Source organism: Pseudarthrobacter sp. 10T415 (assembly GCF_056394175.1).
In genome coordinates this window covers 1-112,566 of record NZ_JBFTHJ010000013.1, presented here as the reverse complement: position 1 = coordinate 112,566, position 112,566 = coordinate 1, and the positions used below count along the sequence as shown (strand labels likewise).

The window sequence follows — 112,566 nt, the reverse complement described above, 5'->3', positions numbered from 1 at the left end:
CGTCCCGGCTTGTCGAGTTCGGCAAGGATGTCCGTCACGGTGGGCAGGCCGAAGGCGTCGTCCACAAAGTCGCGCGGATCCAGCGACGATGCCGGCGCCGTGCCTGCCGCCACCAGGATCTTCCGGGCTACCGCGTAGGACTCCGGGTGCACGCTCGAGGCGTCCAGAGGCTCCGCTCCCCCGGTGATCCGCAGGAACCCGGCGCACTGCTCAAAGGCCTTGGCACCCAGCCGCGGCACTTTCTTGAGGTCCGAACGCTTGCCGAATGGGCCGTTTTCGTTTCGGTACGCCACGATGTTTTCGCTGAGCAGAGGCCCGACGCCGGCCACGCGACTCAGGAGCGCAGGTGAAGCGGTGTTGACGTCCACGCCAACGGCGTTCACGCAGTCCTCCACCACCGCGTCCAGGCTTCGGTCAAGCTTTGATGCGGTGACGTCGTGCTGGTACTGGCCCACACCTATGGACTTAGGGTCGATCTTCACGAGTTCCGCGAGAGGGTCCTGCAAACGCCGGGCAATAGACACGGCGCCACGCAACGAAACGTCCATGCCGGGAAGCTCGGCGGCGGCGAGGGCCGAGGCCGAATACACGGAGGCTCCGGCTTCGGAAACCACCAGCTTCTGCGGCTTCCGGTCCACGTCCGGAAGGAACTTGATCAGCTCGGCGGCAAGCTTGTCCGTCTCCCTGGATGCGGTTCCGTTGCCGATGGCCACGAGTTCGACGGCGTGCTGCCGCGCCAGTTTCACCAGCGACGCCAACGCTTCATCCCACTTCCTAGCCGGAGCATGGGGGTACACGGTGTCCGTGGCGACGACCTTGCCGGTGCCATCCACCACCGCCACCTTCACGCCGGTGCGCAGCCCCGGGTCCAGGCCGAGTGTGGGGCGGTTGCCCGCCGGCGCAGCCAGGAGGACATCCCGGAGGTTCGCGGCGAACACCCGCACTGCCTCGTCCTCGGCCGCCGCGAACATCCTGCCCCGCAGGTCTGCGGTGAGCCTGGCCAGCACCCGGGATTTCCAAGCAACCTGGGCGGTCTGCATCAGCCACGCATCGGCGGGCCGGCCGCGGTGGGCGACCCCGAGGAACCTTGCCACCGCGGACTCGTATCGTGCCCGTGAGGCGGCCAGGGCGTCGTCGTCCGCGGGATCCGCCTCGGCGAGGTCGAGTTCCAGGACGCCGTCTTTCTCCCCCCGCAGCAGGGCGAGCACGCGATGGGACGGCATTCCTGCGGGCGCCTGGGTGAAGTCGAAGTAGTCCGCGAATTTCTGGCCGTCCGCCTCCTTGCCCTTTTTCACGCGTGACACCATGCGGCCCTGCGTCCAGAGACGCTCGCGGAGCGTGGCCGCGAGATCGGGGTCCTGGGCGACGCGCTCCACGAGGATGGCACGGGCGCCGGCGAGGGCGCCGGCCGCGTCGCCGATGGCGTGTTCGGGGTTGAGGTACTTGGCGGCCTCGCGGTCCGGATCGAGCTCGGGCCGCTTCACGAGCGCGTCGGCGAGCGGCTCGAGCCCTGCTTCGCGCGCTATCTGTGCCTTCGTGCGGCGCTTGGACTTGAAGGGCAGGTAAATATCCTCCAGCCTGGACTTGGTGTCCGCTGCCAGGATGGCCTTCTTCAGTTCCGGTGTCAGCTGGCCTTGGGCCTCGATGGCTTCCAGGACCGCGCGGCGGCGGTCGGCAAGCTCCCGGAGGTAGCGCAGCCGCTCTTCCAAGTCGCGGAGCTGGCCGTCATCCAGAGTTCCGGTGGCTTCCTTGCGGTACCGCGCGATAAACGGGACCGTTGACCCGCCGTCAAGCAGGTCGACAGCAGCTTTCACCTGCCAGGGTTTGACGCCCAGCTCCTCGGCAATCCGTGCGTAGATGGCGTCGTCCGGCTGCTGTGCTGCGGGCTTGGAAGGGGCTTGCGGCTGTTGGGTCACCAGAACATCTTGCCTTACCGGCCAGTTGGGCTCCACCGGCAGCAGACGCCGGCGCGCTTTCTCAGATGGCGCGCTGGAGGGCGAGTTCGCCGGGCAACGCAGGCGGTAAGGGTATTCCGCTCGCGTCCGCGAAGTGCTGTAGTTGATATGCCGTCTTAGGCCATTAATGCTCGAGGAAGAGGCCGCCATGAAAGAACTGCTGATTGTGTTTCAGGAAGGGTTCGAGGAGGCCAACATCACCCTGACGGTCAACGGCAAGCAGGTGTGGCGTGACGTGGCTGTATCCACCAATCCCATCCTCGGGATCGCCTCTGAGGTCTCGGTGGAGCTGCCGGCGAAGGGTTCCCAGGTGGGCGTCGAGGTGACCAACCGCGGACTGAAGGCGATTACAAAGGTGAGCGGAAAGCCTAAAAGCGTGCTCGTCTCCATCCATGAAGACAGGCTCGTAATGAAGGAAGGCACGGGCCGCGAGGCGTTCCTGTAGAGCCCCGGACCTGCGCTTGTTTCGCGGCCGAAGGAGGCCTAGTAAAAATCAAATCGTTGGAGTAGCATCTGATCACCGCCGGCTTCCAACGGGGTCCGGCGGGCCAAAAATCCGAGTAGGCCGGGGGTCGTCGGATGGCTTCCGGTTTTCGCTGCCGGGACAGCACACCGTGCAGCAGCAGATGAGGGCGGCACCCAATCATGGGTGCCGCCCTCATCGCATGTGGCCTTCTTGCTGCTACGAGTTGCTGTCCTGGTACACGGGGTAGTCCGTGTAGCCCTCTGCGCCTGTGCTGTAGAACGTGCTGGCGTCCGGCTCGTTGAGCGGCAGGCTTTCCTTCCAGCGCCGAGCAAGGTCCGGGTTGGCGATGGCGGGCCGGCCCACTACCACTGCGTCTGCATGGCCGTCGGCCACGAGGCTCACTGCCTCTTCCCGCGTGGTCACCACGCCGAAGCCGGTGTTCACCAGGAAGGGTCCGCCGAAGCGGATGCGGAGGTCCTGCACCGGCTCGCCAGTGGGCTCGTGGTGGAGGACGCTGAGGTAGGCGAGGTTGAGCGGTGCGATGCTGTCCACGAGCACTTCATAGGTGGCGCGCACGTCTGCCGCGTCCGTCTCGGCGATGCCTTGGACGTTGTGCTCGGGCGAAATACGGATTCCCACTCGGTTGGCGCCAACTGCTGCCACAACGGCGTTTACGGTTTCGATGACGAAGCGGGCGCGGTTTTCGGGTGAACCGCCGTAGCTGTCAGTCCGGATGTTGGAGTTCGGGGCCAGGAACTCGTGCAGGAGGTAGCCGTTGGCGGAGTGCAGCTCTACGCCGTCGAATCCGGCCTCAATGGCGTTGAGGGAGGCGTTGACGAATTCCTGGATGACCATGGGCAGTTCGTCAGTATCCAGGGCACGTGGCACCGGGTACGGCTGTTTGCCGACCGGCGTGTGGACAGTTCCTTCCACGGCAACGGCGCTGGGCGCTACGATTTCCGCCCCGCCCGTGATGTCCTGGTGCGAGACGCGCCCGCCATGCATGATCTGGGCGAACATGCGGCCGCCCTCGGCGTGAACAGCGTCCGTGACCTTCTTCCAGCCTGCAACCTGCTCGGGGTTGAAGATCCCGGGCTGACCGGCGTACGAGCGCGCCCCGGCGCTCGGGTGGGTTCCTTCGCTGACGATCAGGCCGAGCGAAGCGCGCTGGCGATAATGCTCGACGACGAGCGGCCCCGGGACACCTGCCTCGCCGGAGCGGACGCGCGTCAGTGGCGCCATGACCAGACGGTTGGGGAGCTCAAGTTCGCCGAGGGTGAGGGTGGAAAACAGCATGCACGTTCCTTTCGGGGGCTGAAGGCTTACTCTTTCTGCCAACTAAGAAGCGCATGCAACTATTCCGGATGCGAGGCGAATCACAGGACAGCTGTCACTGCCGCTGCGGAATGGGACGAATTCGGCAGTGCTTGGACATTGCTGTCAGCGGGCCGAACCGGGGCAGCCTTGGCCTTGTGCATTGGTGTTGCAGTCGTCTGCGTAGTTCCGGGTGAGCGACCGCCAGACGCTGATGGTCTGCGGCGGGGCGCTGAACTGCCCTTGGCCGGGAATCGGCAGGGCCGGGCCGTTATTGACGGAGTACGTTCCCTGGAACGACGTGGTCAGCACTACCTGGAAATCACCGGTAGCGCCGTACGCGTGGCTGGTCCGGGTCTTCTCACCCCACCGGTCCTGCGGCAGCGGGCCACCCCTCGAGGGTTGCGGGCCGAAAACAGTGCCGTCGCCGTAGTTCCACGTGAATTGCACCGGGGTGGCGACCACGTGGACTTGCTGGCCGAACATCGTTATGTCGAACTGCTGCTCCACGGACTCCGCGTAGAAGTTGGTTTCAGCCCCGCGGAGTGTGTGGGGACTCGGCTGGGCTGTAACAGATCCGGCGCTCACTGGCAGGTTTTGGAATTCCCGCTGAATGTCCGCCGCGATGCGGGGCAGCAGGTCCTCAGGCCTGGCGTCGTAAAGGCAGGTCGGGCCGGAATGTGGCGCCCAAACAGCACCGGGAACGCCCCGGGGACGGGAAAGCCACATGACAGGGATGCCCTCTTCACCGTCAGGGCCGTTCTTGCATTCCAGCTGACGTGCCAGGCACGGGGTGTCGAAATCTCCCCCGCCGAGGTGGCACTGGAGCTCATATTTGTACTCGTTGGGATCAGAGTCGACGGTGCTTTGCCCCGGTGGGACCAAGGTCCCCGTACCGGGATCCAAAGTCCAGCCGCCAACGTCGATACCTACTTCCCCAAAATCCGCTTCCACCCCGTCATCGGCGACCCCTGGTGATGCGGGCACGAGTATCGAGAGGATCACAAAAAGCAGCAGAGTTGTGAAAGGCAACCGCCGAACTCTACTCATCAGCGAATGGGATGCAGATCGTTCGCGTGCCAGGCTCCGCCTTCAAAATTTACTAGGAGAACGTTCCCTGTGTTGGAACCCTTGCTAGCACTTCGGAACTCTTTGCCGGCAGCCTCGTAGTAACTGACCGGAGTTTGAAGCACCTGCAAAATGACTTGGAAGTTGCCATCCGACGCTTTCTCGAACGTTGTCGAGACGGCCGGCGTAGTGAATTTTCCACCCGCAAGCCAGCGTCCCCCTTGATAGTTCGTCGTTACAGAATCCGTCAGCTTCGAACAGTAGTCACAGTTCGGGGAAGTTATCTTCTGCAGGTTGGAGACATCACCTGTCTGATACGAATAGTCCAAGACCTCGAACCAGTACTTCGTAAAAGCTTCTGCGCCCTCCTTCGTCTCCGTCTTCGCCACTTCCGGCAACACTGGGACGGGGACGTTTTGGGCTGGCCCGGATGCGTCGGCGGGCTTGTAGACGGCACTGGGAGTAGGGGTAGGCGTGGGCGAAACGCTGGGAGACGCTGACTGGGAAGGCGTTGCCGATCCAGTGCCCGGATCCGCAGGCGCTCCCCCGGAGCAGCCAGCCATCAGAAGCGCTCCGGCAACCACAAGAACAGCCGCACCGGATCGAGGGCCAAAGGACGTACGAACGTTGCGCGAGGTCATGGGCCGCTATTCCCCCAGTAGTTTCAAGACGGCTTGTTCCGGACAGTGATTCAAGGGTAGCCCAGGTCACATCTCCGCGATAAGAGTTATCCACAGGCATCCGACTCCGGTTCTACCACCCCGCCAGGCCGCGCGGAAGTCACATGGAAAAAGCCGGTGCCCCCAGGCACCGGCTTCCCCCCCAACTGCTGACAGCTCCAACCACAGATCTATGGGACGGCTACTTCTGCGCCGGAAGCACCAACTCCCCTGTCTTGTCCGTGGACAAGGCGAGCGAGGAAACATACTGCGGGCCGCCGTCGGGCGCGTCCTGTGCCGAGCGCACCATGTCCGGACGTTCGAACTCCAGCCCCGTCACGTGGCAGGTGAGTTTCGCGTCGCTGGGGTTGCCGTCGGCGTCGAACATGGGCAGGTCAATGCCGTCGTCGGTCCGGCGCAGGTAGTACTTCCCGCGGGTCAGGACCGCGAGCACCGGGGGCAGCACCAGCGCCAGGCCGACAGCGAAGATGGGCGAATACGGCTGGATGCCAGACCCAAAAGCACCGAAGAACACAGCGATGGAAACGCCCGCGGACATCAGCATCGACACAAACCCCACCGGGTTCACGGCGTAGAGCATGCCGCGGCGGAACTCTGGCACCTTCGGGGAGATCTTGAGCAGGTACTTGTTGATGGCGATATCGGCGGCAACCGTGACCACCCAGGCCATGGCGCAGTTGGCGTAGAAGCCGAGGATGGTGTTGAGGAAGTCGAACATGTTGGCTTCCATCAGGACCAGGGCGATCAGCAGGTTGACCACCACGAACACCATCCGGCCCGGGTAGGTCTTGGTGATGCGGGTAAAGCTGTTGGTCCACGCCAGCGATCCGGAGTACGCGTTGGTGACGTTGATTTTGATCTGCGAAATGACCACCAGCACCACGGCCAGGGTCATCGCCAGCCATGCCGGCATCATCTCCTGGTACACGCCCAGGAACTGGTGCACGGGCTCGTTGGCGGTGGCCGAGGCGGCGGGGTCCAGGGTGGCGATGAGGTAGATGGCGATGAAGAGGCCCACGATCTGCTTAATGGCGCCGAAGATCACCCAGCCCGGCCCAGCCAGAATGACGGCCCGCCACCAGGCCGCGCGGTTGGCGTCGGTACGCGGCGGCATGAACCGGAGGTAGTCGATCTGCTCGGCGATCTGCGCCATGAGGGACAGGCATACGCCGGCCGCCAGCATCACGGAGGCCAGGTTCGGGCCGCCGTCGCCGGACTCACCGGTGTACGCAAAGAAGCTGTCGATGCTCTCCGGGTGCGAAACCAGCAGGTACCCCACGGGAACAACCATCAGGAGCAGCCACAGCGGGGTGGTCCACACCTGCAGCTTGGCCAGGGTGTTCATCCCGTAAATGACCAGCGGGATGATGATGACGGTGGACGCCGCGTACCCCAGCCACTGCGGAATCCCCAGGCCCAGCTCCAGCCCCTGGGCCATGATGGAGCCCTCCAGTGCGAAGAAGATGAACGTGAACGTGGCAAAGATGACGTTGGTGACCACGGATCCGTAGTAGCCGAAGCCGGAGCCGCGGGTGATCAGGTCCAGGTCGATGTTGTAGCGTGCCGCGTAGTAGGCCAGCGGGAAGCCGGTGGCGAAGATGATCACCGCGGCCACCAGGATGCCGAAGATCGCGTTTACCGTGCCATAGGAAATCCCTATGTTCGCGCCAATCGAGAAGTCCGCCAGGTAGGCGATGCCTCCCAACGCGCTGGTGGCCACCACGCCTGCGCTCCATTTGCGGTACGAGCGCGGGGCGAACCGCAGCGTATAGTCCTCCAGGCTCTCCTTGGTGGCGTTCAGCGCTGCAGCGTTTCCCGCGGTCGGAGTCGCCGGGGATCCGCCGACGACGCCGGCGCCGGGTGGTGCAGCAGGCTCCAGCAGTTGCGTGGATTCTGAGTCGTGGCTCATGGGCGTGCGTCGCTTTCGTTCGGGGTTCGAGGTCTGCGAGAGACGCTATCCAGCCGAAAAGACAGTCCCATCACGTTCCTGTTTCCGCGGTGTAAAGCCTTGACTGCTCCAGTCAACAATTGATGGGCAGGCTACTTGTTGCCACCCCACAAAAACGGCCGGCACCCCTGGAACTAGCGTCGGAACGGTACGTTCCGCGAGATAAAGGACCACCCATGACTGCCACCGTCCACAACTGGCCCATCCTCGAGACAGCCCGCGCCCAGGTCCTGGAGCGGGGTACCGGGCTCACCGAAGAGCAGCTGGTGGAGGTCCTCACCCTCCCGGACGAAGCACTCCCCCAGGCTTTGGAGCTGGCGCACCAGGTCCGGCTTCGGCATTGCGGCGAGGACGTGGAGGTTGAAGGCATCGTCTCCATCAAGACCGGCGGCTGCCCGGAAGACTGCCACTTCTGCAGCCAATCCGGGCTCTTCGACAGCCCCGTCCGCGGCGTCTGGCTGGACATCCCGGAGCTGGTCAAAGCCGCCAAGGAAACTGCTGCCACCGGTGCCACGGAGTTTTGCATTGTGGCCGCCGTGCGCGGCCCGGACATCAAACTCATGAACCAGGTCAAGTTCGCCATTGACCGGATCAACGAGGAAGTGGACATCAACGTCGCGTGTTCCCTGGGCATGCTCACCCAACGGCAGGTGGACCAGCTCGCCGGCTGGGGCGTCCACCGCTACAACCACAACCTCGAAACCGCCCGCAGCTTCTTCCCGGAGGTGGTCACCACGCACACGTATGAGGAACGCCTCGAGACCTGCGCCATGGTGAAGGCTGCCGGCATGGAACTGTGCTGCGGCGCGCTCCTGGGAATGGGCGAGTCAGTCCACCAGCGGGCGGAACTCGCCGCCCAGCTTGCTGCACTGGACCCGCACGAAGTGCCGCTGAACTTCCTCAACCCCCGGCCGGGAACTCCCCTGGAAAACCAAGGCGTCATGGGCGGCAAGGACGCCCTCCGGGCCATCGCCGCCTTCCGCCTCGCCATGCCCCGAACGGTCCTGCGCTACGCCGGCGGACGCGAGCTCACGCTTGGCGATCTGGGCACCCGCGAAGGGCTCCTGGGCGGTATCAACGCCGTCATCGTGGGCAACTACCTCACCACCCTGGGCCGCCCCGCCACCGCCGACCTCAACCTCCTGGTGGACCTTAACATGCCCATCAGGGAACTGCAGAAGACCCTGTGAGCCTGATCCCGGCCGGAGCGTCCCCCGATGCTGCGGCCCTGTACTGCGGTCACTGCGGTGAGCCACGCGAAGAGAACGCTCGCGAGGGTGGCCGCGGCGCCGGTGACCAGCGCAGAAAGGGCACGGACGACGGCGGGACCACGCCGCCGTCGTCCGCCCATCTGCGATGCGCGTCAAGGCTGCACCTGGAACCGCCGCGGTTCTGCGGCCAGTGCGCGCGCCGCCTGAAAGTGCAGGTCACACCGCTGGGCTGGTGGGCTGCGTGCTCTCGGCATGGCGTCATTACCTGTCCTGACACCACACCGTGAAAAAACGGCCACCACCCCCTAGCGCTTTTCTACAAGCAGTAGAAGAATGGCTGCATGATGTTTGAACACGCAGATGGGCAACCCATTCTCGAACTCACCGACGAGCAGTCCTGGGAACTCCTGGAGGGAACCAAGCACGGGAGGCTGGTGGTTTCCGTTGCGGGCGAACCGGACATTTTCCCGGTCAACTACGTCACGGCGGACCGGAAGGTCTACCTGAGGACCGCCCCGGGCAACAAGCTGGCACAGCTGACCATCAACTCCAAGGTGCTCTTCGAGACGGACGGCATCCTCTCGGACCAGGCGTGGTCCGTGGTCCTCCGCGGCAGTGCACGCGTGCTGAGCAACTCGGCGGAGCTGGAAACGGTGGAGGCACTGGGCCTGAAGACCTGGGTTCCCACGCTCAAGGACTTCTACGTGGAGATCGAGCCCAGCTCCGTCAGCGGGCGGCACTTCAACTTCGGAGAGCAGCCGGAGCGGGAAATCTAGGCGCTCCTAGACTGGAAGCATGGCGGACAGGCTCACTCCCGAGCAACGCAGCTGGAACATGTCCCGCATCCGGGGCAAGAACACCAAGCCCGAGCTCTTGGTGCGCCGGCTCCTGCACGCCAAGGGCTACCGTTACCGGCTCCATGGCGCCGCAGGCGGGGGAAAGCTGCCAGGCAACCCGGACCTCGTGTTCGCCGGCCGCCACAAAGTCATCTTCGTCAACGGCTGCTTCTGGCACTTCCACGACTGCCGGGTAGGCCAGCACGCACCCAAAGCCAATGCGGGCTTCTGGGCCGATAAGCGCACCCGCACCAGGGAACGCGACGCCGCGCAGCGCCGCAAACTCGAGGACGCCGGCTGGGAGGTCCTCACCCTCTGGGAGTGCGAACTCAAAGACGGCGCCGCGCTCGAGTCACATCTGGTGCGGTTCCTTGAAACCCGGCAGCGGACTTGAGTGAATCTTAATGCTTTGGGCACGGCCTTCTTGAGACCTGCCCGGGAGGATGGGGAAGTGCCCCGACCGGGAGCACATCCCCGCCACATGCCGGAGCTGCCACATCCCCTCTTTGCCGCTAAGTCCTCCGGGCCGCCAAGGCGGATTTGAAAGCGGCTGCAGAGGCATCACTGCTGTTGATGCGCCAGTCGGTTTCCTTCTGGAGGTGGAACCAGACGAAGCCCATCACGTCCGGCTGCGCGGAAAGGTAGGACACCAGCGCAGTATTCCAGGAAGCCTTGGAACCGCCCAGCTCGCTGGACGCCACCTCGGCAATCAGGATGGGTTTGCCCGCCGCGAGTCCGCGCAACTGGGAAATGCCGGGGCCAAACAGGTCCTGCGGCGCCACCCAGCTGCTCCACGACTGGGAGGTGCCCCAGTTGTAGCCGTCCAGGGCAACAATGTCCACGTAGCCCGCACCCGGATAGAGCCCGGCAAGGTCAGTGGAACCCCAGTAGGGAACGTTGGGGGACCACACCCACTGGACGTTGCCTGCACCGGTGGACGCCATGACGTCGTGGACGTGGCGCCAGGCCGCAACATAGTCGCCTGCCTGGTTCCCGTTCACGCCCTCCGCCCAGGGGTACCAGTTGCCGTTCATTTCATGGGCGAAGCGCAGCATCACGGGTTTGCCCCAGGACGTGAGCGCCTGGCCCCACTGGAGGATCCTGGCGTCGAAGTCGCCGGCAGCGATCCGGTCCAGGGCATAGGCGGGCTGATCCACTCCGCCGCCCCAAGCCCACGGCTCCCACGTGACCAATGGCGTGGCACCCCGTGCCTGGACGGCGTCCAGCTCGGCCAGCGGCGGCGCCTGGAGGAAGTCCTTGTAGGAAAGCACCATGGTGGGGTTCTCCCCCGCGAGGGTTGCCACTTCATCGAGTTCCGCCGATGCGAGCGGTCCCCCGGCTGTCGCAGCGCCGAACCGGAGGAGTGCGTTGCTGGCCGGTGGTGGCGGAGTGGCGGCTGCCTGAACGGCGAAGTGGGCGGACGCCTTCACGGACGAGGTTTTGGCAGTCACGGTGACGTTGCCGGTGGACCCGGACGGAATGCTCACCCCCGCGCTGAAGGCACCCGTGGAACTGGTCTTGAAAGCGAACGTGGCCGACCCGATGATCACCGTTCCGGTGGTGGCGGCTTTGAACCCGGTCCCGGCCACAGTCACGGCGGACCCCGCCGGCCCGGACGCCGGACTCAACGCAATTTGTGCTGCCGGAGCGGCGGCTGCCGCGGCCGGTTGAACAGCCGCAAGAACCAGGCCGGCTCCCACGAACGCAGCAATGACTAACCTCTTTAACGATTTTGCCAACACAACCCATCCCCAGCTGACGGGCGGCCACGGCCGCAAGGTTTCAGTGCGGAAAGCACTGGCTCAAGTATTGGGTGCGGAAGCCGCAGTGTCATCAAGAAACCCACAATTCTTCCCCGAAACGGTGCCGCCCCCGGGCGCCGGTCCTAACCTGAAACTGCACGCCCGCCCCACTCCGATGATTCGCTGCCGGACTGAAAAACGTCAGCTGAAAGGAACCCCGTGAGCCCCTCGGATGACGCCCCCCTGCCGCTGGTGGACCAGTCAGTGCTGGACCGTCTCCGGGACGAACTCGGAGAAGACGGGGGCTACAGCAAGGTGTTCGTGGGGAACTTCATCGAGTGCCTGCCCGTGCGGCTCAGCAAGCTCCGGTTGGCCCTGACCACCGGAGACCTGGAGGGCTCCGTGGACGCTGTCCTGAGCCTGAAGACCTCCAGCCAGATGGTGGGCGCGGAACGGCTGGCGGGACTGGCAACGAATCTGGAAAGCGAAATCCGCAGCGGGGCACGCGCGGCAGACGCCGCCGTCGTACTTCCCCACCTGGCCGCCGCTTTCCTGCGGAACATCACCCAATGCAGCCGCCAGACCACACACCGCCTGAAGGCTCAGTGCGCGATGGGCGCCAGCCTGTAACCGACGCCGCGGACGGTCTGCAGCCAGCGCGGCTGCTGCGGCGAGTCGCCCAGCTTCTTGCGCAGGTTGCCCATATGGACCTCGACGGACCGTTCGTCCGCCTCGCTGATGTAACTCCCGACGTCGTAATCTTCGTCCCGCAGCCGGCGCACCAGGTCCGACTTGGTCCGGACAGTCCGCCCGGCTTCCAGCAGCGCGTGCAGGAGTTCGAATTCCGTGCGGGTCAGGTTCATTTCCGTGCCGTCCACCAGCACGGTCCGGGAGGCGTAGCTGAGCTCGAGTCCGTTGTGGCTGTAGTTGCCCCGCTCCGGGTGGCCGCCCGCCTCTGCCGGGATCTCGGTGGGGGTGTCTGCCGGCTCGGAGGCGGAACGCGGGCGCCGCATCATGGCCGCCACCCGGGCACGGAGTTCGCGCGGCCGGAAAGGCTTGGTGAGGTAGTCGTCGGCGCCGGACTCAAGCCCAATAAGGGTGTCCAGCTCTTCCGTGCGGGCCGTGAGCATCACGATATAGGCATCGGAAAATTCGCGGATCTGCCGGGAAACCTCGAATCCGTCGATGTCCGGCAAGCCCAAATCCAGGGTGATGACATCGGGGCTGATGGTCTTGGCCACCAGGACACCTTCTGCGCCACTGCTGGCTACTGTTACATCAAATCCGGCTTGGGTCAGCACCGTGCGAACCAATTCCCGGATGTCGTGGTCATCCTCGATGACAAGTCCCACACGTGCATCACTCATAGCGCCCCCTCAGCAGCCAACGTCAGAAGTATAGCTGGCTGCGGATATCCTGCTGGTATGGTCTCGCACGCGCCCGCCCGAATGTCCCAGGTCAATGGCTAACCCGGTGGCATGGTCGTCGGGAGGGCTGCGCTTTTTCCGGCGCCAGTTCCACGAGTACAGCCTGCGGGACCGCGTGGCCATGAGCCAGATGCCGCTGTTCATCACCACGCTGTTGACGATGTTCCTGGTGTGGGCCTTCTTCCCCGGAACAATGGGCAATCCGCTCTTCGCTGCGTTCGTCGTCTCGCAGCTCGTGCTGATGGGTCTCTGCTACGTCATCCCGTGGGAGCGGCTGCCCTTCACGAGCTTCCTGGTCATCCCCCTGCTGGACTTCATCTCCATCGCGGTGGGCCGGGAGGGCGGGCAGGACAGCCTCACCGGCATCAGCCTGCTGGCTGTCTTCCCGGTCATCTGGCTGTGCGCCTCCGGGTACTATCCCAAGGCCGCCCTTTGGTTGTCCTTCCTGGCACCGCTGGCCATCATCTGGGTTCCGCTGCTCCTGAAGGGGAACGTCACGGCCCAGGACCTCACCCGGTCCCTGCTGCTGCCGGTGATGATGCTCGGCATCGGGATCTCGGTCAGCGTCCTCACGCTCAGCATGATGCGCCAGCAACGCGAGCTGGAGGAGAAGGACGCCCAGCTCCAGGCCAACCTCCGCACCAGCCAGCGGCAGGAGTCCCTGCTGAACACCGTCCTGGATACAGTGCACCTTGGTGTCTTGGCAGTCGACGCGGACGGTCACGATGTCCTGATGAACAGGAAGCAGCGGGCCAACCACCTGCTGGCCAGCCCCAAGGACAACCCGGACCCCAACGAGTCCCAGCTGCTGGTGTTCGGTCCGGACAGGAAAACCCTCATACCTGTGCCGGACCGCCCCGTCCGCCGCGCCGTGCTGGGCGAAACCTTCACTGACTACCTCGTGTGGCTGGGCGACGGCAGGGACCAGCGCGCGTTCGTCACCACCGCCCGGGCCATGAGGGACAGCGACGGGAAGTTCACCGGCTCGGTCATTGCGTTCAGTGACGTCACGGACCTGGTGAACGCGCTGGCTGCGAAGGACGACTTCGTCTCCAGCGTCTCCCATGAGTTCCGGACGCCGCTGACGTCCATCCTCGGGTACGTGGAAATCCTGCTGGCTGACGAACCGGAGGAATCACAGCAGGAGATGCTCGAAATCATCCGCCGGAACTCCGAGCGGCTGCTGACCCTGGTATCGGACCTGCTCTCCAGCCGGAACGGGCAGCTCATCGTCACCCCGCACACCGTGGATGTGGCAGAGCTGGTGCGGACCAGCGTGTCCTCCGCCATGCCGAGGGCCACGGCATCTGGCGTGGAGCTGGCGGCCGAGACCCCGGATCAGCTTGAGGCCCACGTGGACGGGGCCAGGATTTCCCAGGTCCTGGACAACCTGGTGTCCAACGCCATCAAGTACTCCCCCGACGGCGGCAACGTCCTGGTCAGTCTGGCCCGCGAAGACGCCCACCTCGAATGCCGCGTTACGGACACCGGCATGGGGATGACCCCCGAGGACGCCTCCGAGGTATTCGCCAAGTTCTTCCGCACCAGCAACGTCCGCCGGACGGCCATCCCGGGTGTGGGGCTGGGGCTGCCCATCAGCAAGGCGATCGTCGAAGCCCACGGCGGGACCATCAGCGTGGACAGCACCCTGGGCGAGGGCACCACCTTCACGTTCCGGGTGCCGGTCTAAGGTTCGCCGGCACGCGCCTGCCGGACCACTTCGCCCCACGACTGCCGGGCCAAGTCCTGCACGGCGGCCAGGACCTCCGCGGGCGGCAGAGAGAGATCCAGAGGAAACTCCACGATGTCGATATCCGTGTTCAGGATCCGGCGGAGCTTGATGTCACCGGATCCGGCGTATACCAGCCACGCTGTTGGCACGGCCAGCGCCGTGCAGTGGGCCAGCATCTGGAAGTGGTCCGCGGTGAGGGAAGCACCGGAGTCTGTGGCGGCCTTGTACTTGGCGTTGTAGGCCACCACGGGACGGCCACCGAGCATGTGCACGGCGTCCGGCTGCACGGTGAGGCGGTCGGAGTCCCGTACGGCTTCGCTCAGGAGCGCGTTGTACCGGAGCCGCAGTTCCCCGGGGTAGGCGGCCATCGCCTCCCGCAGGGCGGTGCCCACGAAATCCTCGAACACCCGGGCCATGTCCACCACGAACGCGGCCGTCTGCTGCCGTCCCGGCCCTGCCTCAGCCGAGGCGTTGCGGAGGATGAGCTCGGCCAGCCGCAGCACCGCGTGGTACCGGAGGTTCATCCTGCTGGGCTTCCACGACGGCAGCGGCGCACCGGACGGGAGCCGGGTGACGCCGTCGAGCTTTCCTTTGAGCAGCCGCAGCCGGCTCAGTACTTCGGGCCGGACCCGCGGCACCTGGCCCATGCGTTCCAGGGCCGCCCGTAGGATCCGGTTCTCGGCAATGTCCTCGGTGAATTCGTCGTAGGAGACTTCCAGCGGCACCAGCATGCCCGGCCGGCGGGAAATCTGGTCCGAGATGCGGATCCGTCCCTTGACCGTGCGGAGGGATTCGTCCACGGCCAGGTAGCCCTGCAGGACGCCGCGTCCCAGCGCCCGTTCGGCCAGCTGCGCCAGGGACTCGGCCAGCGCACTCCACAGCTCCCGCTCCTCGAAGGCAGCCACCGAGTCCGGCCGGAAGCCCTGCTCCCCCGCGTAACTCAGGAGGAACAGCAGCCGGCCAAGGCCCAGCCGGTCCTTGGGCCTGACGTCCAGCTGGACCGAGGCAGTGCGCACCGATCCCACTTTGCCCACCGGCTCAATCCGGTACAGCCCCATCCCCATGGGCGAGGCCTTGGCCAACCCGCTCGAATTCAGGAACGAAGCACTGGCAGGATCCAGCCGCTCCACGATCCCGCGGGACAGCTCGTCCAGCACCAGGTGCCGCGCGGCGCCTCCCGGGCCGCGCGCGCCGGCGTTGCCGTCCGGAGTGAAGGCCCTGGCGGGGTCAGCGGAGCGCAAGGCGTCCCAGCAGTTGCTCCAGCCCGAACCGTTCCTCCAGCTGCGCGCGGGTCAGCTGGCCGTGATAATGCTCCTCCAGCAGCGGCATGAGTTCGTACTTCCAGATCCGCCGCAGCCCGGCCGGTGTCTGCGCCGCGGGCTTCATGAAGTAGGACGGGCCGATCATCAGGTCCCGGTCCCATTCGTCGATGGCGCCGTTGAGAACGTCCAGCAGCAGCGCCGGCGTGGTGTCCAGCCCGCGGGCCTCCAGGAAGCGGAGCAGCGAACCCTTAACCGGTTCGGTTTGCGGATGCAGCTCGATGAACGAGAAGCGCCGGCGGATGGCGGCATCCATCATGGCGATGGACCGGTCCGCAGTGTTCATGGTGCCGATGATGTACAGGTTGTCCGGCAGCGTGAACGGCTCGTTGGGGCTGTACTGCAGGTAGATCCGGTCGTCTCGGTATTCGAGCAGGAAGTACAGCTCGCCGAAGACCTTGGCCAGGTTGGCGCGGTTCATCTCGTCGATGATCAGGAAGTACGGCTTCTTCTCGTTGCCGGGCTTGGCGGCTTCCTCGGCGAGGCGGCGCAGCGGGCCGGCAACAAGCTTGAAGGAGACCTGGCCTTCGTCCGTCTTGTCCGGCCGGTACCCCTCGAAGAAGTCCTCGTAGGCGTAGGAGGGGTGGAACTGGACCAGCTTGACGCGTTCGTCAGTGGTGTCGTCCGCCAACTCCGCTGCCAGGTGCTTGGCCAGGTAGGTCTTGCCGGTGCCAGGCGGGCCGTACAGGACCAGCTGGCGGTTCTCCTCCAGCAGGTCCGCGATCTCCTGCAGGGGCTCGAGGTCCATGTGCAGGGACTCCGCGAACTCCGGCGTCAGCGGCCGGAAGCCCTCCTGGACAGGTTCCACGACGGCGGCGGCTTCCGTTTCGCCGTCGGGCTCGGTCTCGGCTTCGGCCGGCAGGAGTGCCTGGAGCGCCTGCACCACGCGGGTTGCGTCCACCACGATGCCGGGGGTGGCCAGCTGCCGCTGGACGTGCCGGGGCAGGCTGGCGGTGGCGTGGCCTTCGTCGAACCAGCGCACCTTCCGTCGCAGCCGGCGGTTGTCATCGTTGTACTCGGGTTCGCCCAGCACGCCGCCCAGCCGGACCGTGCCGGCGTGCTGGTACAGGACCAGGTCGCCGGGTTTCATGACGGTGAGGAAGGCAAAGACGGCGGTCTTGGTGTCCTCGCGCTCCACGTAGCCAAGGTGCTTGTAGTCCTCGTCCACGGCATGCTGGACCAGCCCGGCGGTGACGCCGGGCTCCAGGAGGCGGAGGTGTTCGACGTCGAGCGTCACCTTTTCCTCGCCCTGCCAGGCGGTGAGCAACTCAGCGTTGTCGTGGTGGGTCCGGAGCAGCCATGCGCGGCGGCCGGGGTCGCCCACCTTGCGCCACTGGCTCACCAGCTGGCGGGCGTACCAGTCGATGCGCTGGCCGGCCTGCTCATCAAGGTGCAGGCGGATCCGGTGGATGTCGGCGGTGATGTCTTCTTCGGAATCCCCCTTGGCGCCACCCACCAGCGAGGCGAAGGCGTCGCGGATTTCCTGCCGCTCCACGTCCGCCACCACGGGTTCAAAGTAGCTGGGCCACGCCAGGAACTCGATGCTGCGGCGGATGGCAGGCTGGTCCGCCGGGGTGCCGGCTGCCAGGGCGTGGAACTTCAGCGGGTCAAGCAGTGCCGCGGTGATGGTGGTGGGCGGTTGCTGGTCCACATGCTGCACGAACCGGCACAGCCACCGGAGGTGGTCCCAGATGGTCCAGTTGAACTCGGCCGTTCGGTCCCGGATCACGCCGTGGTCCGTCATGCCCTGGTAGAGCTCTTCAGGCAGTTCCAGTGGCGGTTCGAGCCAGGAGGCGGCCTCGGCCACGCGGGCCCGCTTGACCTTGAGCGACTTCACTTCATGCGCCAGCGGCAGGGACTGCAGGAACAAAAGCTCGGCGGCCAGCTGCTTGGCTTCGCGGGAGGCGCCGTCGAGGTTCTGCCGGAGGTTGGTCATCATGGGCGCTTTGGGATCCGGCGTGCCCCGTTCCAGGCGGTCCAGCAGTTCCGCGGCGGCCTCGGAGGTCCAGGTCAGTGTCCGCCCGTCCAGGGCCGATGGTTTGCCCTGCAGCCCCGGGCTCAAAACAAACCATGCCGCGTCCTCGATCTCCTTGGAGATGCCGAGGGCGCGGGTCATGGCAGCAATGGTGGCGGGGGTCATGGATTCAAATTTACAGGGTCTAACTGGACGCCTGCTCAAAGCCGCTTGGCCGCCCGGTGGGAGCCGTCCGGTTTCCGCCGGACGGCTCCTGGCCGTTAGCCCGGAAATTTACGTGCGCGGAGCGGACCGCTTCCGCCCGAAGATGAAGTACCCCATGGGTCCGACGAAGTTGATGAAGGATGCCGCACGCCAGGCGCCCTTAGGCCCGTTAATGAGTGCCGCCGGCCGCTTCGAGATGTCCCGCTGCGCCGCAACCAGCAGCGAGAGCTGGACGATGGCCACGATGATGGTGCCGGCCTTGGAGGACGGCGACATCTCCTTCCAGGTCTTCTTCTTCCTGGCGACTCGGGTCTTGTTCTTGCCCATCTGGCTTCCTTTCGGTGTGGTGTGGTTCCAGTCCAGTGTGCCCCGTGGGGTCCTGTCCAGAGGCTTAGTGCCTGTACGGCGCCAGGCGTTCCTTCTGTTCCGGCGTGAGCCGCTGCACCCGGCCGGTGGCCTCGTCCACGAAAGCAAGGTGGCTGCTCGCCCTGACGCAATCCTCCCCTGTGACGGGATCCTGGACCAGGTAATGGATGTCGAAGCTGGCGCCCTTCACGGCACCGATCCACACCTGCACCACGGCCGGGACGTTGCGGTATTCCAGGGTTCTGACGTAGCGGATCTTGTGGTCCACCACCAGCGCCATGATGCCGTCCGGGACATCGTTGAACAGCGAGACCTGCGGCTCAACGCCGGGCAGGCCCGCTCCCCGGGGCGGTCCGAAGGCACCGATCCTGGCTTCCTCAAGCATGCGGACGATCTGCACGTTGTTGATGTGTCCGTAGGCGTCCATGTCGCCCCAGCGCATGGGAACGGGGACCTCGATCCGCTGGCCGCCGTTCCCGTCGTGCCCGCTCAGCTGTGCACCGCCGTCGAATCATCCACCGGCACGTCACCGGCGTCGGCTCCAGCGAACTGGGACATGTACAGGCGGTAGTAGGCGCCTCCGGCCGCAAGCAGGACCTTGTGGTTGCCCTGTTCCACGATCCTGCCGTTCTCCATGACCAGGATGGTGTCGGCGTCGCGGATGGTGGAGAGCCGGTGGGCAATCACGAAGCTGGTGCGGTCCGACCGCAGTGCGGCCATGGCCTTCTGCACCAGCAGCTCGGTACGGGTATCCACCGAACTGGTTGCTTCGTCGAGGATCAGCAGCGACGGGTTGGCCACGAATGCCCGGGCAATGGTGATCAGCTGCTTCTCGCCGGCACTGACGTTGTTGCCTTCCTCGTCGATCACCGTGCTGTAGCCCTCGGGCAGGGCGCGGACGAAGCGGTCCACGAACGTGGCCTTGGCGGCTGCCATGACCTGCTCTTCGGTGGCGTCGAGGTTGCCGTAACGGATGTTGTCGTAAATGGACCCGCCGAACAGCCACGCGTCCTGCAGCACCATGCCCACCTTGGAGCGGAGTTCGGACCGGCTGAGGTGCGTCACGTCCACGCCGTCCAGGGTGATGGAACCGGAGTTGAGCTCGTAGAAACGCATTACCAGGTTCACCAGGGTGGTCTTTCCGGCGCCGGTGGGCCCCACGATGGCCACGGTGTTCCCCGGCTCCGCGGTGAAGGACAGGTTTTCGATGAGCTGCCGGTCCTCGGTGTAGCTGAAGGTGACGTCCCGGAATTCCACGTGGCCGTCGGTCCTGGCCGGCAGGTGCTCCGTAGCGGTCTCAGGGTCCTGTTCGTCGGCGTCGAGGAACTCGAACACCCGCTCTGCTGAGGCAACACCTGACTGAAGCATGTTGGCCATGCCCGCCATCTGGCCCAGCGGCTGGGTGAATTCGCGGGAGTACTGGATGAAGGCCGTGGCGTCACCGAGCGACATGGAGCCGGAGGCGACGCGCAGGCCGCCCACCACGGCGATGCCCACGTAGCTGAGGTAGGACACGAACTGCATCACCGGGAAGATGATGCCGGAGACGAACTGTGCGCCGAAGCTGGCCTTGTACAGGGCTTCGTTGCGCTCGTCGAACCGTTCGAGCATGTCCGCTTCGCGGCCGAAGACCCGGACGAGGTCGTGGCCCGAGAAGGATTCCTCGATCTGCCCGTTCAGCGTGCCGGTGTTCTTCCACTGCGCCGCGAAGAGCTTCTGGCTCCGCACGCCGATGAGGCCCGCTGCGACGCCCGAGAGCGGCAGGGCCACCAGGGCGATCAGGGCCAGCTGCCAGGAGACGATGAACATCATGATCACGATGCCCACCACTGTCAGCAGCGAGTTGATCAGCTGCGCGAAGGCCTGCTGGAGCGCCTGCTGGATGTTGTCGACGTCGTTGGTCACCCTGGACAGCACGTCGCCGCGCTGGCGGGTGTCGAAGTAGTTCAGCGGGAGGCGGTTGAGCTTCTTTTCGGTGTCGTCCCGGAGCTTGCGGATCACCTTCATGACGATGCGGTTCAGGACGTAGCCCTGCAGCCACAGGAAGATATTGGACACAAAGTACATCAGCAGGACCATGGCGATGAGCATGGTCAGTTTGTTGAAGTCGATGCCGGTGCCGGGCACCAGTTCCATCCGGGAGACCATGTCCGCGAAGTTGTCCTGGCCCTGTTGGCGCAGTCCCTCCACGAACTGGTCCTTACTCACGCCGGCCGGCAGTTGCTTGCCCACGACACCACCGAAAATAACGTCCATGGCCTGGCCGAGGATTTTCGGCGCAATAACGTTCAGCACCACGGCCACCACCACCATGGCCACCACCACGCAGATGCCCAGGGTTTCGGGCTTCAGCAGGCCCATCAGCCGCTTGGCCGACGGCCAGAAATGCTGGGCCTTCTTGGCGGGCATGCCGCCGAACATGTCGCCGTCGGCTTCGGAGGGCGTGAACTCCTCCTCGTAGAAGTCGTCGTCCTCCACCACTGCGGTTTCAGCGGAGCTGCCGGTGCCCTGCACTGTTGCCACGGCGTCTTGCTCAGTCTTCGCGGGGTCTTTCTTGCGGGGGCTCATGCCATTTCCTCCACGCTCAGCTGCGATTCAACAATTTCCTGGTACGTGGGTGAGGTTTCCAGGAGTTCCTCGTGCGTTCCGCGGTCCACGATCCGGCCGTTGTCCAGCACCAGGATCTGGTCCGCCTCGGTGATGGTGGAAACGCGCTGGGCAACGATGATGACCGTCGCGTCGGCAGTTGTGTCCTTCAGCGCCGCACGGAGGCGGGCATCGGTGGCAACGTCCAGCGCCGAGAACGAGTCGTCGAACAGGTAGACCCGGGGTTTAGTCACGAGGGCCCTGGCGATGCAGAGCCGCTGGCGCTGCCCGCCGGAAACGTTCGTGCCGCCCTGGGAGATCCGGGATTCGAGCGCCTTGGACTTTTCCCGGACGAACGATTCTCCCTGCGCCACCCGCAGCGCTTCCCACAGTTCCTGGTCCGTGGCATCGGTCTTCCCGAAGCGCAGGTTGTGCTCGATGGTGCCGGAGAAGAGGTAGGGCCGCTGGGGCACCAGGGCCACGCGCTTGGTGATCTCGGCGTGGTCAAGGCTGGTAACGGGGACGCCGTCCAGGAGGACTTCGCCTTCCGCGGCGTCGTAGAGCCGTGGCAGCAGCGAGAGCAGGCTGGTCTTGCCCGAACCGGTGGAACCGATGATGGCGATGGTCTGGCCAGGCCGGGCGGTGAAGCTGATGTTGCTCAACACCGGGGACTCGGCGCCCGGGTAGGCGAAGGTGACGTTGCGGTATTCCACTACGCCGCTGAGCTCCGAGGGGGCTACCGGGCGTTCGGGATCGTGGATGGAGGGTTCGACGTCGAGTACTTCGCCGATGCGGTCCGCACAGACGGAGGCGCGCGGGATCATCATGGCCATGAACGTGCCCATCATGACGGCCACCAGGATCTGGAGCAGGTACTGGAGGAACGCTGTCAGGGCGCCCACCTGCATGTCGCCCGAGTCGACGCGCTGGCCGCCGAACCACAGCACCGCAGCCGTGGACAGGTGCAGGATCATGCTGATGGCGGGGAACATGAGGACGAACAGGGCACCGATCTTCAGCGAAACATCGGTGAGCTCCTTGTTGGCTTCGCCGAAACGGCCGGTCTCGTACGGTTCCCGGACGAAAGCCCGGACCACCCTGATGCCGATGATCTGTTCCCGGAGCACCGCGTTAATGCGGTCGATCTTCTTCTGCATCGACCTGAACAGCGGCATGAGCCGGACCACCAGGTACCCCACCACTACGGTCAGCAGCGGCACGGAAACCCAGACCAGCCAGGACAGGTTGATGTCCTCACGCAGCGCCATGATGATGCCGCCGATGCACATGATGGGCGTGGCCACCATGAAGTTCAGGCCCATCAGCACCAGCATCTGCACCTGCTGCACATCATTGGTGCCGCGCGTGATCAGCGTGGGGGCGCCGAAAGCGTTGACGTCCTTGGCGGAGAAGCTGGTGACCTTCCGGAACACCGCCCGGCGCAGGTCGCGGCCCAGGGCCATGGCCGTCTTTGAACCGAAGTAGACGCCGGCGATGGCGGCAGCCACCTGGGCAAAGGCCACCAGGAGCATCACGGCACCGGTGCGCCAGATGAAGTCGGTGTCTCCCCTGGTGACGCCTTCATCGATGATCCGGGCGTTCAGGCTGGGCAGGTAGAGGGCCGCAATGGTGGATGCGAGCTGGAAGATGATGACGGCGGCGATGTAGGGAAAATACGGTTTGGAATAGCGCCGTATGAGCGTAAGGAGCATGGTTTCAACTCTAGTGTTGCCCACTGACATTGGAGTCCCATTTAATCCACCTTTTCGATCCGGTTAACGCTGCCGGCACCAGCGGCGGTCCCTAACGAAAAAGGGCCGCCGCCCGTACCCGGATTACGGTCCGGATGCGGGCGGCGGCCCTGTTGTTCACGCGCGGCTGGTGACGCGCAGCGCCTTACTGGTCCCGAGGGGTCCCGGCAGGTGTTGCGGACGATGGGTTCGCGGCACTGTGCTTGCCGCGTCCGGCCAGGTACAGGGCGGCAGCTGCCTGCAGCTTGCGTTCCTTGAGCAGCTTGCGCTGCACCCTGCGGAGTTCAGCTGCCGTCGCTTCCTGCTGGGCGGCGAGGTCCCGCTGGGACCGCAGCTGCTCCTGAATGTCCAGCACCAGCCCGCCCAGTTCGGCCTGCTGCCGGGCCAGCAGGTGCTGGGTGTCCTGCAGCTTCCGGAGGGTGTCGGCGGCACTGGCCACGGCGTCGGCCGCCTTTTCGACAGAGTCGGCGGACCTGAGGTCCAACCCTTCGCTGCCGAACGTCCGGGCAAAAGCCTCCTCGAAGTCCTCGGTTGCTACGGACCTGGACGCGGCTGCGGCCGCTGCCTTGCCGCCGTCGTACGTCTTTGCCGGCGCGGCGCCTGTCCCCGGTCCTGCGTGGATTCCCGCCGGCCGCGCAGCTTCAGCGGTGCTGTATCCGCCATCCGCGTCGCGGGGAGCATCGGGGGAAACCATGGGCAGCTGCCCAGTCATGGCGGTCATCCCCGCCTCGCCGGCGGCGTTGGCCTCCAGGGCCTTTTCAGGAGTAATGTCCACGGTCTTGCGCAGCGGCACCTCCTTGATGAAGAGGACGGCGATCAGCGCAACCACGGCAACGACGGCGGAGATCATGAAAATCCCGGCAGTGGCGTCACCGTAAGCCGCACGCATGACGTCGGCGATCGGCGCCGGCAGGTCCTTGAGGTCCAGCGTGGCACCGCTGTTGCCGGTGGACTCGATGCCGAGCTTCGCCAGACCGTCAGTGGCCAGGTCCTTGACATGGTTGGCCATGACGGCGCCCAGCACGGAGACGCCGATGGCGCCGCCGACGGAGCGGAAGAAGGCAACGGAAGCACTGGCGGAACCGATGTCCTGGGCGCGGACGGTGTTCTGGACGGCAAGGACCAGGTTCTGCATGAGCATGCCAAGGCCGATGCCGAAGATGCCCGTGTAGATGCCGGTGAGCCAGAGTTCGGTGGTGTGGTCCATGGTTCCGGCCATCGCGAGGCCGCCGATCAGCAGGACGGTACCGCCCACCAGGAAGCCCTTCCACTTGCCGTAGCGGCTGATCAGCTGGCCCGAAACCACCGAACCGACGAGGTTGCCGGCAATCATGGGCAGCGTGAGCAGGCCGGCCTCGGTGGGCGTGGCGCCGCGGGCCACCTGGTAGTACTGGCCCAGGAAGGTTGAAGAACCGAACATGGCCACGCCAACAGCAACGGAGGCCACGATGGCCAGAGCGGTGGTGCGGTCGGAGATGATCTTCAGCGGGATGATCGGTGCGGACACCTTGGACTCAACCAGCACCAGCAGTGCCAGCAGCAGGACGCCGCCGCCCACCATCAGTGCCGACTGCCAGGACCACCAGTCGTAGTAGTCGGCCTTGCCGGCGAAGGACACCCAGATGAGGAGCAGGCTGACGCCGGAGGTCAGCAGGATGGCACCAAGCCAGTCGATCTTGGCGGGCCGCTTGACGTGCGGGATCTTCAGCGTGATTTGGAGCAGGATCAGGGCGACCACGGCCAGCGGCACGCAGACGAAGAAGGTCCAGCGCCAGCCCAGCGGGCTGTCCACGATGAAGCCGCCCAGCAGCGGGCCGCCGGCGGTACCGACGGCCATGACTGCGCCCATGTAGCCGGAGTACTTGCCGCGTTCGCGGGGCGGGATAATGGAGCCGATGATCGCCTGGGCCAGGGCGGTGAGGCCACCCATGGCGATGCCCTGGATCACGCGGGCGGTGAGCAGGAACGGGATGTTTTCCGAGAACCCTGCCATGACCGAGCCGGCCACGAAGATCACGATGCTCAGCTGGACCAGGACCTTCTTGTCGAAGAGGTCTGCGAGCTTGCCCCAGATGGGGGTGGTGGCCGCGTTGGCCAGCAGTGCCGCCGTGATGACCCACGCGAAGTCCGTCTGGGTGCCCTTGAGCTCGGACATGATGGTGGGCAGCGCGTTGGCCACAATGGTGCTGCTGAGGATGGCGGTGAAGAAGGCAGCGAGCAGGCCGGTGAGGGCCTCCATGATCTGCCGGTGGTTCATGGGTGCGCCGGGTTCGTGGCGCTTGGATTGCCGTGATTCCTGTTTGGCAGAGCGTTCGCGATGGCGCTCCTCCAGGTCCGCGGCGGCGGTGACGTTAGCCATTGAGGGACTCCTGCATGGTCTGGTGTTCGGTGGTGGTTCCGGCCGCCCTTGCCCGGATGGAATTCTTCAGTGAGGCTGTCAGTTTGTTGAGCATCGCGGCTGTTGCGATGGCATCGTCTTCGTTCCAGTCGGAGAGGTAGCCCTGCAGCGTCTCGGCCCGGTGCCGGATGAGCTCCGCCAGTTTTTCCTTGCCCCGCGGAGAGAGGGCCAGCAGCTGGGCCCTGCCATCGTCCGGATCCGGAGTCCTGACCACCAGGCCTGCGTCGGCGAGCTCAGCGATGTGCCGGCTGAGCACCGGGGGGCTGACGCCGAGGCGTTCTGCCAGGTGCGCCGCGCGGGTTTCCCCTTCGCCGATGAACTTGAGCACGCCCTGGAGGGCTATGCCGGTGTCCTGGCCTTTGACGTTCATCATGGTGACGCAGCGCAGCGCGCGCTGGAGGTCAAAGATATGGCCGACGAGATCGGCGGCGGTAGCCGGTGCGACAGACATGACCCTCCCTAAAGAATTAGTTGCTGCAAGCAACTGTATCAGGAAAAGGTTGCTTAGGGAAACGAATTGTCCCGCCGCCGTCGGCCGACTGCCGTCCTTAAACGGCAAACGCCCCCACACCGCTGCCATGGCAGGGCGCGGGAGCGTCGCTGCGACGATGCGCTGCTAGTCGCCCAGGTGCGTGGGTCCGAACATTTTCAGGAGCGTTTCAACCACGACGACGTTGGGGCCGTCGGCGGCGAATCCTGCCTTGAGCGCGTCCCCCACATCCCCGGGGGCCACTTTGACCGCGGGCACGCCGAACGCTTCGGCGAGCTTGACGAAGTCCGGGCGCGCAAGCTCCGTGGCGGTGGCCTTACCGAAGGCGCCCACCATGTATTCGCGCAGGATGCCGTAGCCGCCGTCGTCCACGATCAGCCAGGTGACCGGGACGTTGTGCTGCTTTGCCGTGGCCAGCTCCGAAATGGAGTACATGGACGAACCGTCGCCGGATACAGCCAGCACCCGGGCAGAACCAGCGGTCTTCCCCAGCGTTTCCAGGCCTACGGCAGCCCCGATGGCAGCCGGGAAGCCGAAGCCCAGGCCGCCGGCGCCCTGGGCCGAGTGGAACTGCCCCTCGCGGGAGTCCCAGCAGGACCAGCCCCAGTAGGAGGCGATGGTCATGTCCCAAAAGGTCTGCATGTCCGCTGGGACGGCCTCGCGGATGTCCGCCATGAACGCCAGTTCCTTGGCGAGGTCCTGGGACTCCAGCCTGGCTTTTACCTTGGTGAGGGATTCCTTCACCAGCTCTTCGGGCGTGGAGCCATGCCAGTCAACTGCAACTTCGGCCGGCGCCAGCGCTTCGTCCAGGGCTGCGAGCGCCTGCCCGGCGTCGGCCCGGATGCCCAGGCCGGGCCGGTTGGATTCCAGGACGCGGGGTTCGGCGTCGATCTGGATGATCCGGCCGCGGGGTTCGAACGTGAAGTAATTGGAGGTGACCTCCCCCAGGGACGAGCCGATGACCACCAGCACGTCCGCGTCCTCGAGGACGTCGGTCATGTACCGGTCTTCGATCCATGACTGCAGCGACAGTTCGTGGGTCCAGGGGAACGCGCCGTTGCCACCCGGAGTGCAGATGACGGGCGCACGGAGTTTCTCGGCAATGGACAGCAACGACTGCTCCGCATTGCCGCGGCGGGTGCCGCCGCCGGCGATGATCGCCGGACGCCTGGCCCCCTGGAGCCACTTCACGGCTTCGCGGACCAGTTCGACGCGCGGCGGGTTGTCCGCGGCCTCGGCCAGCGCGTCCTCCACCGGCGGGACCATGATGGGATCCAGCAGGACGTTTTGCGGGATCTCGATCCACACGGGGCCCTGGGGCGAGGAGATGGCCTCTGTCCAGGCGTCCTGGATGGCGGACGGGATACCCGAGGCGTGCTGGATCAGCCGCTGGCTCTTGGTGACGTTAGCGGCCGAGGCCTTCTGGTCATCGAGCTGGTGGAGCATGCCCTTGCGCCGGGCACCCAGCCCCTCCAACGGGATCTGGCTGGCCACTACCACCATGGGCACACCGGTGGCGTAAGCCTCCTGCAGCCCGGCCAGTGAGGTCAGAGCGCCGGGGCCGGTGGACAGGAACAGGACGCCCACTTCACCGGTGGCACGGGAGTATCCGTCGGCGGCGAAGGCGGAGTTGTTCTCCACCCGGGAGGAGACAAACTGCAGGTTTCCGCGGCCCATGGCGTCAAAGAGTCCCAGCGCGTGCTGGCCGGGAATGCCGAAGACGGTCTTTGCGCCCAGGGCTTCAAGGGTCTCGACGACGAGGTCCCCGCCGTTGCGGGCGCCTGTGCCGGGTTCTGCACTTGCGCCCGGTGCCGCCGCGCCCGGATCGACGTCGATCATGGCCGCCTACTCCTTGCCCGCTGCAGCGAACCCTGCCGGCCGGCGGACTTCCTGCCCGAGGGCCTGGCTTGCGTAGCCGGTGGCTGCGCCGAAGCGGTCGCCGGGCACGGCGTTGTCTGCCATCAGCGTCACCAGTTCGTAGGCTACGTGGCTTCCGGCGACGCCGGTGATTTCCGCATGGTCGTAGGCCGGGGCCACTTCCACGACGTCGGCGCCCACCAGGTTCATGCCGCGGAAGCCCCTGATGATCTCCAGGAGTTCGCGGCTGGTGATGCCGCCCGCTTCGGGGGTTCCGGTGCCGGGTGCGTGCGCCGGGTCGAGGACGTCGATGTCCACCGAGATGTAGAGGGGGCGATTGCCGATCCGGTCGCGGACCTTGGCCACGGTTTCCAGGACCCCCTGGTAGTAGACATCCGCCGAGGTGACGATGCCGAACCCGAAGCGGTGGTCGTCGTCGAGGTCCTTCTTCCCGTAGAGCGGACCGCGGGTGCCGATGTGGCTAATGGCCTCGGTGTCGAGGATGCCTTCTTCGACGGCACGGCGGAACGGGGTGCCGTGGGTGTATTCAGCACCGAAGTAGGTGTCCCAGGTGTCCAGGTGCGCGTCGAAGTGGAGCATGGCGATCGGACCGCCGGCGCGTTCAGCGGCGGCGCGGAGCAGGGGCAGCGCAATGGTGTGGTCGCCGCCGAGCGTCACCAACTTGCTGCCGCCGGCGGTGAGGTCCAGGGCGTTCTGCTGGATGGTTTCGATGGCCTCGTTGATATTGAACGGGTTCACTGCCATGTCGCCCGCGTCGGCCACCTGGACGTTCTCGAACGGGCTGACGTCCCAGGCCGGGTTGTACGGGCGCAGCAGCCGGCTGGCCTCGCGGACGTGATTGGCCCCGAACCTGGCCCCCGGCCGGTAGGAGACGCCTGAGTCGAAGGGCACGCCCACCAGCGTGACGTCAGCCCTGGCCACCTGGTCCAGCCGCGGAAGGCGCGCGAACGTGGCCGCTCCGGCGTAGCGCGGAATCCGGGACGAGTCGATGGGTCCAAGGTTGCCGTTGGCTTCGATGCGCAGCTCTTCCATGCGGGTTTCTCCTTTGAAGAGTGAGGGGCTGATGTGACTGCCATCATACACCCCTGTTTTCCAATGCGCATCAAGTGTTTACCTTCAGCACCGGGCAGCTCTGTGCACTCCTGCCCACTTACCGCCGCTGTCTCTACGCGGTAACACCGGAGATCCGCGCCAGTCCGGCCGCGGACGGCCAACGGACCGCAGGAAACCGGGACGGAATGCACACGCACCCGAGCTCCCGGTTGCCCACTTACGCCAGCAACCAGGTTCCGCGCACTCTCGCTACACCGTCCAATGGCCACATGGACATCCTCGAATACGTTCGGCAGTCGGGCGGCGTGGCCCGTTCCGGCCAACTCCGGGACGCGGGGTTCCCAGTGCTGGCTGCAGAGCCGCGCAAAGCGGGCTGGTGATCGTGCACTCCACCCCGGTTACTCCGACGCGGATGCACTGCGGCCTGCGGAATCCGGGGAGACAGACTGGCCTCTGACAGGGACGAGCAAGAGTTACCGGGCAGGAAGGCCCGCAGATGGAGGGAAGAAGTTAACGGCTGGCGGCGGGCACCAGCACCCAGAGCACTTCCACCGGCTTGTCGGTGGGGTTGATCCAGGTGTGCGGTTCACGGCCGGGGAAGGTGACGGTATCCCCCGCACTGAGGTCGTATTCCTCATTGGTAAGGATCAGCCGGATGCTGCCCTTGGTGACGTGCAGGACGTCGACGTCGCAGTCCACGGCATAGAGCTCGGACTCGCCGCGGCCGTGCGGCTCGATGACGGCCTGGATGATCTGGATGCGCCGCTCGGACCGGGCCGTCAGCAGGCGTTCCACAATCCCCTGGCCGCCGAGGGAGATCCGCGGGCCTTCATTGCGCTTGGTGAGATGGGTTTCCGGGGACACGAAAAGGTCGCCGATGGAAATGGAGAGGACCTGGCACAGCGTCACCAGCGAGGCAACAGAAGGCGAGGTGAGGTCACGCTCCACCCTGCTGAGGAAGCCCTTGGTCAGCCCGGTGGCGTCCGCCACCTGCTCGATGGTGAGCCGCTGGGACTGCCGCGCCGCGCGAATCCGGGAGCCGATGGCAACCGGAACATTGCTGGGCTCAACTGGCAGTGCCTTCATTCACGAACCTTTCATAGCCGGCAGTCCGGCCCCGCTCTGCAGCAATACTAATGGCCACCACCATGTGTGACGCCTCCATGGCGCGCGGGCCCAGACCATGAACTTCCCCTTGACTGTTACTGCGGTCACAGCCTAATCTTTGGAAACACCTGTTGCCTATAAGGCAATTATCGGGAGCTTCCTCCCCTTTTTCCATCTCCCGCAGTTCAGTCCGGATCCCCGCCGGGCACGTCGGCTGCCAATCAGCTCCAAGGAACCCAACATGGATGCAAGTGTCATCAACATCGCCATCGTGGTGGTGTACCTCGTCGCAATGCTGGCGTTCGGCTGGTGGGGCAAGTCCCGCACCCGCAACAACAGCGACTTCCTGGTGGCAGGCCGCCGCCTGGGACCCTTCCTCTATACGGGCACCATGGCCGCCGTCGTCCTCGGTGGTGCCTCCACCGTGGGCGGCGTCGGCCTGGGCTACAAGTTCGGCATTTCCGGCATGTGGCTGGTGGTGGCCATCGGCGCCGGCGTCCTGCTCCTCAGCCTCGCCTTCGCCGGCACCATCCAGAAGCTGAAGATCTATACCGTCTCCCAGATGCTGTCACTGCGCTACGGCAGCCAGGCCACCCGCACTTCCGGCATCATCATGCTCGCTTACACCCTGATGCTGTGCGCCACGTCCACCGGCGCCTACGCCACCATCTTCGTGGTGCTGTTCGGTTGGGACCGGGCCCTGGCCATCGCTGTCGGCGGCGCCATCGTCCTGGTGTACTCCACCATCGGCGGCATGTGGTCCATCACCCTGGCCGACCAGGTCCAGTTTGTGATCAAGACCGTGGGCATTTTCTTCCTCATGCTGCCCTTCACGCTCAACGCCGCGGGCGGGCTGGACGGCATCCGCAGCCGCGTGGAAGCCAGCTTCTTCCAGATCGACGGCATCGGCGTCGAAACCATCATCACGTACTTTGTGGTCTACACCCTGGGCCTGCTGATCGGCCAGGACATCTGGCAGCGCGTGTTCACCGCCAAGACGCCGAAGGTAGCCCGCTGGGGCGGCGCCACCGCCGGCATCTACTGCATCCTCTACGGTGCTGCCGGCGCCCTCATCGGCCTCGGCGCACGCGTGGCCCTGCCCAGCATCGACGTCGCCACCGAAGGCAAGGACGTGGTCTACGCCGAGGTGGCCCAGAACCTGCTCCCCATCGGCATCGGCGGCCTGGTCCTCGCCGCAGCCGTTGCGGCCATGATGTCCACCGCCTCCGGCGCCCTCATCGCTGCCGCCACCGTGGCCCGTGCCGACGTGCTGCCGTTCGTTGCCGGCTGGTTCGGCAAAACCGTCAACACGGACGATTCCGACAACCCCGAGCACGACGTCAAGGCCAACCGCCTGTGGGTCCTGGGGCTGGGCATCGTGGCCATCCTGATCGCCATCGTCACCAAGGACGTGGTGGCTGCGCTCACCATCGCTTACGACATCCTGGTGGGCGGCCTCCTCGTGGCCATCCTGGGCGGGCTCGTCTGGAAGCGCGGCACAGGCATTGCCGCGGCAGCCTCCATGGCCGTGGGTTCCGTGGTGACGCTGGGCACCATGATCATCCTGGAGGTCAACGCCGTGGAACCACTGGCAGGCGTTTTCGCCAACGAACCGATCTACTTCGGCCTGATCAGCTCCGCGGTGGTGTACATCGCCACGTCCCTGCTCACCCGTCCCACCGAGCCGCACGTCATGCGCAACTGGCAGCGGCGTGTGGCAGGGCAGGACTCGCAGGAAGAGTCCGCTGAGCGGATTGCCGCCAACTGACCGGACCCGCAGAAGCCGAAGGGTTTCCTGCACGCACTGGTTCAAGGCAACGCACGACGGCGGCGCCTCGTTTCGCGGACAGCGGGAGGAGGCGCCGCCGTCGTCCGTCCTGCGCCCCTTGGCGCGGCTTACCCGTCTTCACGGACCTCGTCCGGATCGAGCGGGACCACACGGTCCTCGGCGTCGACCACCACCGGCGCTGCATGGACTACCGGCTCCTCCTGGTCCAGGAACTCGTCCTCGGTGTCCCAGTCCTCGCTGGCGGCCGGTGTGTCTTCGGCGTAGTCGTATGCGGGGTCCGCCTCCACGGCGTCCAGGTGCGGCATGTCCGGGTGCTGTCCGGTGGTGCCCATGATTCAACCTCCGTGTGTTCGCCTGACGTGCTCTTGTTGGCGGCGGCCGGGCTGCGCCGTACTTTCATCTCAACACCGCGGATGGGCCGGGTCAAGGGTCCAACGGCCGGCTGTGGACAGTGCCGGGACGGCCTCTCCGGGAACGCCGGGAGCGCCACCGGATTAAGGCATACCGAAACCCGGAAGCGAGGAATGCCAGCCGAAATACCGCGGAAATTCGCAGTAGGCTGGCTCTGCAACGGGGCCGAATACCATGTCCCACCAGCCCAGGAGTTTTCGTGTCGCAGCACGCCCAGTCCACGCCAAACCATTCCACCCCGCACCATTCCAGCCCGGAGTCCACGCCCCGTACCGGCGCAGCGGGACACCACCCCACACCGTCGTCCGAGGACCTCAAGCGGTGGCGCCAATACCTTGCCGACGAACGGGCCGAGGCCTCCGTCTACCGGGACCTGGCCCAGAACCGCGAGGGTGAGGAACGCGAGATCCTCCTTGCCCTCGCCGAGGCCGAGGGCCGCCACGAAGCCCACTGGCTGGGACTGCTCGGCGACCAGGCCGGGAAACCGCGCCCTGCCTCGGCCCGCAGCCGGATGCTCGGCTTCCTGGCCCGCCACTTCGGGTCGGTCTTCGTGCTCGCGCTGGCGCAGCGGGCCGAAGGGCGCTCGCCCTACGCCAAGGACCCCAACGCCACCGAGGCCATGGCCGCGGACGAACAGATCCATGAGGAAGTGGTCCGCGGGCTGGCTACCCGGGGCCGCAACCGCCTTGCCGGCACCTTCCGTGCCGCGGTCTTCGGCGCCAACGACGGGCTGGTCAGCAACCTGTCGCTCGTGATGGGCATGGCGGCGTCCGGCGTCGCCAGCAGCGTGGTGCTGCTCAGCGGCATCGCGGGCCTCCTGGCCGGCGCCATGTCCATGGGCGCCGGTGAGTTCATCTCTGTCAGGTCCCAGCGGGAACTCCTGGCCGCCACCCGCCCCACGCAGGTCACGCTGGCTGCCGCCCCCAAGCTGGATCTGGAACACAACGAGCTCCTGCTCGTGTACCTGGCCCGTGGCATGTCCCACGAAGCAGCCGAACACCGGGTGGCCGAACGCATGGGCCTGCTCTCCTGCGACTGCGATCCCAGCCTGTCGCTCCAGCCCGAGCTGCCGGAGGAGGAGGACCAGCACGAGGCCGTGGGCACCGCTTGGGGAGCCGCGTTGTCCAGCTTCTGCTTCTTCGCGTCCGGCGCCATCATCCCCATCCTGCCGTTCCTGTTCGGCCTGACCGGGGTCACCGCCCTGGTGGTGGCCGGCGCCCTGGTAGGCGTGGCGCTGCTGGCAACCGGCGGCGTCGTCGGCCTGCTGTCCGGCACGTCGCCCCTGACCCGGGGCCTGCGCCAGCTGGGCATCGGCCTGGGCGCTGCCGCTGTCACCTACCTGCTGGGGCTCGTCTTCGGCACCGTCGTCGGCTAGCAGCGGCCCCTGCCGTGAAAGCCCCTTAGTGGAGGAATTCCCGCCCAGGCATGCCGGGAGCAGCCCCCAACGCAAGCACGGCCTGGTTTACCGGGCCGTGCTTGTGGTCGCGCTGTGCACCGCCGCGGTACTGGGCGGCGCCCTGGCCCTGGGCGATCCGCGGATCAGCCAACTGCTGACCCAAGGTCAGAGACCCGGCCAGGTCCCCGAACACTCGCAAGCACAACCCGACGCAGGCCGGGAGGACCCCCTCCCCGGGCTCGCCGGCGAACCATCCGCGGCCAGTACGGAAGCGCCCCCTCCGGGGTACGAGGAGGAGCCGGTTCCGCTTGCCGAGCCGGAGGTTCCGGCAGCGGGCAGCGACTCCTACCGCTTCCTGGCGGTCAACGGCGACGGCACCCCCGTGGGCTACTCGCCCTGCCGCCCCCTCCACTACGTGGTGAATGACCAGTTGGCTCCTGAGGGGTCGGAACGGCTCGTCCCAAATGCCATCAGCATCATTTCGGCCGCCACCGGCATCACCTTTGTCTATGACGGCACCACCGGCGAACAGCCCTCGCCGCAGCGCGCCGCCTACCAGCCGTCAGCCTATGGCGAGCGCTGGGCGCCGCTGCTGATCGCCTGGACCACGCCGGAAGCTTCGCCGGAACTTGCGGGCAAGGTGATCGGCACAGGCGGAAGCACGCACTTCAGTTTCGACGGCGGTCCCAAGACGTTTGTAACCGGCAGCCTGGATTTGGATGCCCCGCAGATCACCGATGAGCTGCGGCAGCCGGACGGGAAGCTGTACGCCGCGGCGGTCATCCTGCACGAGCTGGGTCACGTGATGGGACTGGACCATGTGGCCGACCCCGCCCAGCTGATGTATCCGGAAATCGGCGGTTCGGTTGGCGCCTCCGGGAGCCTCGCAGACGGGGACCGCAACGGCCTGTATGAGCTGAGCAAGGCGCAGTGCCGGAAAGACCTCTAGGCGCCTGTACGTACCGTGACCCGCCCGGAGCGGTTCAGTGCCCGTCAGTCCTGCAACACCGCCACGGCCTGGTCCACGGTGTCCATCAGGAAGATCCGGTCCTCCATGGCGCGCCCCGCCGCGAGCTGCCGGAGCAGCGGCCAGGCGGGGTAGTCGCGGGTCCAGTACTGGGTGCCCACCAGGACCATGGGCGTCACCTTTTCCCGTGCGCCGTAGTAGTTCTCGCAGGCGTCCTGGAAGATTTCCTGGACCGTTCCAGCGGCGCCGGGGAGGAAGATGATGCCGCCCCGGCAGACGTCCAGCAGCACGGCCTCGCGGATGGAGTTGGCGAAGTACTTGGCGATGTGGGTGGCGAAGTAGTTGGGCGGCTCATGCCCGTAGAACCAGGTGGGGATTCCCAGCGAGGGTGTACCGCCGGGGTAGCGTTCGACGACGGCTGCCGCGGCGCGTGCCCACGCGGACACGGAAGGGCGGAAGCCGGGGACGGCAGCCAGGAGGCCAAGCGCGGTCTGCAGCACGCCGTCGTCGTGCCCGCCCAGGTAAGCGCCCAGGTTGGCCGCTTCCATGGCGCCCGGCCCGCCGCCGGTGGCCACCCCATGTCCGCCACTGACCAGGAGCCGCCCCAGCCGCGCGGCCTCCGCGTAGTCCGCACTGCCCCGTTTCGCCGCGTGCCCTCCCATGACGCCCACCATGCGTTTCCCGGACCAGGGGGCCGCCCGGAGCACTTCGTCCAGGGCATCGCCGATGGCATGGTCGTGCAGGGAAGATGCCAGGGTGGCTTCCACGCGGTGTTCCCGGCCCGGCTGGATGCTCCAGTGGTAGATCCGCGCATCCGGAAGTTCTTCGTAGGGAGCGCCGGCCAGCCCTTTGTACAGTTCGGCAGGCGAGTAGAGGGCTGAGCGGTAGGGATCGAAGGGGATCCCCTGCAGCCGCGGGAAGATCAGGGCTCCCCTGCCGCGCAGCCTGCTTTCCATCCCGTCGTCGAACGTGCAGCCCAGGAACAGTGCGCCTTCCACGTCCAGGCCGTTGAGCGCCGCCGACCTGCCGCGCAGGTCCAGGGACTGCGCATGCCATCCGTGGGCATGGACCGCCCCCGCGGCGACCAGCCGGTCGAAGCTCTCCAGGTCCTCGACTTCGAGGCTGCGGGGCGTTGGCCCCAGCTTTCCGGAATGGCTCATGGCTGCCGTCGTCGTCCGCCGCTGGTCATGGGTTCAGCCTAGGCCAGCGGGCGCGAACGCGGGGCCGGACCCTGCCCGCCCGGCTGGTACCGGAAGGGCTGGGTCCGACCCCGCGATGCTTGGCAGGCGGATATCAGGATGCGGCGGTATTCGCCGGAGTGCTAGGCGGAAACCTTCGCCGGCACGGCACCGTCACGGAAGTGTGCCTCAAGGTCCTCAAGCGAGTGGCCCTTCGTTTCCGGGACGAACTTCGCCACGAAGGCCAGGGACGCGACGTTGACCAGGACGAACAGTCCGAAGGTTCCGGTGGAGCCGAGGGCGTTGACCACGATGGGGAACAGGAAGGAGATGGCGGCGTTGACGGTCCACAGGGCGAAGACCGCGATTCCCATCGCAAAGCCGCGGATGGCCAGCGGGAACATCTCCGAGAGCAGGAGCCAGACGCAGGTACCGATGAAGCACTGGACGAAAGCCACGAACAGCATCATGGCCGCCAGGATGGTGTAGCTGGCAAGGTCGGACTGGGGCAGGAGGAAGACGATAGCCAGCAGTGCCTGTGAGCCCACCACGCCGGAGAAGCCGATGACCAGCATTTTGCGGCGGCCCACAAAGCCCAGCAGCCAGATGCCCAGAATGGTCATCAGAACCGAGGTGACGCCGACGCCGATGGTGGCCACGAGTGAGGCGCTGACGCCAAGCCCGCTCTTTTCAAGGATGGTGGGTGCGTAGTAGTTGACGGTGTTGATGCCCGTTGCCTGCTGGACGGTGGCCAGGCCGATGCCGATCCACAGCAGCCGGCGCATCCAGGAGTTGTTCTTCAGGTCCCGCCAAGCGTGGCCGCGTTCTTCTTTGGCGGTGCGGGCGGTCCGGGCGATTTCCTCGAATTCGGCAGCGGCCTGTTCCGGGGTGCGGCTCATGGCCAGGACGCGGCGGCTGTCTTCGAGCCGTCCGCGGATGGCGTACCAGCGCGGCGATTCGGGGAGCATGAGCATTCCGGCAAGGAGCGCCAAGGCAGGGAGCGAGGCGATGCCCAGCATGGTGCGCCACACTTCGGTGTCGTGGATCAGGGCGTCCAGCAGGGCGTTGATGGCGAAGGCCAGCATCTGGCCGGTCACGATCATGAGTTCGTTGATGGTGACCATCCGCCCGCGAAGGTGGGCAGGCGCCATTTCCGCGAGGTACAGCGGACAGGTGACCGCGGCGGCGCCGACACCCAGTCCCAGGAGGATGCGGGCAGCGACCATGAACGTGACGTTGGGCGCGATGGCACAGCCGATCGCGCCAGCCAGGAACAACAGCGCGCAGACCAGCAGCGAGCCGCGGCGGCCCAGCTTGTCCGCCATCCGGCCACCGGCCAGGGCTCCAACGGCGGCACCGGGGAAGAGCAGGGCGCTGACAACTGTGGCTTCTTCGACGGCGGTCATGTTCAGGGAGTCGTTCATGTACAGCAGGGCGCCGGAGATCACGCCGGTGTCGTAGCCGAACAGCAGGCCGCCGAGCGTGGAAATGACGGTCAGGCGGGCCAGGTAGCCCCGGCGGGTGGACCCTGCGGCACTGGGTGAAGGTTTCTGCAACAGCATTGTTGCCTCTCAGATTCTCTAGGGACCGAACGGTCCGGAATGTGATGCGTGCCACCAGATTAGAGCGCTCTAATATCCGCGGTCAAGAGAAAGTCTTAATGTCAGAACAATTTAATTTGTCAGCTCTTAGGCCAACCGGCGCGCATGCAGCCTTGACCCAACAACCCCGCCTGCTACGATCGAACCAGAAAGTATGTCCTATCAAGAGAACATATAGCGGCAAAGCGGCTGCGCCCCATCCGGGCGGAACCGGACGCTGCGACCGAGAACAGGAATACACCGTGGCGAACAACCTGGGCCTCAGCATCGACCGCTCCTCCCCCGTGCCGCTCTACCACCAGGTGGTCCAGGGCATCGAGGCGGCCATCCACAGTGGAGTGCTGGAACCGGGCAGCCGCCTGGACAACGAGATCGACCTCGCGGCGCAGCTGAACCTCTCCCGGCCCACCATGCGCAAGGCCATGGACGAACTGGTGCGCTCAGGCCTGCTGGTGCGCAAGCGCGGCGTCGGAACCCAGGTGGTTTCCAGCCAGGTCCGCCGCCCGCTGGAACTCTCCAGCCTCTACGACGACCTCACCAACAACGGAAAGAAGCCCACCACCGAGGTGCTCAGCTTCTCCCACATTGAGGCCGACGACGCCACCCTGGCCATCCTCCAACTGCCGGCCGGATCCAAGGTTTACCACTTCACCCGGTTGCGGAAAGTGGGTGGCAAGCCGCTGGCCCTGATGGAGAACTGGGTGCGCGACGACATCGCGTCCATGGACGAAGCGATGCTGTCAGCCGAAGGCCTTTACTCGATCCTCCGCCGCGGTGGCGTCAACTTCCGGCTGGCCACGCAGCGGATCGGTGCCGTGACGGCCAACGAGTACCAGGCTTCCATGCTGGACGCGGCCGAAGGTTCGGCCCTGGTCACCATGGAACGCACCGCGGTGGACGACACCGGCCGGCACATCGAGACCGGGCACCACGTCTACCGCGCCGATTCCTACAGCTTCGAAATGACTCTCGTACAACGCTAAACCGCAAGGAACACACACCATGACCAACTGGGTCTACCCCCTGGGCAGCGCCGCCGACGGCACCTGGGACGTTTCGATCGGAACGTCTGATTCAACCCTCTCCGTGGATGGGTGGGCCCACACGGGCCTGAAGGTGGCCACCCTGGCCGCGGGCGCCGCCGTCGAACTTCCCGCCGCGGACGAAGAACGCATTGTGGTGCCCCTTAACGGGTCCTTCACCGCCACCGTGGACGGCACCGGCTACCCGCTCGCCGGCCGCGCATCGGTATTCGCCGGCCCCAGCGACGTGCTCTATACCGGCACCGGGCGCGCCGTCACCATCAGCTCGGCCGACGGCGGCCGGGTCGCCATCGCGACGGCACCTGCCAAGGCGTCATACCCCACCCGGCTGGTACCGGCCGCGGACACCCCCGTGGAACTGCGCGGCGCGGGCAACTGCTCCCGGCAGGTCCACAACTTCGGCACACCGGCCGCGCTCGAAGCGGACCGGTTCATCGTCTGCGAAGTCCTCACTCCCGCCGGGAACTGGTCCTCCTATCCCCCGCACAAGCACGACGAGGAAAAGGACGGCGAGACCCACCTCGAGGAGATCTACTACTTCGAGACGCAGGTTGCCGACGGATCCGGAGCACCGTCCGACGCCGATGCCATCGGCTACCAGCGCGTCTACGCCTCCGACGAACGGCCCATCGACGTCTCCGCCGAGGTCCGCACCGGCGACGTCGTCCTGGTCCCTTACGGCTGGCACGGCCCTGCCATGGCGGCCCCCGGCTACGACCTGTACTACCTCAACGTCATGGCGGGCCCCGGCCCCGTCCGGGAATGGCTGATCAGCGACGACCCGCACCACGGCTGGGTCCGCCAGACCTGGGACACCCAAAACATCGACCCGCGGCTGCCCTTCGGAGCCTAAGGCCGGGCCGGGCCGCCGGCTGGCATAGTGGAGTCTTGTGAAACAGATTTCCCCTTCGCCGCGGTCCGTAACCATGGAGGATGTGGCGCGCGAGGCCGGAGTCAGCCGGGCGCTGGTGTCCCTGGTGATGCGCGATTCCCCCAAGGTCTCTCCCGCCAAGCGGACTGCGGTGCTGGAAAGCGCAGCCGCCCTTGGCTACTCCCCCAACCGGCTGGCCAGCCGGCTGGCCAGCCACCGTACCCACACACTGGGCGTGCTGTTCCTGGACCTGCACAACTCCGTCTTCGCAGACATCTATGACGGCCTCAGCGCGGGGCTGGCCGGCAGCGGCAACCAGGTGATGGTCGCCGTCGGCTCCGCGGATCCGCGCACGGAGATCGAAGCGGTGCGCTCGTTCGTGGACTTGCGCGTGGACGGGGTAATCCTGGCCGGGTACACCGGCACGTCCGAGGACCTCGCGGCCGCCCTGCGCGGGACACCCTGCGTGGTGATCACCCGGGAGTTGGAGGCCGACGGCGTCGACTCGGTTTTGACGGACGACTTCCGTTCCGGGGTGCTCGCCGTGGAGCACCTCGTCGGCCTGGGGCACCGCCGGATTGCGCACGTGGACATCTCCGATTGGCTCCCGTATACCGCCCGCCGCGAAGGTTACCTGCACGCCATGAAGGAGCACGGCCTGGCGCCCCAGCTGGTACACAGCGACATGACCGAACGCGGCGGACGCGCGGTGATGGAGCAGTTCCTCGACTCGGGGGCGGAGCGGCCCACCGCGATTTTCACGCACAACGACCTTACGGCCATCGGTGTCATGGAGGCCCTCACCGCCCGGCGGCTGTCCATCCCTGGTGACGTTGCCATTGTTGGTTGCGACAACATTGAGTTTGCCGCTTCCCCGCTGATTGGCCTGACGTCCATAGACCAGCACGCCAGGGAGTTGGGTCAGGTGGCTGCGAGGGCCATGCTGGACCGTATCGCCGGGACCGCCGGGCCGGCGACGACCCGCAAACTGGAACCGGCCCTGATGGTCCGCCGTTCCTCGGACCCCGCAGCCTGATCCCCTGACGCTAAGCAGGGGCGCCGCTCAAGATTCATATGGTGCGCCTCTTAAGTTCGCGGTATACCGTCGTCCGTGACACGCTGAACAACTCGGCCAGCTCGGCCTGCGTGTGCTCTCCGGCATCGTGCAGTGTCAGAAGGTGCTTCCGCTGTGTCTTGGATAATTTCGGCTGCTTGCCCTTCAGTCGCCCCTTCGCCTTTGCAACGGCCATGCCTTCGCGGGTGCGCATCCGGATCCCGTTGCGGGCACCTGGTTGCTATTGCGCTTTAGCCGTGAAAGATGGACGGCATGACAGATGAGCCGTGGGCGTGCACTGAATTGTCGGAAGCTCCCGAGGGCTGGATTCCTGTCGTCGAGACCGGATGGGCTGCATTGGTCCTCTGGGCTGCCGGTCCTGACAACTTTGTGAGGGTGCGCGCAGTGTCGCGCGAGCGTTTCGGTTCATTAGTTCGCGGTCTACCAGGGGGCCGCGAGTACAGAGAGCCATTCAGGTTGACTGAAGCCGACTTGGCATCGGTTGACGACGATATCGATGTCTATCTGACTGAGGCGGGCATTCCCCCTAGACCCCGCGGATTCGATTGGTTTATTCGTCGTCCCTCCAAGGCCTTAGACGACGAGACGTTCTGGGCTGAAGTTTGGGCAGCCGCAACCGAGCAGCTTCCTGTCGACGGACTGCGCCCCTCGAGAATGGCAGGTCCCGCGAAAGACGCCATGGCACGCTTCTACCGCAATTGAGATTGGAACGCCCCGCAACCGAAAAACTCGACCCGTATGGGGATGGATCTATGAATTTAGCTGGAAGCATCGTTATGGAAATTGATCGCTACTGGGCGGATCAGGTGAATATTCTCGGTTATTGGGAGGACGGGCCGGCTACAGTCTGCCTTGTGTATCGCCGAACTATTGACCCCGCGGTGGTGCTGGGACGTCGGCTCGCATTTAACTCAAAGGCGGCAGATGGCACCATTGAGGGCTTCGCCCGTGATGTGGCCATAAACATGGCGGAGCCAATTGGTCGTGCCACCAGCCGTCCTGATCAACACGGGGTTGTTTGGGTGGGCGTTCCCATGGACCGCCGGATCCCTGAGCTTCCTAACGACGTCCTGCAAATTCTGAGGAACGCTGAGCCCAGCTAACTTTGGATTTCTAATGCCCGAGACTTCGAGAGGTGAGTACCTGCATCGGAGGAGTCCTCGTTCGCTCCACCTCGCACGATAGGGAATCCTGTACCGGACGCCCACGGGCCGTCTTGAAACAATTCCTAGGGGCTTGCGCTGATTTCGGGCTAATGACATCGGTGCTGGGGTTAGGGCGACGAGTTTTCTGGCTCCGCTTGCGCACGGGTGCGTACCAGGAAGCGGCCCGCACGCCGGAAGTCACGGGCGAGAAATCCAAGCCCTATCACTACCACTGCCGTGCCGATCGTCATCAACCATCCAAATAGGCTATCGCCACGTCTGGCGAAGTTGAGGACTTGAGGAACGAAGACGAGGGGGATCATCGGCTGGATGAGCAGAAGCGTGGCAAGGTTCTTCCTCAACTGCACCGCTGCGGCCCGGATCACCGGAAGATGTTCTTGGTCAAGGGGTGCCTTTCCTGCGATTTGTCGACGGACTCGCTTTCGTTCGGCGGTCTCCAGCGAGACCAGTACGTCAATCCTCCCCATCTGGGCGGCAGGTACAACTTTCTTCGCGTTATAGATCAGTCCGCCTATAAAGACAGCGATGGCGCCGAGCACGATTCCAAACGCAAGAAAGGTCAGCCCCTTTTCTGGGGCGTCGGGAAAGATTAGCGCTCCGACGACTGTGCCGGCAGCGACCGAGAGGACTAATCCAACCGGGAAGTAGCGGGTGTAATAGGTTTTCAGGGCATCACCGAGACCGTTGTCCTGGATGCCTTGAGCTCTTCTATTGGCCTCTGCCCAACGCTCGTTGGACCCGGCCATAAGTCCGTCAATCCCGTTCATCGTTTTCTTCCCATGGACATTTCTAACGCAGTTAGACAAATGCTGTAACCCCTGATCAAAAAAGTCAGCCCGCTGCCAACAACTTTTGCGCGCACGCATTATCACCGTTGGCCCGCGCCGCGTCCGTAAGCCGGTCCCCCATCGAACATTTCGGGGCGCCCGCTTGCAAACCGGTTTACGGGCGCAGCCAAAGGTCTCAGCATTGTAATGACGTCGGCATGGCAGTACCGCTTGTGCTCGACGGCCCTTACAAGGTTGGATCAGGCCATGAACATTCTTGTGGGGGTAGCTGCCATCGTCATTGGGGCATTGGGATTCTGGCAGCGCGACAGGATCTCCCAGCTAAATCGGGGTTGGAATAGGCGTACGGGCAAGCTGGGAGAGATGGCTGCCGAAGTCGGAACCGCTAAGTACTTTGGTATAGGCGCCATTTTAATGATTCTGGCGGGAGCGGGCACGATCATCTATTCGCTGGTAACGGGGCAAACAGGTGGGTCAAGCGACAGAAGTACGGCCCTTATTGTCATCATCATCGCTGCTGTAGGATTCGTCGTGCTCGGCACGGTTTTCGCAGTGATGCTATTCAAACGGCGCTCTAAGCACTAGTCAAACACCCCGGCGGCGCCGCCCGTAAGGGATCGTATTACGGGCACACGTCGGAGTGGCTGGGCATGGGCACATGCCGTCCCTAGGTTTGGCCTTCACTTATTCCGGGGGAAGAACCGGGGGCGGTGTTGACTCTCTATCAAAGAGTGGACAGTGCTAGCCTCTGAGACTTGCGCCGTAGGTTCGTCGCATCAAAAAAACTGGGGGCTTAGCGTCGAAAGGTGGCAGCATGGCCAACAAGATTCCAAACCCTTGGATAAGTGCCTCATTCTTCGCCTGGGCGGTCCTGTTCGCACTGTGGCAGCCCTTTGTCTGGTGGCGTGGAGTTGCATCCCTATTCGCGGTTGCACTCGGCTTCTGTGGTCTTTACCTGTGGTGGCGCTTCAGAGGAAAGAATTCAAGAGCCAAGCCTCCGAAGGCCTAAGAAGGATCCCCACTTAAGACTGGCCGGAGCCGCCTGCGGCGTCGTCGCTGCGGTGCGCCATAGGCTTGCGGGCGCTTCTGCGAACTGCGGTAGGCCATAAAAGACTCCAATCATGGTGACCGCTGTTCATTACTTGCGACGTGCCCCTACTTCCCCTGGGCGACCGAATAGACGAGCAGACCAAAACCCATGATGACCCAGGCGGTCGCTACAAATCGGACAATAGCAAGCGTCCGTTTCCTGTATGCCTCGGGATCAGACCCTGGTCGGGGAAACGGCCTGGTCCTGGCGCCAAATCTCGCCATTCGACCGGAGAGCATCCACAGGAACCCGCCGACGGCCAACACGGCTAATCCGGCGATTGCGATAGAGGACATCAATCTTCCTATGTTTAACCTATGACGTTACGACTGACCACAGCGTAACGTCTCGCACGTCTGGCATTGGGAAAGTTTGGTAATGACGAGAGACTTTGGCCAGCTCGAATAGTTGGAGACGCCCTACCAGCAATAGAGGATCTCGCGCCCGTAAGCCGATCCCTCTCCAGACATGGCTCACTCGTTCGTCTCAGGCTCCGCATGACTCCTAAGTGAGGGGTTAGGCCCGCCTGTCTGCTCCGGCACGTCACTTCGGGCTTGGCCGTCCTGAACGAAAGTAATTCGAATCTGGCTCCCCTGCCCAAGAATCGACCCAGGGGACGGATCTTGGGAGGTCACCCAGAACAACCCTGGCCAGGTCCGCGAACGAAGTCCAGGCCCGTCAGGGTCCCCGGCGGCGAGACCAAACCCAATGTTCGCAGCTATCTCTTGGGCAATGTGCACAGGCTGGCCAACGAGATCGGGAACAGTCAGCCTCTGACGCTCATTCATCTCTGCAACTCCTTTGATCCTGACCAGCTACAACGGTGAAACCAACTCTGTCCCCTCATCAAAATACCGCCGGCGGGTCAGCCGAGTCTGGCCTACCCGATTTCTTGGTTCCACAAGACAGGGAGGCGACCTTTGGAGGATCCTTCGGCGGGCAGATGGAGGGTCAGCGTCAAGAAAACGCGATGCTTAGGGTGATCAACAGAATCCCGGTGCAGAAGAACAAGATACTGAAACCAATTCCAAGGGATTCCATGGCTTTGACTTGTCGTTGCTCTTCATCCTGCTCGGGTCGGTTGCGGTTGAACATTGTCATGACGGTCTGGTACTGATACTGCGCTATGTCTCTGCGGAATATGAACCAAACCGTAGACACGAGAAGGAGTACCAGCCCAGCTCCGCTAACTCCTACGGTCCCCGGGAACCGCAGGGGCCCGTAGACGGCAAGCAAATAGATGGCCGCCGCCGCTGCCGCGCACAGGGCAAACTGAATCTGGCGTCGCTTACCGAACCCCTGACGTCGATCCGACCATCCGAGGTGGCTTGTCCTGCGCTCCAACGCGCGGATCCATAGGAAGGTCGCTATGCATCCGACAACAAAGAACAGGCTGAGGGCCACTATCAACGGTTCGCGCATAATTCTGACGTTATCCTGACCGATGGAACGGCTGACGCCTCGATCAGCTACGGCAGCGGAACAGCGGGACACTGGCTGGCATCGTGGTGTCCGGAAAATGATTTCCTATCGTGCGAGGCGCGCCGGGTGCCGGCCCTATAGATACCCTTAGAGCGCCAATAGGAGTCCAGATTTTTTGCTCCTACGTTTCGCGTCTTTCCCCCCGTCGCACTTTGCTGAGGCGGGACGACCGCTGAATGTTCTTTCGGGACCAGGCCACCTAAAATCCCGGAAAGCGGGCCTCCATCGCGTACCTGGCGGATAGTTCAGACGCGGACCGCGCCTGCGGCCTCCGCCGTCGCACCGTCCGGGGTTTCGGCCGGCGTGCCTATGCGGGTTTCGCTCCGCTTGGCAGCCGACGCGGCGAAGGCCATGACGGCCACGCCCGCCAGGGTAATGACAGCTCCGGCCCAGATGGGCGACGTGTAGCCGAAGCCGGCCGTGATGGTGACGCCGCCCAGCCAGGCGCCCAGGGCGTTCCCCACATTGAAGGCGCCGATGTTGGCGCCGGAGGCCAAGGTGGGCGCACCCGGGGCGTACTTCATGACACGCATCTGCAGCCCCGGCACGGTGGCGAAGCCGAAACCGCCCATCAGCACCAGGGAGACCACGGTCAGCACGGGGTTGGCTGCCACCAGGGCGAACGCCACCAGCACCACAGCCAGGACGGCGAGCACCACCAGCAGGGTGCGGTCCACGTTCCGGTCCGCAGCCTTGCCGCCAAGGGTGTTGCCGGCGAATAGCCCGACGCCGAAGACGATCAGGAGCCACGGGACGGTTGAGGCAGCGAATCCCGACACTTCTGTGAGGGTGTAAGCAATGTAGGTGAACGCGCCGAACATGCCGCCGAAGCCCAGGACCGTCACCACGATGGACAGCCACACCTGGCCGGAGCGGAACGCGCCAAGCTCTGAACGCAGGCTTCCGCCGGCTTCGGCTGCGCCGGCCTGCCTGGGCACCAGCGCCAGGATGCCCGCGAGCGCCACCACACCGATCACGGTGATGGCCCAGAAGGTGGCCCGCCAACCAGCGGCTTGGCCCAGCAGGGTGCCGAAGGGGACGCCCAGCACATTGGCGGCAGTAAGCCCGGTGAACATCAGGGCGATGGCACCGGCCTTCTTGCTCGGCGGAACCATGCCGGCAGCCACCACGGCCCCGATGCCGAAGAAGGCGCCGTGCGAGAGCGCGGCGATGACCCGGCCCAACATCATGGGCCAGTAGTCCGCAGCCGTTGCGGACAGCAGGTTCCCGGCGATGAACAGCACCAGCAGGCCGGCCAGGACCGGCTTGCGCTCCAGCCGGGTCACGGCCGCCGTCAACCCCAGGGCGCCTACCACCACGGCGAGCGCATAGCCCGAGATGAACCACCCGGCAGACGCTTCGCTGACCCCGAAGTCGGCGGCAACGTCAGGCAGGAGGCCCGCGATGACGAATTCAGTGAGTCCAATGCCAAACCCTCCGAGGGCGAGGGCGATCAGGCCTACAGGCATGGTGATGCTCCTTTGAGCTGTTCTGGTTGTTCTGTGGGGGGATGGCGCCTAAAATAGTTGCAAGCGCGGTATTTATTGTTGCACATGCAAATATACCGCGCAAGCAACTACTTGTGTGCACCGCCGCCGACCCTCTGTCGCCGGCTTCCCGGAAGGAGCAACCATGGGTATCAAGGACGACGCCGTCGAAGTCCGGGCGCAGGGTTGGCGCACCCTGGCCGCCCTGCACGGCCTGATCGAGGGCGAACTGGAACGGTCCCTTCAGGCCGAGTCGAAGCTGTCCGTGGTGGAGTACACCGTCCTGGACGCATTGAACCGGCAGGACGGCTGGCACATGCGCATGCAGCAGCTTGCGCGGGCCACGGCCCTTAGCCCCAGTGCCACCACACGCCTGGTGAACCGGCTCGAGGACCGGGGGCTGCTCACCAGGATCCTGTGCGATGACGACCGGAGGGGCATCTACACCGAGCTCACCCCCAGCGGCAGCACGCTGCTGGCCGAAGCCCGCCCGGTCCACGACGCAACGCTGGAGCGGGCGCTCGAACAGGCGCAGGCGCTGCCGGAACTTGCACCCCTGGTGGGTGCACTGCCCACGCTTCACGTTCCGGCGTAGCCACGGCCCACCTTCCGGCACCAACAGCAGATGCCCCTCCGGGATTCACCGGAGGGGCATCGCCTGTCTGCGGGCTACGACATGCGGTCTGGGCTAGTTCGCCTTCCCGACGGCGGTCCCGGGCCTCTGTCCGGCAACATTCTTGAAGTAGTGCTCCAGGTCCTCGAGGCTCTTGTCCTTGGTCTCCGGAACGTACTTCGCGGCGAACGCGATGGCGCCCACACCCAGTACGGCGAAAACAAAGAACGTGTTGGACAGCCCGATGGCCGCCAGGAGCTGCGGGAACCCAAAGCCCACCAGGAAGTTGACGATCCACAGCAGGAACGCGGACGCGCCCATGCCCAGGCCGCGGATCTTCAGCGGGAAAATCTCGGACAGCATCAGCCAGGTGACCGGTGAGATGGCGCCCTGCTGGAAGGCCAGGAACGTCACGGTGAGCGCCAGGATCACGAAACCCCGGACGGAGCCTTCCGGCAGGATCAGTGAGAAGAGCCCGATCAGCAGCAGCGCCGTCGTCGTACCGACCTGTCCGGTGATGAGCATCCTGCGGCGCCCCACTTTGCCCAGCAACCAAATGCCGACAAACGTGGCCAGCACCGAAATGACGCCGTTGGCGATGTTGGCGGTCAGGGCCGCTTCGCGGCCGAATCCGGATTCCGACAGGATCTGGGTGCCGTAGTACATGATGGAGTTCACGCCGGTGATCTGCTGGATCACCGCCAACCCGAGGCCCACAAAGAAGATCCGGCGGAGCCACGGTATGCCCAGGTCCTTCCAGGTGCCCATCTTGGACTTGTAGTCCTCCACGGCCATGGCCTTGACTTCCTCGAACTCCTTTCTGGCCTCCTCCTGGGACCGGATCCGCTGCAGCACGCTGAGCGTTTCGCCGAAGCTGCCCATGGAAGCGAGCCAGCGGGGGCTCTCGGGCATGAAGTTCATCCCGATCCACAGCGCGATGGCAGGAAGGGTGGCAATCACCAGCATCCAGCGCCAGATGCCGCCGGCCTCGCCGAAGGTGTTGCCGAGGTAGGCGTTGAAGATGAACGCCAGCAGCTGGCCGGTGACGATCATCAGCTCGTTCTGCGTGACGATCCGCCCGCGGCGGTCGCTCGGTGATACTTCCGCAAGGTAAACCGGGACCGTAACCGAGGCACCACCCACGGCCAGGCCCAGGATGAACCTCGCAGCGATCATCACTTCAGTGGTCGGCGAAAAGGTGCAGGCGAGCGTCCCGATCAGGAAGATGACGGCCAGGACCATGATCATCCTGCGGCGGCCGCTGCGGTCAGCCAGCCGGCCGCCGAACAAGGCACCGAACGCCGCACCGAACAGCAGCGACGACGTCACCAGCCCCTCGGTGAGCGGCGTCAGCCCCAGGTCCTCCTGCATGTACGGCAGCGCGCCGTTGATGACGCCCGTGTCGTAGCCGAAGAGCAGGCCACCAAACGTGGAGATGATGGTGACGGTCCGGAGCGCCTTCTTGTGGTTTCCGGGCCGCGCTTCTTTTGCGGCAGGGGCAGGAGCAGGCGAACTCATACGCTGACCTTTTGGACATACTGCTCCATGGTGGCCAATTGGTACCGGGACACCTCATCCGCCTTGTCGTCCTCGGCGAAGACGCTGGAGACCATCACGGTGTCCTCGCGGTCCAGGAAGCCGATTTCCTTGAGGCCACCAAAGAACTCATCCCAGTTCACGTCGCCGTCGCCCACCTTCAGGTGCTGGTGGACGCGGACCGGGTTGCCCGGCGGGTTGGTGATGTAGCGCAGGCCGTGCGAGGCGTGGTGGTCCATGGTGTCGGCCACGTGGACCAGGCGCAGCTTGTCCCCCGCCGCCCGCATGATCTCCAGCGGCTGGTTCTTCATGTGGAAGCTGTGCGAGGCCACGTAGACCATGCCCACGTTCTTCGAATTCACGCCCCGGATCACGCGGATGGCCGCGAGGCCTTCCTCCACGAAGTCGTCAGGGTGGGGGTCGATCAGCAGGTCGATGCCCTCACGTTCGATGATGGGCAGCAGTTCCTCCATGGACCGGTAGAACGCCCGCTCGGATTCCTCTGCCTTTTCGGGCCGGCCGCTGAATTCTGTGTTCATGGTGCTGACGCCGAGGTCCACAGCAATCTGGATGGCCCGTTTCCAGTACCGGACTGCCGCTTCACGGGCGTCCTCGTCCGGTCCGGACCAGCGGAGCACGGGCAGGATGGAGGCGATCTCGATGCCGGCGTCCTTGCACGCCTTGCCCAGCTGGCCCACCAGCTCGTCGTCCGCCTTGGGGTGGTTGTAGAACGGGATGAAGTCCCCGTGCGGGGTCATCTGCATGTACTTGTAGCCAAGGTCCGCCACCACCCGCGGAAACTCCAGGAGGCTGTGCGAGTGGTGGTACGGGGTGGGGTCAAGTGCGATTTTCACGTAAACACTCCATTGTGGATCAGGAAGGCCGAAAAGGTGGAACTAGCTGTAGAGGTCCGGCTTTGCGGCCAGCTTCACTGCAACCTTCTCGCCGTTCTTCTGTGCCTCGACGCCGGCTTCGCAGCACGCTGCGGTGGCATACCCGTCCCAGGCGGAGGGGCCGCCGATTTCGCCCTTAAGTGCCGCGTCAACCCAGGCCTGGATTTCGACGTCGTACGCCGCGCCGAAGCGCTCTTCGAAACCGGGGGTGACGCTGCCGCCCCAGCGTCCGGCGCTGCGGGTGTAGGGGCCCTTGTCACCGCCGATGCTGACGACGCCTTCTTCGAAGGACGCCTGGGTGGCCACTTCGTAGCCGTACTTTGCGTTGACGTAGATTTCGACGTCGGCCAGGACGCCGGACTCCGTCTCGATCAGGACGTGCTGGGGGTCGTGCTGGCCGGCCGGGGCGTTCTTGGTGGCCTTGCCGAGACGGACCTGGACGGACGTGATTTCCTCGCCGGTGAAGAACCGGATGGCGTCGAACTCGTGGACCACGGAGTCGTTGATCAGCATCTCGTTGGTGAAGCCCGCCGGGGTGGTGGGGTTGCGGTGCTGGTGGTGCAGCATCAGCAGTTCGCCGAGTTCCTGGTTCCGGATGATGGAGCCGAGCGCGGCGTACTCGGCGTCGAAGCGCCGCATGAAGCCGACCTGGATGCGCTTGCGGCCCAGCGCCACCTCAGCCTCGACGATCTTCAGCGAGGACTCTGCATCCGGGGTCAGCGGCTTTTCGCAGAGGATAGGGATGTCCCTGGCGATGGCCTTGAAAAGGATCTCCTCGTGCAGGAAGCCGGGGGTGGCGATGAGGACGGCGTTGACGTCGCCGTTGTTGAGCGCTTCCTCGGCGTCAGCGAGGGCCACAGCGCCCGGGATACCTTCGATCGCGGCCTCGGCACGGGCGAGGTCGACGTCGACGACGGCGGCCACTTCGGCGCCGTGGATTCGCTGGTGGAGCCGCTGGATGTGGTCGGCGCCCATGCGCCCGGCACCGATGACGGCGACGCGGAGGGTTTCAGTCATTGTTCTGTCCTTAAGGATCTGGAAGGAGTGGGCTGTGCTGTCTGAAAGTGCTGGTCCGTCAGCTGACGGACGTACGGGAACCGCAGGACAGCAGGTAGTTGCGGGTGCGCTTGGCGATCGGCATGGGCACATCGAAGGACACGGGGTACATGTCCTGCTCCACGATGCCGAAGATGGGCCGGTTGAGCGCTTCCACGGCTTCGATGACGGCGCGCAGGTCCGGCAGGCCGTTGGGCGGCTCGGTCATGACGCCGGCCAGATTGGCAGCGGCCCACGTCATGTTTTCGTCGTTGACCTTCTTGAGGATCTCCGGGTTGATCTGCTTCAGGTGAAGGTAGCCGATCCGGTCCGGGTAGTTCTTGATCAGTTCAAGGCTGGAGGCTCCGCAGTATTCGGCGTGACCGGTGTCCAGGCAGAGGTTCAGGTACTGCGGGTCCGTGGCGCCGAGCAGTGTTTCGATGTCCTGCTGGGCCCCCACGTGGGAGTCAGCGTGGGAGTGGAACTGCTGCTGCAGGCCAAAGTCCTCCAGGAGGGTCTTGCCCAGCCGGTTGTGTCCGTCGAACAGGTCGCTCCAGGCTTTCTCGCTGAGGGTGCCGCTTTCCACGGCTTCGCCGGTGACGTCGTCACGCCACATGGCCGGGATGACCACGATGTGCTCGCCGCCCATTGCGGCGGTGAGTTCGGCGACCTTGCGCGCGGGCTCCCAGGCGGTCTCCCACTGGTCCAGACCGCGATGGAAGGCCGTGAAGACGGTACCGGCGGTGACCTTGAGGTCGCGCTGCTTCAGTTCCTCCGCCAGGCGGGCGGGATCGTTGGGCAGGTAGCCATAGGGGCCCAGTTCGATCCACTTGTAGCCGGACTCCGCCACCTCGTCGAGGAAGCGTTCCCAAGGGGTCTGCTGGGGGTCGTCCGCGAACCAGACGCCCCAAGAGTCAGGGGCGGTGCCGATGATCAGCTTGTTCTCAGTCATGACAGCGTTGTCTCTCTCTGGTGTCAGTTGGAGGGGAAGTTGTAGGAGGCGCCGGAGGCGTGGTGGGTTTCGGGCCAGCGGGAGGTGATGACCTTGCCGCGGGTGTAGAACGATACGCCGTCGGGGCCGTAGATGTGCTTGTCGCCGAAGAGGGAAGCCTTCCAGCCGCCGAAGGAGTGGTAAGCCACCGGGACGGGCAGGGGCACGTTGATGCCGATCATGCCGACGGTGACGGAGCGCTGGAACTTGCGGGCGGCAGCGCCGGAGGAGGTGAAGATGGCGGTGCCGTTGCCGTAGGGGTTGGCGTTGATGAGGGCGATGCCGTCTTCGAGGGTGTCGACGCGGACCACGACGAGGACGGGTCCGAAGATCTCCTCCTGGTAAGCGGTCATTTCGGTTTTGACGTGGTCCAGGACGGTGGGGCCCACCCAGAAGCCGTCTTCGTGGCCGGGGACCACAAGGTCGCGGCCGTCAACCACCATGGCGGCGCCGGCACTCTCGGCTTCGGTAACGATCCGAAGGATGCGTTCCTTGGAGGCGGGGGTGATGACCGGGCCCATTTCGGCGTCGGGTTCGGTGCCGTTGTTGACCTTGACGGCCTCGGCACGTTCCTGGACCTTCGCGACCAGGGCATCGGCAGCTTCCCCTACGGCGACGGCGACGGAGATCGCCATGCAGCGTTCCCCGGCGGAACCGAAGGCTGCTGCGGCCAGGTGGTCGGCGGCGTTGTCGAGGTCAGCGTCGGGCAGGATGATGGCATGGTTCTTCGCCCCGCCCAGGGCCTGGACACGCTTGCCGTGCTTGGTGGCCGTCTCGTGGACATACTGCGCGATCGGAGTGGAGCCAACAAAGCTGATGCCGTCCACGTCCGGGTGGGTCAGCAGCCCGTCCACGGTTTCCTTGTCACCGTGCAGGACCTGGAACACGCCGTCCGGCAGGCCGGCTTCCTTCCAGAGCTTGGCAAGCAGCAGCGAGGCGGAGGGGTCGCGTTCGGAGGGCTTGAGGATGAACGCGTTGCCGGTGGCGATGGCCATTGGCGCCATCCAGAGCGGCACCATGACGGGGAAGTTGAACGGCGTGATGCCGGCGACCACGCCGAGGGGTTCGCGGAAGGAGAAGACGTCGATGCCGGTGGAGACCTGGTCCGAGTAGTCGCCCTTGAGCAGGGTGGGGACGCCGCAGGCGTATTCGATGACTTCGAGGCCGCGGCCGATTTCGCCCTTGGCGTCGGAGAGGACCTTGCCGTGCTCTGCGGTGATCAGCTGGGCGAGTTCGTCCACGTGGGCGGCCACGAGTTCACGGAACTTGAACAGCACAGCGGTGCGCTTGGCCAGGGAAATGTCGCCCCAGGTATCGGCAGCGGCGCGGGCGGCGGCGACGGTGGCGTCCAGGTCGGCGCGGTTGGCCAGGCGCAGCTCGGCGGAGACCTGGCCGGTGGCCGGGTTGTAGACCGGGGTGGTGCGGTCGCCGTCACCGGCGGTTTCTGCGCCGTTGATGAAGTGGTTGATGACCGTGGTTTCGGTGGTTGTTGCAGTCATGGGACTCTTCCTTGAGTGGTTCGAAGGGGATGAAAGGTAGGGGGGGTCAGCCGAGCAGTTTGCGCTGGCGGGACTTGTGGTCGGCGTAGGTCTGGAAAGCCTGCTTGGTGGAATCCAGTTCTGACACTTGGGAGACGGGGACATCCCACCAGGATTCCGAAGACGGCGCGTCCAGCAGGGGGTCGGATTCGACGTGGATCAGGATGGGCCCGGTGCCTTCAGGGGCCGCTTTGGCGTCGCGGACGGCCTGTTCGAGTTCGGCGATGACCTTCTCGCCCGGTTCGATCCGGATGACCTTCACGCCAAGGGACTCGGCATTCAGGGCCAGGTCCACGGGCAGGGTCTCCCCCGCGTCGAAGCTGTGCTGCTCTTCGTTCAGTTCCCGGTACTGGGTGCCGAACCGCTGCGAGCCGAGGGATTCGGAGAGCGAGCCGATGGACGCGTAGCCGTGGTTCTGAATCAGGACCACGATCAGTTTGATGCGTTCGGCCACGGCGGTGACCAGTTCGGTGTGCATCATCAGGTAAGAGCCATCCCCCACCATCACGACGACGTCCCGCACCTCCGCGCCTGGCTCGCCTGCCGCCGTCGTACTTTTCGCTTCGGCGATTGCGGCGCGCTTGACGCCGAGGCCGCCGGGGATCTCGTAGCCCATGCAGGAGTAGGCATATTCGACGTGGTAGCCGAACGGGTCGCGGACGCGCCACATCTTGTGCAGGTCACCGGGCAGTGACCCGGCAGCGCAGATCACCACGTCGCGGGCGTCCATGGCTTTGTTGGTGGCGCCGATGATGGCGTTCTGGCTCACCAGCGGCGCGTAGTCCTGGGCGAAGGCTTCGTCCACGGTGGCGTCCCAGCGCTGCTTCTCGGACGCGACCTGCTGTTCGAGGTCGGCGCCGATGCGGTAGCCACCCAGGGCCGTGTTGAGCTTGACCAGGGCTTTGCGGGCGTCGGTGACGATCGGCAGCGTGGTGCCGTGCTTGTACGCGTCGATCGGGGCAACGTTGATATTCACGAACCGCACGTCCGGGTTCTGGAACGCAGTCCGGGACGCTGTGGTGAAGTCCTCGTAGCGGGTGCCGATGCCGATGATCAGGTCCGCCTCGGCAGCAATGGCGTTCGCCGCCGTCGTGCCCGTGGAACCGATCGCACCGAGGGACTGCTTGTGGTCCCAGGGCAGGACACCCACGCCGGCCTGCGTGTTGCCCACCGGAATACCGGTCAGCTCGGCGAACTTCGCCAGTTCGTCGTTGGCATAGGCATACAGGACACCGCCGCCGGCAATGATCAGCGGACGCTTCGCGGCCCGGATCGCTGCGACAGCGCGGGCGATGTCGTCATCGTCGGCGTCGGGGCGGCGGATCCGCCACTCGCGCTCAGCCAGGAACTCCTCGGGGACATCGAAGGCCTCGGCCTGGACGTCCTGCGGCAGGGAAATGGTCACCGCCCCGGTTTCGGCCGGGTCGGTGAGGACGCGCAGGCCGTGGTGGAACGCGGAGAACAGCTGCTCGGGCCGGTTCACGCGGTCGAAGAACTTGGACAACGGCCGGAACGCGTCATTGACCGTGATGTCGTAGGCGTGCGGCTGCTCCAGCTGCTGCAGGACGGGGTCAGCGGCGCGGGTGGCGAACGTGTCACTCGGGAGCAGCAGCACGGGCAGCCGGTTGGTGGTGGCCAGCGCGGCACCGGTCAGCAGGTTCGAGGAACCGGGGCCGATGGAGGTGCTGATCGCGTACGTCTGTCGGCGGCGGGTGTGCCGGGCGTAGCCCACGGCCTGGTGGACCTGGGCCTGCTCGTTCCGGCCCTGGTAGTACGGCATGATGGCCGGGTCCAGCTGCTGGTACTGCTTCAGCGCCTGGCCCACACCGGCCACGTTGCCGTGCCCGAAGATCCCGAACGTGCCCGGGATGAGCCGCTCACGGTACTCCACCCCGTTGATCGTGTCGACGGTGTACTGCTGGGAAAGGTATTCGACGACGGCCTGCGCCACCGTCATCCTGCGTGTAGTTGTGCCCATGGCTGTTTACTCCGGAAGTTCTGTGGTGTGGTGCAGCAGCGACGCTGCGGTGGCGACGGCGCCGGCAACATCCCCGTCGGCGGGGTAGAGCAGCGTCCGGCCCACCGTAAGGCCCTGCACGCCCGGCAGCGACAGCGCAGCCTCCCAGGTGGCGAAGACTTCGTCCTGGGACCCATCCGGGTCCCCGCCCAGCAGGACGGTGGGCATGGTGGTGGCAGCCATCACGCGTTCCATCTCAGAGACGACCGGGAGTTTCATCCAGGTGTAGGCACTGGTGGAGCCGAGGCCCGCTGCGATGCCGATGGATTTGATCACCGCGTTGGTGGACAGGTCATTGCGGACCCTGCCGTTTTCCCGGACGGACAGGAAGGGCTCCACCATGGCGATCAGCTTCCGCTCAGCCAGTGAATCGATGGCTTTGGCGGTGGCTTCGAGGGTTGCGACGGTATCCGGGTCGCCCAAGCAGATGCGGGTCAGCATCTTGCCGCCGTCGGCACCGAGCGCTTCAAGGGCGGCCGCGGTGTGGCCGGTGAACCGGTCATCGAGCTCATTGACCAGGCCGGCCAGGCCGCCGCGGTTCATGGACCCGAACACCAGCTTGCCCTCGAGGGCGCCCAGCAAAAGCAGGTCGTCCATGATGTCCGGGGAGGCGAGGATTCCGTCCACGGCCGGGTTGGCCAGGGCGATCTGCAACCGGTCCAGCAGCTGGCGGCGGTCCGCCATGGCCACGGGGTCGTTGCCGACAGCCAGGGCGCCGCGGGCCGGGTGGTCGGCGGCAACGATGAAGTTCTGCCGGCCGGCCTTCAGGCCCGGGTGGCGGCGGCGGGACTTGGCCGCACGGGCCACGGCCTCAGGGTCTTCCAGCCGGATGGTGCTCAGGCGCTCATACCGGCGGGGATCATCGGCCACGGCAGGGCCGGTGGTCACGGGGGTGAGGGTCACAGTGCTGCTCCTTCGGGAATGGAGGCACCGGAAACGGCACCTGGCACGCTGCGGCCACGTTCTGCCAGCAGCGAGGTGACCTCGTCCGGCGTCGGCATGGCATCAGCGCAGGAGAGGCGGGAGGCGACGATCGCGCCTGCGGCGTTGGCGTAGTCCAGGACCTGTTCGAGCGGCCAACCGGAGAGCAGGCCGTGGCAGAAGGCTCCGCCGAAGGAATCCCCGGCGCCCAGGCCGTTGAGGGTTTCCACCGGGACTGGGGCGGAGACGACGCGCTCGGTGCGGGTCTTGGCCATGACGCCCTCCGCGCCGAGCTTGACGACGGCGATCTCCACGCCGGCGGCCAGCAGGCGGTCCGCCTGCTCGTCGGGGGTTCCCTCCCCCACGGCGACAGCGCATTCCTTGTCGTTGCCGATGGCGACGGTAACGTGCGGCAGGATCTTGGCGACCTCGGCCCGGGCTTCCTCCTCGGAGGCCCAGAACATCGGCCGGTAATCAAGGTCCAGGATGGTGAACTGGCCCTCGGCGAGCCCGGTACGGGGGCGGGCCTCGTGCGCGGCGATGTGGGCACTGCGGCTGGGCTCCTGGCAGAGGCCCGTGACAGTGGACCAGAAGATCCCTGCCTCGCGGATCGCGTCCAGGTCCAGCTCGCCGGCTTTGATCTGCAGGTCCGGTGCCGTGGGGAAGCGCCCGTAGAAGTAGAGCGGGAACTCGTCCGTGGCGGGCTTGATGGCGCAGAAGGTGACCGCGGTGGGCCAGTCCTGAACCGGCGTCACGAAAGTGTCATCGACGTTGAACTTGTGCAGTTCGCGGTGCAGGTAGGTGCCGAACGCGTCATCCCCGGTGCGGGTGATAACACCGGCCCGGCGGCCGTGCCGGGCGGCGGCAACGGCAACGTTCGAGGGCGAACCGCCCAGGTACTTGCCGAAGGAGTTAACGTCCTCCAGGCCAACCCCGATGTCGTTCGGGTAAATATCAACGCTGATGCGCCCGATCGTAAGAAGCTCATGGGTCACGGTGATCGTGGACCTTTCTGGTGTGGAACGTGGCACCTTCGGAAGGCTGGTGGTCCGGGCCGTAAAGGCCGTGGTGTGGGCCACAGGCACTACTTTGCCCTAGATCGAATGTCCTGTCAAAGGTTTGTACTGACATACTTACAACACGATTAGAGCGCGCTAAATATTTGCGCTGCTATTTCTTCGGAACAGCCAGTTCACCGGTGACGTACTGTGCGCGGCCATAGCCGAAGGACCAGTCGCCCGCCGTATTTTCCACGTAGCCGATGAAGACGTCCTCGCCGGCAACGCCCACTTCGGAGAGCTTCCCCGCGACGGCAGCAAACAGCTGCTGCTTGGCTTCCTGGGAGCGGCCGGCCTGCGTGAAGATCTGGATCATGACCACTCCCCCAGTGCGCTCGAACCCCAGGCCGGCGTCCTGCGCGACAATCTGGCCCTGGGGGTGTTCGGTGAGGATGTGGAAGTAGTCCCGCTCCGGGATGCCATACTCGGCGAGAATGGCGTCGTGGATGCCGCGGCTCAGGCGCTGCATCTCATCCGGGGTGCGGCCTTCATTAACATCAATGCGAACCAATGGCATTCGAGTTCTCCTTCAGAAAGTTTGTACTGACATACTAACAAACTATGAAAATGGAAAACAAGACCCCAGCCCTTGCATCCGGCAATTCGCAGGCCTACTCTTAATCAACCGAAAGGTTGATCAACAAAAAAGTTGAATAGCAATCCACCCAGTCGAGCAAGGACTCCCGATGATTTCCGACAGCACGGCCCTGGACTCGGCCTTCCTGGCCCTGGCCGACCCCGTCCGGCGGAGCATCATCGCCCGGCTGAGCCGAGGCCCGGCCACGGTGAATGAACTGGCGGAACCATTCGAGATCTCCAAGCAGGCGGTCTCAAAGCACATCCAGGTACTCGAACAGGCGCAATTGGTCACCCGCACCCGGGACGCCCAGCGCAGGCCCGTCCACCTGAACCCTGCACGGCTTGAGGCGCTCACAGCGTGGATCGACCAGTACCGGCTGGTCCGCGAAGGGCAGTTCCGCAACCTCGATGCCGTACTTCAATCCAGCGCCGGGCAACGCGGCGCCAAGGCAAAGGAGAAATGATGAGCAACTCCCTGAAGCTTTCCGTCCCCGAAGGCCTGCCCTTCATCGACTATGAGCGCGAGTTCGACTTTCCCGTAGCGGATGTCTTCCGCGCCCACAAGGAACCGGACCTGATCATCCAGTGGCTGGGCCCGCGCGGCATGAAGATGGAAATGGACCACTACGATTTCCGCAGCGGCGGCACCTACCGTTACATCCATACCGGGCCGGAGGGGGTGCCCTACGAGTTCCGCGGGATCTTCCACACGGTCCGCGAAAATGAGTTCGCGCTGCAGACCTTCGAGTTCGGCGGCTACCCGGATATCGTCAGCCTCGAATACATGACCTTCGAGGACCTCGGCAGCGGCCGGTGCAGGCTCCGCGGCCACTCCGTCTACCCCAGCCTTGAAGCACGGGACGGCATGGCGCAGTCAGGCATGGAGGGCGGCATGACCGAAGGCTACGAGCGGCTGGACGAGCTGCTGAGCGGCGCCAAGGTCTGACGGGCACCGACGAACGGGTGCGACGGCGGGACGGCACCTTCAGGCCGCCAAGTTGCCACCCGTCGTCGTACTTAAGCGAAAAAGCGGCGCTTAGACAAAAAAGCGGCGCCTCCTGCCGTCCCGAAGGACAGCAGGAGGCGCCGCTTTTTTCGTGCTGGTGCAGCCTAAAGGGTTGCAAAGACCTCGCGCAGCAGCTTGGCGGTCTCGGACGGCGTCTTGCCGACCTTCACGCCTGCAGCTTCGAGGGCTTCCTTCTTGGCCTGTGCGGTGCCCGCGGAGCCGGAGACGATGGCGCCTGCGTGGCCCATGGTCTTGCCCTCGGGGGCGGTGAAGCCTGCAACATAGCCGACAACCGGCTTGGTGACGTTGGCCTTGATGAAGTCGGCTGCGCGCTCTTCAGCGTCACCGCCGATTTCACCGATCATGACGATGGCCTTGGTCTCGGGGTCGGCTTCGAACGCAGCCAGGGCGTCGATGTGGGTGGTGCCGATGACGGGGTCGCCGCCGATGCCGATGGCGGTGGAGAAGCCAAGGTCACGGAGTTCGTACATCATCTGGTAGGTCAGGGTGCCTGACTTCGAGACGAGGCCGATGGGGCCCTTGCCGGTGATGTTGGCGGGGGTGATGCCCACCAGTGCTTCGCCGGGGGTGATGATGCCGGGGCAGTTCGGTCCGATGATGCGGGTGACCTGGTTACCGTCTGCGTCAACCGTGGCCTGGGCCAGGGCCCAGAATTCGGCGGAGTCCTGGACCGGAACGCCTTCGGTGATGACGACGACCAGTCCGATGCCTGCTTCGATGGCTTCAACGACGGCAGCCTTGGTGAATGCCGGCGGCACGAAGACGATCGAGACGTCAGCGCCGGTCTCCGCGATGGCTTCCTTGACGGTGCCGAAGACGGTGATTTCCTTCTCGCCGTGCAGCACCGTGGTGCCGGCCTTGCGGGCGTTGACGCCACCGACGATGTTGGTGCCGGCCTTGAGCATCAGGGCGGTGTGCTTGGTGCCTTCGCCGCCGGTGATGCCCTGGACGATGACCTTGGAGTCCTTGTTGAGGTAGATAGACATGGTGCGTCCCTTTACTTAGCTGCGTTGGCGAGCTCGGCGGCCTTGTCGGCGCCCTCGTCCATGGTGGCGGCCAGGGTAACCAGCGGGTGGTTGGCCTCGTTGAGGATGCGGCGGCCTTCCTCGACGTTGTTGCCGTCGAGGCGGACTACCAGCGGCTTGTTGGCGGTGTGGCCCAGTTCGGCCAGCGCACCCACGATGCCCTTGGCGACGGCGTCGCAGGCGGTGATGCCGCCGAAGACGTTGACGAACACGGACTTGACCTGCTCGTCGCCCAGGATGACGTCCAGGCCTGCGGCCATGACCTCTGCCGAGGCTCCGCCGCCGATGTCCAGGAAGTTGGCGGGCTTGACGTTGCCGTGGTTTTCACCGGCGTAGGCAACGACGTCCAGGGTGGACATGACCAGGCCTGCACCGTTGCCGATGATGCCCACTTCGCCGTCGAGCTTGACGTAGTTGAGGTCCTGCGCCTTTGCCTTGGCCTCGAGGGGATCAGCGGCGTCCTTGTCCTCCAGCTGCGCGTGCTTGGCGTGGCGGAACTCGGCGTTCTCGTCCAGGGAGACCTTGCCGTCCAGGGCGACGATGTCACCGGCGCCGGTCTTGACCAGAGGGTTGACCTCCACAAGGGTGGCGTCTTCCTTCTTGAAGACGTCCCAAAGCTTGAGGATGACATCGGCGACCTTGCCGCGCAGTTCCTCAGCGAAGCCCGCGGCTGCGACGATTTCGTCAGCCTTGGCCTGGTCGATGCCGACGGCGGGGTCGATGGCGATCTTCGCCAGGGCCTCGGGGCGTTCGACGGCGAGCTGTTCGATTTCCATGCCGCCTTCAACCGAGCACATGGCCAGGTAGTTGCGGTTGGCCCGGTCCAGCAGGACGGAGAAGTAGTATTCCTCGGCAATGTCCGCACCCTGGGCGATCATCACCTTGTTGACGGTGTGGCCCTTGATGTCCATGCCCAGGATGTTGGTGGAGTGCTCAAGTGCTTCGTCAGCGGACTTTGCAACCTTGACGCCGCCGGCCTTGCCGCGGCCGCCAACCTTGACCTGTGCCTTGACGACGGTAACGCCGCCAATCTTTTCGGCAGCTGCTTTTGCTTCTTCAGGGGTGTACGCCACGATGCCGGCCAGCACGGGTACACCGTGCGCCTCGAACATATCGCGCGCCTGGTATTCAAACAGGTCCACGGTTTAGTGTCCTTCTACGTCGAAGTAGTTTCTATACAGCCGGACACCATCGAAAGACGGTGGCCGGGCTGCGGAATGCACGCACGGGCGGCCTGTTGGAAACGAGCCACGCGGCGTTGTTGCTCCATGGGGAACTCTAGTCCTTTGGAAGGACGGAGCCGTTCCAGAGTACCGCTTATGTGAGTAACGACACTATTCTATGGGGCGTAGAAAAACCGCGGAATTACGGGGTTTTTGGGGCATCTGCGGGCGCCGTGGCGGTGCCGGGTGCGGGGGCGGAAATCAGTTCATACTTCTGCGGGGTGACAAAGAACCCCACCCCGGCCGAGACGTTTCCGCATGCCACGCCACCGTTGTAGGCCGAGCAGCGCAGGCCGTTGCGTTCCAGGTTCTGCCCGTTCGCCAAAGCGCGTATCTGGAGCAGTGGACCGGCCTTGCTGCCGCCCGGCCCGTACGTGGCTTCGGTCTGGGTGACGCCGGAACGGCATTCCCCGTAGCGGGCAGCGTCCGGGGTCAGCAGTGCCACGCCGCCCAGGTAGCCGAGGTTGGTTCCCGCGCAGTCGTCCTTGACGTCCCCGCGGGCCGGCTCGGCGTAGGTGGCAAGCTCGCAATGGGCCACGGGGACGGTTGCGAGTTTGTTGTTGGCGGTGTCGCTGAAGCTGTTCTCTTCGTACGGAAGGTTGATGTGTTCCCCCCGCGCCGAGGTGAGCGAGCAGACGATGCTCCGGTCTTCAGTGGCGAAGGACAGAACGTCCTCCCCGCCGCCGGAAAAGTCCTCGGGGTTGGCCAGCGGGGCCTGTTCGAGCTGGGCCATGGGTGCCAGCGGCGCCGGCGGGACGTAGTCAGGGTCCTCAGTGGTGACGCTGCACGCAGTAACGGTGAACAGGAGGGTCACAAGAGGCAGGGCGGCGAGCATCCCCAAAGCAGTCCGTCGCATGGGCTCCATTATGCTCCATGGCGGAATCAGGCGGACGACGGCGGGAGCACACCTTCCACGACATCGGCCGCGGCCGCTGCGGGGTCGGAGTCAACGAACTGGTCCCGCATGTGCCGGGCACGGGCCTTCCAGCGGGGTTCGCTGAGGACGGCGGCCACCGCGCGGGCGATGGCGGCCGGACTGGGATGCTCTGTTTTGAGGTTGATGCCCACACCGGCGTACTCAACGCGGGCGTTGACATCGCTCTTGCCTTCGTTGATTCCAGAGACCACCAGGGGCACGCCTTTGGAGAGGCTGAGCTGGACGCCGCCAAAACCGCCGTTGCTGATAAACACGTCCGTGAATTCCAGGACCTTGGCGAAGTCCACATAGTCGCGGACCACGACGTTTGCCTGCGGGTAGCGGGCACGGAGTTCCTCTGTGCCGCGGCCGCCGGTGGCCACCACCACCAGGGCATCCATAGCCTTGACGGCCTCCAGTGCGGGAATGATGAGCTTTCCATGGTCGGCGTTGTCCACCGTTCCCTGCGTCACCAGGATTGTGGCTGGGTAGCACGGCCACTCGTCGTCCGGCCCGGAGGACGCAACATTCCGGACCCGGTGCGGGAGCAGGGCTCCCACATAGTGGACTTTGGGGTTGGCGTGGCGCCGGGGAAAGTCGAGGGCCTCGGGGCCGGTCTGGATGACGGCGTCGGAGCATCGGTACGGCTCGTCGATGAGGCGGCCGCGGCGGGGCACCGCCAACCCGTAGGCGGCGTGCTGCCGCCGGTAGCTCTGGCCGGCGGGGCGCAGGATGACATGGTCGGACAGGATCCCGGCAGCGGCCTGCAGGGCTTTCCCCGCAGGATTTCGGGGCGGCATGAACCCGAAGAACAGCGGCGGCACCAGCGGATCGCTCTCCATGTTGGGCAACACCACGAAGTTCACCACGGGTTTGCCCAGCAGCCGGGAGAGCATCCGGTGGATGAACATGGTGCTGTCCACCACTGCCGCATCAAAGGGAAATTCGCCTGCAAACCCGCGGATGTCCTCGAAGAAATGGCTGACGTTGCTCGCGAAGATCTTTTCGCCGTCAAAACCAATGGCCCTGGGCCCCTTGAGCTGCGCCCGTTCGGGATACAGCTCCAACAGGTTGTCTGCCCGGTGTTCGATGGCTCGCTCGAATGGCAGGAGCGGGATCCCGAGCCCTTCGAGTTTCGGTCCGAAGACCGGGCCGGTGTACCACCGCACGTCATGGCCGCGCTCCCGCAGCCGGACAGCGACGCCGGTCATCGGGTTGAAGTGCCCGTCAATGGCCTGGCTGGCGAAAAGAATCCGCATGGTCCGCTCCGATGCTCCGGGCTCGGCGTCAGAAATTTCCTGAACTGTAGCCCTGCGGCACGGCGGCGGCAAGGGCCGCGCTACTCTTCCGGCCGCCTGCGCCGGCGGCGGACACGGTCCGGGCTACTGCTACTGGACCTCGACCTTGGTCAGCGGAGCGTAGCGCAGCAGCAGGCGTTTCTCGCCGACGTCGAACTTCACCTTCGCCACGGTCTTGTCGCCGGCGCCCTCAAGCGCCAGGACGGTTCCATTGCCGAAGCTGGTGTGGTTGACCTTGTCTCCCACGTTGACGGCGATGATTTCCTTCTGCGGCTGGACCCTGTTCCGGGCGATGGCCGCGGGAACGTCGGCGTTGAAGCCTGCCGAAGGATCGGCGGCGGCGCCGCGGGAAGTGCCCGCACCCCAGAACGAGCCGCTGTACCGGCCGGAACTGATCGATCCCCCGCCCCAGGCAGCCTGCCGGCTGGTTCCCTCGCGCTTCCACTCCAGCAGCTCCGCAGGGATTTCTTCGAGGAACTGGCTGGCCGGGTTGTACTGGCTCTGGCCCCACATGCTGCGGACTTCGGAGCGTGTGACGTAGAGGCGTTTGCGGGCCCGGGTCAGTCCCACATAGGCCAGCCGGCGTTCTTCGGCCAGTTCCTTCGGATCCGTAGCGGACCGCTGGTGCGGGAACAGGCCGTGCTCCATTCCGGTCAGGAACACCACGGGGAATTCAAGGCCCTTGGCGGTGTGCAGGGTCATCAGCGTGACCACGCCCAGCCGCTTGGCCTCGGCCACTGCTGCATCAATATCCGCCCCCGGTGCATCCGGAATCTGGTCCGCATCAGCCACCAGCGACACCTGCTCCAGGAATGCCCCCAACGATCCTTCAGGGTTCTCCTGTTCGTACTCGCGGACCACGGCCACGAGTTCGGCGAGGTTCTCCACCCTGGACTCGTCCTGGGGGTCGGTGCTGGAACGCAGGCCCGCGAGGTAGCCGGTCTGTTCCAGGACTGCTTCGAGGGCAGCGGCAGCACCGGAGCCAGCCGCTACCTCGGCGAGATCATCCAGGAGCTTCACGAAGCCCAGGACGGCGTTGACGGAGCGGGTGGCCATGGCGGGCGCCTGCTCGGCGCGGCGGGCAGCGGCCATGAAGGAAATCCGCTCACGGCTGGCGAGCGCCGCCACTGCCCCTTCGGCGCGGTCGCCGATGCCGCGCTTTGGTTCGTTGAGCACCCGCCGGAGGTTGACGTCGTCGTCCGGGTTGACCAGGACGCGCAGGTAGGCGAGGGCGTCCTTGATCTCCTTGCGCTCGTAGAAGCGGGTGCCGCCCACCACCTTGTACGGCAACCCGACGCGCACCAGGACATCCTCAATGGAGCGGGACTGGGCATTGGTGCGGTAGAAAATGGCAACGTCACCGGGGCGGAGGTTGTCCTCGTCCTGGAGCCGGTCGATTTCCTTGGCGATGAACTGGGCTTCGTCGTGTTCGTTTTCGCCCACGTAGCCGATGATCTTGTGGCCTTCGCCCTCGGCCGTCCACAGCCGCTTTTCGGGGCGGTTGGGGTTGCGGGAGATCACCGAGTTGGCAGCGCTGAGGATGTTTTGCGTGGAGCGGTAGTTCTGCTCCAGCTTAATGGTGCGGGCCTCGGGGTAGTCCTTCTCGAACTCCACGATGTTGCGGATGTCCGCCCCGCGGAAGGCGTAAATGGACTGGTCCGAGTCGCCCACCACTGTCAGTTCCGAGGCCCCCGGGCCCTCCCCCACGATTTCGCGGACCAGTGCGTACTGGGCGTGGTTCGTGTCCTGGTATTCGTCCACCAGGACGTGGCGGAACCGCCGCCGGTAGGACTCCGCGAGCGCCGGGAAGGCCCGGAACATGTAAACGGTCTCGGCGATGAGGTCGTCAAAGTCCATGGCGTTGGCCTGGCGCAGCCGCTGGGTGTACCCCTTGTAGACCTCGGCGACGGCCTGCTCGAACGGGTCGTTGTAGTTGGCGTCCGAGGCGTAGGAATCGGCGTCGATGAGCTCGTTCTTCAGCGCGGAGATCTTGTGCTGGATGGCTTTAGGCGCAAACTTCTTGGGGTCCAGGTCCAGGGCTTTGGACACCTGGGTGACCAGGCGCAGCGAGTCCGCGGCATCGTAGATGGAGAAGTTGGATTTCAGGCCCACGTTGGCGGCCTCCTGGCGGAGGATGCGGACGCACGAGGAGTGGAACGTGGAGATCCACATGATCTTGGCGCGGCCGCCCACCAGCGCTTCGATGCGTTCCCGCATTTCCGCGGCGGCCTTGTTGGTGAAGGTGATCGCCAGGATTTCACCGTGGTGGGCGCGCCCGGTGGCGATGAGGTAGGCGATCCGGTTACTGAGCACACGGGTCTTGCCCGAACCCGCGCCGGCCACGATCAGCAGTGCCGTTCCGGCGTGCTTGACCGCTTCCTCCTGCTGGGGGTTCAGGCCTTCCGTCAGCTTGGCGGGATCCAGGCGCCTGCCGTGGTGCTGCCCGGACTGGTGCTGCTCCGCGTGCCCGCCTGCGGCATGGCCACCGGACGCCGAACCTCCCGGCCCGGCCGCGGTGGCCACGCCGTCGGAACGGGTCCTGGTATGGGTGGCAGATGCGGGGGCGGCCTTGAACGGTCCGTCAGAGTACGGGTCAAACAACATATCCATGGTGCCTACAAGTCTAGGCGGTGGGACCGACACCCACTCCCGGCCTGTGGATGACGTGCCCCTGAGAGCCCGGAACGGCTTAGGCCACCGAGCCTGATTCGAGCGCGGCACGCAACTCGCGCACCGCCGTCGTGCCCCCGGCCATGAACCACTCCAGGCCGTTGACCTGCACGGTGTCCACGGCGCCGCCGGCGGCGCGGACAATCGCTTTGCCGGGCAGCCAGTCCCATTCGGGGCAGCTGTGCTGGAACCAGCAGCCGAGCTGCCCGTCGGCCACCCTGCCCAGATCGCAGGAGCCGGATCCGAGCATGCGCAGCGCCGCGGCGGAGGTCGCCGCTGCGTGCCAGGGCATGGCGCAGAGCGGGTCCATCAGCCAGGTGGGGTGGATGTAGGTGGCGGCACCCAGTTGGGCGGCCGCGGTGGCGTTGCGTTCCCCGTGGTTGTCGCTGTAGACGGTGATGGTGTCGCCATTCAACGTGGCCTGCCGGCTGCTGCCGCCCAGCCACAACTTGTCCTCCTCAGGCTGGAAGATGGCCCCCAGCTGGACGTCATGCTCATCCTTGAGCGCAATGGCCGAGCACCAGTACGTGGAGCCATGCAGGAAGTTGTAGGTGCCGTCCACGGGGTCGATCACCCAGGTGCGGCCGCTGGTCCCCTGCACGGAGGCGCCTTCTTCGCCCAGGATGCCGTCCTCGGGCCGGCACCTCTGCAGCTGTGAGAGGACGTATTCCTCCGCAGCGTGGTCCGCGGCCGTCACGACGTCGGAAACGGAAGTCTTCTGCTGGGACTGCAGTCCTGCCATCCGCATGAGGAGCGCCAGTTGACCGGCTTCGCGGACCAGCGCCGCCGCCAGCTGGTAGTCGTCCAGTGCAGGGTCAAGTACAGCTGCGCTGTGTCGGCCAATGGTCATGGCTTCAGTCTATGGGGCGGAATAATGGAGCCATGGCCAAAACCCCTGCCCAGCGGATCAAGAAGCACGGTGCAAAGGCTGCCGTGCCGCAGCACCATCTCCCACCGGTGGTGAACCCCACCACCGCGCGCACTCCAGAGAAAGCACAGAACAACAGCAACCTCATCCTGATCGCGGGCGTGGTGGCCAGCCTGTTCCTGTTCTGGTACCTGCACCTGCTGACCATGGACCAGCTCACCCAGCTCTCTGTCGGCAAGCCCATGCCGGACTCCCTGGTGGGCGGCTTCGATCCTGCCTACATCGAGGATCTGCGCGGCGCCATGAATGACGACGCGCGCGGCCAGCTCAACTACGTCCACAAGACCGCCGGCATCCTGTTCCCGCTGATCTTCGGGTTCACCTGGCTGCTGCTCATCGGCACCAATGTGGCCAAGAAGTCCCTGCGCTGGGTGCTGTGGGCCCTCCCCATGCTGTTCGTCGTGGTCCGGCTGTGGGCCAACGTGGCGATTGACGCGCTGATGGGACCGGATGCTCCCGACGCCGGCCAGGTGGCCCTCGCGTCCGGCCTCACGGTGGCCGGGTGGGTGCTGCTGGTTTTGAGCCTCCTAGCCGGGGCGGCCGCGGTGGTTATCGGGACGCGGAAGCGGAAGGCCGCGACGGCCGGCTGAGCCCGGCCCGCAGGTTTTTCCGATGCCTGTGCACACGCCGTGCAATGACGATTCCCGCCGTTGCCATGCCTACCGTGACCGGATAGCCCATGAGCCGTTCCAGCGTCCCGGGCTCCGGAACGTCCATGCCGGTCAGGCCGCCGGTTGCCAGCGCCGCCAGGGAGACGGCCCCGCAGGCCAGGAGGAACCAGGCCATGCGTGCCTTCCGCAGCCAGAGGAAGCCCAGCACCAGCAGCGCCGCCGCGCCGGTGAGGAAGTAGGTAACGGCACCGACGAAATGCCAGCCGGAGCCGGCGTCCTCAGGGACGAGCCCCACCAGCACGGTTCCCGCCCCTGCCGCTCCCGTCAGCACCCGCACCGCGGCGGCCGCGAACCATGGCCGGCGCCGGCCCGGCTCAACCCGGGCACCGGGACGGGCCGCGACGCACAACAGCCCGGACGTCAGCAGCACCGCGCCCAACAGCAGCCCCAGCCCCTGCACCACGAACGAGGCGTTCATCAGCCAGTTCAACGGCGAACACACCTGGCGGCCGTCGTAGATACCGCAGTTGAGCGCGCCAAGGTCGCTGATGTAGCCGGTGCGCAGGTCATAGGGGCGCGGACCGGCCCAGGCCATGACCACGGCGGCCTCCGCCGCAAAGTACTGGAGAACGCTCAGGACGGACCACGCGCCGATGTACTGCCGGGTGGATGCTGTGTCCGGTATGAGGGTGGCAGCGGGAGCGGCCGACGGGGCAGGACTCATGCCTTGAGCGTAGTACGGCTCCGTACCTTGTATGCTGGTATGCGTGTCCGTCCGGACCGGCGCCGCCGATCCCCAGGATGCCTGCCCTCGTAGCTCAGTGGATAGAGCACGGCTCTCCTAAAGCCGGTGTCGTTGGTTCGATTCCAATCGAGGGCACTTGAATTTCGAGTCCCCGGCGTTTGACCTTCGCGCCTACCTGCTCGGCCCCGCCGGCGCACCGGACGGGACAGCTGATGCGGGTAGCCCCGGCCGTTGGACCGTCGAACGGGACCTGCTGGACCGGGCGGCCGGCACCCGCGGAACCTTTTCCGGCGTCGTACTTTTCACGCCAGCGCCCGACGCCGGCCTGCACCTTCGCGAGGAAGGCACCATGCGCTGGCCCACCTTCACCGGCCCCGCCACCCGCGACTACCTGCTCAGGCCCAGCGGCCGGCCGGACGCCCTGGACGTCTTCTTCCCGGACGGGCGGCCATTCCACCGCATGAGCTTCGCCCCGGAGGCCAACCTGGATAACCACTGGTGCGATCCCGATACCTACCGCGTGGCTTACACGTTCGAGGGCCCGCACCGGTTCAGCTACAGCTGGGACGTGGCCGGGCCGCACAAGGACCTGCTCCTCACCACGCACCTGACCCGGGATGGGGACTCATGAAGCACCGGATCGTGGTGTCCGCCGTCTGCGTTTTTGACGATGCCGGCCGCCTCCTCACCGTCCGTAAACGCGGCACCACCATGTTCATGCACCCTGGCGGCAAACCGGAACCCGGCGAGACGGCCGTGCAGGCGGCGGCCCGCGAGCTGGAGGAGGAAGTGGGCATCGTCATCGAGCCACGCCAGCTCCGGCTGATGGGGGTATGGATTGCCGATGCCGCCAACGAAGCCGACACGGATATTGAGGCCACGGTGTTCATGGCGCCCGGGACGTGGCAGGCCCATCCGTCGGCCGAGATTGCGGAGATCCGCTGGCTGGACCTTGCCGGCCGGGACGGAGCCGTTTCGGAAGCCGCTGGTTCGGACGCTTCCGGGCTGGGTGCCGGCGCTACCCTTCCCGGCGACCTCGCACCGCTGCTGACGGACCACATCCTGCCCGCGCTGGCCGCGCCCGACGCCACCCCGCCCGGCCCCTGACGCCCCACAGGCCGCGGAAAGGCTGCTAGGCCTCGGGGACGGCTTCTGCTGCGACGGCCGTGGCCTCGGCGAACTGCGTCCGGTAGAGCTCCGCGTAGCGGCCCTCTGCGGCCAGGAGCTCGGTGTGCGTCCCGCGTTCCACGATGTGGCCGCCCTCCACCACCAGGATGGCGTCGGCCGCGCGGACGGTGGACAGCCGGTGCGCAATCACGACGGCGGTACGCCCCTCAAGGGCGGCGCCAAGGGCTGCCTGCACCGCGGCTTCGTTCGTGGAGTCCAGAGCCGCCGTCGCCTCGTCCAGGATGACCACCCGGGGCTGGGCGATCAGGAGCCGGGCGATGGTCAGCCGCTGGCGTTCACCGCCGGAAAGCCTGTAGCCGCGTTCCCCCACCACGGTTTCGAGTCCGTCCGGCAGCGACCTGATCATCGTCTCCAGGCGTGCCTGCCGCAGGACATCCCACATGTCATCATCCGTGGCGTCCGGGCGCGCAAGCCGAAGGTTGGAGGCGATGGTCTCGTGGAACAGGTGGCCGTCCTGGGTGACCATTCCCATCGTGTCCCGCAGGGAATCAAACGTGGCGTCCCGGACGTCCATCCCGGTTCCCGGCGTGTTGCCACCCAGCCGCACCGCGCCCGAGTCGACGTCGTACAGCCGCGACAGCAGCTGGGCGATGGTGGACTTGCCGGCGCCGGATGAACCCACCAGAGCCACCGTCTGGCCCGGCTCAACCCGGAAGCTGACACCGTGCAGCACTTCCTCGCCGCCGCGGGTGTCCAGGGTGGAGACTTCCTCGAGGGAGGCCAGGGAGACTTTGTCCGCCGACGGGTAGGCGAACCGGACGTCGTCGAACTCGACTGACACCGGCCCGGCCGGAATAGGGCGGGCGTCCGGCTTCTGCTGGATGAGCGGCTTCAGGTCCAGGATTTCGAACACCCGTTCAAAGCTGACCAGTGCGCTCATGACTTCCACCCGGGCGTTGGACAGCGCCGTGAGCGGGGCGTAAAGCCGGGTCAGGAGCAGCGCCAGGACCACCACGTCGCCGGGGGCCAACTGGCCGCCCAGGGCGAGCCAGCCGCCCAGGCCGTAGACCAGCGCCAAGGCGAGCGCTGAGACCAGCGTCAGGGCCGTGACGAAGGTGAACTGCAGCATCGCCATGCGGACGCCGATGTCGCGGACCCTGCCTGCGCGGGCAGCGAACTCGCGGGATTCCTCATCCGGGCGGCCGAACAGCTTGACCAGGGTGGCACCCGGCGCGGAGAACCGCTCCGTCATCTGGGTGCCCATGGCGGCGTTGTGTGCGGCGGCTTCGCGGCGCAGGTCTGCCAGCTTGGAGCCCATGCGCCGGGCCGGGATAAGGAAGATCGGCAGCAGCACCATGGCGAGCACTGTCACCAGCCACGATGTATTGAGCATGACGGCCAGCGTCAGGACCAGGGCCACGGAGTTGCTCACCACGCCGGAGAGGGTGCCGGCGAAGGCGGACTGCGCCCCGATGACGTCATTGTTGAGCCGGCTGACCAGCGCTCCCGTCCGGGTACGCGTGAAAAAGGCAATAGGCATGCGCTGCACGTGGTCGAACACCCGGGTGCGCAGGTCCACGATGACGCCTTCGCCGATGATCGACGACAACCAGCGGGTCAGCAGCCCCACGCCGGCCTCTCCCACAGCCACGATGGCGATCAGCATGGCAAGCCAGATCACGGTTTCGGTGGCTGCCTTGGCAATGATGGCGTCAACCACCTGGCCGGCGAGCACCGGGGTGGCCACGGCCAGGAAGGCCGCCGCAATGGAAGAGAGCACGAAGGCGATGAGCTTGCCCTTGTGCGGGGCGGCGAAGGCCAGCACCCGCTTCAGGGTTTCCTTGGAGAACGGCTTGGAGCCACTCTTCGCGGTGCTGATGTTGTACAGCGAGCTCCAGGCCACGCGGTCCATGCTCATGGTTATTTCTCCTGGCTAGCAGTGTGGTGGAGCTGCCGGACCGTGCCGTCTTCGAGGTGCCACCGGTAGTCGAGCCGGACGTTTTCCAGCAGCCGACGGTCGTGGGTGACCAGCAGCAGGGCTCCGTCGTAGGTTTCAAGGGCCTCTTCCAGCTGCTCTATGGCCGGCAGGTCGAGGTGGTTGGTCGGTTCGTCCAACACCAGCAGGTTCACGCCGCGCGCCTGGAGCAGTGCCAGGGAAGCCCGGGTCCGCTCCCCCGGGGACAGGGAATCCACGGTCCGCGAGGTGTGGTCCGCCTTCAGGCCGAACTTTGCCAGGAGCGTCCGGACGTCTGCGCTGTTCCAGTCCGGCAGGACCGCTTCGACCGCGTCGCCCAGCGGCGAGCCGCCGTCCAGCAGCCCGCGGGCCTGGTCAATCTCTCCGATGGCCACCGTGGCACCCATGGAGGCGTCGCCGTCGTCCGGTGCCTGCGTTCCCAAAAGGAGGCGCAGGAGGGTGGACTTCCCGGCACCGTTGGGCCCGGTGATCCCGATGCGCTCGCCGCCGTTGAGTTGGAGGCTGACCGGTCCCAGCGTGAAGCTGCCCTGGCGTGCCACGGCGTTGCGCAGGGTGGCCACGACGGCGCTGGAGCGGGGAGCCTGGCCGATGCTGAACTGGAGCTGCCATTCCTTCCGGGGCTCCTCCACCACGTCCAGCCTGGCAATGCGGGACTCCATCTGGCGGACCTTCTGGGCCTGCTTTTCGGAGGACTCAGTGCTGGCCGCGCGCCGGATCTTGTCGTTGTCCGGGCTCTTCTTCATGGCGTTCCGCACGCCCTGGGAGCTCCACTCACGCTGGGTACGGGCGCGGGACACCAGGTCCGCCTTCGTGGCGGCGAATTCGTCGTATTTCTCGCGGGCGTGCCGGCGTGCCACCGCGCGCTCTTCGAGGAAGGCGTCGTACCCGCCGTCGTAGACCGCTACGGCGTTCTGGGCCAGGTCCAGTTCCACAATGGTGGTGACGCAGCGGGCCAGGAACTCGCGGTCATGGCTGACCAGCACCACGCCGCCGCGCAGGTTGGTGACGAAGTCTTCCAGTTTGGCCAGCCCGGCAAGGTCCAGGTCATTGGTGGGCTCGTCCAGCAGCACAACGTCGAACCGGCTCAACAGCAGCGCGGCAAGGGCAACCCTGGCGGCCTGGCCACCGGACAGCCCTGTCATCAGGGCATCGGCGCCCGTTGCCAGGCCAAGGTCGGAGAGGACGGGCGGGATGCGTTCGTCCAGGTCTGCGGCGCCCGATGCCATCCACCGGTCGAAGGCGCGGGCGTAGGCGTCGTCCGCGCCGGGAGCTCCGGCGCCCAGGGCTTCTGCGGCGGATTCCATTTCGGCGGTGGCCTGGGTGCAGCCGGTGCGGCGGCCGATGTACGCTTCCACGGTTTCGCCGGACACTCGCTCGTGTTCCTGCGGCAACCACCCCACAAAGGCGTCGGCGGGGGCCAGGCTGACGGAGCCGCCCTGGGGCTGGTCGACGCCGGCGAGGAGGCGCAGCAGAGTGGATTTCCCGGCACCGTTGGCGCCCACTACGCCCACCACGTCTCCCGGCGCCACCGTGAAGGAAAGATTTTCGAAAAGCGTGCGGTGGCCGTGGCCGCCGGAGAGGTCTTTGGCAACAAGGGTTGCAGTCATTGATGCGTCCTTTCGCCCGGGTGCATGCGCAGCCGGTCCCATGCCGGAACAGGCCCGGCGATGCCGTACGGACAGTCGCGGGAAAGGCGCTCCGGGCCGCGGGCATGAAAGAACCCGCTGGTCCGGACTTGGGGGGTGTACGGACCAACGGGCTCGACCATCAAGCATAGTCGAAACACCTCCCCGGGTAAAATCGGCGGTCCCGCGGCACGGTAAAATCGACTCACCATCCGTCCTGCAGAGAGCACTTCATGACCCTTCCCGCCAAGGCGTTCCAGCGCTGGCTGCAAGGCATCGCCCCTGATGCCAGCACGGCAGACGTCTGCCGGGTCTCCGGGATCAAGCGGACCACGCTCGCCCAGCAACTGGTGCGCGGCAAGGTTTCCGTCTCCACGGTGGTGAGCATCAGCCGCGCGTACAACATCAACCCCGTGGCCGCCCTTGCGGGTTTTGACAGTTATCGCGTCCTTGCAGGCCCGCCGCAGCCGCCCACCCGGTGTGAGCTGGTCAGCCAGATTTCGACGGCGGACCTGCTGCGCGCGGCGCTGGCTCGTCCGGCCATGGACCCTTTGGGCCGCCAGGGCGCTGCGCCGGCTCCCCTGAGCCCGGTCCCGCATGCCTCCTCGGTGAAGAACTGGGTGGATGCGATCGACGACGGAGAGGTCCGGCACCGGGTGTCAGCCGCCACCGGGATCGCACCGCAGAATTACTCCGCCCAGCTGACAGCCAACAGGTTGTCGCCGGAACTGGCGGTGGCCACCTCGTTGGCGGCCGGGGTGGACCCGGCAAGCGGGCTGGTAGCCACCGGCCTGATCACGGAAGAGGAAGCCGGGTGGGCGCCAGGAGCGCGCCAGGAGGCGCTGGACAGCATGTCCGACGGCGACCTCACCGCCTTGGTGGGCGACAGGATGCAGGCATTGGGCAAGGTATTGCGCCGACAGGAGCAGGACCAGGCACAGACGGAAAAAATATGGGAGAACCTGGGATGATCACTATCCTTCAATGGACCACTTTGGCGATCTGCGCGATGATTGCCATCGCCCGCATCCCCAGCGCCCTGCGCGGCAGGAACAGGTCACTGTTTTATATTTTCGCCCTGATGACCCTCGCTATCCTGCTCAGCATCGAGGCTCCCTACGTCGCCATCGACCAGGCGCTGGGTGGCATCAACCTGACCAACCTGTTGCTGCGGTTCGTCATCTTCGGCGCCATCTACTTCGTGGGGGTCCGCATCACCAAGGGCTTCGGTGCCACGAATGCATACCGGCTGATCACGGGCCGGACAGGCATGCTGGCGCTGGCTGTCCTCTCGGCACTGGTGGTGGTGGTGTTCCTCCTGATGGACACGGCCGGATCCTCGGCGGGGCTGGTGACAGTTTCCGGCAAGGACCACCGCAACGGCGTGCTGGTGGAGTACTACGGTGCGGCGGGACGGGCCTACCCCGCCTTCGTTTCACTCGTACTCTTTCCGGCGATGGTCCGCGCGGCGCGAAGCCGCCTGCCCCTCCTGGTCCGTGTTGCAGCCGGACTCCTGGCGGTGGGTGGCCTGTCCATCGCGCTGACATTGTTCTTCCCGGTGGTGCCCCCGGGACTGGGGTCGCTGCGGTTCATCGTCAACTACACGGCCGTACTGTGCTTCGTTATTGGCCTGGCACTGATCTGGGCCGCACGGATAAGGCAGGACAAGCGGGCCGGCATCGGAACGTCATTTACCGAAAAGTAACCAAACTGCCTTTCACAAAATCATTAGAATATGAAACAATCATGAATGTGTGAAGGTGAGGCACGGCGCGTTTTTGAACGGGGATAAATTCTTGGACGACGCCCTGCTTCGGGGGCCTTCACATGCATTGGGGGGATGAGTGGTGGCGGCCGTTGGGGACCGCCCCCACTCAGCCTATTTAACGGTCCTTTTAGCAGCGCAGGCGCGTCTACGCCCCGGTTTTCCGTCCAGGTCTGCGGGCTCGGCGGGACCCCCAGACCTGGACGATGATGACCTCCGGTACTACCGCACGAAGCGCAGGGTCACCAACTGGAACGGACGGAGCTGCAGGTCCGCGCCACCCTCAGCCGCGGACACCCCGGGAGCCTCGGTGGGCCGCTCCAGCAGGTCCGTCACCACAACGTCACGCACGGGGAAATTCGCCGTGATGCGCCCGGCGGTGCGCTGCCCCAGCGACTCATACAGGCGGACCACGACGTCGCCCGAGCCGTCTTCGGCAAGCTTGACCGCTTCGACAACCAGGCCCGGCGTGCCCACCGAGACCAGCGGCTCAACCGGCGCGGCACCCGTGACCAACCGGGGCGCAAGGTTGGTCCTGTACCCCTCTTCCACCGCGGCGCCAATATCAGCACCGGGCCGGACGGTTACGGACAGCTCGTGCCGGCCGCGGTCGGCCGTGGGGTCCGGGAACTTCGGCGCCCGCAACAGCGAGAGGCGCACCGTGGTGGTGGTGCCGCCGTCGGCCTCCCTGATGTTCCTGGCGACGTCGTGGCCGTAGGTGGACGAATTGGAAACTGCGACGCCGTAGCCGGGCTCCCCCACGTGGATCCAGCGGTGCGCGCAGATCTCGAACTTCGCAGCTTCCCAGGACGTGTTTGTGTGGGTAGGCCGGAAGACATGCCCAAACTGGGTTTCCGACGCCGACCGGTCGGCGCGGACATCAAGGGCAAATCCGAGCTTGAGCAGTTTCTCCCGTTCCTGCCAGTCCACTGATGTGGTGATGGCCAGGGACGGGCTGCCCGGGGCGAGGGTGATGCGCTGGGTAACAGGCGAGGTTCCGGCCAGGCGTTCCACCACAACAGTGGCGCCATCGGACCCCTCCTCCAGCCGGACCGATTCCGCGCCGGTCAGGGCGGTGACGTTGCGCCGGTAGAACTCATCAATATCCCAGGCGTCCCACTCGTTGGGGGTGTCCCGGTGGAGTTCCAGCAGGTTGCCGCGCTGTCCCGGCGCTATGGCTTCGCGGCCTGATGCGTAGTCCTGCAGGGATGACACCAGGCCGTCCGCGTCCAGGACAGCCCGGATGACGCCGTTGTCCAGGACGTATCCGCCATCCTGGCTGCTGGCCCGGACCGGTCCAGCCTGGCCCGCCGGTTCGGCGGCGGCCAGCGCCGGAACTCCGTTCCGGGCATGCGGGGCGGCGTTGAGCAGGAACGTCCGCTCCCCTGCTCCCAGCGCTGCCGCGGCGGCCTGGCTGATGATGGCTTCCAGGGCGGCCTCGATGGCCTGGTAGTTGCGCTCGGCGTCCTGGTGTACCCAGGCAATGGAGCTGCCCGGAAGGATGTCATGGAACTGCTGCAGCAGGACCAGCTGCCACAGCCGCTTCAGCTCAGCTGCCGGGTACTCGAAGGCGGCGTCGGTGCGGACGGCAGCAGTGGCACACCACAGCTCGGCTTCCCGGAGGAGGTGCTCGCTGCGCCGGTTGCCCTTCTTCGTGCGCGCCTGGCTGGTGTAGGTGCCGCGGTGCAGCTCGAGGTACATCTCCCCCACCCATACGGGCAAGGCTGCATATTCCTCTTCGGCCTGCCGGAAGAAACTCTCAGCGGATCCGATCCGAACCTTGGGTGAGCCCTCCAGGTCTGCGGTGCGGGCGGCGGCACTGAGCATTTCCCGGGTAGGTCCCCCGCCGCCGTCGCCATAGCCGAACGGTACCAGGGACACGGTGCCCCGGCCGTGATCCCTGTAGTTGCGTTCCGCGTGCGCGAGCTCGCGGCCGCTGAGCTCGGCGTTGTAGGTGTCCACCGGCGGGAAGTGCGTAAACAGCCGGGTACCGTCGATGCCTTCCCAGTTGAAGGTGTGGTGCGGCATCCGGTTGGTCTGGTTCCAGGAGATCTTCTGCGTCAGGAACCAGCGGCTTCCCGCGGACTTCACGATCTGCGGCAGTGCGGCGGAATAGCCGAATGAGTCCGGCAGCCAGGCCTCCCTGCACTCAACGCCAAATTCGGACAGGAAGAACGATTTGCCCTCAATGAACTGCCGAGCCATCGCTTCGCCGCCGGGCATGTTGGTGTCAGACTCCACCCACATGCCGCCCACCGGAACGAATTGCCCGGCGCGGACCTTCTCCCGGATCCTGCTGAACAGTTCCGGATAGAACTCCTTGATCCAGGCGAGCTGCTGGGCGGACGAACACGAAAAGACGAAGTCCGGGTTCTCGTCCATCAGGGCCACCACGTTGGAGAAGGTCCTGGCACACTTGCGGACGGTTTCGCGTACCGGCCACAGCCAGGCCGAATCGATGTGCGCGTGGCCGGTGGCCACCAGTTGGTGGGCAGAAGCGTAAGCGGGCTGCGCCAGCACCCCGGCCAGCGCCTCCCGGCCGGCGGCCGCGGTCCCGGTAACATCGTCCGGGTCCATGACGTCCATCATCCGTTCCAGGGCCCGGAGTATTTCGTGCCGCCGCGGGAGTTCCAAGGGCAGCTGTTCCATCAGCCCGGACAGTGTCCAGACGTCCTGCTGCAGTTCCCAGACGGTCTGGTTGAGTTCGGCGATGGCGATGGTTCCCAGCCGGTAGTGCGGGGCCGTTCCGGCAGTGGACTTGTCACCGTAGGGAGTTGCCGCGAAGGTCCAGTCCTGTGCGAGGTCCGGGTTGGCCGCTGCCTCCACGTAGAAGTCCACCGCCATGCCGGTGCCCAGGAGCTTCAGCGGGATGTACCTGTTACGGGGAGAGACTGCCTTGATGATGGTGCCGTCCGGCCGCCAGGCAATTCCCTCGCATTGGAAGCCGGGGGTCTGGACGGTGAATCCGAGGTCCACCACCACTTCGACCGTGGTGTCCGGGCCGGTGCCCCACGACTCGGGTACGTCGCCCTGCAGCCGGAGCCACCTGGTGCTCCACGGTTTGCCCCATGCCGTCCCGTGCTCGAGGGGCAGGAACTGCTGCCGCATCGCTTCGAGGGCGGGTACCGGCTCATCCGGTACGTCCCAGCTGCTCAGGGTCAGGGGCACGGTCCGGCTGTAGACCGCAGGGTCGATGCGCTCACGCACAAACCTGGTGAGTCGGACTTCCGTGATCCTGCGGTCGTCATGCAATGTGGGCCCTCTTTAGCGCTTGAAAAAATTGGATCATCGTGTCCATTCGATGGACAAATCTACCCGCTGGTAGCCCTCAAACCAACCCCCTTACGGCAGCATCCGAAGGGGGTTGATGGAGCGTCAGGCGGGCGCGGAAGCAGCCACCGGGCTGATGATCCTGGCTGCCCCCGCGTAGACGTTAAGGCTGGTTCCCCTGCTGAAACCGGCAAGCGTCAGGCCGCTGGCCTCGGCGAGTTCCACGGCCAGGCTCGACGGCGCGCTGACGGCAGCCAACACGGGGATACCCGCCTGAGCCGCCTTCTGGACCAGCTCGAATGATGCCCGGCCGGACACCTGGAGGACAGTGCCGCGCAGTGGCAGGAGTCCTTCGCGCAGGGCCCAGCCCACTACCTTGTCCACCGCGTTGTGCCGTCCCACGTCCTCGCGGAGGCACATAAGCTGCACGCCGCCGTCGTCCTCAACCCGGAAAAGCCCGGCAGCGTGCACCCCGCCGGTATCGTCGAAGAGGCGCTGCGACTTCCGGAGCAGTGCGGGCAGGGATGCCAGTACGTGCGCGTCGAGCGTGAGGGGGTCCGCCGCGGGGCTGTGGTGCGAGGACTTCCGGACGGCTTCAATGGAGTCCGTCCCGCAGATGCCGCAGGAGCTGGACGTATAAACGTTCCGTCCCGTTTCCGGCAGGAGGACGTCAGGACGCAGCTGGGCCTCCACCACGTTGAATGTCTGGACACCGTTCTCGTCCTCGCCGGCGCAGAAGCGCAGGGATACCAGCTGGTCCGGGGTCCAGATCACGCCCTCGGACACCAGGAAGCCGGCTACCAGGTCGAAGTCGTCGCCCGGAGTGCGCATGGTGACCGAATAGGAGAGGCTGCCCAGCCGGATTTCCAACGGTTCCTCCACTGCCAGGACATCCTCGCGGTAGCGGACGGGAAACTCCAGCGCCTTCGGCGAGCCGTCCAGGACATACTTATGCACCTTGCGGCGCTGCGTCACGCGTCCCATGGACCGTCCTGCCTGTTCATGTCTCCATCATCGCACTGCAGGGTGCCTGCCCGGCCAAGCCCCGGCTCAGCCGAGAAGGGCGCTCCAGTCCACTGGCCCCGCAGGGCCGGCCTTCGCCGCCGTCCGGGACGTCCTGCTGCTTCGCGGTTTGGCCTTGGCGGGCTCCGCAGGCGCTGGAATGGGCGGGCCCCACGGCAGCGCGAAGGCCGGTACCTGCTCCCCCAGCTGCACGCCGTGCGGCGGAACCACCATGACGCCGTCGGCCGTCGCAAGCCCGCGCATCATGCCCGGGCCGGTGTGCTGGGCCGGCGACGCCATCCCGTACAACAGCCGGAACGGCTTGAGGCGCGTGCGGCCCGGATCCGGGTCTATGAGCGTTCCGGAGGCCACTTCCTGCACCTCCGGCATTGTTCCGTGACCCAGGGCGGCCAACAGGGGCGCGCCCACCGTAAAGAGCGCCATCATGGCGGCGAGCGGATTTCCGGGCAGGCCCAGGACGAACCGGCCGTCCGGGAGTTCGGCCAGCACCACCGGGTGCCCGGGCCGCATGGCCACGCCATCAACCACCAGGCGGCCGCCCAGTTCGGCAACGGCGCGGCGGAGATGATCCGTGCCGGAGCGGCCCGTCCCCCCGGTGGTGATGACGACGTCGGCCGGGAGCCCGGGTGCGCCGGGGCCCTCCGGGACCACGTCCTCCAAGGCCGCGAGCCACTCCCCGTAGGAGTCGCCGATGCGCTGCTGTCCGCCCGGGATGCCACCGAGCATGCCGACGACGGCCGGCAGCTGATGGCCGAACGTGTCCCGGACCTTCCCCGGGGCGGGCAGGCCTTGCACCACCACCTCGGACCCGGTCAGCAGCAGGCGCACCAGGGGTTTGCCCTGTACCGTCAGCTCGTCATATCCGGCCAGTGCGGCGAGTGCCAGGTGCGCCGGGTTCAGGGTCACCCCCGCCGGAACAAGGATGTCCCCTTCCTGTGCTTCCTCGCCTGCTTTGCGCACGTGCTGGCCGTTGCGCGGTTCACCGGGGCGGGCGGTGCCACCCGTGGCAAGGACGGGGAGCCCGTCCTCATCCTCGGCGAGGACGGCGCTTTCGCTGCGCAGGATCCCCTTGCCGCCGGGCGGGATAAGTCCGCCGGTAACGATGGGGCTGGCCTGGTGCGGCGCCAGGCGGGCTCCGGCTTCGACGGGGATCCACGGCCCGGACCCGTTGACTGCCCATCCGTCCATGGCGGAGGAAGCGTAGTGCGGCATGTCCTGGAGCGCAATGATGTCCTGCTCCAGCCTGCGGGCCTGGGCCTGATCCAGCGGCACGGGTCCGGGCGGGATGGGCGTTGCGGCGTCAAAGGCGGCCTGGCGCGCTTCCGCCCAGGTGTGGGCCAGGTGATGGTGGCCCTGGCCCGCGTCCTGTTCCTGGCCGGTTCCGGCCTGACCTTCGTCGTTCTGTCGCAGCGGTTGTTCCTGCAGTTGTCCTTGCGGGTGTCCGTTGCTGTGGTCGTGGCTGTGTTCATGCCTGTGACCATGGCTGTGTTTATGCCCTGCGGGGGATGCTGCTTCCTGCCCGGGTGCTTCTGTCATTCGCCGGGGGCCCCGGGGGCTTCAGCGTCATAGTCGGCAGCCAGTGTGCGGGCGACGGCAAGGGCCTTTTCCATGGCCACGGCATCGGTCGAACTGCCGGAGTTCGAGGCCAGGCCCGCGGCGAATCCGGCAATGAAGGTGGTCAGCGGGGCGGCGGGACGGACCACGGAATGCGCCGCGACGCCGGCAAGGGAAAGGATGGCATTGATGTCCACCTGGACATCCTCAAGCTCGTAGGCCTGGAGCAGCGACCTGCACCATTCCTCCAGTGTTTCGTCCTGGCTCTTCACCACGTGCCTCCCAAGTTAACTGCGGCCGCGCCCGGCCCCGTCCTCCACGTCCGGGCTGCCGGCGGCAATCCCCAGTGCGGCGGCATCGTCCCACGTATCCACATCTGCCGTGTAAGCGGCCGGAACGGCGACAAGCTGCACGTCCAGACTAGCAAGGAGTGACCGGACTGATCCGTTGACCAACCGGCCGTTCGAGGCCAATTCCCGGGCGGACTTTTTTAGCATGTCTGTGCTATAAAGTCCGGCCAGCGGCTGCATCCTCCCTGCGCCGTGTTCATCCTCGGTACAGGCCATGTAAGTCCCCGCTCCCTGCCCCATGGACAACTCATCCAGAAGGGCACGCACAGCCCCGGAGACCAATGGCATGTCACAGGCCAGGACGAGGGTGTGCGGAGCACCCGCCCCCGCCCGGTCCAGGACGTCCAGTCCGGTGGCAATAGCCGCTGCGGGCCCGGCGAACTCCGGCTCTTCGCGGCACGTGAGCACTCCGGGGGGCAACGGGCCGGGGTCCGGACCGACAATTACGGTGGCCCGGGCTCCTTCAGCTGCCGCAAGGACGCGTTCCAGAAGGGTGGTTCCGCGAAACAGCAGTCCCTGTTTCGGGACTCCTCCCAGCCGCGAGGACCGGCCTCCCGCCAGGATGAGGGCATCAAAGGCCGGCACGTCGTCTTGCATGGTTCAAGCGTAGCCAGTGCCGGGCGCCGTCATGACAGTCCAGGCACTCAATAGGTGAGGCGGCCACCACAGCCCAGGCCCGGCGGCCAGCGCAGGCAACACCGCCAGGACCACCAGCCCGTCAGCGCAGGTCGACCGGGCAGCCCAGGTCAATTAGTCGGCCCGCGTCAGGCAGTCAGCGAAGGTCAGGCTGCCCGCTCCGGCAGGAGGAACGGGTCCCACGCCGGCGTGGGCTTTTCCAATTCCTTGATCTGCCAGATGGTGCCGTGCGGAGGCGCTGGCTCGAACCGCAGCTTCCAGCCCATCTCGGCGGGTGTGTGGTCGCCTTTGACGTTGTTGCAGCGCAGGCAGGCAGCCACCAGGTTCTCCCAGGTGTCCGCCCCTCCGCGGGACTTGGGGTGCACATGGTCGATCGTGTGCGCCGCTTTTCCGCAGTACGCACACTTGTGCCCATCCCGCCTCAGGACGCCGCGCCGGCTGACGGCGGTGGCATGGTTGTATCTGGGCCGGATGTAACGGTTGAGGAGAATCACGGAGGGGCGGCCCAGGATTTCCTGCGGACCCACCACGGGATCATCGCCCTCCGCTACCACGCTTGCCTTGCCCGTGAGCACAAGCACCAGCGCCCGGCGGAAAGTAATAACCGCCAGCGGTTCATATCCAGCATTCAGAACGAGAGTGCGCATGCACGTACCTCTTCACGGCCGCACCCGTCAGGGGCACGAGGGCCGGCTGCCCTCGGCATGTCCGGGCTATGGATCGACACCACAAGAGTAAACAAAGAAATGCAGGATCAGCTAATCACGGCACACAAGTATCGTCAGGGAAGGGCGTCCGGAGCGCACCGCCCGTTAACGGCAAAGGACCCCTGCCGCGTGGGCAGGGGTCCTTTTATCCGAAGGGCGGCCGTACCGGCCCTGTCGGGGGGAATCAGTTGACGCGGATGAAGACCGGTCCGGAACCGACGTTTGCGCTGAAGACCACGGTCTGGTTGCCGTTGTAGCCGCCGTGCACTGCCTGGCCGTTGCCGGCGTAAACAGCGATGTGGGCCATGCCGGCGCCGCCGTCGGCGTAGTAGATCAGGTCGCCGGGCTGGGCCTCGGCAGCGCTCACGGTGCGGCCCAGGGAGAGGTAGCCAGCGGGCCAGTCGTGGAAGTTGATGCCCACGGCAGCCAGCGAGTTGGTGACGAGCATGGTGCAGTCCTGGTTGACGCCGAGCTGGGCGTACGCTGCGGACAGGATTGCTGCGCCCTTGCCGCTGGCAGATGCCTGGGGAGCAGATGCGGGCTGCGCCGTGACGGTAGCGGTGACCTTCGGCGCTGCAGCGGTCTGCGTTGCGGGTGTCTGGGCAGCCGGAGCGGCTTCCTGGACCTCAACCTCGGGCTCTGCCTCAACCACCGGAGCCGGGCTGGTACTGACGGCCGGCTTCTCGAAGGAGATGTTGATGGTGGAAGCCGCGGAGATCGGGGCTTCCACAGCTGTTCCAACTTCAAAAGCGGATGCAGGAGCGGAGTCGCGCTGGACGTTGGTGTCAGCTGCGTTTGCGGCGATGCCGCTGGTCAGGACCAGGCCCGAGGCTGCGGCGATAACCGCTGCCTGGCGCCCAACGCCGCCGGCGTTGCCGCCAACAGCCTTGGCGATAATGGCGATTGAGTTGGTCTTGGTGACTTCGGCGCGATGCCGTGCGGTAGCACGAGTCGTCATCAGTTCTCTCTTTCGTTATCCCCGGGCCTGTAGGCAACACGGGGGTTTTGGACGCGCCGGCATCTTGGGGGTACGTCGGCGCGTCCCGAACGGGGATGTGTGATTTAGCGAAAAGCGGGGGCAAAGAAAAAGTTTCTGGGGCCTGGGGCCCCAGAAACTAGTTCATGGTGTAGAACGAGGAGGTTCCCGTGGCGGCAACCGCGTGAAGAAGGGTGCCCTGGGACGGGTTGAGCGCGCTGATCATCATGCCGTTGCCGACGTAGATGCCAACGTGTGCGCCGCCGTTCTGCATGACGAGATCGCCAGGCTGGGGGGTGGAGGTGGGCTTCATGGCGTTCCAGGCATTGACGCGCGGGATGCTGATGCCGGCCTGGGCGTAGACCCACTGGGTGAATCCGGAGCAGTCCCAGCCGTTGGGGCTGGTGCCGCCCCACACGTACGGGTGGCCAATGCCGGTGTACGCGATGGCCGCGATGCCCGAGGTGGCAGCGGAGGAAACTGTTTCCGCGAGCTTCTCGGAAGCAGCTTCGGTTGAGCCAGCGGCTGCGGTGACGGCGTTGCCGGCATCCCGTGCTGCTGACGCAGTGGACTGGGTGAGTACCGGCTCCGGCTTCGGAGCAGCAGTGGTCTTGATGACCGGGCGCTCGAAGGAAACAGTGGCGGTAGGTGCCGCGGTGACAGCCAGGGCGGTCTGGGCCGAACCCGACTCGGTGGATGCCGAGACGCCCGCGGTGGTGTCCGCGACGGCCGGCAGGCCCATAGCCAGGACGAGGCCGGAAGCGGCTGCAACTACTGCAGCCTGGCGACCCACTGTCCCGGCATTGGCACTTACAGCCTTGGACACGGCGCCCAAAGGGTTGGTACGAACCGTTTGCGCACGGTGGCGCGCAGCATTATGGCGTGAAGACACGAAGGTAGCCTCTCCCAATGCCTGCGAGGTGAGCTGTCGGATTCGGATGGGAGTCACCCGGCCACACGGCTTCCAAGGAAGCTTTCGTGACTTAACCCCAAGGCCTTCGAAACAAGAAGGCCAAAATTGGTTCCCCCGCCCCTGCCAGACGATGAAATGCGAACGGACCTTGAGCGGTGGCAGAGTTAGGCAATCCACTCAAGAGCGTCAACTTCGGAAAAGTTGACGCGATTTAGACGGTACAGCAGTTTTGTTTGAATGTCACATTCAGGTCACGGCGGGTCACGGCCATTCGAGAGTCCACCATCATTTGGCTAGAGCCAGCCGGTGGGGTCGACGACCTCACCGTTGACCTGGACTTCAAAGTGGAGGTGGCAGCCCGTGGAGGCGCCGGTGGTCCCGCTGAGGGCAATGACGTCGCCCCGGGAGACGGTTTGGCCCTCCTTCACGTTGAACGACGACAGGTGGTTGTAGGTGGTCTCCAGGCCGTTGCCGTGGTCCACCACCACCCTGTTGCCGCCGCCGTACTGGTGCCAGCCCACAAAAGTCACGGTTCCGGTGGCGGCAGCCATCACGGAGGTACCGCACTGGGCAACATAGTCCTGCCCGCGGTGAAAGTCGCCGGTGCCGCCGGTGATGGGGCTGACGCGGTAGCCGAACGGCGACGCCGTGGTCATGGTGGCCAGCGGGGCCCCCAGGGTACCGGCGGATGCAGCCCGGGAGACCGATCCTGCGGACTGGGCGCTGAGCAGCTGCTTGAGCTTGCCGTCAGGGTCCGCCTGGGTGACCACGGCGGAGCGGCTGAAGTCGATCTGGGCGCCTGCTTCCGCGGAAATCGCGGGCTGTGGCGTCACAGATGAGGCGGCAACGGCACCGGTTCCGCTGGCGTCAGTTGCCATGACGGGACTGGTCACGGGGACGGTAACGGTAAGCACCAGGCCGGTGGCGGCAAGCGCGATGCCGGCCTTCTGGCCGATACCGCTGGCCGAGGCGAATTCCGTTATCTGGCGGAACGGACCCCGACGGCGGCGCGCGTCACGGTGGAGATCGCGGGGGCGCGAGGTCTCGGCAGCCTGGACGGCTTCGACAGCACGCGGCGTAGCAGCGGGGCCCGCCGCGCGGCGGCGGCCCCGGGGGGTCTGCATGGTCAAGAAGGGTTCCTCTCTGGATAGCCTGCGAAGTTAGCTGTCGGATTCGGGTCAGAGAGTTCACAGACCCGGTCCGCCGTAAGCAAGCTGCGGCACAGAGAAATCCCCGGAAGGTTCCTTCACTGGAAGAGGCTTGCTGCTGACGGACTTCACCCCAAGGCAGTCCCCCGCTGCCAGTTGTGGTTCCCCCGCCTCTGCCAGTTATGACTTGGTGCTCCTGATCCGCTGGCAGAGCTCGGCTCCAGATCAGGTAACGCTTAAGTATCAACGCTTTCGTTCAACTATAGGGGCTTAAGTCCCTTAGTAACAATTCCGTTATTTTTGCGTGATCCAGCTCCCACGGGGTAAAAGCAGGGCTTTTACGGTGTCAGTTGACGGCTACGAATACGTGGGCAGCCACTTCGGGAGGCAGTTCCAGGGCGCCTTCAATGCCCGGAACACGGACCGAAATGTAGTCCCCCACACGCTCCAGCGATACCGCCGCTCCGGGGCGGATGCCGCCTTCGTCGAGCTGGGACAGGAGTTCGGGTTCCACCTGGATGGGTTCAGCCAACCGGCTGATGGTCACGGCAGAGGCGGTGCCGTACGTCTTCATGGCCTCAAGAAGGCTGATCGCACCGTCGGACAAGGACAGGTCCGGGTGGCCACCCAGTGCGGCCAGTCCGGGAATCGGGTTTCCGTAGGGCGATTCGGTGGGGTGGTTGAGCAGTTCGTAGATCCGGCGCTCAACGCGCTCACTCATCACATGCTCCCAGCGGCACGCTTCGTCGTGGACGTAGGCCCAGTCCAGGCCGATGACATCAGCCAGGAGCCGTTCCGCAAGGCGGTGCTTGCGCATGACCTCCGTGGCACGTTTGCGGCCCACCTCGGTGAGCTCCAGGTGTCGGTCGCCGGACACCACCACCAGGCCGTCACGCTCCATCCGGCCGATGGTCTGGGACACGGTAGGGCCCGAGTGGCGCAACCGCTCTGCAATACGGGCCCTCAGGGCAACGATGTTCTCTTCCTCCAGCTCCAGGATGGTCCGAAGGTACATCTCCGTAGTGTCGATCAGATCCGTCATCCAGCTCAGCTCCTCGAGCGCAATACCCTGCGTTGTTCCGCGTTGTCCCACACGGCCCGCCGCCATGCGGCGCGACATAGTCCGGAGCCAAGCTTAGCCTATTTTGACTTTGTCCTAATAGTTGCAGGCTCCAGGTTCCCGTGTCTCAATGTTTGGACTTTAGCGGCTCCGGCTCCCGCGCCTACGCCTGTTCAGGCAGAATGGGAAAGGCCTGTATTGCAGTCACTGCCGACTGTCGGGCGGCGTTATCCGCCCGACCGGCTAAAGCCACCTCCCCGCCGACATTGGAGCACCCGTGAGCGAAACCAGCATCACTATTCCCGCCGACCTCCTGCCCCGGGACGGACGGTTCGGAGCCGGGCCATCCAAGGTCAGGCAGGAACAGATCGATGCGCTCTCTGCGGCGTCGAAGACCATCCTGGGCACGTCCCACCGGCAGGCCCCCGTCAAGAACCTCGTGGGCTCGGTCCGCGAGGGCCTCAGCCAGTTCTTCCGCGCGCCCGAGGGTTACGAGGTTGTCCTCGGCGTCGGCGGCTCCACAGCGTTCTGGGATGTTGCCTCCTTCGGCCTCGTGGAGAAGAAGGCCCAGCACCTGTCCTTTGGTGAGTTCGGGTCGAAGTTCGCCGCAGCCACCAATAAGGCACCTTTCCTGGATGCGTCCTCCATCATTACGTCGGACCCGGGCACCCGCCCGGCAGCCCGGGCCGAGGCCGGCGTCGACGTTTACGCGTGGCCGCAGAACGAAACCTCCACCGGCGTCGCCGCTCCGGTAAAGCGCGTAGCGGATGCCGATGAGGGCGCACTGGTACTGGTCGATGCGACCTCCGCCGCCGGCGGCCTGGACGTCGATGTGGCCGAGAGCGATGTCTACTACTTCGCCCCGCAGAAGAACTTCGCCTCCGACGGCGGCCTGTGGCTTGGCCTGTTCTCCCCCGCCGCCCTCGAACGCGCAGCACGGATCAAAGCCGGCGACCGCTGGATCCCGGATTTCCTGGACCTGCAGACCGCCATCGACAACTCGAAGCTGAACCAGACCTACAACACCCCGTCGCTGTCCACGCTGGTAACGCTGGACGCGCAGGTGCAGTGGTTGAACTCCAACGGCGGCCTGGACTTCGCAGCGGGACGCACCGCCGACTCCGCCGGCCGCATCTACACCTGGGCCGAGGCATCTGAGTACGCGACGCCGTTCGTCATCAACCCGGACGAGCGCTCGAACGTCATTGCCACCATCGACTTCGACGACTCTGTGGATGCCGCCGCGGTAGCCAAGGTCCTGCGCGCCAACGGCATCGTGGACACGGAGCCTTACCGCAAGCTGGGCCGCAACCAGCTGCGTATCGCCACCTTCGTTGCCATCGACCCCGAGGACGTTTCAGCCCTGCTGGCCAGCATTGACTACGTGGTGGGCGAGCTGCGCAAGTAACTCCCGCCGTCGGCAAGGCCCGGCGACAGAACATACGACGGCGCCGCCCGGGTTTACCCCGGACGGCGCCGTTTGCTGTTGGTTGGTTCGATGGGACCACCATGAGGGGGCTGGCTAGCCCTCCCCGTCATCTGCCTGGGCAGCGTCCGGGGACCCGGCCTGCTGCACAGGCTCTGCCTTTTCAGTCTCCGGTTCGGCTTCGGATTCTCCGGCAGCCTGGGCGTCGGGAACCGCGCGCTCCTGCTCGTGCTCCTCTTCCCGGGCGTCCTCGGGCCGCACCCGCTCAGCCCACGGCACCCATTCCGGGGCCAGGATCGAATCCTCCGAGGGCAGCAGGCCCAGTTCGTTGACCGTCACCAGCTTGGAGCGGGAGTTGCGGGTGATGACGGCGTACCACTGCCAGCCCGAGTACCCGGGCAGCCTGGATTCGAACAGGTGCGTCACCAGGCGGTCGCCTTCGCTTTTGGCAGCCAGGTGTGGACCGATGTCCGACGCCGAGGTGATTCCCTCGAGGGCAGTCCTGGCAACGTCGACGGCGGCGGCCAGGAACGCGTCCGGCTTCCCTGTCCGCCACACCGGCACGCCGGCCTTGCGTTGGGGGGCCGCCTTCACGGCCGCGGCGGCGCGGGAGACGGCAGTGCGCTCAGAGGCAGCTGCCTGGGGCATATCGGCTGTCTCCTGTTCCGAGGCCTGCATTCCTGCGTCGGGCTGTTCAGCTTCCGGATTCATTGCTGCCTAAACGTCCAGCTCGTCGGCAACCTTACGCAGGGCGGCGGCAATGGCCTTGCCCTTGTTGCCGTCCGGGTACTTGCCGTTGGACAGGGTGCCCGAAAGATTGTCGAGGACAGTCACCAGGTCCTGGACCAGGGGGGCAAGGTCGCGGGCGCTGGGCCGTTTGGCCTTGGCGATAGAGGGAGTCTTGTCGAGGACGCGCAGGCCCAGGGCCTGGGCACCCTTGCGGCCGTCGGCCACGCCGAACTCCACGCGGGTGCCGGCCTTGAGTTCCGTTACGCCCTCGGGCAGCGACGATTTGGGCAGGAAGACCTCCTGGCCGTCCTCTCCCGCGAGGAACCCGAAGCCTTTGTCCTTGTCATACCACTTGACCTTGCCGGTAGGCATTGAATCAACCTTCTTCGTTCTGCTGTTGTGAGACACGGCCGGCCGCCACCGCATCCGCACCGGTTGTGCGGGTTTAAGGTATGGCAGCTGCGTACCGTGTTGGTCTTTATCCTTCAAGGTTAGCCTGCCCCGCGCCCGAATCCCGCTTCATGCCGCCCCGGACGCCGGGGTTCACGCGCGCTGCCGGAGGGGCGGTAGCGTTACGTCCATGACACCCTCGCGCTACCGGCGGCCCATCATGATTGCCGCCGCCGTCATTGCCGTGCTCTCGCTGGCCGCCGTGGCGGCGGTCATGGCCCTTGCCTTTGCCGGGTCAGTGGCTCCCGCGTGGGTAACCTACACGGCGCTGTACGGCTTGCCCGCCGCATTCGTCCTGATGCTTTTCCTGGTGCTCGACGGCGTTGCAGGGCGGCGCCGGGCAGGAAAACCTGACCAGCGGTAACGTTGGACTGATGTCCCTCATTCGCGCGCTCAGCAAGGACCTGGCAGCCCGCAGCGACGACTCGCTGCGGGAGCTGTTCGCCGCGCGGCCGGACCTGCTCTCCCCCGCCGTGCCTGACTTCCCTGCCCTGGCGGCGCGGGCCAGCTCGCGGGTGAGCGTCCAACGCGCCCTGGAGCGGCTCAACAGGCCACAGATGCAGGTGCTTGAAACCCTCCACCTGTGCACCAACACCGATACCGGGCACAGCGCCAGCGCACCCGCGCTGCACAAGATGATTGCAGGCTCCTCGGTGCCCATCCTGGAACGGATCCTGGACCGCCTGCAGGAACTTGCCCTGGTGCACCGGGCCGATCCACCACACGGAACGCCCGCCGGCAACCGCCAACGCTGCTACCTCCCCGTGGGCTGCCTCAAGGACGTGGTGGGAATCTATCCCGCGGGGCTGGGCCGCAGCTACACGGAACTTGTCCGGCTCCAGCCGGCGTTCGCCCAACGGGCGGTTCAGCTTGTGTCCGAACTGCACCGGAGCGGCGTCGAGATCCAGGATGCCACCACCCCGATGGAGGCGGCGCTGGCCCTGCAGCACTGGACGTCCTCGCCGGAAGCCGTGCAGGACATCCTCGCCCTTGCCCCGGAGCGGACGACGGCGCTGCTCGCCAGGTTCCGGAACTGGGCCATGGGTGCCGTCCCCCAGGCACAACGCAAGGCGTCCGTCACCACCGAGGGCGCCGACGTCGGGCCCATCGACTGGCTGCTGGCCCGGGGGCTGCTGGTTCCGCTGGACGCCGCCCATGTGGAACTGCCCCACAGCGTAGGGCTGTCCCTGCGGGGCGGCGCCATCATCAACGACTTCACCCTGACACCGCCGGTGCCGGAGCTCGGCACCACCACCGCGGCCCTCCGGCGGAATGCTGCCCTGAGTGCCATTTCGGACACCCTGCGGCTGGTGGGCGAACTGCTGCACGCCGTCCAGCGCCAGCCCTTGGCCACGCTGCGCAGCGGTGGTGTAGGGGTCCGTGAGACGCGGCGGCTCGGTGAGCTGCTGCGGATCAGCCAGCCGCAGGTTGGACTGCTGCTGGAGCTCTGCGGCCTTGCGGGGCTGATCCGCCTGGACGTCGATTCGTCGTCCTGGGTGCTGCCACCGCAGCTTGAGTGGCTGGCGCTGCCCCGGCAGGAGCAATGGCAGTGGCTGGTCAATGCCTGGCTGTCCAGCGAACGCGTACCGTCGCTGGTGGGCCAGCCGGTCAACGGAACCTCCGGAGTTCCGGCCGCGCACCGGTCGGCTGCCGGCGGGGCCATTGTCCCGTTGTCTGCGGAAGCGCAGCGGCCCGACGCCCCCGTCATCCGCAAACGCATCCTGGAGATACTGCTGGAGCTGACCACCGAGGCGGCGTCCGCTGACGGCGCCGCGCCGGTGCTGGACGCGGCGGCGGTCCTCCAGCGCGCCGAGTGGGCGCAGCCCCGGATGGCGCGGCGCTTCAGCTCCCTGATCCGCGGCGTCCTCGCCGAGGCCGAGATGCTCGGCCTGGTGGGCTCCGGGGCCCTGACCCAGCTGGGAGCCGCCTTCGCCGGTGACAACCCGGACGAGGCGATGACACTCCTGGGCCAGCACCTGCCGGCCGCCCTGAACCACGTGCTGCTCCAGGCCGACCTGACGGCAGTGGCACCTGGTTACCTGGCACCCGACCTGGCTGAAAAGCTCCTGGCCATGGCCGACGCCGAGGGCCAGGGACCAGCCACGATCTACCGGTTCTCCGAGGCCTCCGTCCGGCGCGCACTGGACGCCGGGTATGACGCCGGCCGCCTGCTGCAGTTCCTGCGCGACCACTCCGCCACCGCGGTGCCGCAGCCGCTGGAATACCTCATCCAGGACACCGCCACCCGCCATGGGCAGCTTCGGGTGGGGACCTCCGCCAGTTTCATCCAGAGCGATGACGAGGAAGCGCTGCAGGAACTCATCTCCGGGCCACGGGCAGCCGCGCTCGGCCTGGTCCGGCTCGCTCCCACCGTCCTGGCGTCGTCCCTGCCGCCGCGCGAAACAGTGCAGATCCTGCGCGGCCTTGGCCTCTCGCCGTCGGTGGATGGCGTGGAGGACTCCGCAGTCCGGCTCCGGCGCGGACCGGTCCCGCAGGAAAGCCCGCGGCCCGTGTACACGGCGCCCCGCCTTGCACCGGCGGCCGACGATGTGGACGCCCAGCTTGCCGTACTGCGCCAGGAGGACGGCTCTCCTGGCCGCCACGGTGCGGCTGGCCATGAGGCGGAAGCGGCAACCCAGCTGGGGCTGGAGGCGCTGCAGCGCGCCATCCGGCTCAAGCAACGGATCAGCATGAACGTGGTGGACAGCCTGGGGAATGCCACCCTGGAAACCGTTGTTCCGCTTTCAGTAAGCGGCGGACGCGTCCGTGTTTTCGACCCCGCCAAGGACACGGAGCGGGTCCTGTCCATCCACCGGATCATCGATATCGAGGCTGCAGAGGAACTGCACCAGTAAAGGACTGTCCTGCGTGAACGACGGACCCCTGATTGTCCAGAGTGACAAAACCATCCTGCTCGAAGTGGACCACGAGCTCGCCACCGAGGCCCGGCATGCCATCGCCCCGTTCGCGGAGCTGGAGCGGGCACCCGAGCACATGCACAGCTACCGGCTCACGCCGCTGGGGCTGTGGAATGCCCGCGCGGCCGGGCTGGACGCCGAAAGGGTCCTGGACGCGCTGCTGAAGTATTCCCGCTTTCCCGTACCGCATTCGCTCCTGATCGATATCGAGGAGACGATGTCGAGGTACGGGCGCCTGCGCCTGGAGAAGGATCCCCAGCACGGGCTGGTGATGCGCACAGACGACTACCCGGTGCTGGAGGAAGTCATCCGGGCCAAGAAGATCCAGCCGCTCCTTGGGCCGCGGATCGACGGCGAGACAGTGGTGGTCCACGCATCGCAGCGGGGCCAGCTGAAGCAGCTCCTGCTGAAGATCGGCTGGCCGGCTGAGGACCTGGCCGGGTACGTTGACGGCACCCCACACCTCATCGCACTGAACGAGGATGGCTGGCAGTTGCGCCCCTACCAGCGGCTGGCCAGCGAAAACTTCTGGTCGGGCGGCAGCGGCGTGGTGGTGCTCCCCTGCGGTGCCGGTAAGACGCTGGTGGGCGCCGCGGCCATGGCCACCGGATCCACCACCACGCTGATCCTGGTGACCAACACGGTGGCCGCGCGGCAGTGGAAGGACGAACTGCTGAAGCGCACGTCCCTCACAGAGGATGAAATCGGCGAATACTCCGGCGCGCTGAAGGAAGTGCGCCCCGTAACCATTGCCACCTACCAGGTCCTGACCACCAAACGCGGTGGCCTGTACCCTCATCTGGAACTGGTGGATGGCCACGACTGGGGCCTGATCATCTATGACGAGGTGCACCTCTTGCCGGCTCCCATCTTCCGGATGACCGCGGACCTCCAGGCGCGCCGCCGCCTGGGCCTGACCGCCACCCTGGTCCGTGAGGACGGGCGCGAGGGCGAGGTCTTCAGCCTGATCGGGCCGAAACGGTACGACGCACCGTGGAAGGACATCGAGTCCCAGGGCTACATCGCACCGGCGGACTGTGTTGAGGTACGGGTGGACCTGCCGAAGGACGAACGGGTTGCCTACGCCATGGCCGACGACGCGGACAAATACCGGCTGTGTTCCACCTCCGAGTCCAAGTCCCTGGTGGTGGAACAGCTGGTGGCACGGCACGCCGGCGAGCAGCTGCTGGTGATTGGCCAGTACATTGACCAGCTCGACGACCTCGGCGAGCGCCTGCAGGCACCCGTCATCAAGGGGGACACTTCGGTCAAGGTGCGGCAGCGGCTCTTTGATGCTTTCCGTGCCGGGGAGATCCAGACGCTCGTGGTATCCAAGGTAGCCAACTTTTCCATCGACCTGCCGGAGGCATCGGTGGCCATCCAGGTGTCCGGTTCGTTCGGGTCCCGCCAGGAGGAGGCACAGCGGCTCGGCAGGCTGCTGCGGCCAAAGAAGGACGGGCGGGCGGCCCGCTTCTATTCTCTGGTGGCCCGCGACACGCTGGACCAGGAGTTCGCAGCCAAGCGGCAGCGGTTCCTGGCCGAGCAGGGGTATGCCTACCGGATCATGGACGCCAAGGACGTGGACCAGCCCGGGTAGGTCTGACGTGCCGGGCCCACGCGGCCGGGTGCACACTGGAAGCATGCGGCAGAGCAAACGTCCATCGCTTCCCACCCAGCCCGTGGTTCCCGGTCCCGGCCAGGAATCCGTGTGGGATTATCCGCGCCCGCCGCGGGTCGAACCCGGCTCCGGTCGGATCCGGATCTTCCTGGGCGGAGAACTGATCCTCGACACCACGGACTGGCTCAGGGTCCTGGAAACCAGCCATCCGCCCGTCTACTACCTTCCGCGCGCGGCGTTCCTTCCCGGCGCCCTGGAGCCCGCCCCGGGAACCAGCTGGTGCGAGTTCAAGGGCCAGGCCGAGTACTTCACCGTTCGCGGCGGCGGACGGTCCGCAGAGCGGGCCGCCTGGTCCTACCCTCAGCCCCTCCCCGGCTACGCGGAACTGGCAGGCCGGGTGGCTGTCTATGCGGGGCCGATGGACCGCTGCGAGGTGGACGGCGAAGTTGCCCGCCCCCAGGCCGGGGGCTTTTACGGCGGCTGGGTCACCGACAACGTGGTGGGGCCGTTCAAGGGTGAGCCCGGCACGCTGGGATGGTGAGTCCGGCTGCCCTGGCACACGCCTACATGCCAAGCGCGTCCAGCCGTCCCAGGATGAAGCGGACCATGTCCAGCCGCCCGGCCACCACGTCCTCCAGCCCGGGGCGTGGCGCCCCCAGCTGGTCCAACGGCAGTGCGGACAGGCCGGTGAACACGGCCATGGCGGCGGCGTGGCCGCGGGCGACGGCCGTAGCATCGGGTTCGGTTCCGGCCTCAGCCATTCCATTGCAGTAGGCGTCCACGCACAGCGGCGCCAACCGGACAAGGTCGCTGCCCGGCATGTCGCCGTCGTTGACCCGCCCGGCCAGGAGCTGCGCCAGGTCGAATCCGGCCGGGCCCCTGCCGAAGCTTCCCCAGTCGATGAGGATGAACGCTTCGTCCCCGCCGTTGGATGCGCCGGCCAGCAGGTTCTGTGGGCTGGCGTCGCCGTGCATGGGGAATTGGGCAGGGCCACGAGCACGTTTACCAGGTCCGGGGCCCTCCCTGCCAGGCTACGCAGCCCGCTGATGACCGCGGGGTCCGCAGCGCCGGCCACCACCGGGTGCCGCCACACGTCGTCGTCCATGATCGCCGGGATAAGCAGCTGCGTTCCGACGCCCTCGAGGAAGAACTCCAGGCGCCGCGATGTCGTGGCATCCGGCACTGCCGTGACGCACGCATCCACGTCCGGGCTGCCCGCGAGGCCGCCCAGGACAAAGGCCGCCTCCGCAAACTGCTGGTCGCTCCACCCCTGGGCACCGTCGTCGTCCACGTCCTCCAGCCAGATGAGGATCCGCTGCGCATCCAGCTCGGTGATCCGGAATGCCTCGGGCATCCGGGCGTTGAAGGGCAATGCTGTGCTGACCCCGGCGGCGTATGCCTGCGCTTCAGTGCGCCACGGGTAGCGCTCCGCCAGTTGCCCGCGGAACTCCGGAGGTACAGCCTGGATGCCGGGCCACAACAGTGGCGACTGGGTGAGCTTTGCAATAACGCTGAAGGGTACGGGTTCCGCTGCGTTGGCTGGTCCGGCCTGCTGTGCCGTTCCCTGGATCCGCCAGAGCCCGCCCGTGGTCATGTTGGCCCCGGGCTGGATGATGCTGTGTGCCTGGGCCCGGATGACCACCATGCCGCGCCGGCCCAGGGCAGCGTCCACCACTGCCGGCAGGTCCTGGCGCAGCAGGGAGGGGACGGCCAGCTCCGCCGCGTCAATCACCGGCTAAGAGCCGGCCGGGGGAACCACGACGGCGGGTGAGCCCTCGTTGAGCGGGTTGGCGGTGGCGGAGGGAGCCACTACCCCGAATTCGTAGCCCTGGGCACGCAGCGCGTCAATGGTGGTTGCGAGGTATGTCCACTGTGAAGCCGGGCAGGCCAGGACGTCTTCGGCATCATGGAGCAGGATGATCGCCCCGGGTGCTGCCTCATCCATGACGAACTTCTGGACTCCGGCAGCCCCCGGGCACTCAAAGTCACCGGGCTGGCCGATGTGCCAACGCCAGAGGATCCCGCCGCTCATGCCGATGGTCCGCAGGTAATTCGCTGCGTACGGGGTGCTGTTGCCGAACGGGAACCGCATGAGGCGGGGCGTCTCACCTGTCACGGCCCGGATGGCCGCATTCGTGCTGTCTATCTGCTGCTTTTGGTCCGCCTGGCTGATCTCGAGGAAATCGGCGTGGTTCCACGAGTGGTTGCCGATGACGTGCCCCTCGGCCTTGATCCGCCGCACGAGGTCAGGGTACAGCTGCGCGTTGGCCCCCTGCAGGAAGAACGTTGCCTTCACGTTCTTCGCCTTCAGGACGTCCAGGACGTAAGCCGTGCGCTGTGGCGACGGCCCGTCGTCGAACGTCAGTCCAACCAGGGGTTCGTCGGCTGCCTGCGCGGCCTGCGTGGGGCCGCCCGCCAGCAGGGCGATGACAAGGGCTCCTGCGCCCAGGGCCATGGTGGCAAATTTGCTCTTCATCGTGCTGATCCTCCCTTGCCCAAGGCTGCCCGCAACCTTCCTAGATGAGCACCATACGGCGGCGTTTAAGGCACTGTAAACAGCCCCCGGTGACACGTGGGGAACGCCCGCGCGGACGGGTAGGAGGCAGCGGGGCGGGCCATAAAAGAGGGGGAAGCCGGCGGCTGGGAGGGGGCACTCCACCCTTGTGGGCCCGCGCGGCAGGTGGGAGCATTTCCCGCCTCTTTCGGGCACCGGAGGATTCCGCCTGCAGCCGCGCCGATGATACGCAACGTTCTTCCATGGAACATCCAGACAACTCCCAGAGACTGGGAGCATGATGGGAACATGAACAAGAACGGCCCCGAAGCGAAGCTCCTCGTTGTTGACGATGAACCCAACATCCGTGAGCTGCTGTCCACATCACTGAGGTTCGCCGGCTTCGAAGTAGTGTCCGCGGCCAACGGCCGCGACGCCCTGGCAGCCGCCGACGCCCACGCGCCGGACCTGGCTGTCCTCGACGTCATGCTTCCGGACATGGACGGGTTCACCGTCACCCGCCGGCTGCGTGCCTCGGGCAAGCACTTCCCGGTCCTGTTCCTCACCGCCAAGGACGACACCGAAGACAAAGTCACCGGGCTTACCGTGGGCGGGGACGACTACGTCACCAAGCCGTTCAGCCTCGACGAGGTGGTGGCGCGCATCCGCGCCGTGCTCCGCCGCACGCAGCCGCTCCTCGACGACGACGCCGTCATCCGGGTGGGCGACCTCGAGCTCGACGACGACGCCCACGAAGTGCGCCGCGGCGGCACCGTCATTGAACTCTCCCCCACCGAGTTCAAGCTGCTCCGCTACCTGATGCTGAACCCCAACCGTGTGCTGTCCAAGTCGCAGATCCTGGACCACGTCTGGGAGTACGACTTCAACGGCGACGCCTCCATCGTGGAGTCCTACATTTCCTACCTGCGCCGCAAGGTGGACATCGATCCCGAGGCCCCTGCCCTGATCCAGACCAAACGCGGCGTGGGCTACGTGCTCCGGACGGCCGAAAAGCGCTGACCTTGCTGAAACGGTGGAAGTCCTCATCCCTGAGGACGCAGCTGGTGGCCATGATCATGGCCCTGCTCATTGTCGCCCTGACGGTGACCGGGGCAGGGACCCTGGCGCTGCTGCACAGCTACCTCCAGGGCCAGGTGGATGACAAGCTCAACGCCGCAGTCGACCTGGCCCAGCAGCAGCAGTCGTTTTCACAGCTGCAGGGCTCCAGCCCGGAGGTCCCCACGGACTATTCGCTGCTGCTCTATGGCGCCGACCAGCAGCCCCTCCGGCTCGGCGGCGACGCCGACAACCACCCGGACATCAAATCCATCACCACTGAACAGGCCCAGGCCCGGGGCCGCGTCCCGTTCCAGGTGGGCGGTACCGATGGCCAGAACTGGCGGGTTGTTGCCGTCACGGTGCTTTCGAACAACCGCCCGGCGGTGGTGGTCATCGGACTTCCGTTGGAAGGCGTTGATGACGTCCTCAAGCATGCCACCCTGGTGGTCACGGGCGTCGGCCTGCTGACGCTCCTGCTCGCCTCACTGATTGCCAGCTGGACCGTCTCGCGCTCCTTCCGGCCGTTGGCAAGGGTGGAAAAGACCGCCGCCGCCATCGCCGCCGGAGACCTGTCCCGCCGCGTGGACGTCGAGAACCCGGCCACCGAGCTGGGCCGGCTCAGCAGCTCACTGAACGCGATGCTGGCGCATATCGAGACGGCCTTCGCCGCCCGCACTGCGTCCGAGGCACGGATGAGGCGTTTCGCTGCCGATGCGTCGCACGAACTGCGGACCCCGCTGGTGACCATCCGCGGCTTCTCCGAGCTGTACCGCCACGGAGCCCTGACCACGGACGAGGACGTTACCACCGCCATGGGGCGGATCGAAAGCGAAGCCAAGCGCATGGGATCCATGGTGGAGGACCTCCTCCTCCTGGCCCGTCTGGACGAGCAGCGGCCGTTGCAGCAAAAGCCCGTGGACCTGCAGCTCCTCGCACATGACGCGGTGGTGGACACCCAGGCCAGCGACCGGTCCCGCGTGATCTCGCTCGCCGGGCTCGACGACGGACCGGCCAAGCCGGCACCGGCACTCGGCGATGAGGCCAAAATCCGGCAGGTGCTGGGAAACCTTGTGGGCAACGCCCTGCGCTACACCCCCGAAGGCAGCCCCATTGAACTGGCTGTCGGCGTGCGGACGGTGGACGGGCAGGCGCGCTCCGTGGTTGAGGTGCGGGACCACGGCCCGGGCATCTCCGAGGAAGACGCATCCAAGGTCTTCGAGCGTTTCTACCGCGCAGATACCTCGCGTACACGGGACACGGGCGGCAGCGGCCTGGGCCTGGCTATCGTTGCCGCGATTGTTGGTTCACATGGCGGGTCTGTCCGCGTACAGGAGACAGAGGGCGGGGGCGCCACCATGGTGGTCAGCCTGCCGTACCGGGACGAGGCCGCGGCGGACAGCGAGGACGAGGTCAGCGACGACAAGGTTATCCACATATAGCTCCGTGGCCGTGGCCCACCGTCCTGGCCGTCCCTAGGCTCGTTTCAGCGGCCCGGACCAGCCGGGCCAGGGCAACCTGCGTTGCCCCGCCGCGAGCGAAAGGCACAGCCATGAGCATCATCTCCGTCGATACCGAACTGCTGCAACTGAAGTCGGCCAGCGTCCAGGCCACCGTGGACAGGATCAGCACCGACGTCCAGACCATGAAGCGCGGCCTCGATGAGCTCCAGGGGTCCTGGCGGGGCTCCGCGGCCACAAACTTCCAGGCCTTGATCACCGAGTGGACCATCACGCAGGGCAGGGTGGAGGCATCGCTGGCCTCCATCAATGCGGCGCTGGCCTCCGCGGCCGCCACCTACGCCCAGGCGGAACAGGGAAACACGCAGCGCTTCAGTTAGGCCGTTTATGCCTCCGGCGTGCCCTGGTGGAACCGCAGCCGCCAGCGGCCGCCGTCGAGGACCCACAGTGAGCTTCTCAGGGTGGCGCCGGAGCGGGCGAAGCTTCGGTAGGTCAGCAGGACAGCGCTGGTGCCGATGCGGTCGGTCCCGAGGATCTCGATGTCGGTCCGCTCCCCCGGGTCCTCCTCCAGGGCCATCATCATGGCATCCCGGGTCCAGACCCGGCCTGAGCTGCCGATCTCCATGAAGTCGGGGTGCAGCAGTACGGCCGTGCGGCCCATGTCGCCGCGGACAAGGGGGCCCAGGAGTTCACGCTCGAGTTCCTCCACCTGCGCTTCAGCCGATGGCTCCGCCGCGGCTGGTTCGGTGTCGAAGGCTTCGCTGCCCAGCTCACTGAAGAGGTCCGGTTCGCTGAAAAGCTTCGGGTCGCCGAACAGTCCCGGGTCTGTGAACAGGTCCGGCTCGGCCTTGGCGGCAGGCCGTGCGGCAGCTGGGGACGCTGCCGAGCGCTGCGGTGCTGAATGCTGCGATGCTGCACGCTCCGATGTGGCAGGTTGCGCCGCCGAGCGCTGCGATGCTGCGCGCTGATCGGACGTCTGCTCTGCGGCAACCCGTGCGGTGGCAGTCTGCGTGCCGGCCTGCGCTGTCGCGCCGCCTCCGGCTTCGTGCCGGTGGCCCGGGAATCCCGGCCCGGATCGGGCAGCAACCCCCTGCTGGTAAGCCGTTGCTGCCGCCCTGGCCCGCTCGTCGGCTGCCTCGTTGAGGTCGTGGCCGGCATGTCCTTTTACCCACTCGAAGGTGTATTTGCGCCCTGCAAGCTCACGGTCGAGTTCCTTGAGGAGCTCAACGTTGAGGACCGGCTTGCCGTCTGCCTTGCGCCAGCCCTTCCGCTTCCAGCCGGGCATCCACTTGGTGATCGAGTTGATGACGTACTGGCTGTCGCACAGGATGTGGAGATCCTCCTGCCGGACGTGCGCGGTTGCGCGCAGCAGGTCCAGCACTGCCATCAACTCGCCCTGGTTGTTGGTTCCGTGGGGCCACCCGCCCGCCCGCCAGCACTCATCATTCACGTACCAGGCCCATCCGGCAGGGCCGGGGTTTCCCAAGGCCGAACCGTCAGCCGCTGCAGTAATCGTCACCGGTCCATCCTGCCAGACCGGCCCGACAATGCCTGAACGCCTCCGGGAACAGGCGGGACCGTGTGGAAAGCGGAAAGCCCAACAGGATGACGGAAACAATTTGGGAAAACGTTTACCCAAAACTATTGACTGCCCGTGACCAACAAGGACACAATCACTGTATCGAATGAGAAAACGCTTTCTCACTCTGGCGGAACGGCACGGATGCCGGCGCAACGCCCGGGGAAAGCGCAAAGATTTCAGGAAGGCACATCGATGACGATTCCAACCGTAAGCCGCCGGAGGTTCCAGCTGGGAGCTGCAGCTTTGGCAATTACGCTGCTGGCAACAGGCTGCGGCGCCTCGGGCAGTTCAGGCAGCGGCGACCAGGTCACACTGCGGTTTGCCTGGTGGGGCAACGAATACCTCAACGCCCAGACGGAGAAGGTCATTGACGCCTTCGAAGCCAGCCACCCCAACATCAAGATCGAGTCAGAGCCCGGCGAATGGGGCGGCTATTGGGACAAGCTGGCCACCAAGACCGCTGCCAATGATGCCCCGGACGTTATCCAGATGGACCAGAAGTACATCGCGGAGTACGGCGGGCGGGGCGCACTCCTTGACCTGTCGAAGCAGGAGGGAGTCCATACGTCCAAGCTGGACAAGGAGGCCCTCGCCTCCGGACAGTACGATGGCGCCCAGTACGGCCTCAGCACCGGGCAGAACGCCTACGTCATCATGGCGAACACCAAGGTCTTCGAGGCTGCCAACGTCCCGGTCCCGGACGATACAAAGTGGACCTGGGACGAGTTCCTGGACATTGCAGCCAAGATCAGCGCCTCCGGCGACGGTAAGACGTACGGCGCGGCCTATGGCAGCAATGAGGCGGACCTCATCATCTGGCTGCGCCAGCACGGCCAGAACCTGTACTCGCAGGACGGGAAGCTGGACTTCGACACCGCGACCGCAGCATCGTTCTGGGAGCGCCTGAAGGAGCAGCGGGATTCAAAGGCCAGCCCTCCGGCCACGGTAGCAACGGAAGACTCCGGTGCGGGCCTTGAAGAAAGCCTCTTCGGCACCAACCGCGTGGGCATGGCCTGGTGGTGGACCAACCAGCTCGGCTCGCTCGAGTCCACCACGGCCAGCCCCATCAAGATGCTGCGTGCGCCCAGCCAGGACGGCGCGTCAGCCAAGAACGGCATGTACTACAAGCCCACCATGTTCTGGTCCGCTTCGTCCCGCTCCAAGCATCCCAAGGAAGCGGCCGCCTTCATCGACTACCTCACCAACAGCCCGGAAGCGGGGGCCATCCTGATGACGGACCGCGGTGTGCCCACCAACGCTGCGATCGTGGAAAGCATCACGCCCAGCCTGAAGCCGGCCGACACCACCGTGGTGTCCTTCCTCAAGGACATCGCTCCGGACATCAAGGAAGCACCCCCTGTTCCGCCGGTGGGTGCGGGCAGCGTGCAGAACGTGATCAAGCGCTACACCGACGAAGTGCTGTATGACCGGCTGACTCCGCAGGCGGCCGCCGACGCCTTCAAGAAGGAAGTCGAAGGAATGCTCGCCAGCGCGAAGAAGTAATTCCGGCAGCACAGGAAACGGAAAATGCGGCCCCCTCCGAAGAGGGGGCCGCATTCGTGTTTCAGCGGGACAGGTCCCGGCGGAGAGGCTTAGAAGCCGCCCATGCCGCCCATCTCGTCGCCGCCGCCAACGGGGGCAGCGTTCTTCTCGGGCTTGTCGGCAACAACAGCCTCGGTGGTGAGGAACAGGCCGGCAATGGATGCCGCGTTCTGCAGGGCAGAGCGGGTCACCTTGACGGGGTCGTTGACGCCGGCTGCCAGCAGGTCGACGTACTCGCCGGTTGCTGCGTTCAGGCCGTGGCCTGCGGGCAGGCCGCGGACCTTGTCAACCACAACGCCGGGCTCGAGGCCGGCGTTGAAGGCGATCTGCTTCAGCGGGGCGTCGATGGCAACGCGGACGATGTTGGCGCCGGTTGCTTCGTCGCCGGAGAGCTGCAGGTTGGCGAATGCCTTGGCACCGGCCTGGATGAGGGCCACGCCGCCACCGGCGACGATACCCTCTTCAACGGCAGCCTTGGCGTTGCGCACTGCGTCTTCGATGCGGTGCTTGCGCTCCTTGAGCTCAACCTCCGTGGCGGCACCGGCCTTGATGACTGCAACGCCGCCGGCCAGCTTGGCCAGGCGCTCCTGCAGCTTCTCGCGGTCGTAGTCGGAGTCGGAGTTCTCGATCTCGGCGCGGATCTGGGAAACGCGGCCGGCGATCTGGTCGGCGTCGCCTGCACCCTCGACGATGGTGGTCTCGTCCTTGGTGACGACAACCTTGCGTGCCTTGCCCAGGAGTTCCAGGCCGGCAGTCTCCAGCTTCAGGCCGACTTCCTCGGAGATGACCTGGCCGCCGGTGAGGACGGCGATGTCTGCGAGCTGGGCCTTGCGGCGGTCGCCGAAGCCGGGAGCCTTGACGGCTACGGACTTGAAGGTGCCGCGGATCTTGTTGACGATCAGCGTGGCCAGGGCCTCGCCCTCGATGTCCTCAGCGATGATCAGCAGCGGCTTGTTGGACTGCATGACCTTTTCCAGGACAGCAACCAGTTCCTTGACGTTGGAGATCTTGGAGTTGACGATCAGGATGTACGGATCCTCGAGGACCGTTTCCTGGCGCTCGGCGTCGGTGACGAAGTAAGCGGAGATGTAACCCTTGTCGAAGCGCATGCCTTCGGTGAGTTCCAGCTCCAGGCCGAAGGTGTTGGATTCCTCGACGGTGATGACGCCTTCCTTGCCGACCTTGTCCAGGGCTTCGGCAATGAGGGCACCAATTTCATCGTCACCGGCAGAGATGGAGGCCGTGGCGGCGATCTCTTCCTTGGTTTCGATTTCCTTGGCGGAGTTCAGCAGTTCGGCGGTGACGGCGTCAACGGCCTTTTCGATGCCGCGCTTGAGTGACAGCGGGTCGGCGCCGGCTGCAACGTTGCGCAGGCCTTCCTTGACGAGGGCCTGGGCCAGCACGGTAGCCGTGGTGGTGCCGTCGCCTGCGACGTCGTCAGTCTTCTTGGCAACTTCCTTGACCAGCTCGGCGCCGATCTTCTCGTAGGGATCGTCCAGCTCGATCTCCTTGGCGATGGAGACACCATCGTTGGTGATCGTGGGGGCGCCCCACTTCTTTTCGAGGACGACGTTGCGTCCACGCGGGCCGAGGGTGACCTTAACGGCGTCGGCGAGGATGTTCAGGCCCCGCTCAAGGCCGCGGCGTGCCTCTTCATCAAATGCAATGATCTTGGCCATAACGGCAATAGTCCTTTCGGGACAGTCGTTAAGAATGAACCTCAGCTGCAGTGCCCGCGACGGACGGTTCCTGAACGGCGGCCTCTGTATGCCTCCGCGTGGGAACCTCACTCCAGTAAGGTGTTTCTTCGCTCCTCGGCCGGTGCCGGGCGCCGCCGGCTGAACCGGGCGTTGCCTTTAGCAGTCGGTGCGTCAGAGTGCTAACTCAATAATTAGCACTCCCCCGGTGAGAGTGCAAGCGAAAGAGACCCCCAGGTACGCGTTTGGGGCCCGTATTCGCCGAGGGCGATCAGCTGCCGTTGCGGCCGGCGGTTTCGTGTCCGGTGGCCGTCGGAATGTTGTCGCTGCCATAGGTGAACACCGTGAAGGTGGCGGAGGTGATGTCCCCGTTGGTGTCGAACGCGATGGGACCTGACTCGCCGTCGTAATTGATGCCGCCCCCTGAGGCGAGGCCGGGCAGGCAGTCCTTGTACGTGGTGCAGGCCGCCTCTGCCGTGGCTTGGGATTCCGCGGCGGTCCCGCCGGAGACGGCCACGAGGTTGGCAGCAATGGAGGGGCCGGCGTCATCCTGCGCACGCGCCGCCGCCAGGGCGGCAAGAGTCACCGCATCGAATGTTTCCGCGGCATACGTGACATCCTTCAGTCCCTCGTCCACACCCAGTAGGCGGGCCTGGAAGGCGGCGCTGGGAAGCTGACCGGACACAACGGCCCTGGCGCCGTCCAGCGCCTTGGTACCCAGTTTCGATCCGTAGCGCGCGAATGCTCCATCGCTCAGCAGCAGGCTGGCCCCGGAGACCCCCGCGTTATTGAGCTCAGCCAGTGCCCCTTGCGACCCTTCGCGGGCAACCACGACGACGGCATCCGGCTTCGCGGCCCCGGCTTTCCGGGCGGCGTCCCCGGCCTCGCCGGCAGCGAACCCGGCGTTGTCCAGGACCTGCAGCCCGGCCCCTGAGGCGGCGTCGGCGACTGCGGCAGCAACTTCCTTGCCGTAGGTACCCTCCTGGTGGAGGATGGCGATGGTTTTGGCGCCCCCGTCCTTGGCGAGCTTGGCCAGGACGGGTCCCTGCGCAACGTCCGCGGCCGTGGTCCGGAAGTAGTAGCCGCCCGATTCGGCGCTGCTGAGGCCTGCGGCGGTGTTGGCGGGCGATATCAACGGTGTCCGCGCCCGGGACAGGACATCGATGGCCTCGGTGGCGTGGCTTGAATCGGTGGGGCCGATCACCACGTCCGCCTTGTCGGAGACCAGCGCGTGCGCCTGCGCGGCAGTGTCCCCGCCGGCCTGGACGGGAAGGAGTTCCACGGGCCTGCCCTTGTGGCCGCCCGCGGCATTGATTTCCCGTACGGCGAGCTGGGCCGCAGCGAGCTGGGAGGTATTGAGGAAGCTGCTGTCCCCGGCGTTGTCCAGGATCAGCCCTACACGGAGGACACCGTCCCCGGATGCTTCAACGGTGTCCACGCGGGCATTGCCCGTGACTCCGGAGCAGGCGCTGAAGGCTAGGACGGCAGCAAGTGATGCGGCAAGCACCGGTCGACGGCGGGCCGCCGGGAGGGAAGGCTGCATCACTCGGCGGGCCGGACGCTTTCGGCCTGCGGGCCTTTTTCGCCCTCCCCGACTTCAAGTTCCACCCGCTGGCCCTCATCGAGCGCCCGGTAGCCTTCGCCCTGGATGGCCGACCAGTGCACGAAGATATCGTCCCCGGAGCCGTCCACGGTGATGAAGCCGTAGCCCTTTTCGGCGTTGAACCATTTGACGGTTCCCAGTGCCATGATGACCCACTCTTTCCGTTGAGACCGGAGGACCCCTGCTGCGGTGCCGCGGCGTTGACGTGCGTTGCAGGGACCGGGCAGAGGCCTGGATTTCACTCTAGCCAAAGGCTGCCCAGTCCTGCAGGCGGGCCGGCAGGAGCGGCGGTAAACGTTATTCAGGCGTGACCGCCGGCACTTTGTCCGGGATTAGCGGTAGCCCGGACCCAGGACGACCACCAAGGGCACCTGGAAATCGGTGCTTGCCACTACGGTGGGCACGCCCAACAGGTTGGCCAGCTCGCGCGCATTGGCTGCCTGGTCCGCTCCGGAGTAGTACACCGTGGAGCCCTGCTGCGGGGCGCCGGCCCAGTTGCCCACCTGCCCCAGCGTCCAGCCTGCCGCCTTCACCGTTCCGCCCACCCGGCTGGCGAGTCCGGATGTTCCGGCGGCGTTGTAAACGGCTACCGGCTGGGTCTTGTCCAGTTCCGGCCCGGCAGACTCTGTGGCGCTGGGCCCGGGTTCCGGCTCAGTGGTGCTTTCGGCGCTGGGATCCGTGGAGGGCTGGGCCGTTGCCGACGGTTCGGACGCCTTGTCCGCAGCGGCGGAAGGCGTGGCGCCTGTGTCAGCCAGCGGCGCCTCGGACACGACAGCCGAGGCCTGGCTTTCGGTACCGCCAAGGCCCAGCTTGGGAAGGATCAGGAAGGACACCAGGCCGATGGCCAGGGCAGCAATGCCAACTGCAAGGATGGGCCACAGCCGCACGCGGGACGGTGCGGTGGCCGTCCGGTGGACACCTTGTCGCGACGCCGTCTCCGGGACCTTGTCGAATTCATCGCGGGCGTATTTGGTCATGGTGGGATGGATCCTTGCTGGTGGCTGCTGAAAAGGCGGGGCGTCCTAGGCGTCGGATCCCAGGCGCCGCGCGGTGCGTGCACGGTGGCGCGACGTACGTAGTCTACGCAATCGCTTAACCAGCATGGGATCGTGGGCCAGCGCATCTTCCCTGTCGATCAGGGCATTCAACACCTGGTAGTAGTGCGTTGCGGAGAGGTCAAAAAGTTCCCTGACGGCCTGTTCCTTGGCTCCGGCGTACTTCCACCACTGCCGCTCCAGGGCAAGGATCTGCTGCTCACGCTCGGTCAGCGGAGAATCCTTGAGGGTGAAGTCCGCCAACAGTGAGTTGGCCTGGCCGTCTCCCCCGCCGCCCTCCGGCAGGTAACCGGTCAGATGTTCCCGGGCCGGTTCAGCCACGGCGCACTCCTTCGCTGGTTACGGAAAATGTCTCACCCCCATGCTACGGACGAATAACAGCCTTGTCATTTGGCATCCCGCTCCGGCAGCCTGCACCGTTCCGCGCTTCCGGCGCCCTGCAAGAATGGGACGGTGGCTGAATCAGATGCGTTGTTCGAACTGGAACCTGAGCCCCTTCCCGGCGGCGGCTTCGCTGACCTTGCGCGGCAGCCGCTGGAGCATCTTGTTGCCCCGGACTGGGCGGCCGCCCTTGCCGGCGTGGAAGCCGAACTCCGGCAGGTGCTCGCGTTCCTGGGCACCGAGGAAGCCGCCGGGCACCACGTCCTCCCGGCGCCGTCGAACGTCCTGCGTGCGTTCCGGCAACCGCTGGCGGACGTCAAGGTCCTGGTCGTCGGGCAGGACCCCTACCCCACGCCGGGACACGCGGTCGGCCTCTCCTTCGCCGTGGACGGGAAAGTGCGGCCCATCCCCCGCAGCCTGGCCAACATTTACCGGGAACTGGAATCCGATCTTGGCCTGCCGCCGCGGATCCATGGCGACCTCTCCACCTGGGCCGGCCAGGGCGTGCTGCTCCTGAACCGGGTCATGAGTGTCCGCGCCGGGGCGGCCGGGTCGCACCGGGGCAAGGGCTGGGAGAGGATTACGACGGCGGCCGTCACCGCCCTCGCGGCCCGCACGTCTGCAGACGGGTCGCCCCTGCCGCTGGTTGCGGTGCTGTGGGGCAAAGACGCCGAATCGGTGCGCCCGCTGCTGGGAGGCCGGCCGGCGGTGTCCAGCGCGCATCCCAGCCCCCTGTCCGCGTCCAGGGGCTTCTTCGGTTCCCGGCCCTTCAGCGGGGTGAACCGGCTGCTGCAGGAGCAGGGGGCAGAGGCCGTAACCTGGGAACTCCCGCCTTTGCCCTAGCTTAGGCTTGCCTTATGAGCACTGTTCCCGCCGCTGCCGGCGCCCCGAAAAAGAGCCGCCCCCAGGTCACCCTCACGGTGCTCAGGAGGGAGTCACTGTCCCCGCATATGGTGCGGATTGTGGCCGGTGGTGACGGCTTCGCCGATTTCGTGAACAACAGCTTTGCTGACCGGTACATCAAGATCATCTTCCCGCAGCCCGGAGTGGAGTATCCCGCCTCCTTTGACCTGGCCACCATCCGCGAAACCATGCCGCGGGAGCAGTGGCCCACCACCCGCACCTACACCATCCGCCGGGTTGATCCTGGGGCGCGCGAGCTTTCCATCGACTTCGTGGTCCACGGGGATGAGGGGCTGGCCGGGCCGTGGGCGGCTGCTGCGGAACCCGGCGACACCCTGACGTTCACCGGCCCCGGGGGCGCATACAACCCCAACCCGGACGCCGACTGGTACCTGTTCGCCGGTGACGAAGCTGCATTGCCAGCCATCGCAGCGAGCCTGGAAGCCCTGCCTGCGGACGCCACGGGGCTGGCGTTCCTTGAAGTGGATACCGAGGCCGACATCCAGCCCGTTTCCGCCCCGGCCGGAGTACGGGTCCAGTGGCTGGCCCGCAACGGGGAACCGGCCGGCGCCAGCCGCTTGCTCGTGGACGCCGTGGCCGGCGCGGAATGGCCTTCCGGGACCGTGGACGTCTTTGCCCATGGAGAGCGCGGCTACATGAAGGCGCTGCGGGATGTCTTCTTCGCCCAGCGCGGACTTGAGCGCAGCCAGGTCTCGCTGTCCGGCTACTGGGCCCAGGGCCGGGTCGAGGATGTCTTCCAGGCGGAAAAGAAGCTCCCTGTGGGAAAGATCTAGCGGCACATCCGGCGCGAACCGGGAAACAAAAGCGCGCCCCGGGCAGGAGCCCGTGGCGCGCTTTTCTGGTCTGTCCGGAGCCTAACGGCGCCGGGCGCGCCGGCGTTCGTTGCTGGCCAGGCTGCGGGTGAACGGGCGGGCCAGGGTGTCGCCCAGGACGATGCCGCCCGCAGTGCCCAGGACGATGGCCCCGGCGCTGAGCATCCCGCCGGCACCGAGCAGGATCTCCGAGTCCTCTATGGTGAGCACGTACATGGACCGGAAGATCGTCAGGCCCGGCAGCAGGATCAGCGCTGCGGGGACTGCCACCACCAGCTGCGGGGCTCCCATGCGCAGCGCCAGCACCCGGGCCAGCAGGCCGATCACCACGGCCGCCAGGGCGGGCGCGAACCGGTCACCGATGCCCAGCAGGCCGCCGCCCAGCAGCACCAGGTAGCCGATGACTCCCACGGCCGCGGTGGGCAGCAGCAGCTGCCAGCTGGTCTGCTCGGTGATGCCGATGGCCATGACGGCCACCGCCACGAAGATGATGAGGACCCACAGGTCGTAGGCGGGCGGGAACGTTTCGGTGACGTCGATCCGCTGCGCCCCGGTCAGCTCGCCCACCACGAAGGCGACGGCGATGCCCGCCACGATGGCGCCGAACGTCAGGAGCGTTGAAAGGAACCGTCCGGCCGCCGTGACGGGGAAGCCGTTGATGGCATCCTGCACCGAGGACACCAGGCGGCCTGTGGGCAGCAGCAGGAGGATTCCGCCCACCACCACGATGGCCGGTGACTTGGTGAGGCCGAACTGCCAGAGCAGCAGCGCCAGCTGGGTGACCACGAAGGAACAGCTCGCCGTGATGAAGAAGTCAGGGACGCGCCAGCGTCCCAGCTGGCGGGCCAGGAGGCTGATGCCGATGTTGGCTGCGAAGGCGATGGCGGAGGAAACCGGGCCGCCGCCAAGCACGCCGACGAACACGGCCGCGAAGACACCGAAGGCCGAGGTAACCATCCAGCGCGGAAACGGCTTGGGGCTGGTGATGATTTCGTTGAGCCGCCTGATGGCCTCGTCGCGGCCCACTCCCCCGGCCACGATGTCGGTGACCAGCTGGTGCACCCTGGCCAGGCCGGCGTAGTTGTTGGTCCAGGACCGGACCACGCGCAGCAGTGCGATGGGCGGCTGGTCCTTGGGGGCGTAGTTGATGCCGACGGACTGGTTGGTGATGTCCACCTCGACGTACTTCAGACCCAGCGCGGCCGTGACGGCGATAATGCTGGTCTCCACTTCGAGGGCGCCGGCGCCGTAGCGAAACATGGTTTCAGCGAGGTGGAGGACAAAGTCCAGGGTCTTGCGGGCGGACGCATCCACGCCGCTGACCTGGATGGTGGGGTTGGCGTACGGGCTGCCGGTCAGCCTGTCCACGATGCTCATCGGCGCGGTGGGAGGGTTCTCGCCCTGGACGAGCCGGCGCAGCATCTTCTTCGCCGCAGCGTTCTGGCGGACCTGGGCGGCCGTCAGCGGTTCGGTTTTGGGCAGGGCTTCGGTGCGGGGCAGCGCCCGGGCCGGCCCCGTGGGCGGGCGGTCCTTGGCGCCGGTTGGTTGAGCTTTGGGATGATCGCGCCGGTCGGCCATGATCTCCTCCTCCCTGGTGCGCTGGTGTGGTGCGCTGGTGCGGATATGTGGGTCAGGCGCGCTTAATCGGAAGCTTGCCCAGCAGGGTGCGGGCAGCGCCGGCGGCGGACCTGGCCAGCCTGTTGGCGTGGAAGGCGGCGGGACGGACCGGCATCACAAAGTCGCCCACGAGTTGGACCACTTCACCGCCGAAGCCCTTCTTGAATTCGTAGCCGCCGTGGCCTTCCTGGTCCTGCCCGGAGATGCCGAAGGTTCCGTAGAAGTTGTACCTCGGGTACCCCTTCTCAAGGGCGTGCAGCATCATGCCCCAGTACAGCGAGGTGGCGCCGTTGAAGTAGATGTAGTCCTGCACGGTGCCGCCGATGACACACACCACTTCGTCGGCGTAGCAGACGAAGTGGATGGCGGCCACGGTGGCCACACCCACCGAGTCCGGGAAGCGTTCGATGTCCTTGAGGCTGCGCTCGTAGCTGTCCACCAAATCCTGGACCACTTTGAGCCGGTTGGCCTTCTTCTTGCTGCCCGTCTCCTCGACCTCGCGCCGAAGTTCGGCGGCCGTGGCCGATTCGGCGTCGAGGCGTTCGGTGATGGACTTGCGGTAGGCCGGGATGTCGATCTTGGCCATCATGAGCTTGGTGAACTCCGGCGAGGTGGTGCGGAGCAGGTTCTCGTAGTACTCCCGTTCCCGGTAGACGAAGCCCTTCTCGTCCCCGGCCCGGCTCAGCGCGCCGTAAAAGTCGTCCAGTGTTTCCAGCGTGGCCTGCTCCAGGAACACCCCGTTCTTTTCGGCCTTGCGGATGGCTTTTCGGGTGCGGTAGCTGGTGCCCATGATCAGCTCTTCCGGGTCCGCGATGCCCTGGAGGTTCTTGACGAACATCCAGTTGACGTTCACGAAGTTCATCTCCAGGCCCTGGTGCCGGAATCCGAGGCCGCCGAGCCGCGCCACCAGCGGCCGGTTGTCCGTGGTTTCCGGGTGCTCGGCCCCGTCCTCGTCGCGGGCAATGTACTTCAGGTTCGGTGAGATCCGCAGTTCGGCAGCTTTGCGCTCGGCCGCGCGCCTGCGGAGAAGTACGACGACGTCACGCACCAGGGCAGGGTCCGTGTAGTCCATCAGGGGTCCCTTGGCGCATTCGCACACGGTGTACCCGAGCCGGGTGGTGGTGAAGTTCAGTTTCCCCGCGGCCACGAGTTCTCCGTTGCGGCGGATACCGAACAGTTCCACCTGCTGTCCGCGGGCGCGCTGGAAGCGGCTGAAATCGGCCGACTGCAGGAAGCTGTTTTGCGGATGCTTGACGGCGAAGGCCTCAAACTCGTCGTCGCTGAGGACCGTGTATTCGGGAGCGGTGGTGGTGGAAACCTGGTTCAAGGGATTACCTTCTCTGGAACTTGTCGCGGGCCTGCCTGGCAGGTGCTGGGGCGGGAGCGTCGTCTTCCGTGCCGTGGGGTTACCGGGCAGCGGACCGGCGGGTCGTGGTCAGTAGAACTGCTGGCCGGTGCGCGCCGTTTCAATGCGGCGGAACACCCGCTCACCGCCCTTGACCCACAACCGGTGCCGGAGGGGTGAAAGTACGTAGTCGTGGCACCCCACAAAGTCCGTGACGGTCTTGGTGAAGCTCGTCTTGAACATCCCCATGCCGTACAGGTTGTGGCTCTTGTCTTTGATCCGGGATGCGGGGGGCGTGCCGCAGAAGTCGTATTCGGTGCAGCCAAGTTCCTGCATCCTCCGGATGGCGGACCACTGGACCAGGTGGGAGTCGCCGTACTGTTTACGGTTTTGCGTGGAGCCGCCGTCCTTGTAGGTTGCCTTGGCACCGTAGTTGATGACGAACGCGCCGACACTGGGCTTTCCGTCTTCGTAGGTGAAGAAGAAGTTGCCCTGGCCGCGGTTGCAGAATTCGTCCCAGAACTGCGCGTAGTACTCGTAAGTGCGCAAGGGCATGGATCCCTTGGCCTTTACGGTGTCGGCCATGAGGTCGTAGAGGGCACGGTAGGTTTCCGGCCCTGGCTCCTGGCGCACTACCTCGCAGCCTTCCCGTTCGGCGCGCCGGACGGCGTTGCGGGCGCGGGAGGAGATGGCCTTGAGGACTTCCTCGTCAGTGCCGGAGATGTCCAGCAGCGCCGTGGAGTCGTTGGACTGGATGTTGGGGGCCTTGGCCAGGCCGGCCGCGGCCAGCGTGGCGCGGGCGGCATCGGAATCCACGATGTCCGGCTCGATCTTGATGGTGAACACGTTGAGCTTCCGCTCCCGCACCAGGGCGGCGCAGGACTCCAACGCCGCTTTGAGGTGGCCGGCGTCGGCGAGGTCCGGGCCCTTGATGAGATACCAGAGCCGTCCCAGCAGCGGGACGGCCTTCTCCAGGACCAGGTTGTAGCTGGCGGTCTCGACGCCTTCCAGCACCAGGAAGCGGACCTTCCAGCCGCTGCCGTTCTTCACGGACGCGTAGGCCGCCGACTGCAGCATGTTGCCGCCGTTGGGGTTGGCCGTGACGTGCTTGTCCCAGTTTTCAATTTCCTCGGCTGTGGCAAAACGTGCGGTGAATTCTGGCAAGGGGGCCGTGTCCAATCGGGGTTGATGCTCGGTGCTGTTCTCGGTGCTGCTGTTGCCGTTCCTGCGCGGACATGCAGCCTCAAGTCTAAAGCCTTGGGCGGCACGGGCCGTGCCCCGGGGACCCGCCCGGGGGTCTGCCAGGCGGCCGTCCGGCAGGCCCGGGACGCCTCCGCGCGCCTGCCTTGACTCGCGCACGGCCATTCGCAAGGGTGATGAGATGGAGCCAAACACGGGACAGTCCACCTTGCCGTCGGAGCGAAAGTTCCGTCCGTACCGGCCGGCGGTCCAGGTGGGCGCACTGGCGGGTTTCCTGGTGGCATCCTTCCTGGTGGCGGGCCTTGGCGGACTCGCTTCCACCAGCAACGTCGACGGCTGGTATGCCACTGCCGAGAAGGCCCCTTGGACGCCGCCGAACTTTGTCTTCGGCCCCGTGTGGACCCTGTTGTACACGGCCATGGCCATGGCCGCCTGGCTGGTGTGGCGCAAACGCACCGGGCGCACGCGTCCGGCCATGATTGCCTACGCCGTCCAACTGGTCCTGAACCTCGCCTGGACCCCGATGTTTTTCGGGCTCTACCCCACGCTGGGAACGCCGGCGCTGTGGCTGGCCCTGGTGATCATCCTGGCGCTGATCGTCGCCGTCGTCGTCACCATCCTGTATTTCGGCCCCATCAGCCGAACTGCCGGGTTGTTGCTGCTGCCCTACGTGGCGTGGCTGGTCTACGCCTCAACACTGAACGTGTGGGCCGCCATCAACAACTAACGTCCGCCGCAGGCCCGGGCCATGACGGACCGGGCTGGTTGTCAGCATTCGACGACGTTGACGGCGAGGCCGCCCATGGCGGTTTCCTTGTATTTGGAGGACATGTCCTTGCCGGTTTCGCGCATGGTGATGATGACTTCGTCGAGGGAGACGCGGTGGGTGCCGTCGCCCCAGAGGGCCATCTTCGCCGCGTTGATGGCCTTCGCCGCGGCGATCGCGTTCCGCTCGATGCACGGGACCTGCACCAGCCCGCCGATCGGATCACACGTCAGGCCCAGGTTGTGTTCCATCGCGATTTCCGCGGCGTTCTCCACCTGCGCCGGGGT

At 65.9% G+C, this 112,566-nt stretch carries 105 protein-coding genes, 1 tRNA gene, 1 pseudogene and 2 riboswitches (1 of these 109 only partly in view); of the genes and pseudogenes, 39 read left to right on the top strand and 68 right to left on the bottom strand.

Features of this window, described 5'->3' with window-relative positions; genetic code table 11:
• Positions 1-1,916 carry the 5' portion of a Tex family protein gene (locus AC1DBN_RS16120; RefSeq protein ID WP_477723628.1) on the bottom strand. It extends 574 nt beyond the left edge of the window, so the window shows 1,916 of its 2,490 coding nt (coding positions 1-1,916); its start codon is at positions 1,914-1,916; the stop codon falls past the left edge of the window.
• 166 nt (positions 1,917-2,082) lie between these two features.
• Between AC1DBN_RS16120 and AC1DBN_RS16115 the strand changes: the two genes are divergently transcribed.
• Entirely contained in the window at positions 2,083-2,400 is a 318-nt protein-coding gene (locus tag AC1DBN_RS16115) for a hypothetical protein (RefSeq protein ID WP_477723627.1), read from the top strand.
• A gap of 237 nt (positions 2,401-2,637) precedes the next feature.
• Here AC1DBN_RS16115 and AC1DBN_RS16110 read toward each other — a convergent pair whose 3' ends face one another.
• From AC1DBN_RS16110 to AC1DBN_RS16095, 4 genes are all read right to left on the bottom strand, one after another.
• Positions 2,638-3,717, bottom strand: coding sequence for an alkene reductase (locus AC1DBN_RS16110; RefSeq protein WP_477723626.1), 1,080 nt, complete (start codon positions 3,715-3,717; stop codon positions 2,638-2,640).
• 144 nt (positions 3,718-3,861) lie between these two features.
• Positions 3,862-4,767, bottom strand: coding sequence for a hypothetical protein (locus tag AC1DBN_RS16105; RefSeq protein WP_477723625.1), 906 nt, complete (start codon positions 4,765-4,767; stop codon positions 3,862-3,864).
• Between the two features lie 17 nt (positions 4,768-4,784).
• Positions 4,785-5,366, bottom strand: a complete 582-nt coding sequence (locus AC1DBN_RS16100; RefSeq protein WP_477723631.1) for a DUF6318 family protein — start codon at positions 5,364-5,366, stop codon at positions 4,785-4,787.
• Between the two features lie 298 nt (positions 5,367-5,664).
• Entirely contained in the window at positions 5,665-7,392 is a 1,728-nt protein-coding gene (locus AC1DBN_RS16095) for a purine-cytosine permease family protein (RefSeq protein WP_477723624.1), read from the bottom strand.
• A gap of 215 nt (positions 7,393-7,607) precedes the next feature.
• On the opposite strand from AC1DBN_RS16095, the gene bioB reads away from it, so the two are divergent.
• Genes bioB through AC1DBN_RS16075 form a run of 4 tightly spaced genes read left to right on the top strand, consistent with a single transcriptional unit; the run spans position 7,608 to position 9,872 of the window.
• Positions 7,608-8,621: a biotin synthase BioB gene (bioB, locus tag AC1DBN_RS16090; protein ID WP_477723623.1), complete on the top strand. Its 1,014-nt coding sequence runs from the start codon at positions 7,608-7,610 to the stop codon at positions 8,619-8,621.
• The gene (bsaP, locus tag AC1DBN_RS16085; protein WP_477723622.1) at positions 8,618-8,929 is read left to right on the top strand and encodes a biotin synthase auxiliary protein BsaP; all 312 of its coding nucleotides are present in this window, start codon (positions 8,618-8,620) and stop codon (positions 8,927-8,929) included. The genes bioB and bsaP overlap by 4 nt, the downstream gene beginning before the upstream one ends.
• Positions 8,930-8,983: 54 nt before the next feature.
• Positions 8,984-9,418, top strand: a complete 435-nt coding sequence (locus tag AC1DBN_RS16080; RefSeq protein ID WP_091718567.1) for a pyridoxamine 5'-phosphate oxidase family protein — start codon at positions 8,984-8,986, stop codon at positions 9,416-9,418.
• Positions 9,419-9,437: 19 nt separating this feature from the next.
• Positions 9,438-9,872: a very short patch repair endonuclease gene (locus AC1DBN_RS16075; protein ID WP_477723621.1), complete on the top strand. Its 435-nt coding sequence runs from the start codon at positions 9,438-9,440 to the stop codon at positions 9,870-9,872.
• Between the two features lie 118 nt (positions 9,873-9,990).
• Here AC1DBN_RS16075 and AC1DBN_RS16070 read toward each other — a convergent pair whose 3' ends face one another.
• Positions 9,991-11,217, bottom strand: a complete 1,227-nt coding sequence (locus tag AC1DBN_RS16070) for a glycosyl hydrolase (protein ID WP_314215376.1) — start codon at positions 11,215-11,217, stop codon at positions 9,991-9,993.
• Between AC1DBN_RS16070 and AC1DBN_RS16065 the strand changes: the two genes are divergently transcribed.
• A complete protein-coding gene (locus AC1DBN_RS16065; RefSeq protein ID WP_172829873.1) occupies positions 11,189-11,443 on the top strand; it encodes a hypothetical protein in 255 nt (84 codons plus the stop codon). The genes AC1DBN_RS16070 and AC1DBN_RS16065 overlap by 29 nt on opposite strands.
• The gene (locus AC1DBN_RS16060) at positions 11,440-11,850 is read left to right on the top strand and encodes an Hpt domain-containing protein (protein WP_477723620.1); all 411 of its coding nucleotides are present in this window, start codon (positions 11,440-11,442) and stop codon (positions 11,848-11,850) included. The genes AC1DBN_RS16065 and AC1DBN_RS16060 overlap by 4 nt, the downstream gene beginning before the upstream one ends.
• On the opposite strand, the gene AC1DBN_RS16055 is transcribed toward AC1DBN_RS16060, so the two are convergent.
• Positions 11,823-12,587: a response regulator transcription factor gene (locus AC1DBN_RS16055; RefSeq protein WP_477723619.1), complete on the bottom strand. Its 765-nt coding sequence runs from the start codon at positions 12,585-12,587 to the stop codon at positions 11,823-11,825. The genes AC1DBN_RS16060 and AC1DBN_RS16055 overlap by 28 nt on opposite strands.
• Positions 12,588-12,681: 94 nt before the next feature.
• Here AC1DBN_RS16055 and AC1DBN_RS16050 point away from each other — a divergent pair, with 94 nt between their 5' ends.
• The gene (locus tag AC1DBN_RS16050) at positions 12,682-14,337 is read left to right on the top strand and encodes a sensor histidine kinase (protein ID WP_477723618.1); all 1,656 of its coding nucleotides are present in this window, start codon (positions 12,682-12,684) and stop codon (positions 14,335-14,337) included.
• Here AC1DBN_RS16050 and AC1DBN_RS16045 read toward each other — a convergent pair.
• The 11 genes from AC1DBN_RS16045 to AC1DBN_RS15995 all read right to left on the bottom strand — a co-directional run bounded on the left by AC1DBN_RS16045 (position 14,334) and on the right by AC1DBN_RS15995 (position 29,485).
• Positions 14,334-15,533, bottom strand: a complete 1,200-nt coding sequence (locus AC1DBN_RS16045; protein ID WP_477723630.1) for a 5-methylcytosine restriction system specificity protein McrC — start codon at positions 15,531-15,533, stop codon at positions 14,334-14,336. The two genes, AC1DBN_RS16050 and AC1DBN_RS16045, sit on opposite strands and share 4 nt — an antisense overlap.
• Before the next feature lie 73 nt (positions 15,534-15,606).
• On the bottom strand, positions 15,607-17,838 hold the full coding sequence (locus tag AC1DBN_RS16040) for an McrB family protein (RefSeq protein ID WP_091718555.1): 2,232 nt from the start codon (positions 17,836-17,838) through the stop codon (positions 15,607-15,609).
• 108 nt (positions 17,839-17,946) lie between these two features.
• Positions 17,947-18,204, bottom strand: a complete 258-nt coding sequence (locus AC1DBN_RS16035) for a hypothetical protein (RefSeq protein WP_056084017.1) — start codon at positions 18,202-18,204, stop codon at positions 17,947-17,949.
• 64 nt (positions 18,205-18,268) lie between these two features.
• A complete protein-coding gene (locus AC1DBN_RS16030) occupies positions 18,269-18,685 on the bottom strand; it encodes an acyl-CoA thioesterase (protein ID WP_091718554.1) in 417 nt (138 codons plus the stop codon).
• A gap of 47 nt (positions 18,686-18,732) precedes the next feature.
• Positions 18,733-20,811, bottom strand: a complete 2,079-nt coding sequence (locus AC1DBN_RS16025; RefSeq protein ID WP_091718552.1) for an ABC transporter ATP-binding protein — start codon at positions 20,809-20,811, stop codon at positions 18,733-18,735.
• Positions 20,808-22,541 carry an ABC transporter ATP-binding protein gene (locus AC1DBN_RS16020; RefSeq protein WP_091718550.1) on the bottom strand — a complete coding sequence of 578 codons (1,734 nt, stop codon included), beginning with the start codon at positions 22,539-22,541 and terminating at the stop codon, positions 20,808-20,810. The genes AC1DBN_RS16025 and AC1DBN_RS16020 overlap by 4 nt, the downstream gene beginning before the upstream one ends.
• A gap of 184 nt (positions 22,542-22,725) precedes the next feature.
• A complete protein-coding gene (locus AC1DBN_RS16015) occupies positions 22,726-24,939 on the bottom strand; it encodes an MDR family MFS transporter (protein ID WP_091718548.1) in 2,214 nt (737 codons plus the stop codon).
• Entirely contained in the window at positions 24,932-25,429 is a 498-nt protein-coding gene (locus AC1DBN_RS16010) for a MarR family winged helix-turn-helix transcriptional regulator (protein WP_091718545.1), read from the bottom strand. The genes AC1DBN_RS16015 and AC1DBN_RS16010 overlap by 8 nt, the downstream gene beginning before the upstream one ends.
• A gap of 165 nt (positions 25,430-25,594) precedes the next feature.
• On the bottom strand, positions 25,595-27,307 hold the full coding sequence (locus AC1DBN_RS16005; RefSeq protein WP_091718543.1) for a thiamine pyrophosphate-binding protein: 1,713 nt from the start codon (positions 27,305-27,307) through the stop codon (positions 25,595-25,597).
• 6 nt (positions 27,308-27,313) lie between these two features.
• Positions 27,314-28,378, bottom strand: coding sequence for an agmatinase (gene speB, locus AC1DBN_RS16000; protein WP_091718541.1), 1,065 nt, complete (start codon positions 28,376-28,378; stop codon positions 27,314-27,316).
• Positions 28,379-28,909: 531 nt separating this feature from the next.
• Entirely contained in the window at positions 28,910-29,485 is a 576-nt protein-coding gene (locus AC1DBN_RS15995) for a helix-turn-helix domain-containing protein (protein ID WP_091718537.1), read from the bottom strand.
• A 262-nt stretch (positions 29,486-29,747) separates the two neighbouring features.
• Between AC1DBN_RS15995 and AC1DBN_RS15990 the strand changes: the two genes are divergently transcribed.
• Complete coding sequence (locus AC1DBN_RS15990) at positions 29,748-31,274, top strand: sodium:solute symporter family protein (protein WP_091718535.1); 1,527 nt, start codon at positions 29,748-29,750, stop codon at positions 31,272-31,274.
• 128 nt (positions 31,275-31,402) lie between these two features.
• Here the strand turns inward: AC1DBN_RS15990 and AC1DBN_RS15985 are convergent, their stop codons facing one another.
• Positions 31,403-31,627 carry a hypothetical protein gene (locus AC1DBN_RS15985; protein ID WP_091718533.1) on the bottom strand — a complete coding sequence of 75 codons (225 nt, stop codon included), beginning with the start codon at positions 31,625-31,627 and terminating at the stop codon, positions 31,403-31,405.
• A gap of 278 nt (positions 31,628-31,905) precedes the next feature.
• Between AC1DBN_RS15985 and AC1DBN_RS15980 the strand changes: the two genes are divergently transcribed.
• Positions 31,906-33,081, top strand: a complete 1,176-nt coding sequence (locus AC1DBN_RS15980; protein ID WP_477723617.1) for a VIT1/CCC1 transporter family protein — start codon at positions 31,906-31,908, stop codon at positions 33,079-33,081.
• A 28-nt stretch (positions 33,082-33,109) separates the two neighbouring features.
• Complete coding sequence (locus AC1DBN_RS15975; protein ID WP_314215394.1) at positions 33,110-34,051, top strand: matrixin family metalloprotease; 942 nt, start codon at positions 33,110-33,112, stop codon at positions 34,049-34,051.
• Between the two features lie 44 nt (positions 34,052-34,095).
• Here the strand turns inward: AC1DBN_RS15975 and AC1DBN_RS15970 are convergent, their stop codons facing one another.
• Positions 34,096-35,229 (bottom strand): LOG family protein, encoded by a 1,134-nt coding sequence (locus tag AC1DBN_RS15970; RefSeq protein ID WP_477723616.1) that lies wholly within the window; start codon positions 35,227-35,229, stop codon positions 34,096-34,098.
• Between the two features lie 161 nt (positions 35,230-35,390).
• Positions 35,391-36,809, bottom strand: coding sequence for a sugar porter family MFS transporter (locus AC1DBN_RS15965; protein WP_477723615.1), 1,419 nt, complete (start codon positions 36,807-36,809; stop codon positions 35,391-35,393).
• Positions 36,810-37,090: 281 nt separating this feature from the next.
• Between AC1DBN_RS15965 and AC1DBN_RS15960 the strand changes: the two genes are divergently transcribed.
• The 3 genes from AC1DBN_RS15960 to AC1DBN_RS15950 are packed head-to-tail and all read left to right on the top strand — an operon-like array spanning position 37,091 to position 39,798.
• Positions 37,091-37,831 carry a GntR family transcriptional regulator gene (locus AC1DBN_RS15960; protein ID WP_091718525.1) on the top strand — a complete coding sequence of 247 codons (741 nt, stop codon included), beginning with the start codon at positions 37,091-37,093 and terminating at the stop codon, positions 37,829-37,831.
• Positions 37,832-37,850: 19 nt separating this feature from the next.
• Positions 37,851-38,744 (top strand): 5-deoxy-glucuronate isomerase, encoded by an 894-nt coding sequence (gene iolB, locus AC1DBN_RS15955; RefSeq protein WP_477723614.1) that lies wholly within the window; start codon positions 37,851-37,853, stop codon positions 38,742-38,744.
• A gap of 37 nt (positions 38,745-38,781) precedes the next feature.
• Positions 38,782-39,798 (top strand): LacI family DNA-binding transcriptional regulator, encoded by a 1,017-nt coding sequence (locus AC1DBN_RS15950; protein WP_314215400.1) that lies wholly within the window; start codon positions 38,782-38,784, stop codon positions 39,796-39,798.
• 34 nt (positions 39,799-39,832) lie between these two features.
• Here AC1DBN_RS15950 and AC1DBN_RS15945 read toward each other — a convergent pair.
• Positions 39,833-40,036 (bottom strand): annotated as a pseudogene (locus AC1DBN_RS15945) (helix-turn-helix domain-containing protein); the annotation flags it as partial.
• Between the two features lie 44 nt (positions 40,037-40,080).
• On the opposite strand from AC1DBN_RS15945, the gene AC1DBN_RS15940 reads away from it, so the two are divergent.
• Both AC1DBN_RS15940 and AC1DBN_RS15935 read left to right on the top strand, forming a co-directional pair.
• Positions 40,081-40,539 carry a DUF5956 family protein gene (locus tag AC1DBN_RS15940; protein ID WP_477723613.1) on the top strand — a complete coding sequence of 153 codons (459 nt, stop codon included), beginning with the start codon at positions 40,081-40,083 and terminating at the stop codon, positions 40,537-40,539.
• Between the two features lie 74 nt (positions 40,540-40,613).
• Positions 40,614-40,940, top strand: a complete 327-nt coding sequence (locus tag AC1DBN_RS15935; protein ID WP_314215428.1) for a hypothetical protein — start codon at positions 40,614-40,616, stop codon at positions 40,938-40,940.
• 170 nt (positions 40,941-41,110) lie between these two features.
• Here the strand turns inward: AC1DBN_RS15935 and AC1DBN_RS15930 are convergent, their stop codons facing one another.
• A complete protein-coding gene (locus tag AC1DBN_RS15930) occupies positions 41,111-41,770 on the bottom strand; it encodes a hypothetical protein (RefSeq protein WP_314215430.1) in 660 nt (219 codons plus the stop codon).
• 267 nt (positions 41,771-42,037) lie between these two features.
• Here AC1DBN_RS15930 and AC1DBN_RS15925 point away from each other — a divergent pair, with 267 nt between their 5' ends.
• Positions 42,038-42,376, top strand: a complete 339-nt coding sequence (locus tag AC1DBN_RS15925) for a hypothetical protein (RefSeq protein WP_314215431.1) — start codon at positions 42,038-42,040, stop codon at positions 42,374-42,376.
• 978 nt (positions 42,377-43,354) lie between these two features.
• On the opposite strand, the gene AC1DBN_RS15920 is transcribed toward AC1DBN_RS15925, so the two are convergent.
• The 3 genes from AC1DBN_RS15920 to AC1DBN_RS15910 form a co-directional block, all read right to left on the bottom strand.
• Positions 43,355-43,669 carry a PASTA domain-containing protein gene (locus AC1DBN_RS15920; protein WP_091718499.1) on the bottom strand — a complete coding sequence of 105 codons (315 nt, stop codon included), beginning with the start codon at positions 43,667-43,669 and terminating at the stop codon, positions 43,355-43,357.
• A 169-nt stretch (positions 43,670-43,838) separates the two neighbouring features.
• Positions 43,839-44,303 carry a hypothetical protein gene (locus tag AC1DBN_RS15915; RefSeq protein WP_091718497.1) on the bottom strand — a complete coding sequence of 155 codons (465 nt, stop codon included), beginning with the start codon at positions 44,301-44,303 and terminating at the stop codon, positions 43,839-43,841.
• Positions 44,304-44,608: 305 nt separating this feature from the next.
• The gene (locus AC1DBN_RS15910) at positions 44,609-45,832 is read right to left on the bottom strand and encodes an MFS transporter (RefSeq protein WP_091718495.1); all 1,224 of its coding nucleotides are present in this window, start codon (positions 45,830-45,832) and stop codon (positions 44,609-44,611) included.
• Between the two features lie 163 nt (positions 45,833-45,995).
• Between AC1DBN_RS15910 and AC1DBN_RS15905 the strand changes: the two genes are divergently transcribed.
• On the top strand, positions 45,996-46,445 hold the full coding sequence (locus AC1DBN_RS15905) for a MarR family winged helix-turn-helix transcriptional regulator (protein WP_091718493.1): 450 nt from the start codon (positions 45,996-45,998) through the stop codon (positions 46,443-46,445).
• A 93-nt stretch (positions 46,446-46,538) separates the two neighbouring features.
• Here AC1DBN_RS15905 and AC1DBN_RS15900 read toward each other — a convergent pair whose 3' ends face one another.
• The 9 genes from AC1DBN_RS15900 to AC1DBN_RS15860 all read right to left on the bottom strand — a co-directional run bounded on the left by AC1DBN_RS15900 (position 46,539) and on the right by AC1DBN_RS15860 (position 56,969).
• Positions 46,539-47,981 (bottom strand): sugar porter family MFS transporter, encoded by a 1,443-nt coding sequence (locus AC1DBN_RS15900; protein ID WP_091718491.1) that lies wholly within the window; start codon positions 47,979-47,981, stop codon positions 46,539-46,541.
• Positions 47,978-48,853 (bottom strand): sugar phosphate isomerase/epimerase family protein, encoded by an 876-nt coding sequence (locus AC1DBN_RS15895; protein ID WP_091718490.1) that lies wholly within the window; start codon positions 48,851-48,853, stop codon positions 47,978-47,980. Before AC1DBN_RS15895 ends, AC1DBN_RS15900 begins: the two co-directional genes overlap by 4 nt.
• Positions 48,854-48,895: 42 nt before the next feature.
• Entirely contained in the window at positions 48,896-49,909 is a 1,014-nt protein-coding gene (locus AC1DBN_RS15890; RefSeq protein ID WP_314215435.1) for a Gfo/Idh/MocA family protein, read from the bottom strand.
• 58 nt (positions 49,910-49,967) lie between these two features.
• Positions 49,968-50,879, bottom strand: a complete 912-nt coding sequence (locus tag AC1DBN_RS15885; protein ID WP_477723612.1) for a sugar phosphate isomerase/epimerase family protein — start codon at positions 50,877-50,879, stop codon at positions 49,968-49,970.
• Between the two features lie 23 nt (positions 50,880-50,902).
• Positions 50,903-52,417 carry a CoA-acylating methylmalonate-semialdehyde dehydrogenase gene (locus AC1DBN_RS15880; protein ID WP_314215438.1) on the bottom strand — a complete coding sequence of 505 codons (1,515 nt, stop codon included), beginning with the start codon at positions 52,415-52,417 and terminating at the stop codon, positions 50,903-50,905.
• A gap of 46 nt (positions 52,418-52,463) precedes the next feature.
• On the bottom strand, positions 52,464-54,434 hold the full coding sequence (gene iolD / locus AC1DBN_RS15875) for a 3D-(3,5/4)-trihydroxycyclohexane-1,2-dione acylhydrolase (decyclizing) (RefSeq protein WP_477723611.1): 1,971 nt from the start codon (positions 54,432-54,434) through the stop codon (positions 52,464-52,466).
• A 6-nt stretch (positions 54,435-54,440) separates the two neighbouring features.
• Positions 54,441-55,376, bottom strand: coding sequence for a Cgl0159 family (beta/alpha)8-fold protein (locus AC1DBN_RS15870; protein WP_314215442.1), 936 nt, complete (start codon positions 55,374-55,376; stop codon positions 54,441-54,443).
• Positions 55,373-56,389, bottom strand: a complete 1,017-nt coding sequence (gene iolC / locus AC1DBN_RS15865; RefSeq protein ID WP_314215443.1) for a 5-dehydro-2-deoxygluconokinase — start codon at positions 56,387-56,389, stop codon at positions 55,373-55,375. Before iolC ends, AC1DBN_RS15870 begins: the two co-directional genes overlap by 4 nt.
• 175 nt (positions 56,390-56,564) lie before the next feature.
• Entirely contained in the window at positions 56,565-56,969 is a 405-nt protein-coding gene (locus AC1DBN_RS15860; RefSeq protein WP_314215445.1) for a tautomerase family protein, read from the bottom strand.
• A gap of 169 nt (positions 56,970-57,138) precedes the next feature.
• Here AC1DBN_RS15860 and AC1DBN_RS15855 point away from each other — a divergent pair, with 169 nt between their 5' ends.
• Together AC1DBN_RS15855 and AC1DBN_RS15850 are read left to right on the top strand one after the other, a co-directional pair.
• Positions 57,139-57,495, top strand: coding sequence for an ArsR/SmtB family transcription factor (locus AC1DBN_RS15855; RefSeq protein ID WP_314215447.1), 357 nt, complete (start codon positions 57,139-57,141; stop codon positions 57,493-57,495).
• On the top strand, positions 57,495-57,977 hold the full coding sequence (locus tag AC1DBN_RS15850; RefSeq protein WP_314215449.1) for an SRPBCC family protein: 483 nt from the start codon (positions 57,495-57,497) through the stop codon (positions 57,975-57,977). Before AC1DBN_RS15855 ends, AC1DBN_RS15850 begins: the two co-directional genes overlap by 1 nt.
• A 164-nt stretch (positions 57,978-58,141) precedes the next feature.
• Here the strand turns inward: AC1DBN_RS15850 and sucD are convergent, their stop codons facing one another.
• The 6 genes from sucD to AC1DBN_RS15820 form a co-directional block, all read right to left on the bottom strand.
• A complete protein-coding gene (sucD, locus tag AC1DBN_RS15845) occupies positions 58,142-59,044 on the bottom strand; it encodes a succinate--CoA ligase subunit alpha (protein WP_056083823.1) in 903 nt (300 codons plus the stop codon).
• 11 nt (positions 59,045-59,055) lie between these two features.
• Positions 59,056-60,225 carry an ADP-forming succinate--CoA ligase subunit beta gene (gene sucC / locus AC1DBN_RS15840; RefSeq protein WP_015936150.1) on the bottom strand — a complete coding sequence of 390 codons (1,170 nt, stop codon included), beginning with the start codon at positions 60,223-60,225 and terminating at the stop codon, positions 59,056-59,058.
• Positions 60,226-60,448: 223 nt separating this feature from the next.
• On the bottom strand, positions 60,449-61,171 hold the full coding sequence (locus tag AC1DBN_RS15835) for a hypothetical protein (RefSeq protein ID WP_091718472.1): 723 nt from the start codon (positions 61,169-61,171) through the stop codon (positions 60,449-60,451).
• Between the two features lie 17 nt (positions 61,172-61,188).
• On the bottom strand, positions 61,189-62,481 hold the full coding sequence (locus AC1DBN_RS15830; protein WP_477723610.1) for a glycosyltransferase: 1,293 nt from the start codon (positions 62,479-62,481) through the stop codon (positions 61,189-61,191).
• Between the two features lie 129 nt (positions 62,482-62,610).
• Positions 62,611-65,130, bottom strand: a complete 2,520-nt coding sequence (gene pcrA, locus AC1DBN_RS15825) for a DNA helicase PcrA (protein ID WP_314215454.1) — start codon at positions 65,128-65,130, stop codon at positions 62,611-62,613.
• Positions 65,131-65,209: 79 nt separating this feature from the next.
• Entirely contained in the window at positions 65,210-66,040 is an 831-nt protein-coding gene (locus AC1DBN_RS15820) for an inositol monophosphatase family protein (protein ID WP_091718466.1), read from the bottom strand.
• Between the two features lie 32 nt (positions 66,041-66,072).
• On the opposite strand from AC1DBN_RS15820, the gene AC1DBN_RS15815 reads away from it, so the two are divergent.
• Entirely contained in the window at positions 66,073-66,708 is a 636-nt protein-coding gene (locus AC1DBN_RS15815; RefSeq protein ID WP_314215456.1) for a hypothetical protein, read from the top strand.
• Here AC1DBN_RS15815 and AC1DBN_RS15810 read toward each other — a convergent pair.
• A complete protein-coding gene (locus AC1DBN_RS15810) occupies positions 66,668-67,453 on the bottom strand; it encodes a DUF998 domain-containing protein (RefSeq protein ID WP_314215458.1) in 786 nt (261 codons plus the stop codon). The two genes, AC1DBN_RS15815 and AC1DBN_RS15810, sit on opposite strands and share 41 nt — an antisense overlap.
• Positions 67,454-67,536: 83 nt before the next feature.
• Here AC1DBN_RS15810 and AC1DBN_RS15805 point away from each other — a divergent pair.
• The 3 genes from AC1DBN_RS15805 to AC1DBN_RS15795 all read left to right on the top strand — a co-directional run bounded on the left by AC1DBN_RS15805 (position 67,537) and on the right by AC1DBN_RS15795 (position 68,581).
• Positions 67,537-67,609: transfer RNA gene (locus AC1DBN_RS15805), tRNA-Arg, on the top strand.
• A gap of 1 nt (position 67,610) precedes the next feature.
• The gene (locus AC1DBN_RS15800; RefSeq protein ID WP_091718460.1) at positions 67,611-68,105 is read left to right on the top strand and encodes a DUF6314 family protein; all 495 of its coding nucleotides are present in this window, start codon (positions 67,611-67,613) and stop codon (positions 68,103-68,105) included.
• Positions 68,102-68,581, top strand: coding sequence for an NUDIX hydrolase (locus tag AC1DBN_RS15795; protein ID WP_314215460.1), 480 nt, complete (start codon positions 68,102-68,104; stop codon positions 68,579-68,581). The genes AC1DBN_RS15800 and AC1DBN_RS15795 overlap by 4 nt, the downstream gene beginning before the upstream one ends.
• A 25-nt stretch (positions 68,582-68,606) precedes the next feature.
• On the opposite strand, the gene AC1DBN_RS15790 is transcribed toward AC1DBN_RS15795, so the two are convergent.
• On the bottom strand, positions 68,607-70,520 hold the full coding sequence (locus tag AC1DBN_RS15790) for an ABC transporter ATP-binding protein (protein ID WP_314215461.1): 1,914 nt from the start codon (positions 70,518-70,520) through the stop codon (positions 68,607-68,609).
• 2 nt (positions 70,521-70,522) lie between these two features.
• Positions 70,523-72,184, bottom strand: coding sequence for an ABC-F family ATP-binding cassette domain-containing protein (locus AC1DBN_RS15785; protein WP_477723609.1), 1,662 nt, complete (start codon positions 72,182-72,184; stop codon positions 70,523-70,525).
• 251 nt (positions 72,185-72,435) lie between these two features.
• Between AC1DBN_RS15785 and AC1DBN_RS15780 the strand changes: the two genes are divergently transcribed.
• Both AC1DBN_RS15780 and AC1DBN_RS15775 read left to right on the top strand, forming a co-directional pair.
• A complete protein-coding gene (locus AC1DBN_RS15780) occupies positions 72,436-73,173 on the top strand; it encodes a hypothetical protein (protein ID WP_314215465.1) in 738 nt (245 codons plus the stop codon).
• A complete protein-coding gene (locus AC1DBN_RS15775; protein ID WP_314215467.1) occupies positions 73,170-73,907 on the top strand; it encodes a hypothetical protein in 738 nt (245 codons plus the stop codon). The genes AC1DBN_RS15780 and AC1DBN_RS15775 overlap by 4 nt, the downstream gene beginning before the upstream one ends.
• A gap of 282 nt (positions 73,908-74,189) precedes the next feature.
• On the opposite strand, the gene AC1DBN_RS15770 is transcribed toward AC1DBN_RS15775, so the two are convergent.
• The 10 genes from AC1DBN_RS15770 to AC1DBN_RS15725 form a co-directional block, all read right to left on the bottom strand.
• On the bottom strand, positions 74,190-77,219 hold the full coding sequence (locus tag AC1DBN_RS15770; protein ID WP_477723608.1) for an alpha-mannosidase: 3,030 nt from the start codon (positions 77,217-77,219) through the stop codon (positions 74,190-74,192).
• A gap of 123 nt (positions 77,220-77,342) precedes the next feature.
• Positions 77,343-78,221, bottom strand: a complete 879-nt coding sequence (gene fdhD, locus AC1DBN_RS15765; RefSeq protein ID WP_091718448.1) for a formate dehydrogenase accessory sulfurtransferase FdhD — start codon at positions 78,219-78,221, stop codon at positions 77,343-77,345.
• 66 nt (positions 78,222-78,287) lie between these two features.
• On the bottom strand, positions 78,288-79,796 hold the full coding sequence (locus AC1DBN_RS15760) for a molybdopterin-binding protein (protein ID WP_314215472.1): 1,509 nt from the start codon (positions 79,794-79,796) through the stop codon (positions 78,288-78,290).
• Positions 79,793-80,089 carry a DUF6457 domain-containing protein gene (locus AC1DBN_RS15755; RefSeq protein WP_231994462.1) on the bottom strand — a complete coding sequence of 99 codons (297 nt, stop codon included), beginning with the start codon at positions 80,087-80,089 and terminating at the stop codon, positions 79,793-79,795. The genes AC1DBN_RS15760 and AC1DBN_RS15755 overlap by 4 nt, the downstream gene beginning before the upstream one ends.
• Before the next feature lie 12 nt (positions 80,090-80,101).
• Complete coding sequence (gene mobA / locus AC1DBN_RS15750; RefSeq protein WP_477723607.1) at positions 80,102-80,761, bottom strand: molybdenum cofactor guanylyltransferase; 660 nt, start codon at positions 80,759-80,761, stop codon at positions 80,102-80,104.
• 185 nt (positions 80,762-80,946) lie between these two features.
• The gene (locus AC1DBN_RS15745) at positions 80,947-81,447 is read right to left on the bottom strand and encodes an HNH endonuclease (RefSeq protein ID WP_091718444.1); all 501 of its coding nucleotides are present in this window, start codon (positions 81,445-81,447) and stop codon (positions 80,947-80,949) included.
• 244 nt (positions 81,448-81,691) lie between these two features.
• On the bottom strand, positions 81,692-82,465 hold the full coding sequence (locus AC1DBN_RS15740; RefSeq protein WP_091718442.1) for an NlpC/P60 family protein: 774 nt from the start codon (positions 82,463-82,465) through the stop codon (positions 81,692-81,694).
• Between the two features lie 157 nt (positions 82,466-82,622).
• Entirely contained in the window at positions 82,623-83,309 is a 687-nt protein-coding gene (locus AC1DBN_RS15735; RefSeq protein WP_314215477.1) for a C40 family peptidase, read from the bottom strand.
• Between the two features lie 70 nt (positions 83,310-83,379).
• A riboswitch (cyclic di-AMP (ydaO/yuaA leader) is annotated at positions 83,380-83,561 on the bottom strand.
• 128 nt (positions 83,562-83,689) lie between these two features.
• Positions 83,690-84,520, bottom strand: coding sequence for a M23 family metallopeptidase (locus AC1DBN_RS15730; protein ID WP_091723851.1), 831 nt, complete (start codon positions 84,518-84,520; stop codon positions 83,690-83,692).
• A gap of 10 nt (positions 84,521-84,530) precedes the next feature.
• Positions 84,531-84,749, bottom strand: a riboswitch (cyclic di-AMP (ydaO/yuaA leader).
• Positions 84,750-84,890: 141 nt separating this feature from the next.
• The gene (locus AC1DBN_RS15725; RefSeq protein WP_314215479.1) at positions 84,891-85,586 is read right to left on the bottom strand and encodes an iron-dependent transcriptional repressor DtxR; all 696 of its coding nucleotides are present in this window, start codon (positions 85,584-85,586) and stop codon (positions 84,891-84,893) included.
• A 295-nt stretch (positions 85,587-85,881) separates the two neighbouring features.
• On the opposite strand from AC1DBN_RS15725, the gene serC reads away from it, so the two are divergent.
• Positions 85,882-87,012 carry a phosphoserine transaminase gene (serC, locus tag AC1DBN_RS15720; protein ID WP_091718437.1) on the top strand — a complete coding sequence of 377 codons (1,131 nt, stop codon included), beginning with the start codon at positions 85,882-85,884 and terminating at the stop codon, positions 87,010-87,012.
• 114 nt (positions 87,013-87,126) lie between these two features.
• On the opposite strand, the gene AC1DBN_RS15715 is transcribed toward serC, so the two are convergent.
• Together AC1DBN_RS15715 and AC1DBN_RS15710 are read right to left on the bottom strand one after the other, a co-directional pair.
• Positions 87,127-87,741 carry a DUF3027 domain-containing protein gene (locus AC1DBN_RS15715; RefSeq protein WP_390896698.1) on the bottom strand — a complete coding sequence of 205 codons (615 nt, stop codon included), beginning with the start codon at positions 87,739-87,741 and terminating at the stop codon, positions 87,127-87,129.
• A 6-nt stretch (positions 87,742-87,747) separates the two neighbouring features.
• Positions 87,748-88,131 (bottom strand): cold-shock protein, encoded by a 384-nt coding sequence (locus AC1DBN_RS15710; RefSeq protein ID WP_015936126.1) that lies wholly within the window; start codon positions 88,129-88,131, stop codon positions 87,748-87,750.
• 208 nt (positions 88,132-88,339) lie between these two features.
• On the opposite strand from AC1DBN_RS15710, the gene AC1DBN_RS15705 reads away from it, so the two are divergent.
• The 4 genes from AC1DBN_RS15705 to AC1DBN_RS15690 are packed head-to-tail and all read left to right on the top strand — an operon-like array spanning position 88,340 to position 93,286.
• Positions 88,340-88,573 (top strand): hypothetical protein, encoded by a 234-nt coding sequence (locus AC1DBN_RS15705; RefSeq protein WP_091718434.1) that lies wholly within the window; start codon positions 88,340-88,342, stop codon positions 88,571-88,573.
• A 10-nt stretch (positions 88,574-88,583) separates the two neighbouring features.
• Positions 88,584-91,064: a helicase-associated domain-containing protein gene (locus tag AC1DBN_RS15700; RefSeq protein WP_477723606.1), complete on the top strand. Its 2,481-nt coding sequence runs from the start codon at positions 88,584-88,586 to the stop codon at positions 91,062-91,064.
• Positions 91,065-91,077: 13 nt separating this feature from the next.
• Positions 91,078-92,724, top strand: a complete 1,647-nt coding sequence (locus AC1DBN_RS15695; protein ID WP_477723605.1) for a DNA repair helicase XPB — start codon at positions 91,078-91,080, stop codon at positions 92,722-92,724.
• 43 nt (positions 92,725-92,767) lie between these two features.
• Positions 92,768-93,286: a DUF427 domain-containing protein gene (locus AC1DBN_RS15690; protein WP_314215486.1), complete on the top strand. Its 519-nt coding sequence runs from the start codon at positions 92,768-92,770 to the stop codon at positions 93,284-93,286.
• Between the two features lie 22 nt (positions 93,287-93,308).
• Here AC1DBN_RS15690 and AC1DBN_RS15685 read toward each other — a convergent pair whose 3' ends face one another.
• Complete coding sequence (locus AC1DBN_RS15685; RefSeq protein ID WP_477723604.1) at positions 93,309-93,719, bottom strand: phosphotransferase; 411 nt, start codon at positions 93,717-93,719, stop codon at positions 93,309-93,311.
• 107 nt (positions 93,720-93,826) lie between these two features.
• On the opposite strand from AC1DBN_RS15685, the gene AC1DBN_RS15680 reads away from it, so the two are divergent.
• The gene (locus AC1DBN_RS15680; protein ID WP_477723603.1) at positions 93,827-94,516 is read left to right on the top strand and encodes a hypothetical protein; all 690 of its coding nucleotides are present in this window, start codon (positions 93,827-93,829) and stop codon (positions 94,514-94,516) included.
• On the opposite strand, the gene AC1DBN_RS15675 is transcribed toward AC1DBN_RS15680, so the two are convergent.
• Positions 94,481-95,221 carry a polysaccharide deacetylase family protein gene (locus AC1DBN_RS15675; RefSeq protein WP_477723602.1) on the bottom strand — a complete coding sequence of 247 codons (741 nt, stop codon included), beginning with the start codon at positions 95,219-95,221 and terminating at the stop codon, positions 94,481-94,483. The two genes, AC1DBN_RS15680 and AC1DBN_RS15675, sit on opposite strands and share 36 nt — an antisense overlap.
• A gap of 327 nt (positions 95,222-95,548) precedes the next feature.
• Here AC1DBN_RS15675 and AC1DBN_RS15670 point away from each other — a divergent pair, with 327 nt between their 5' ends.
• The 3 genes from AC1DBN_RS15670 to AC1DBN_RS15660 all read left to right on the top strand — a co-directional run bounded on the left by AC1DBN_RS15670 (position 95,549) and on the right by AC1DBN_RS15660 (position 98,135).
• Positions 95,549-96,259, top strand: coding sequence for a response regulator transcription factor (locus AC1DBN_RS15670; RefSeq protein WP_056083743.1), 711 nt, complete (start codon positions 95,549-95,551; stop codon positions 96,257-96,259).
• Between the two features lie 2 nt (positions 96,260-96,261).
• Positions 96,262-97,737 (top strand): sensor histidine kinase, encoded by a 1,476-nt coding sequence (locus AC1DBN_RS15665; RefSeq protein WP_477723601.1) that lies wholly within the window; start codon positions 96,262-96,264, stop codon positions 97,735-97,737.
• 110 nt (positions 97,738-97,847) lie between these two features.
• Complete coding sequence (locus AC1DBN_RS15660) at positions 97,848-98,135, top strand: WXG100 family type VII secretion target (protein WP_091718423.1); 288 nt, start codon at positions 97,848-97,850, stop codon at positions 98,133-98,135.
• Between the two features lie 5 nt (positions 98,136-98,140).
• Here AC1DBN_RS15660 and AC1DBN_RS15655 read toward each other — a convergent pair whose 3' ends face one another.
• A complete protein-coding gene (locus AC1DBN_RS15655) occupies positions 98,141-99,274 on the bottom strand; it encodes an RNase H family protein (RefSeq protein ID WP_477723600.1) in 1,134 nt (377 codons plus the stop codon).
• A 255-nt stretch (positions 99,275-99,529) separates the two neighbouring features.
• Here AC1DBN_RS15655 and AC1DBN_RS15650 point away from each other — a divergent pair, with 255 nt between their 5' ends.
• Positions 99,530-100,840: an ABC transporter substrate-binding protein gene (locus tag AC1DBN_RS15650; protein ID WP_477723599.1), complete on the top strand. Its 1,311-nt coding sequence runs from the start codon at positions 99,530-99,532 to the stop codon at positions 100,838-100,840.
• Positions 100,841-100,929: 89 nt separating this feature from the next.
• On the opposite strand, the gene groL is transcribed toward AC1DBN_RS15650, so the two are convergent.
• The 5 genes from groL to AC1DBN_RS15625 all read right to left on the bottom strand — a co-directional run bounded on the left by groL (position 100,930) and on the right by AC1DBN_RS15625 (position 105,555).
• The gene (groL, locus tag AC1DBN_RS15645) at positions 100,930-102,558 is read right to left on the bottom strand and encodes a chaperonin GroEL (RefSeq protein WP_091718417.1); all 1,629 of its coding nucleotides are present in this window, start codon (positions 102,556-102,558) and stop codon (positions 100,930-100,932) included.
• A gap of 289 nt (positions 102,559-102,847) precedes the next feature.
• A complete protein-coding gene (locus AC1DBN_RS15640; RefSeq protein WP_477723598.1) occupies positions 102,848-104,014 on the bottom strand; it encodes an ABC transporter substrate-binding protein in 1,167 nt (388 codons plus the stop codon).
• Positions 104,015-104,118: 104 nt separating this feature from the next.
• Positions 104,119-104,325, bottom strand: coding sequence for a cold-shock protein (locus tag AC1DBN_RS15635; RefSeq protein WP_015936110.1), 207 nt, complete (start codon positions 104,323-104,325; stop codon positions 104,119-104,121).
• A gap of 186 nt (positions 104,326-104,511) precedes the next feature.
• Positions 104,512-105,156: a LytR C-terminal domain-containing protein gene (locus AC1DBN_RS15630; protein ID WP_091718413.1), complete on the bottom strand. Its 645-nt coding sequence runs from the start codon at positions 105,154-105,156 to the stop codon at positions 104,512-104,514.
• Positions 105,157-105,201: 45 nt separating this feature from the next.
• Complete coding sequence (locus tag AC1DBN_RS15625) at positions 105,202-105,555, bottom strand: DUF3263 domain-containing protein (RefSeq protein WP_477723597.1); 354 nt, start codon at positions 105,553-105,555, stop codon at positions 105,202-105,204.
• 132 nt (positions 105,556-105,687) lie between these two features.
• Between AC1DBN_RS15625 and AC1DBN_RS15620 the strand changes: the two genes are divergently transcribed.
• Together AC1DBN_RS15620 and AC1DBN_RS15615 are read left to right on the top strand one after the other, a co-directional pair.
• A complete protein-coding gene (locus AC1DBN_RS15620; protein ID WP_477723596.1) occupies positions 105,688-106,458 on the top strand; it encodes a uracil-DNA glycosylase in 771 nt (256 codons plus the stop codon).
• Positions 106,459-106,472: 14 nt separating this feature from the next.
• Entirely contained in the window at positions 106,473-107,312 is an 840-nt protein-coding gene (locus AC1DBN_RS15615) for a siderophore-interacting protein (protein WP_477723595.1), read from the top strand.
• 81 nt (positions 107,313-107,393) lie between these two features.
• On the opposite strand, the gene AC1DBN_RS15610 is transcribed toward AC1DBN_RS15615, so the two are convergent.
• The 3 genes from AC1DBN_RS15610 to AC1DBN_RS15600 form a co-directional block, all read right to left on the bottom strand.
• Complete coding sequence (locus AC1DBN_RS15610; RefSeq protein WP_231994461.1) at positions 107,394-108,929, bottom strand: threonine/serine exporter family protein; 1,536 nt, start codon at positions 108,927-108,929, stop codon at positions 107,394-107,396.
• Positions 108,930-108,981: 52 nt separating this feature from the next.
• Positions 108,982-110,295 carry a peptidoglycan bridge formation glycyltransferase FemA/FemB family protein gene (locus AC1DBN_RS15605; protein ID WP_314216639.1) on the bottom strand — a complete coding sequence of 438 codons (1,314 nt, stop codon included), beginning with the start codon at positions 110,293-110,295 and terminating at the stop codon, positions 108,982-108,984.
• 108 nt (positions 110,296-110,403) lie between these two features.
• Positions 110,404-111,477: a lipid II:glycine glycyltransferase FemX gene (locus tag AC1DBN_RS15600; protein ID WP_314216638.1), complete on the bottom strand. Its 1,074-nt coding sequence runs from the start codon at positions 111,475-111,477 to the stop codon at positions 110,404-110,406.
• Between the two features lie 217 nt (positions 111,478-111,694).
• On the opposite strand from AC1DBN_RS15600, the gene AC1DBN_RS15595 reads away from it, so the two are divergent.
• A complete protein-coding gene (locus AC1DBN_RS15595) occupies positions 111,695-112,240 on the top strand; it encodes a TspO/MBR family protein (protein WP_314216636.1) in 546 nt (181 codons plus the stop codon).
• Between the two features lie 41 nt (positions 112,241-112,281).
• On the opposite strand, the gene AC1DBN_RS15590 is transcribed toward AC1DBN_RS15595, so the two are convergent.
• Positions 112,282-112,566 (bottom strand): L-serine ammonia-lyase, iron-sulfur-dependent, subunit alpha (locus tag AC1DBN_RS15590; RefSeq protein WP_477723594.1); only part of this gene is annotated, 285 nt, incomplete at its 5' end.

What these genes read in the sequence shown, in the direction of transcription:
- AC1DBN_RS16115 (WP_477723627.1), top strand. Translation starts at nt 2,083, where the DNA reads ATGCTCGAGGAAGAGGCCGCCATGAAAGAACTGCTGATTGTGTTTCAG.
- AC1DBN_RS16110 (WP_477723626.1), bottom strand. Translation starts at nt 3,717, where the DNA reads ATGCTGTTTTCCACCCTCACCCTCGGCGAACTTGAGCTCCCCAACCGT.
- AC1DBN_RS16100 (WP_477723631.1), bottom strand. Translation starts at nt 5,366, where the DNA reads ATGGCTGGCTGCTCCGGGGGAGCGCCTGCGGATCCGGGCACTGGATCG.
- AC1DBN_RS16095 (WP_477723624.1), bottom strand. Translation starts at nt 7,392, where the DNA reads ATGAGCCACGACTCAGAATCCACGCAACTGCTGGAGCCTGCTGCACCA.
- bioB (WP_477723623.1), top strand. Translation starts at nt 7,608, where the DNA reads ATGACTGCCACCGTCCACAACTGGCCCATCCTCGAGACAGCCCGCGCC.
- AC1DBN_RS16080 (WP_091718567.1), top strand. Translation starts at nt 8,984, where the DNA reads ATGATGTTTGAACACGCAGATGGGCAACCCATTCTCGAACTCACCGAC.
- AC1DBN_RS16075 (WP_477723621.1), top strand. Translation starts at nt 9,438, where the DNA reads ATGGCGGACAGGCTCACTCCCGAGCAACGCAGCTGGAACATGTCCCGC.
- AC1DBN_RS16065 (WP_172829873.1), top strand. Translation starts at nt 11,189, where the DNA reads ATGACTAACCTCTTTAACGATTTTGCCAACACAACCCATCCCCAGCTG.
- AC1DBN_RS16055 (WP_477723619.1), bottom strand. Translation starts at nt 12,587, where the DNA reads ATGAGTGATGCACGTGTGGGACTTGTCATCGAGGATGACCACGACATC.
- AC1DBN_RS16050 (WP_477723618.1), top strand. Translation starts at nt 12,682, where the DNA reads ATGGCTAACCCGGTGGCATGGTCGTCGGGAGGGCTGCGCTTTTTCCGG.
- AC1DBN_RS16040 (WP_091718555.1), bottom strand. Translation starts at nt 17,838, where the DNA reads ATGACCCCCGCCACCATTGCTGCCATGACCCGCGCCCTCGGCATCTCC.
- AC1DBN_RS16035 (WP_056084017.1), bottom strand. Translation starts at nt 18,204, where the DNA reads ATGGGCAAGAACAAGACCCGAGTCGCCAGGAAGAAGAAGACCTGGAAG.
- AC1DBN_RS16030 (WP_091718554.1), bottom strand. Translation starts at nt 18,685, where the DNA reads ATGCGCTGGGGCGACATGGACGCCTACGGACACATCAACAACGTGCAG.
- AC1DBN_RS16025 (WP_091718552.1), bottom strand. Translation starts at nt 20,811, where the DNA reads ATGAGCCCCCGCAAGAAAGACCCCGCGAAGACTGAGCAAGACGCCGTG.
- AC1DBN_RS16020 (WP_091718550.1), bottom strand. Translation starts at nt 22,541, where the DNA reads ATGCTCCTTACGCTCATACGGCGCTATTCCAAACCGTATTTTCCCTAC.
- AC1DBN_RS16015 (WP_091718548.1), bottom strand. Translation starts at nt 24,939, where the DNA reads ATGGCTAACGTCACCGCCGCCGCGGACCTGGAGGAGCGCCATCGCGAA.
- AC1DBN_RS16010 (WP_091718545.1), bottom strand. Translation starts at nt 25,429, where the DNA reads ATGTCTGTCGCACCGGCTACCGCCGCCGATCTCGTCGGCCATATCTTT.
- AC1DBN_RS16005 (WP_091718543.1), bottom strand. Translation starts at nt 27,307, where the DNA reads ATGATCGACGTCGATCCGGGCGCGGCGGCACCGGGCGCAAGTGCAGAA.
- speB (WP_091718541.1), bottom strand. Translation starts at nt 28,378, where the DNA reads ATGGAAGAGCTGCGCATCGAAGCCAACGGCAACCTTGGACCCATCGAC.
- AC1DBN_RS15995 (WP_091718537.1), bottom strand. Translation starts at nt 29,485, where the DNA reads ATGAAGGCACTGCCAGTTGAGCCCAGCAATGTTCCGGTTGCCATCGGC.
- AC1DBN_RS15990 (WP_091718535.1), top strand. Translation starts at nt 29,748, where the DNA reads ATGGATGCAAGTGTCATCAACATCGCCATCGTGGTGGTGTACCTCGTC.
- AC1DBN_RS15985 (WP_091718533.1), bottom strand. Translation starts at nt 31,627, where the DNA reads ATGGGCACCACCGGACAGCACCCGGACATGCCGCACCTGGACGCCGTG.
- AC1DBN_RS15970 (WP_477723616.1), bottom strand. Translation starts at nt 35,229, where the DNA reads ATGAGCCATTCCGGAAAGCTGGGGCCAACGCCCCGCAGCCTCGAAGTC.
- AC1DBN_RS15965 (WP_477723615.1), bottom strand. Translation starts at nt 36,809, where the DNA reads ATGCTGTTGCAGAAACCTTCACCCAGTGCCGCAGGGTCCACCCGCCGG.
- iolB (WP_477723614.1), top strand. Translation starts at nt 37,851, where the DNA reads ATGACCAACTGGGTCTACCCCCTGGGCAGCGCCGCCGACGGCACCTGG.
- AC1DBN_RS15940 (WP_477723613.1), top strand. Translation starts at nt 40,081, where the DNA reads ATGGACGGCATGACAGATGAGCCGTGGGCGTGCACTGAATTGTCGGAA.
- AC1DBN_RS15935 (WP_314215428.1), top strand. Translation starts at nt 40,614, where the DNA reads ATGGAAATTGATCGCTACTGGGCGGATCAGGTGAATATTCTCGGTTAT.
- AC1DBN_RS15930 (WP_314215430.1), bottom strand. Translation starts at nt 41,770, where the DNA reads ATGAACGGGATTGACGGACTTATGGCCGGGTCCAACGAGCGTTGGGCA.
- AC1DBN_RS15925 (WP_314215431.1), top strand. Translation starts at nt 42,038, where the DNA reads ATGAACATTCTTGTGGGGGTAGCTGCCATCGTCATTGGGGCATTGGGA.
- AC1DBN_RS15920 (WP_091718499.1), bottom strand. Translation starts at nt 43,669, where the DNA reads ATGAATGAGCGTCAGAGGCTGACTGTTCCCGATCTCGTTGGCCAGCCT.
- AC1DBN_RS15915 (WP_091718497.1), bottom strand. Translation starts at nt 44,303, where the DNA reads ATGCGCGAACCGTTGATAGTGGCCCTCAGCCTGTTCTTTGTTGTCGGA.
- AC1DBN_RS15910 (WP_091718495.1), bottom strand. Translation starts at nt 45,832, where the DNA reads ATGCCTGTAGGCCTGATCGCCCTCGCCCTCGGAGGGTTTGGCATTGGA.
- AC1DBN_RS15905 (WP_091718493.1), top strand. Translation starts at nt 45,996, where the DNA reads ATGGGTATCAAGGACGACGCCGTCGAAGTCCGGGCGCAGGGTTGGCGC.
- AC1DBN_RS15900 (WP_091718491.1), bottom strand. Translation starts at nt 47,981, where the DNA reads ATGAGTTCGCCTGCTCCTGCCCCTGCCGCAAAAGAAGCGCGGCCCGGA.
- AC1DBN_RS15890 (WP_314215435.1), bottom strand. Translation starts at nt 49,909, where the DNA reads ATGACTGAAACCCTCCGCGTCGCCGTCATCGGTGCCGGGCGCATGGGC.
- AC1DBN_RS15885 (WP_477723612.1), bottom strand. Translation starts at nt 50,879, where the DNA reads ATGACTGAGAACAAGCTGATCATCGGCACCGCCCCTGACTCTTGGGGC.
- AC1DBN_RS15880 (WP_314215438.1), bottom strand. Translation starts at nt 52,417, where the DNA reads ATGACTGCAACAACCACCGAAACCACGGTCATCAACCACTTCATCAAC.
- iolD (WP_477723611.1), bottom strand. Translation starts at nt 54,434, where the DNA reads ATGGGCACAACTACACGCAGGATGACGGTGGCGCAGGCCGTCGTCGAA.
- AC1DBN_RS15860 (WP_314215445.1), bottom strand. Translation starts at nt 56,969, where the DNA reads ATGCCATTGGTTCGCATTGATGTTAATGAAGGCCGCACCCCGGATGAG.
- AC1DBN_RS15855 (WP_314215447.1), top strand. Translation starts at nt 57,139, where the DNA reads ATGATTTCCGACAGCACGGCCCTGGACTCGGCCTTCCTGGCCCTGGCC.
- AC1DBN_RS15850 (WP_314215449.1), top strand. Translation starts at nt 57,495, where the DNA reads ATGAGCAACTCCCTGAAGCTTTCCGTCCCCGAAGGCCTGCCCTTCATC.
- sucD (WP_056083823.1), bottom strand. Translation starts at nt 59,044, where the DNA reads ATGTCTATCTACCTCAACAAGGACTCCAAGGTCATCGTCCAGGGCATC.
- AC1DBN_RS15835 (WP_091718472.1), bottom strand. Translation starts at nt 61,171, where the DNA reads ATGGAGCCCATGCGACGGACTGCTTTGGGGATGCTCGCCGCCCTGCCT.
- AC1DBN_RS15830 (WP_477723610.1), bottom strand. Translation starts at nt 62,481, where the DNA reads ATGCGGATTCTTTTCGCCAGCCAGGCCATTGACGGGCACTTCAACCCG.
- pcrA (WP_314215454.1), bottom strand. Translation starts at nt 65,130, where the DNA reads ATGGATATGTTGTTTGACCCGTACTCTGACGGACCGTTCAAGGCCGCC.
- AC1DBN_RS15820 (WP_091718466.1), bottom strand. Translation starts at nt 66,040, where the DNA reads ATGACCATTGGCCGACACAGCGCAGCTGTACTTGACCCTGCACTGGAC.
- AC1DBN_RS15815 (WP_314215456.1), top strand. Translation starts at nt 66,073, where the DNA reads ATGGCCAAAACCCCTGCCCAGCGGATCAAGAAGCACGGTGCAAAGGCT.
- AC1DBN_RS15810 (WP_314215458.1), bottom strand. Translation starts at nt 67,453, where the DNA reads ATGAGTCCTGCCCCGTCGGCCGCTCCCGCTGCCACCCTCATACCGGAC.
- AC1DBN_RS15795 (WP_314215460.1), top strand. Translation starts at nt 68,102, where the DNA reads ATGAAGCACCGGATCGTGGTGTCCGCCGTCTGCGTTTTTGACGATGCC.
- AC1DBN_RS15790 (WP_314215461.1), bottom strand. Translation starts at nt 70,520, where the DNA reads ATGAGCATGGACCGCGTGGCCTGGAGCTCGCTGTACAACATCAGCACC.
- AC1DBN_RS15785 (WP_477723609.1), bottom strand. Translation starts at nt 72,184, where the DNA reads ATGACTGCAACCCTTGTTGCCAAAGACCTCTCCGGCGGCCACGGCCAC.
- AC1DBN_RS15780 (WP_314215465.1), top strand. Translation starts at nt 72,436, where the DNA reads ATGACCCTTCCCGCCAAGGCGTTCCAGCGCTGGCTGCAAGGCATCGCC.
- AC1DBN_RS15775 (WP_314215467.1), top strand. Translation starts at nt 73,170, where the DNA reads ATGATCACTATCCTTCAATGGACCACTTTGGCGATCTGCGCGATGATT.
- fdhD (WP_091718448.1), bottom strand. Translation starts at nt 78,221, where the DNA reads ATGGGACGCGTGACGCAGCGCCGCAAGGTGCATAAGTATGTCCTGGAC.
- AC1DBN_RS15760 (WP_314215472.1), bottom strand. Translation starts at nt 79,796, where the DNA reads ATGACAGAAGCACCCGGGCAGGAAGCAGCATCCCCCGCAGGGCATAAA.
- mobA (WP_477723607.1), bottom strand. Translation starts at nt 80,761, where the DNA reads ATGCAAGACGACGTGCCGGCCTTTGATGCCCTCATCCTGGCGGGAGGC.
- AC1DBN_RS15745 (WP_091718444.1), bottom strand. Translation starts at nt 81,447, where the DNA reads ATGCGCACTCTCGTTCTGAATGCTGGATATGAACCGCTGGCGGTTATT.
- AC1DBN_RS15740 (WP_091718442.1), bottom strand. Translation starts at nt 82,465, where the DNA reads ATGACGACTCGTGCTACCGCACGGCATCGCGCCGAAGTCACCAAGACC.
- AC1DBN_RS15730 (WP_091723851.1), bottom strand. Translation starts at nt 84,520, where the DNA reads ATGCAGACCCCCCGGGGCCGCCGCCGCGCGGCGGGCCCCGCTGCTACG.
- AC1DBN_RS15725 (WP_314215479.1), bottom strand. Translation starts at nt 85,586, where the DNA reads ATGACGGATCTGATCGACACTACGGAGATGTACCTTCGGACCATCCTG.
- AC1DBN_RS15715 (WP_390896698.1), bottom strand. Translation starts at nt 87,741, where the DNA reads ATGAATCCGGAAGCTGAACAGCCCGACGCAGGAATGCAGGCCTCGGAA.
- AC1DBN_RS15710 (WP_015936126.1), bottom strand. Translation starts at nt 88,131, where the DNA reads ATGCCTACCGGCAAGGTCAAGTGGTATGACAAGGACAAAGGCTTCGGG.
- AC1DBN_RS15705 (WP_091718434.1), top strand. Translation starts at nt 88,340, where the DNA reads ATGACACCCTCGCGCTACCGGCGGCCCATCATGATTGCCGCCGCCGTC.
- AC1DBN_RS15700 (WP_477723606.1), top strand. Translation starts at nt 88,584, where the DNA reads ATGTCCCTCATTCGCGCGCTCAGCAAGGACCTGGCAGCCCGCAGCGAC.
- AC1DBN_RS15690 (WP_314215486.1), top strand. Translation starts at nt 92,768, where the DNA reads ATGCGGCAGAGCAAACGTCCATCGCTTCCCACCCAGCCCGTGGTTCCC.
- AC1DBN_RS15685 (WP_477723604.1), bottom strand. Translation starts at nt 93,719, where the DNA reads ATGCACGGCGACGCCAGCCCACAGAACCTGCTGGCCGGCGCATCCAAC.
- AC1DBN_RS15675 (WP_477723602.1), bottom strand. Translation starts at nt 95,221, where the DNA reads ATGAAGAGCAAATTTGCCACCATGGCCCTGGGCGCAGGAGCCCTTGTC.
- AC1DBN_RS15670 (WP_056083743.1), top strand. Translation starts at nt 95,549, where the DNA reads ATGAACAAGAACGGCCCCGAAGCGAAGCTCCTCGTTGTTGACGATGAA.
- AC1DBN_RS15660 (WP_091718423.1), top strand. Translation starts at nt 97,848, where the DNA reads ATGAGCATCATCTCCGTCGATACCGAACTGCTGCAACTGAAGTCGGCC.
- AC1DBN_RS15650 (WP_477723599.1), top strand. Translation starts at nt 99,530, where the DNA reads ATGACGATTCCAACCGTAAGCCGCCGGAGGTTCCAGCTGGGAGCTGCA.
- groL (WP_091718417.1), bottom strand. Translation starts at nt 102,558, where the DNA reads ATGGCCAAGATCATTGCATTTGATGAAGAGGCACGCCGCGGCCTTGAG.
- AC1DBN_RS15635 (WP_015936110.1), bottom strand. Translation starts at nt 104,325, where the DNA reads ATGGCACTGGGAACCGTCAAATGGTTCAACGCCGAAAAGGGCTACGGC.
- AC1DBN_RS15630 (WP_091718413.1), bottom strand. Translation starts at nt 105,156, where the DNA reads ATGACCAAATACGCCCGCGATGAATTCGACAAGGTCCCGGAGACGGCG.
- AC1DBN_RS15615 (WP_477723595.1), top strand. Translation starts at nt 106,473, where the DNA reads ATGAGCACTGTTCCCGCCGCTGCCGGCGCCCCGAAAAAGAGCCGCCCC.
- AC1DBN_RS15610 (WP_231994461.1), bottom strand. Translation starts at nt 108,929, where the DNA reads ATGGCCGACCGGCGCGATCATCCCAAAGCTCAACCAACCGGCGCCAAG.
- AC1DBN_RS15595 (WP_314216636.1), top strand. Translation starts at nt 111,695, where the DNA reads ATGGAGCCAAACACGGGACAGTCCACCTTGCCGTCGGAGCGAAAGTTC.